At 71.9% G+C, this 112,183-nt stretch carries 101 protein-coding genes and 3 pseudogenes (2 of these 104 running past the window's edge); 46 read left to right on the forward strand and 58 right to left on the reverse strand.

The genetic code is table 11. The features are described from left to right. The 7 genes from KIS93_RS56840 to KIS93_RS56870 form a co-directional block, all read right to left on the reverse strand. Positions 1 to 421, reverse strand: the 5' end (the start) of a protein-coding gene (locus tag KIS93_RS56840; protein ID WP_281262019.1) for a class I fructose-bisphosphate aldolase. It extends 593 nt beyond the left edge of the window; only the first 421 of its 1,014 coding nucleotides appear in the window; its start codon is at positions 419 to 421; the stop codon falls past the left edge of the window. A 502-nt stretch (positions 422 to 923) separates the two neighbouring features. Further along, on the reverse strand, positions 924 to 1,994 hold the full coding sequence (locus KIS93_RS56845) for a Glu/Leu/Phe/Val family dehydrogenase (RefSeq protein ID WP_222108072.1): 1,071 nt from the start codon (positions 1,992 to 1,994) through the stop codon (positions 924 to 926). 101 nt (positions 1,995 to 2,095) lie between these two features. Beyond that, the gene (locus tag KIS93_RS56850; RefSeq protein WP_080039397.1) at positions 2,096 to 2,797 is read right to left on the reverse strand and encodes a hypothetical protein; all 702 of its coding nucleotides are present in this window, start codon (positions 2,795 to 2,797) and stop codon (positions 2,096 to 2,098) included. Between the two features lie 131 nt (positions 2,798 to 2,928). Further along, positions 2,929 to 6,351: a tetratricopeptide repeat protein gene (locus KIS93_RS56855; protein ID WP_080039398.1), complete on the reverse strand. Its 3,423-nt coding sequence runs from the start codon at positions 6,349 to 6,351 to the stop codon at positions 2,929 to 2,931. Beyond that, positions 6,338 to 6,658, reverse strand: a complete 321-nt coding sequence (locus tag KIS93_RS64075) for a trypco2 family protein (RefSeq protein WP_155127617.1) — start codon at positions 6,656 to 6,658, stop codon at positions 6,338 to 6,340. Before KIS93_RS64075 ends, KIS93_RS56855 begins: the two co-directional genes overlap by 14 nt. A 173-nt stretch (positions 6,659 to 6,831) precedes the next feature. Next, positions 6,832 to 8,058, reverse strand: a complete 1,227-nt coding sequence (locus KIS93_RS56865; RefSeq protein WP_230466242.1) for an Acg family FMN-binding oxidoreductase — start codon at positions 8,056 to 8,058, stop codon at positions 6,832 to 6,834. A 45-nt stretch (positions 8,059 to 8,103) separates the two neighbouring features. Next, the gene (locus KIS93_RS56870) at positions 8,104 to 8,625 is read right to left on the reverse strand and encodes a DoxX family membrane protein (protein WP_080039401.1); all 522 of its coding nucleotides are present in this window, start codon (positions 8,623 to 8,625) and stop codon (positions 8,104 to 8,106) included. Positions 8,626 to 8,855: 230 nt separating this feature from the next. Here KIS93_RS56870 and KIS93_RS56875 point away from each other — a divergent pair, with 230 nt between their 5' ends. Then, positions 8,856 to 9,809 (forward strand): Acg family FMN-binding oxidoreductase, encoded by a 954-nt coding sequence (locus KIS93_RS56875; protein ID WP_080039402.1) that lies wholly within the window; start codon positions 8,856 to 8,858, stop codon positions 9,807 to 9,809. A 79-nt stretch (positions 9,810 to 9,888) separates the two neighbouring features. Here KIS93_RS56875 and KIS93_RS56880 read toward each other — a convergent pair whose 3' ends face one another. Beyond that, positions 9,889 to 10,593: a universal stress protein gene (locus KIS93_RS56880; protein WP_080039403.1), complete on the reverse strand. Its 705-nt coding sequence runs from the start codon at positions 10,591 to 10,593 to the stop codon at positions 9,889 to 9,891. A 213-nt stretch (positions 10,594 to 10,806) separates the two neighbouring features. Here KIS93_RS56880 and KIS93_RS56885 point away from each other — a divergent pair, with 213 nt between their 5' ends. The 5 genes and pseudogenes from KIS93_RS56885 (at position 10,807) to KIS93_RS56905 (ending at position 14,698) form a co-directional block, all read left to right on the forward strand. Continuing rightward, a complete protein-coding gene (locus KIS93_RS56885; RefSeq protein ID WP_230466243.1) occupies positions 10,807 to 11,487 on the forward strand; it encodes a CBS domain-containing protein in 681 nt (226 codons plus the stop codon). 20 nt (positions 11,488 to 11,507) lie between these two features. Next, on the forward strand, positions 11,508 to 12,095 hold the full coding sequence (locus KIS93_RS56890; RefSeq protein WP_186405054.1) for a CBS domain-containing protein: 588 nt from the start codon (positions 11,508 to 11,510) through the stop codon (positions 12,093 to 12,095). Next, positions 12,092 to 12,775, forward strand: a complete 684-nt coding sequence (locus KIS93_RS56895; protein WP_080039405.1) for a CBS domain-containing protein — start codon at positions 12,092 to 12,094, stop codon at positions 12,773 to 12,775. The genes KIS93_RS56890 and KIS93_RS56895 overlap by 4 nt, the downstream gene beginning before the upstream one ends. 113 nt (positions 12,776 to 12,888) lie before the next feature. Further along, positions 12,889 to 13,554, forward strand: a pseudogene (locus KIS93_RS69420) (DUF4389 domain-containing protein); the annotation flags it as partial. A 778-nt stretch (positions 13,555 to 14,332) separates the two neighbouring features. Continuing rightward, positions 14,333 to 14,698 (forward strand): hypothetical protein, encoded by a 366-nt coding sequence (locus KIS93_RS56905; RefSeq protein ID WP_155127623.1) that lies wholly within the window; start codon positions 14,333 to 14,335, stop codon positions 14,696 to 14,698. A 14-nt stretch (positions 14,699 to 14,712) separates the two neighbouring features. On the opposite strand, the gene KIS93_RS56910 is transcribed toward KIS93_RS56905, so the two are convergent. Genes KIS93_RS56910 through KIS93_RS56920 form a run of 3 tightly spaced genes read right to left on the reverse strand, consistent with a single transcriptional unit; the run spans position 14,713 to position 17,497 of the window. Beyond that, on the reverse strand, positions 14,713 to 16,116 hold the full coding sequence (locus KIS93_RS56910) for an NAD(P)(+) transhydrogenase (Re/Si-specific) subunit beta (protein WP_080039408.1): 1,404 nt from the start codon (positions 16,114 to 16,116) through the stop codon (positions 14,713 to 14,715). Beyond that, positions 16,113 to 16,409, reverse strand: coding sequence for an NAD(P) transhydrogenase subunit alpha part 2 (locus KIS93_RS56915; protein WP_080039409.1), 297 nt, complete (start codon positions 16,407 to 16,409; stop codon positions 16,113 to 16,115). The genes KIS93_RS56910 and KIS93_RS56915 overlap by 4 nt, the downstream gene beginning before the upstream one ends. Next, the gene (locus KIS93_RS56920) at positions 16,406 to 17,497 is read right to left on the reverse strand and encodes an NAD(P) transhydrogenase subunit alpha (RefSeq protein ID WP_080039410.1); all 1,092 of its coding nucleotides are present in this window, start codon (positions 17,495 to 17,497) and stop codon (positions 16,406 to 16,408) included. Before KIS93_RS56920 ends, KIS93_RS56915 begins: the two co-directional genes overlap by 4 nt. 133 nt (positions 17,498 to 17,630) lie before the next feature. Between KIS93_RS56920 and KIS93_RS56925 the strand changes: the two genes are divergently transcribed. Genes KIS93_RS56925 through KIS93_RS56945 form a run of 5 tightly spaced genes read left to right on the forward strand, consistent with a single transcriptional unit; the run spans position 17,631 to position 22,567 of the window. Continuing rightward, positions 17,631 to 18,173, forward strand: coding sequence for a 2-oxoacid:acceptor oxidoreductase family protein (locus KIS93_RS56925; protein WP_080039411.1), 543 nt, complete (start codon positions 17,631 to 17,633; stop codon positions 18,171 to 18,173). Then, a complete protein-coding gene (porA, locus tag KIS93_RS56930) occupies positions 18,166 to 19,392 on the forward strand; it encodes a pyruvate ferredoxin oxidoreductase (protein ID WP_080039412.1) in 1,227 nt (408 codons plus the stop codon). The genes KIS93_RS56925 and porA overlap by 8 nt, the downstream gene beginning before the upstream one ends. Positions 19,393 to 19,394: 2 nt before the next feature. Further along, entirely contained in the window at positions 19,395 to 20,375 is a 981-nt protein-coding gene (locus KIS93_RS56935) for a thiamine pyrophosphate-dependent enzyme (protein WP_080039413.1), read from the forward strand. A gap of 2 nt (positions 20,376 to 20,377) precedes the next feature. After that, complete coding sequence (locus KIS93_RS56940) at positions 20,378 to 21,997, forward strand: NAD(P)-binding protein (protein ID WP_186405055.1); 1,620 nt, start codon at positions 20,378 to 20,380, stop codon at positions 21,995 to 21,997. 51 nt (positions 21,998 to 22,048) lie between these two features. Then, entirely contained in the window at positions 22,049 to 22,567 is a 519-nt protein-coding gene (locus KIS93_RS56945; protein ID WP_222108074.1) for a flavodoxin domain-containing protein, read from the forward strand. Positions 22,568 to 22,676: 109 nt separating this feature from the next. Here KIS93_RS56945 and KIS93_RS56950 read toward each other — a convergent pair whose 3' ends face one another. Together KIS93_RS56950 and KIS93_RS56955 are read right to left on the reverse strand one after the other, a co-directional pair. Next, a complete protein-coding gene (locus KIS93_RS56950; RefSeq protein ID WP_080039414.1) occupies positions 22,677 to 24,254 on the reverse strand; it encodes a bifunctional aminoglycoside phosphotransferase/ATP-binding protein in 1,578 nt (525 codons plus the stop codon). Positions 24,255 to 24,317: 63 nt separating this feature from the next. Next, complete coding sequence (locus tag KIS93_RS56955; RefSeq protein ID WP_080039415.1) at positions 24,318 to 24,956, reverse strand: hypothetical protein; 639 nt, start codon at positions 24,954 to 24,956, stop codon at positions 24,318 to 24,320. Positions 24,957 to 25,136: 180 nt separating this feature from the next. On the opposite strand from KIS93_RS56955, the gene KIS93_RS56960 reads away from it, so the two are divergent. Then, the gene (locus KIS93_RS56960; RefSeq protein ID WP_155127626.1) at positions 25,137 to 25,313 is read left to right on the forward strand and encodes a hypothetical protein; all 177 of its coding nucleotides are present in this window, start codon (positions 25,137 to 25,139) and stop codon (positions 25,311 to 25,313) included. 7 nt (positions 25,314 to 25,320) lie between these two features. Here the strand turns inward: KIS93_RS56960 and KIS93_RS56965 are convergent, their stop codons facing one another. The 5 genes and pseudogenes from KIS93_RS56965 to KIS93_RS56995 form a co-directional block, all read right to left on the reverse strand. Further along, positions 25,321 to 26,103 carry a 4'-phosphopantetheinyl transferase family protein gene (locus KIS93_RS56965; protein ID WP_080039416.1) on the reverse strand — a complete coding sequence of 261 codons (783 nt, stop codon included), beginning with the start codon at positions 26,101 to 26,103 and terminating at the stop codon, positions 25,321 to 25,323. Then, on the reverse strand, positions 26,100 to 31,562 hold the full coding sequence (locus tag KIS93_RS56970) for an ATP-binding protein (RefSeq protein ID WP_080039417.1): 5,463 nt from the start codon (positions 31,560 to 31,562) through the stop codon (positions 26,100 to 26,102). Before KIS93_RS56970 ends, KIS93_RS56965 begins: the two co-directional genes overlap by 4 nt. Before the next feature lies 1 nt (position 31,563). Then, a complete protein-coding gene (locus KIS93_RS64080; protein ID WP_420895896.1) occupies positions 31,564 to 39,147 on the reverse strand; it encodes an SDR family NAD(P)-dependent oxidoreductase in 7,584 nt (2,527 codons plus the stop codon). Between the two features lie 12 nt (positions 39,148 to 39,159). Next, a pseudogene (locus KIS93_RS69425) lies at positions 39,160 to 39,980 on the reverse strand (beta-ketoacyl synthase N-terminal-like domain-containing protein); the annotation flags it as partial. Beyond that, positions 39,977 to 41,620, reverse strand: coding sequence for an acyl-CoA dehydrogenase family protein (locus KIS93_RS56995; protein WP_080039420.1), 1,644 nt, complete (start codon positions 41,618 to 41,620; stop codon positions 39,977 to 39,979). The gene KIS93_RS56995 and the pseudogene KIS93_RS69425, both read right to left, overlap by 4 nt. Before the next feature lie 205 nt (positions 41,621 to 41,825). Here KIS93_RS56995 and KIS93_RS57000 point away from each other — a divergent pair, with 205 nt between their 5' ends. Genes KIS93_RS57000 through KIS93_RS57025 form a run of 6 tightly spaced genes read left to right on the forward strand, consistent with a single transcriptional unit; the run spans position 41,826 to position 46,881 of the window. After that, a complete protein-coding gene (locus tag KIS93_RS57000; protein ID WP_186405056.1) occupies positions 41,826 to 42,506 on the forward strand; it encodes a CBS domain-containing protein in 681 nt (226 codons plus the stop codon). A 25-nt stretch (positions 42,507 to 42,531) separates the two neighbouring features. Continuing rightward, on the forward strand, positions 42,532 to 43,602 hold the full coding sequence (locus tag KIS93_RS57005) for a 4Fe-4S dicluster domain-containing protein (protein ID WP_080039422.1): 1,071 nt from the start codon (positions 42,532 to 42,534) through the stop codon (positions 43,600 to 43,602). Beyond that, positions 43,599 to 44,402, forward strand: coding sequence for an FAD/NAD(P)-binding protein (locus KIS93_RS57010; protein ID WP_080039423.1), 804 nt, complete (start codon positions 43,599 to 43,601; stop codon positions 44,400 to 44,402). Before KIS93_RS57005 ends, KIS93_RS57010 begins: the two co-directional genes overlap by 4 nt. Then, entirely contained in the window at positions 44,399 to 45,148 is a 750-nt protein-coding gene (locus tag KIS93_RS57015) for an NADH-quinone oxidoreductase subunit B family protein (protein ID WP_080039424.1), read from the forward strand. The genes KIS93_RS57010 and KIS93_RS57015 overlap by 4 nt, the downstream gene beginning before the upstream one ends. Further along, positions 45,138 to 46,421, forward strand: a complete 1,284-nt coding sequence (locus KIS93_RS57020) for a Ni/Fe hydrogenase subunit alpha (RefSeq protein ID WP_080039425.1) — start codon at positions 45,138 to 45,140, stop codon at positions 46,419 to 46,421. Before KIS93_RS57015 ends, KIS93_RS57020 begins: the two co-directional genes overlap by 11 nt. Beyond that, the gene (locus KIS93_RS57025) at positions 46,414 to 46,881 is read left to right on the forward strand and encodes a hydrogenase maturation protease (protein ID WP_080039426.1); all 468 of its coding nucleotides are present in this window, start codon (positions 46,414 to 46,416) and stop codon (positions 46,879 to 46,881) included. Before KIS93_RS57020 ends, KIS93_RS57025 begins: the two co-directional genes overlap by 8 nt. Here the strand turns inward: KIS93_RS57025 and hypE are convergent. From hypE to KIS93_RS57070, 9 genes and pseudogenes are all read right to left on the reverse strand, one after another. After that, positions 46,838 to 47,887 carry a hydrogenase expression/formation protein HypE gene (gene hypE / locus KIS93_RS57030; RefSeq protein WP_080039427.1) on the reverse strand — a complete coding sequence of 350 codons (1,050 nt, stop codon included), beginning with the start codon at positions 47,885 to 47,887 and terminating at the stop codon, positions 46,838 to 46,840. The genes KIS93_RS57025 and hypE overlap by 44 nt on opposite strands. Beyond that, positions 47,884 to 48,972, reverse strand: a complete 1,089-nt coding sequence (gene hypD / locus KIS93_RS57035) for a hydrogenase formation protein HypD (protein WP_080039428.1) — start codon at positions 48,970 to 48,972, stop codon at positions 47,884 to 47,886. Before hypD ends, hypE begins: the two co-directional genes overlap by 4 nt. Continuing rightward, the gene (locus KIS93_RS57040) at positions 48,956 to 49,189 is read right to left on the reverse strand and encodes a HypC/HybG/HupF family hydrogenase formation chaperone (protein WP_080039429.1); all 234 of its coding nucleotides are present in this window, start codon (positions 49,187 to 49,189) and stop codon (positions 48,956 to 48,958) included. The genes hypD and KIS93_RS57040 overlap by 17 nt, the downstream gene beginning before the upstream one ends. A 101-nt stretch (positions 49,190 to 49,290) precedes the next feature. Then, positions 49,291 to 50,136, reverse strand: coding sequence for a universal stress protein (locus tag KIS93_RS57045; RefSeq protein ID WP_080039430.1), 846 nt, complete (start codon positions 50,134 to 50,136; stop codon positions 49,291 to 49,293). A gap of 379 nt (positions 50,137 to 50,515) precedes the next feature. After that, positions 50,516 to 51,039: pseudogene (locus KIS93_RS57050) on the reverse strand (hypothetical protein). A gap of 117 nt (positions 51,040 to 51,156) precedes the next feature. Further along, positions 51,157 to 51,993 carry a universal stress protein gene (locus KIS93_RS57055; protein WP_080039432.1) on the reverse strand — a complete coding sequence of 279 codons (837 nt, stop codon included), beginning with the start codon at positions 51,991 to 51,993 and terminating at the stop codon, positions 51,157 to 51,159. A 139-nt stretch (positions 51,994 to 52,132) separates the two neighbouring features. Further along, complete coding sequence (locus KIS93_RS57060) at positions 52,133 to 52,972, reverse strand: hypothetical protein (protein ID WP_155127629.1); 840 nt, start codon at positions 52,970 to 52,972, stop codon at positions 52,133 to 52,135. Between the two features lie 108 nt (positions 52,973 to 53,080). Next, positions 53,081 to 53,917 carry a universal stress protein gene (locus KIS93_RS57065; RefSeq protein WP_080039434.1) on the reverse strand — a complete coding sequence of 279 codons (837 nt, stop codon included), beginning with the start codon at positions 53,915 to 53,917 and terminating at the stop codon, positions 53,081 to 53,083. Positions 53,918 to 54,015: 98 nt separating this feature from the next. Next, positions 54,016 to 55,686: a sensor histidine kinase gene (locus KIS93_RS57070; protein WP_080039435.1), complete on the reverse strand. Its 1,671-nt coding sequence runs from the start codon at positions 55,684 to 55,686 to the stop codon at positions 54,016 to 54,018. Between the two features lie 193 nt (positions 55,687 to 55,879). On the opposite strand from KIS93_RS57070, the gene KIS93_RS57075 reads away from it, so the two are divergent. Continuing rightward, entirely contained in the window at positions 55,880 to 56,596 is a 717-nt protein-coding gene (locus tag KIS93_RS57075) for a CBS domain-containing protein (RefSeq protein ID WP_080039436.1), read from the forward strand. 18 nt (positions 56,597 to 56,614) lie between these two features. Here KIS93_RS57075 and KIS93_RS57080 read toward each other — a convergent pair whose 3' ends face one another. The 3 genes from KIS93_RS57080 to KIS93_RS57090 all read right to left on the reverse strand — a co-directional run bounded on the left by KIS93_RS57080 (position 56,615) and on the right by KIS93_RS57090 (position 58,573). Beyond that, complete coding sequence (locus KIS93_RS57080) at positions 56,615 to 57,100, reverse strand: hypothetical protein (protein ID WP_080039437.1); 486 nt, start codon at positions 57,098 to 57,100, stop codon at positions 56,615 to 56,617. Between the two features lie 86 nt (positions 57,101 to 57,186). Next, complete coding sequence (locus KIS93_RS57085) at positions 57,187 to 57,663, reverse strand: nitroreductase family deazaflavin-dependent oxidoreductase (protein WP_222108076.1); 477 nt, start codon at positions 57,661 to 57,663, stop codon at positions 57,187 to 57,189. 10 nt (positions 57,664 to 57,673) lie between these two features. Beyond that, positions 57,674 to 58,573, reverse strand: a complete 900-nt coding sequence (locus KIS93_RS57090; RefSeq protein WP_080039438.1) for a sigma-70 family RNA polymerase sigma factor — start codon at positions 58,571 to 58,573, stop codon at positions 57,674 to 57,676. Between the two features lie 146 nt (positions 58,574 to 58,719). Here KIS93_RS57090 and KIS93_RS57095 point away from each other — a divergent pair, with 146 nt between their 5' ends. Further along, on the forward strand, positions 58,720 to 59,361 hold the full coding sequence (locus tag KIS93_RS57095) for a response regulator transcription factor (protein ID WP_080039439.1): 642 nt from the start codon (positions 58,720 to 58,722) through the stop codon (positions 59,359 to 59,361). Between the two features lie 3 nt (positions 59,362 to 59,364). On the opposite strand, the gene hypF is transcribed toward KIS93_RS57095, so the two are convergent. From hypF to KIS93_RS57130, 7 genes are all read right to left on the reverse strand, one after another. Continuing rightward, on the reverse strand, positions 59,365 to 61,587 hold the full coding sequence (gene hypF / locus KIS93_RS57100) for a carbamoyltransferase HypF (RefSeq protein ID WP_080039440.1): 2,223 nt from the start codon (positions 61,585 to 61,587) through the stop codon (positions 59,365 to 59,367). Between the two features lie 10 nt (positions 61,588 to 61,597). Beyond that, on the reverse strand, positions 61,598 to 62,254 hold the full coding sequence (locus KIS93_RS57105; RefSeq protein WP_080046814.1) for a CBS domain-containing protein: 657 nt from the start codon (positions 62,252 to 62,254) through the stop codon (positions 61,598 to 61,600). A 95-nt stretch (positions 62,255 to 62,349) separates the two neighbouring features. Next, positions 62,350 to 63,192 carry a universal stress protein gene (locus tag KIS93_RS57110; RefSeq protein WP_080039441.1) on the reverse strand — a complete coding sequence of 281 codons (843 nt, stop codon included), beginning with the start codon at positions 63,190 to 63,192 and terminating at the stop codon, positions 62,350 to 62,352. A gap of 404 nt (positions 63,193 to 63,596) precedes the next feature. Next, on the reverse strand, positions 63,597 to 64,580 hold the full coding sequence (gene gap, locus KIS93_RS57115; protein ID WP_080039442.1) for a type I glyceraldehyde-3-phosphate dehydrogenase: 984 nt from the start codon (positions 64,578 to 64,580) through the stop codon (positions 63,597 to 63,599). A 156-nt stretch (positions 64,581 to 64,736) separates the two neighbouring features. Further along, positions 64,737 to 65,255, reverse strand: a complete 519-nt coding sequence (locus KIS93_RS57120) for a flavodoxin family protein (protein WP_080039443.1) — start codon at positions 65,253 to 65,255, stop codon at positions 64,737 to 64,739. Positions 65,256 to 65,715: 460 nt separating this feature from the next. Next, positions 65,716 to 65,904, reverse strand: coding sequence for a hypothetical protein (locus KIS93_RS57125; RefSeq protein ID WP_155127632.1), 189 nt, complete (start codon positions 65,902 to 65,904; stop codon positions 65,716 to 65,718). A gap of 297 nt (positions 65,905 to 66,201) precedes the next feature. Further along, positions 66,202 to 68,634, reverse strand: coding sequence for a phosphoketolase family protein (locus KIS93_RS57130; protein ID WP_080039445.1), 2,433 nt, complete (start codon positions 68,632 to 68,634; stop codon positions 66,202 to 66,204). A gap of 246 nt (positions 68,635 to 68,880) precedes the next feature. Between KIS93_RS57130 and KIS93_RS57135 the strand changes: the two genes are divergently transcribed. After that, positions 68,881 to 69,537, forward strand: coding sequence for a helix-turn-helix domain-containing protein (locus KIS93_RS57135; protein ID WP_080039446.1), 657 nt, complete (start codon positions 68,881 to 68,883; stop codon positions 69,535 to 69,537). A gap of 420 nt (positions 69,538 to 69,957) precedes the next feature. Next, positions 69,958 to 72,477 (forward strand): cation-translocating P-type ATPase, encoded by a 2,520-nt coding sequence (locus KIS93_RS57140; protein WP_230466245.1) that lies wholly within the window; start codon positions 69,958 to 69,960, stop codon positions 72,475 to 72,477. A gap of 61 nt (positions 72,478 to 72,538) precedes the next feature. Here the strand turns inward: KIS93_RS57140 and KIS93_RS57145 are convergent, their stop codons facing one another. Beyond that, positions 72,539 to 72,910 (reverse strand): hypothetical protein, encoded by a 372-nt coding sequence (locus KIS93_RS57145; RefSeq protein WP_080039448.1) that lies wholly within the window; start codon positions 72,908 to 72,910, stop codon positions 72,539 to 72,541. A 139-nt stretch (positions 72,911 to 73,049) separates the two neighbouring features. Between KIS93_RS57145 and KIS93_RS57150 the strand changes: the two genes are divergently transcribed. After that, a complete protein-coding gene (locus tag KIS93_RS57150) occupies positions 73,050 to 73,229 on the forward strand; it encodes a hypothetical protein (protein WP_155127635.1) in 180 nt (59 codons plus the stop codon). 4 nt (positions 73,230 to 73,233) lie between these two features. Here the strand turns inward: KIS93_RS57150 and KIS93_RS57155 are convergent, their stop codons facing one another. The 10 genes from KIS93_RS57155 to KIS93_RS57185 all read right to left on the reverse strand — a co-directional run bounded on the left by KIS93_RS57155 (position 73,234) and on the right by KIS93_RS57185 (position 79,986). Beyond that, complete coding sequence (locus KIS93_RS57155) at positions 73,234 to 74,550, reverse strand: wax ester/triacylglycerol synthase domain-containing protein (protein WP_080039449.1); 1,317 nt, start codon at positions 74,548 to 74,550, stop codon at positions 73,234 to 73,236. Continuing rightward, positions 74,547 to 74,738 carry a DUF1918 domain-containing protein gene (locus KIS93_RS57160; RefSeq protein ID WP_080039450.1) on the reverse strand — a complete coding sequence of 64 codons (192 nt, stop codon included), beginning with the start codon at positions 74,736 to 74,738 and terminating at the stop codon, positions 74,547 to 74,549. The genes KIS93_RS57155 and KIS93_RS57160 overlap by 4 nt, the downstream gene beginning before the upstream one ends. A gap of 116 nt (positions 74,739 to 74,854) precedes the next feature. Continuing rightward, positions 74,855 to 75,877 carry an AMP-binding protein gene (locus KIS93_RS68075; protein WP_268966969.1) on the reverse strand — a complete coding sequence of 341 codons (1,023 nt, stop codon included), beginning with the start codon at positions 75,875 to 75,877 and terminating at the stop codon, positions 74,855 to 74,857. Then, complete coding sequence (locus KIS93_RS68080; protein WP_268966970.1) at positions 75,832 to 76,257, reverse strand: AMP-binding protein; 426 nt, start codon at positions 76,255 to 76,257, stop codon at positions 75,832 to 75,834. Before KIS93_RS68080 ends, KIS93_RS68075 begins: the two co-directional genes overlap by 46 nt. Then, positions 76,173 to 77,009, reverse strand: coding sequence for a WS/DGAT domain-containing protein (locus tag KIS93_RS68085; RefSeq protein WP_222108077.1), 837 nt, complete (start codon positions 77,007 to 77,009; stop codon positions 76,173 to 76,175). Before KIS93_RS68085 ends, KIS93_RS68080 begins: the two co-directional genes overlap by 85 nt. A 32-nt stretch (positions 77,010 to 77,041) precedes the next feature. Continuing rightward, positions 77,042 to 77,746, reverse strand: a complete 705-nt coding sequence (locus tag KIS93_RS64090; protein ID WP_222108078.1) for a wax ester/triacylglycerol synthase domain-containing protein — start codon at positions 77,744 to 77,746, stop codon at positions 77,042 to 77,044. Positions 77,747 to 77,836: 90 nt separating this feature from the next. Then, positions 77,837 to 78,637 (reverse strand): alpha/beta fold hydrolase, encoded by an 801-nt coding sequence (locus KIS93_RS57175; protein WP_080039451.1) that lies wholly within the window; start codon positions 78,635 to 78,637, stop codon positions 77,837 to 77,839. 30 nt (positions 78,638 to 78,667) lie between these two features. Beyond that, positions 78,668 to 78,976, reverse strand: coding sequence for a universal stress protein (locus KIS93_RS66860; RefSeq protein WP_246005527.1), 309 nt, complete (start codon positions 78,974 to 78,976; stop codon positions 78,668 to 78,670). Positions 78,977 to 78,979: 3 nt separating this feature from the next. Further along, positions 78,980 to 79,504, reverse strand: coding sequence for a universal stress protein (locus tag KIS93_RS66865; RefSeq protein WP_246005528.1), 525 nt, complete (start codon positions 79,502 to 79,504; stop codon positions 78,980 to 78,982). Between the two features lie 68 nt (positions 79,505 to 79,572). After that, positions 79,573 to 79,986 carry an Hsp20/alpha crystallin family protein gene (locus KIS93_RS57185; RefSeq protein ID WP_080039453.1) on the reverse strand — a complete coding sequence of 138 codons (414 nt, stop codon included), beginning with the start codon at positions 79,984 to 79,986 and terminating at the stop codon, positions 79,573 to 79,575. Positions 79,987 to 80,403: 417 nt separating this feature from the next. On the opposite strand from KIS93_RS57185, the gene KIS93_RS57190 reads away from it, so the two are divergent. The 4 genes from KIS93_RS57190 (at position 80,404) to KIS93_RS57205 (ending at position 82,857) form a co-directional block, all read left to right on the forward strand. Further along, positions 80,404 to 81,345, forward strand: a complete 942-nt coding sequence (locus KIS93_RS57190; protein ID WP_080039454.1) for an Acg family FMN-binding oxidoreductase — start codon at positions 80,404 to 80,406, stop codon at positions 81,343 to 81,345. A gap of 87 nt (positions 81,346 to 81,432) precedes the next feature. After that, on the forward strand, positions 81,433 to 81,624 hold the full coding sequence (locus KIS93_RS57195; RefSeq protein ID WP_080039455.1) for a CBS domain-containing protein: 192 nt from the start codon (positions 81,433 to 81,435) through the stop codon (positions 81,622 to 81,624). A gap of 76 nt (positions 81,625 to 81,700) precedes the next feature. Next, positions 81,701 to 82,252 (forward strand): RNA polymerase sigma factor, encoded by a 552-nt coding sequence (locus KIS93_RS57200; RefSeq protein ID WP_186405057.1) that lies wholly within the window; start codon positions 81,701 to 81,703, stop codon positions 82,250 to 82,252. Then, positions 82,249 to 82,857: a hypothetical protein gene (locus KIS93_RS57205; protein WP_080039456.1), complete on the forward strand. Its 609-nt coding sequence runs from the start codon at positions 82,249 to 82,251 to the stop codon at positions 82,855 to 82,857. The genes KIS93_RS57200 and KIS93_RS57205 overlap by 4 nt, the downstream gene beginning before the upstream one ends. 223 nt (positions 82,858 to 83,080) lie before the next feature. On the opposite strand, the gene KIS93_RS57210 is transcribed toward KIS93_RS57205, so the two are convergent. Beyond that, positions 83,081 to 84,067, reverse strand: coding sequence for a hypothetical protein (locus tag KIS93_RS57210; protein WP_155127638.1), 987 nt, complete (start codon positions 84,065 to 84,067; stop codon positions 83,081 to 83,083). A gap of 522 nt (positions 84,068 to 84,589) precedes the next feature. Here KIS93_RS57210 and KIS93_RS57215 point away from each other — a divergent pair. After that, positions 84,590 to 85,099 (forward strand): hypothetical protein, encoded by a 510-nt coding sequence (locus KIS93_RS57215; RefSeq protein ID WP_080039458.1) that lies wholly within the window; start codon positions 84,590 to 84,592, stop codon positions 85,097 to 85,099. 23 nt (positions 85,100 to 85,122) lie between these two features. Here KIS93_RS57215 and KIS93_RS57220 read toward each other — a convergent pair whose 3' ends face one another. Then, complete coding sequence (locus KIS93_RS57220) at positions 85,123 to 86,376, reverse strand: beta family protein (protein WP_080039459.1); 1,254 nt, start codon at positions 86,374 to 86,376, stop codon at positions 85,123 to 85,125. Between the two features lie 201 nt (positions 86,377 to 86,577). Between KIS93_RS57220 and KIS93_RS57225 the strand changes: the two genes are divergently transcribed. From KIS93_RS57225 to KIS93_RS57240, 4 genes are all read left to right on the forward strand, one after another. Beyond that, entirely contained in the window at positions 86,578 to 87,483 is a 906-nt protein-coding gene (locus KIS93_RS57225; RefSeq protein WP_155127641.1) for a hypothetical protein, read from the forward strand. 713 nt (positions 87,484 to 88,196) lie between these two features. Continuing rightward, positions 88,197 to 89,342, forward strand: a complete 1,146-nt coding sequence (locus KIS93_RS57230) for an FAD-dependent oxidoreductase (protein WP_080039461.1) — start codon at positions 88,197 to 88,199, stop codon at positions 89,340 to 89,342. An 11-nt stretch (positions 89,343 to 89,353) separates the two neighbouring features. Continuing rightward, a complete protein-coding gene (locus KIS93_RS57235; RefSeq protein WP_080046817.1) occupies positions 89,354 to 90,364 on the forward strand; it encodes an NAD-dependent epimerase/dehydratase family protein in 1,011 nt (336 codons plus the stop codon). A 44-nt stretch (positions 90,365 to 90,408) separates the two neighbouring features. Beyond that, complete coding sequence (locus tag KIS93_RS57240; protein WP_080039462.1) at positions 90,409 to 91,017, forward strand: TetR/AcrR family transcriptional regulator; 609 nt, start codon at positions 90,409 to 90,411, stop codon at positions 91,015 to 91,017. A gap of 21 nt (positions 91,018 to 91,038) precedes the next feature. Here the strand turns inward: KIS93_RS57240 and KIS93_RS57245 are convergent, their stop codons facing one another. Together KIS93_RS57245 and KIS93_RS68090 are read right to left on the reverse strand one after the other, a co-directional pair. Further along, positions 91,039 to 92,658 carry a CocE/NonD family hydrolase gene (locus KIS93_RS57245; RefSeq protein WP_080039463.1) on the reverse strand — a complete coding sequence of 540 codons (1,620 nt, stop codon included), beginning with the start codon at positions 92,656 to 92,658 and terminating at the stop codon, positions 91,039 to 91,041. Positions 92,659 to 92,693: 35 nt separating this feature from the next. Further along, the gene (locus tag KIS93_RS68090; RefSeq protein ID WP_080046818.1) at positions 92,694 to 93,332 is read right to left on the reverse strand and encodes a TetR/AcrR family transcriptional regulator; all 639 of its coding nucleotides are present in this window, start codon (positions 93,330 to 93,332) and stop codon (positions 92,694 to 92,696) included. A 207-nt stretch (positions 93,333 to 93,539) separates the two neighbouring features. On the opposite strand from KIS93_RS68090, the gene nhaA reads away from it, so the two are divergent. The 4 genes from nhaA (at position 93,540) to KIS93_RS68095 (ending at position 97,770) form a co-directional block, all read left to right on the forward strand. Further along, positions 93,540 to 94,796, forward strand: coding sequence for a Na+/H+ antiporter NhaA (gene nhaA / locus KIS93_RS57255; RefSeq protein WP_230466246.1), 1,257 nt, complete (start codon positions 93,540 to 93,542; stop codon positions 94,794 to 94,796). A gap of 196 nt (positions 94,797 to 94,992) precedes the next feature. Next, the gene (locus tag KIS93_RS57260; RefSeq protein ID WP_080039465.1) at positions 94,993 to 95,886 is read left to right on the forward strand and encodes an ABC transporter ATP-binding protein; all 894 of its coding nucleotides are present in this window, start codon (positions 94,993 to 94,995) and stop codon (positions 95,884 to 95,886) included. Then, a complete protein-coding gene (locus tag KIS93_RS57265) occupies positions 95,883 to 97,472 on the forward strand; it encodes an ABC transporter permease (RefSeq protein WP_080039466.1) in 1,590 nt (529 codons plus the stop codon). The genes KIS93_RS57260 and KIS93_RS57265 overlap by 4 nt, the downstream gene beginning before the upstream one ends. A 169-nt stretch (positions 97,473 to 97,641) precedes the next feature. After that, the gene (locus KIS93_RS68095; protein ID WP_268966972.1) at positions 97,642 to 97,770 is read left to right on the forward strand and encodes a hypothetical protein; all 129 of its coding nucleotides are present in this window, start codon (positions 97,642 to 97,644) and stop codon (positions 97,768 to 97,770) included. Positions 97,771 to 97,800: 30 nt separating this feature from the next. Here KIS93_RS68095 and KIS93_RS57270 read toward each other — a convergent pair whose 3' ends face one another. Continuing rightward, on the reverse strand, positions 97,801 to 98,172 hold the full coding sequence (locus KIS93_RS57270; RefSeq protein ID WP_155127647.1) for a hypothetical protein: 372 nt from the start codon (positions 98,170 to 98,172) through the stop codon (positions 97,801 to 97,803). A gap of 612 nt (positions 98,173 to 98,784) precedes the next feature. Here KIS93_RS57270 and KIS93_RS57275 point away from each other — a divergent pair. Together KIS93_RS57275 and KIS93_RS57280 are read left to right on the forward strand one after the other, a co-directional pair. Next, positions 98,785 to 99,132: a hypothetical protein gene (locus KIS93_RS57275; protein WP_080039467.1), complete on the forward strand. Its 348-nt coding sequence runs from the start codon at positions 98,785 to 98,787 to the stop codon at positions 99,130 to 99,132. 492 nt (positions 99,133 to 99,624) lie between these two features. Continuing rightward, positions 99,625 to 100,698: a hypothetical protein gene (locus KIS93_RS57280; RefSeq protein ID WP_080039468.1), complete on the forward strand. Its 1,074-nt coding sequence runs from the start codon at positions 99,625 to 99,627 to the stop codon at positions 100,696 to 100,698. A gap of 321 nt (positions 100,699 to 101,019) precedes the next feature. Here KIS93_RS57280 and KIS93_RS69430 read toward each other — a convergent pair whose 3' ends face one another. Then, entirely contained in the window at positions 101,020 to 101,364 is a 345-nt protein-coding gene (locus KIS93_RS69430) for a transposase (protein WP_155127650.1), read from the reverse strand. Between the two features lie 352 nt (positions 101,365 to 101,716). Here KIS93_RS69430 and KIS93_RS57290 point away from each other — a divergent pair, with 352 nt between their 5' ends. Next, a complete protein-coding gene (locus KIS93_RS57290) occupies positions 101,717 to 102,184 on the forward strand; it encodes a hypothetical protein (protein WP_080039469.1) in 468 nt (155 codons plus the stop codon). Between the two features lie 211 nt (positions 102,185 to 102,395). On the opposite strand, the gene KIS93_RS57295 is transcribed toward KIS93_RS57290, so the two are convergent. Beyond that, complete coding sequence (locus KIS93_RS57295) at positions 102,396 to 103,094, reverse strand: hypothetical protein (protein WP_155127653.1); 699 nt, start codon at positions 103,092 to 103,094, stop codon at positions 102,396 to 102,398. A gap of 344 nt (positions 103,095 to 103,438) precedes the next feature. Between KIS93_RS57295 and KIS93_RS66880 the strand changes: the two genes are divergently transcribed. From KIS93_RS66880 to KIS93_RS57315, 4 genes are all read left to right on the forward strand, one after another. After that, positions 103,439 to 103,981: a hypothetical protein gene (locus KIS93_RS66880; RefSeq protein ID WP_230466247.1), complete on the forward strand. Its 543-nt coding sequence runs from the start codon at positions 103,439 to 103,441 to the stop codon at positions 103,979 to 103,981. A 387-nt stretch (positions 103,982 to 104,368) separates the two neighbouring features. Then, on the forward strand, positions 104,369 to 104,812 hold the full coding sequence (locus KIS93_RS57305; RefSeq protein ID WP_080039470.1) for a CBS domain-containing protein: 444 nt from the start codon (positions 104,369 to 104,371) through the stop codon (positions 104,810 to 104,812). Continuing rightward, on the forward strand, positions 104,809 to 106,098 hold the full coding sequence (locus KIS93_RS57310; RefSeq protein WP_080039471.1) for an ArsB/NhaD family transporter: 1,290 nt from the start codon (positions 104,809 to 104,811) through the stop codon (positions 106,096 to 106,098). The genes KIS93_RS57305 and KIS93_RS57310 overlap by 4 nt, the downstream gene beginning before the upstream one ends. Before the next feature lie 254 nt (positions 106,099 to 106,352). Next, positions 106,353 to 106,715 carry an STAS domain-containing protein gene (locus KIS93_RS57315; RefSeq protein ID WP_080039472.1) on the forward strand — a complete coding sequence of 121 codons (363 nt, stop codon included), beginning with the start codon at positions 106,353 to 106,355 and terminating at the stop codon, positions 106,713 to 106,715. A gap of 86 nt (positions 106,716 to 106,801) precedes the next feature. Here KIS93_RS57315 and KIS93_RS57320 read toward each other — a convergent pair whose 3' ends face one another. Beyond that, complete coding sequence (locus KIS93_RS57320) at positions 106,802 to 108,151, reverse strand: TrkH family potassium uptake protein (protein WP_080039473.1); 1,350 nt, start codon at positions 108,149 to 108,151, stop codon at positions 106,802 to 106,804. A gap of 187 nt (positions 108,152 to 108,338) precedes the next feature. Here KIS93_RS57320 and KIS93_RS57325 point away from each other — a divergent pair, with 187 nt between their 5' ends. Both KIS93_RS57325 and KIS93_RS57330 read left to right on the forward strand, forming a co-directional pair. Continuing rightward, entirely contained in the window at positions 108,339 to 109,787 is a 1,449-nt protein-coding gene (locus KIS93_RS57325) for an FAD-dependent oxidoreductase (protein ID WP_080039474.1), read from the forward strand. Then, positions 109,784 to 110,392, forward strand: coding sequence for a TetR/AcrR family transcriptional regulator (locus KIS93_RS57330; RefSeq protein WP_080039475.1), 609 nt, complete (start codon positions 109,784 to 109,786; stop codon positions 110,390 to 110,392). The genes KIS93_RS57325 and KIS93_RS57330 overlap by 4 nt, the downstream gene beginning before the upstream one ends. Before the next feature lie 156 nt (positions 110,393 to 110,548). Here KIS93_RS57330 and KIS93_RS57335 read toward each other — a convergent pair whose 3' ends face one another. Beyond that, a complete protein-coding gene (locus tag KIS93_RS57335) occupies positions 110,549 to 111,043 on the reverse strand; it encodes a hypothetical protein (protein WP_080039476.1) in 495 nt (164 codons plus the stop codon). Between the two features lie 159 nt (positions 111,044 to 111,202). After that, positions 111,203 to 111,985, reverse strand: coding sequence for an NAD(P)H-dependent oxidoreductase (locus KIS93_RS57340; RefSeq protein WP_329607738.1), 783 nt, complete (start codon positions 111,983 to 111,985; stop codon positions 111,203 to 111,205). Between the two features lie 54 nt (positions 111,986 to 112,039). On the opposite strand from KIS93_RS57340, the gene KIS93_RS57345 reads away from it, so the two are divergent. Next, a protein-coding gene (locus tag KIS93_RS57345; RefSeq protein WP_222108130.1) for a GlxA family transcriptional regulator crosses the window boundary here: on the forward strand, positions 112,040 to 112,183 show its beginning. Its footprint extends 837 nt past the window's final position; the window shows 144 of its 981 coding nt (coding positions 1-144); it begins with the start codon at positions 112,040 to 112,042; its stop codon lies beyond the right edge, outside the window.

Raw genomic sequence — 112,183 nt, forward strand, 5'->3', positions numbered from 1 at the left:
GGACGGAGGCGAACATGATCTGGTCGTAGCGGTTGGGGTAGGTGAGCAGTTCGTTGTGGTTGAGCTTGACGATGAACGGGATCCGGTGCGCGTACCGGCGCGACACCGATCCGAGCACGCCAAGGGTGGACGCGATGGCGTTGCAACCACCCGCCATCGCCAGCTCGCACAGCGCGGCCGGGTCCAGGTAGGCCGGGTTCGGTGCGAATGACGCGGCAGCCGAGTGCTCGACGCCCTGATCGACCGGCAGGATGGACAGGTAGCCCGTCCCGGCCAGCCGGCCGGTGTCGAAGACGTGCTGCAGGTTGCGCAGCACCCCCGGCGGGCGGTCGGTGCCCGCCACGACGCGATCGACGAAGTCCGGCCCGGCAGGTGCAGCGCCTCGCGGGCCACGCCCACGGCCTGATGTTCGAGCAGGTATCCGGTCTCGTCACCGAGAAGTCGCTTCAGATCCATCTCCGGCTCCCTTCGTGTCTCCGCCTTCGACGGTGGTGCGGTGGTGCCGCGATCACCAGGGCCGAACGTCCCCAGCTCTCCCGCCGTCACGCTCTTCCCCGGGATCTCGGCCGCGCGCGTCATGGACGAGCACGGCGTCCCCGTCAGCGGCTGGATGGAACGCCGCAGCGAAGCCGCGATCGCGCTACGGCTGATCGCCCGGGTCGAGGGCGTGGTGAAACGTCGTCCGTCGGCCCATCGCCCGGTGTCGGCCAGAGGCGAACGTCCCCTTGAGGCGCGGCGGAAGGTAGACAGGGCCGATCATGGTGGCGCCGTTTTCGCATGAAGTGCCCGTGCGGACGCTGGAAATCGCCGGTGCAGCCGATCTCTTGCCGGTCTTCGCGACACCTTCGCCGAAGCGCGGCAGGCCATTCGTGCCGCATCGGCTCAGAAGCGCCGCCGGTAGGCGGTGGCGGTGCGGATGCGGGTCATGGCCATCTCGGTCGCGGCCTGGCGGGCAGCGCGTCGGAGGCGGCCAGCCGGTCGATCAGCTCGGCGGTGTTGGCCCCGATCTTCTCCTCGATCGCGGCGAAGGCCTGGGCGCGTGTCCCTCCCTGATACTCCACGGCGGCGCAGATGACACCCCCGGCGTTGGCGACGATGTCCGGGACGGTCAGCACATGCCGCTCATGGAAGATCCGCTCGGCGGCGGCGGTGGCGGGGATGTTCGCCCCCTGCAGAATCGTCTTGGCACGCACCCGTCCGGCGTTCTCGCCGGTGAACACGTCAGGGCCGGCCGCGGGCACCAGCAGCTCGCACTCCAGCCAGAGGATCTCGTCCCGCTCCACGGCGGCGCCGCCGGGGAAGCCGGCGACCGGCCGGCCCGCCTTCTTGGCGGCCAGCAGGTCCTCGACATCGAGCCCTTCCTCGCGGTAGACCGCTCCTTGGACGTCGGACACGGCGATGATCCGGGCGCCCCGCCCGGCCAGCGCCCTGGCCGCGTGCGAGCCGACGGCGCCGAAGCCCTGCACGACCGCCCGGGCGCCGTCCAGGTCGATCACCTTGTCCGCTGCCAGCGCGTCGGCGCAGCAGGCCAGGCCGTACCCGGTCGCGCCGAGCTCGTCCAGCGGGATGCCGCCGAGCACCGACGGCAGTCCCACGGCCCGGCCGATCTCGTCGTGCACGACCGCCATGCAGCCTTCGTCGGTGCCCATGTCCGGGCCTGGGATGTAGTCGGTGAGCTGCTCGATCGCGCGGGCGAAGGCGCGCATCTCCTGGTCGCGGGAGACGCCGTCCATGGTCGCCGCCCGGCGGACGCCGGACTTGCCGCCCCCGTGCGGCAGGCCCGCCGCGGCGTTCTTCAGCGTCATGGCTCTTGCCAGCCTGGCCACCTCGGCCACCGAGGCGGTGGGTGTCATGCGCACCCCGCCGATCGCCGGGCCCAGTGCCACGTTGTCGACCACCACGGCCGCGGTCATGTGCGGCATGGGGCGCAGGAACACCACCTTGACCGGGCCCAGTTCGTCCGCTTTCCAGGTGGCTGTGATCTCTCGTACCACGGTCCTCACCTTCACTCACCGCTCGCCGGCGCCTGTCCGTGTCACCAGCAGGGGCTTTCGCCGCGTTGTGCGCGCTGGGGCCGCCGAGAGAGCCTGTCCGCTCACGGACGGTCCAGGGCTGGGGCCCGTTCGGCTCTGGCCTTGATGTTCTTGAGCATCTTGCGCTCCAGCAGGAACTGACCAGGGACGCCGAACAGCGACCAGGCGAGGGCGAGCACGTTGTGCGACTTCCGCTGCCGCCACCGGCTGATCAGGCGGGCGCCGTTGTCGCCGACCGGCTTCAGCAGGTAGCACCCTGTCAGCCCCATCTGCGTGTCGCCGACGACGAGCGACGTCTCCGGCTCGAGGTGGCACACCGATGGCTCCCGTCCGGGAAGGATCGGAACGATGTCGCCCACCCGCAGATGCTGCAGCTCGGGAATGATCCGGTCCGCGCTCGGCCTGCCGTCGTTGTCCAGCCAGTCATAGCTGTACCAGCCGGCGCGGCCCCAGCCGATCTGGACCAGCCACGGCCATACCCGGCCGGGCGGAGCGTCGATGGAGACGGCCCGCGTGGTGACGTCGGCGTCGGGAACCAGCTCATCGCCGGGCATGGCCGCTATCGCCTCCTCGTCCGTGGCGCCCCATCGGCACGCCCATGGCTGGAAGATGAGCCCGTACAGCAGCAGGACCGCCGCCGCGATGCCCAGCCCCGTCCCCAGCCCGGTCCAGGTGCCGAGCCAGATCATGAGCGTCGCCAGGATGCCGAGGCATCCGATCACGACGGCGACGACGATACCCGCAATGATCCTTTCGGTACGCATGTCTCCTCCGCATCCGTCGACTGCGCTGCGGCCATGTCTCCACACTGGGCCGCCGGTTCGCGCGGGAGGAGAGCCGTACGACCCTGATCCGGCAGGACCTTTTCCTCCTCCGGCGGCGCCCCGCACGCCGCTCAGAACCGGCCGGAGTCCCGCTCCGCGGTGCTCCGGGACCTCAAGCCGACTCGGCGAAGCTCGAGATCGACCCGATCGGGCTCCTCCGCATCGAGCACCTGGTAGAGATCACGGGCGAGTTGGTACTCGCCGGCCGCGGTGACGGCGTCCCCGAGCTCGGCCAGCGCGTCACCGTACACGCAGCGCAGGCGGGCCTCGTTGACCCGGCCCCGCCAGGCGCGATCCGGGACGTACTGGAGGATGGCCAGCGCGTCGCGTGCGTGGTCCCGGGCCTGCTCGGCCCTGCCCCTGCACAACTCCGCCTCCGCCAGTACGCGCATGGTTCTCGCTCTGCTCTCCCGCCTGGCGTACTTGTCCTCTTGCGCCATCAGGTCGTGCTGGGCAAGGGCCTCCTGCGCTCGGTGCAGAGCCGCGTCCAGCGAGCTGGACTCGTCCGGGCCGTGCTCGCGCGCCTTGCCGAGATGGGCCTCGGCCAAGTCGCGTAACGCGTCGGCGTGCCGCGTACGCTCCGCTTCCTGGTATTCGTGCTCCAGTTCCCGGTAGATCGACAGTGCCTGTGACAGCGTTTCGATGCTCTTGTCCCACTCCCGGTTGTCGGTGTAGCGGCGGCCGAGTACGACGAGTGCCTGGGCGAAGTCGCCGTCCCAGGTCCTGCCGTTCTGGGTCTCTCGCAACTGCCCGTAGAGCCGGCATGCGTGTGCGGCCGACGCGATCGCCTCCGCGATCTGCCCGCCCTGGGGCTGGCGGCGTGCCAGCGAGCGGCGGGCGAAGGCCTCGGCCTCGGCGATCTCGGCCGCAGGTACCGGCGGGCCGGTTGACTCGGTGGGCAGGTCGGCCGTCACGAGGTCGAGGGCGTCGGTGGCGTTCTGCAGGGCCTCTCGCCAGCGTCCGAGATGTGCCAGCGACTGGGACAGGTTGCACAGGGCGAAGCTGAGGTGGACATGGTGCCGCCGATCAGGATGGCTTCGCAGCAGTTCCTCATAGATCTGTACGGCTTCGCGGGCGGCGTCGAGCGACTCGCTGAAGTGTCCGATGTCGTAGGCGCGTACGGACAGGCTGCTCAACGCGTGGGCTTTGTCGAGCAGATGCTCGTAGGATCCGTCCGTTCGGACCAGCGCGCTGTGGTGTTTCACCGCCTGCCAGGCGTGGTGGTGCGCGCTGCGCCGGAAGCCCGCGTCGGCCAGCACGCGCGCCAGGCGCCGGTGCGCCGTGCCCAGCTTCGACCGGGCCTGCGCGGTATGCGGCTCTTGAGAGTAATAGTCCACCGCACGGGTGTGCAGGACCCTGGCCATTGACAACAGTGCGTCCGGGCAGGCTTCCTCGAGCTCGTCGGCGGCCTGGGCGGCGATACGGCCGTCCGGAAGCCACGCGAAGGCTCCCTCCAGTGCGGTCGCCAGGGAGCGGCCGGTGGAGTTGTCCCTGTCCTCCAGCACCTTCCCGACCAGTGCGACCAGCTTGGGCGCGTGCAGCCGCAGTGCCTCATGCAGCGCATCGTGGAGCACCTCGTCGCATGACCGGGCGACCCCGTTCCCGAACACCACGGCGTTGAGCAACTGCAAGGTGCTCAACGCCTGGCGGGCCGCGTCCTCAGGTGAGCCGTGCGCATCGCGGGGCAGATCCAGCAGTTCCGCGACGGTTTCGGGGAAGTCCCGGATCACCTGCTCGGCGAGGTGCTCCGCCAGCCGGATGGGGCGCAGCGGACGCAGCGCGCCCTGCCCATGGATCCGCTCCTGGAACAAGCGCACGTAACGGCGGCGAGTCAGCTCGGTGGCATCGGCCAGGTCGGGCACCATGCGCAGGCAACGGGCGGCCTCGCTCTCCATATGGCCGTCGGTGTCGCCTCCGGCGAAGGCCAGGCTGGCCACTGCCACCACTCGGTCGAGCAGGACCGGGTCCGCCGTCAGGCCCGCCAGTTCCGCGTGCTTGATCCAGTCTTCCCGTTCCAGATCGAGCGCTTGTTCGTACAGCGCCTGTCTCCGGGTTCCCGCCCCGCCCGGGCCGGAAGCGCCGGACCATGCCGGCTCCAGCGTCTGACGGATGTCGATCAGGGCCAGGATGAGGATGAACAGGCAACTGCTGAAGTCGGGATCGGCGAGGTCCGCGGGCGCCTCCGGAGAGGTGACGCGCCCGAAGTCGGCGGCTTCGGGCGCAGCGCCGGCCTCACGCTGCTTGTGGAGGAACGCGGCATGCGCGTGCGCGTAGACGGCTTCACGGGTGGCGGTATCCATGGGTGCCACGTCGAGCGGTCGCTCCTCGATGAGTTCGTCGTAGCGGCGGTGAAAGGTGGTCCACCACTGATCCGCGTGACGGGCGATCGCCAGCAGCCGGAGCCGCCCGTGCCCGCTGCGGCGGCGCAGGAGGACGTCGAGCTGTCCGACCTGGACGTCGGCGTCGTCGACCACGATCAGGCGGTCCTCGTCCACCTCGATCAGGCTCGACAGGTCCTCGGCCAGGGGGCAGAGCATGCCGCAGAGCCAGCCTCGAGCCGCCACCCGCTTGCACAGCTCCCGGGCCAGCCGGGTCTTGCCGACCGCTCCGTCGCCGGTCATGAGCATGACCGACACTTTGGAACGCCCCGGAGCCAGACACCATTCCATCAGCCGGTGCAGCTCGGCCTCACGACCGGCGAACTCCACCACCTGGTGCCGGGCGAGCAGCAGATCGGCCGCCGACCAGCTCTCGGGCAGCGGCGTGTAGGCGGGCTCCAGCACCTGCCATCCCGCCCACATCGGCTCGAACACCACCGGCGCCACCCCATACTCGGCCATGCGCTGCAGGAAGGTCTTCTGATCCCGCAGCAGCTCCACCGGAAGTGCCCTGAGACGCCCGGACACGATCGGGTGCCATTCGGTGAGCACACCGAGCAGGTGGCCCTCGCCGAGAAGCGCGGCGCCCGATGCGCCTCGCCACAGGGCGCCCGCCTCGACACCGACCGCAGGAGTGCCGCTCTCCACTTGGAAGGCCAGCCGCCAGCCGGGCTGCTCTGGACCGGCCACCGCTCCAGAACAGGGGATCACCTTGCCGACAGCGTGTTCGAGGTTGCCGCGCTGCTCGTCGGCCAGCTCAGGAAAGCCGAACGCCTCCGCGCGGAGCGAGTCCGTTCCGGCCAGGCGGCCCCAGCGGACGGGCTCCAGCGCCCTCAGGCCGAAGGGATCGTCCCGGTCCGTGCTCAGCAGGGCGAACCCGTCGGTCTCGTGCGCCCCGGCTCCTGTGCTGAGCGCGATCACCCGGAACTCCACACTCCTGCTCGCTCGCAGGCCGCCCTCCCGTCCGGGCCTCAGGGCACGCACCTGGACGACCTCGCCGGCCCCGCCCACACAGTGCGCTGCGGTGAGCACCAGCCTGGGTGCGATGAGGTATCCCGAAGACTGTTTGCCGCCCGTACGAAGGAACGCGATTCTCCTGATCTCAGGGGAGGTCATGGAGGTCTCCCTCCGAAAGTGGGCGCGCGATCGTGTAGTCGGAGCCGACGCTCAGCCGGAGCAGGACGCGCTGGGTGGAGGCTCGGGCGCGACCGGTCTCCAGGCCGGCGTCCACCACCCAGAACTTGACGGTGCCCGATCCTCTGATGTCCAAGGTCGTTTCGACCGTCGCTTCGACTTCGATCTCCCGCACTTGGAACCGGGGCCCGTGGCTGTCGGCACCGGCTCGCTGCGTGGCATCCAAGGAGTCGCGCAGCGCACCTATCATCGTCGCCAGTTCGATGCCCGGCGGTTCTTGTCCAGGCATGGCCTGTCCCCTCTCCGGAAGTGCAGCCTTTGTCACGTTCCAATGTCGGCTCCGGCAGGACGGCCGCCAACCGGTCGAACGTCATGCCGGAAGGGGCCGAAGGTCCCGGCGGCGCGGGGTGAGGTCGCTGCCCCACACCGGTCATGACGGCGCGCGTGGTGCGCCTCGGCGTCTCATTCCTCGAGGACCTCCGGCAAGGAACGGCGGATGGAGTCGGGGTCCGCGTCCAGCGTGACGCCCAGCCGCATGATCATCTGCGGGTACGCGGCGCCGCAGAGCTGCTGACGCAGGAACTCGCGCAGCTGGTCCATCTCCAGTGCCTGAGTGTGGAAGGCGGCACTGACGCCATGCGCGGCGGCGTGCAGCAGAATGTGCTGCAGCGCCTGGCCCGCAGCGATCCAGTCCTCCCGGCCGTCGCCGACCGTACTGAGCAACGCCACGGTCCCCACCGCAGTGCCTGGCCCGCTCTCGCGGACCCACTCGCGGCGCCAGGCGTACTCGCGCTGGGCGAAGTACGGCTCGGTACGTCCCCCTCCATGGGCGTCGGCCGCAACGCCGTCCATGCGCGTGCTTTCGGGCGCCCGCGACCAGCGCAGCAGTTCCAGGGTGAACCGCCGGTCCCGTGCCTGCACGCCCTGGGCGGCTTCCGTGAGCGCGGCGATCACCGCGATGGCCTGCGGGTTCAGCACCGGCGTCAGCTTGGCGCCCTCGTTCATGGCGGCCCGCTCAAGTGACTGGAGAAGCCGCTCCGGCACCGGCACGTCGGCGAAGCCCGCGCGATGGGTGCGCCGCCGCTCGATCTCCCCGCCGAGTACCCAGGTCACCTCGTCGGCCTGCGCCGGGGCGCCGGCCTTGACGGTGGCCAGCAGGTTGGGCCGGTCCGGGTCGGGCAGGACGCGGACGATCGGCTCGTATCCCTCGCACCGGATGACCGTCCGCATGGTGAACAGGGCGGCACCGCAGCTGATCAGCAGTTCCCGGCCGCTCGCGTCGCTCACGTGAAGCTGCCGTTCGACGTCGGCCTTCAGTCCGATCTCCGCACCGTCCAGGTGGAACGTCCAGGGCTGGGTGTTGTGCACCGAGGGCGCCCACCGGGCGGCCTCCACCGCCGCGTCGAGCGCATGTTTGACGGATCGTGCCGCCATGGCTCCACCTCCAGCAGACGACAGCAGGCGATGCGCCCAGCGCATCACGTCGAGGCCCTCGCGTGAAGCCCGCGTACGGAGCACGAGCCGGGTGGTGATTTCGGGTCGAGTACGGGTTGCTTGCCGGCGACGATGACGTTCCCGGATCGCCGCCGCCGTGCCGTCTCCCGCTTGCTGTTCCGGCTCGACATGCACCGCCGTCCCCAGGCCGCCGCCCTCGCCGCCCGCCTGCTCGCGGATCGACGCGAATGCCACGAAGCCCATCCCTTGTGAGGGGTGGGCTGGTGGCACGCGAGCCGGCTACTGGAGCCACGGGGTGCGGCGGACGATGGGCAGGTTGCCCAGGCCGAAGGTGGTGCCGGCGCCGGCGAGGGCCAGGCCGATGAGGACGATCGCGTAGATGAGGTGCTCGTCCATGAAGGGGTTGTTGGCCAGGGGCAGCTCGGCGGCCCACATGAGGACCAGCATGAGCGTGCCGGCGCCGGCGGCGACGCGGGTGCCGATGCCGAGGATCAGGGCCAGGCCGATGCCGAGCAGGCCGGCCATGAACAGCCAGTCCACCCACGCTTGTCCGGCCAGCCCGCCGAAGAAGCCGCCCAGCGCGTTCTCGCCGGTGCCCTTCAGGAAGCCGGTCGTCGGGCTGCCGCCCGCGACCCACGCCTTGGCCGCCGGGGTGGCGAACCCCCAGCCGAAGGTCTTGTCCAGGAATGCCCACAGGAAGATCCAGCCGATCGAGATCCGGGCGGCGGCCCAGACGTAGTCGGCGGGAAGGCGGGCGGCGAGCTCTGCGGTCCCCGCCGGTTTGTGGATGGTGGTGGCCATGACGAGCCTCCCTTGTCAGCTCCGTCGTGCAGTCCTTGTCACACCCCCATCACACCGGCCGCGACCTCCGACGCTCAGTGCCGTACGGCCCTGCGCCGCCGGACATTGGTCCCTGCTCCACGACCCGCGGCAGCGGGGGGCGGGCAGGGACCTTCGGCGCCGGTCAGGAGGCCGTCCGGCACTCACCGCGGGCCGTCCCGTGCGGAAGCGTCGGTCGCAGGAGGTGTGCGATGTCCGCTTCACTCGCTACCGAGCTCGGCGTCCGGCGGCTGCTCGTCGCGGCCGGGCAGGCGCCGTCCGTGCTCAACACCCAGCCCTGGCGCTTCCGCGTGGTGCGTCAGGAGTACGTCGAGGTGCTCGCCGATCCTGACCGGCGCCTGCGCGTCAGCGACCCGAACGGCCGCAACCAGTACGTGTCGTGCGGGGCGGCGCTGTTCAACCTGCGCCTGGCCGTGCGGACGGCGGGGCGGCGGCCGCTGGTGTGGCTGCTGCCGTCGCCGGAGGAGGAGCCCGGGCTGCTGGCGGCCGTGCGGGTGGGCGGGGCACTGGCCGTTCCCGGCGAGTATCGGGAGCTGTACGACCTGATCCCGGTGCGCCGCACGAGCCGGGTGCCGTTCCTGGAGCGGGGTGTGCCGCGCTCGGTGATGTCCGCGCTACGGCGGGCCGCCTCCCGCGAGGGCGCCGCCCTCGTGCCGCTCGACCGGCACGCCACCGCCGACCTGCTCGACCACGTGGCCATCGCCGAGGACCAACTGGCCCGCGACCACGACTACCGGGCCGAGCTGGCCGCCTGGACGATGCCGGGCACGCGCTACGACGGCATGCCCGGCTACGTGCACGGGCCGCACCCGCTGCGGGATCCGGCACCGGTGCGGGACTTCGGACGGCACCAAGGGCAGGCGCGTTTCGAGGAGCGGCCGCAGCTCGCGGTGCTGACCACGATGGGCAACCGGCCCGCCGACTGGCTGCGGGCCGGTCAGGCGCTGCAGCGGGTGCTGCTGGTCGCCGCGCGGCACGATGTGTCGGCGTCGTTCCTGAACCAGCCGCTCGACCTGCGGGACATGCGCCACCGCCGCGACCCGCACCACCGGCGCGGCCACCCGCAGATGATCATGCGGTTGGGTTACGGTCCGTACGTGGCCCGCAGCCCGCGCCGCCCGGCGGCCGAGCTGGTCAGCGGGTGACACGCAGGACGATGCCGGTCCGCACGATGACGCGCCGCACGATGACGCGCCGCAGGATGACGCGCCGCAGGATGCCGGCTCATCCCACCACGGCGACGGGGCAGGGAGCGTGCTGGAGCAGGAACGCGGCGATGCCGGCGCGGGTGGCCCGCCTGCGGCCGACGACCATGAGGGAGGCGGCCCCGTGGTCGGCGACCGGCTGCAGCCGCACACCGGGGTGGCGCGCCGCCCACCCGCTCGACGCGGACGCGGCCGACACCGACAGGGGCAGCCGGCGCAGCGCGGCCTCCTCGGAGGCGAACTCCAGCACGGCGGCGTCCGGCGCCGGCTCGGCCACCACGACCGGGCCGGGCCTGGACGCGGCGGGCAGCGGCCCCGGCCCGCGCACGACGATCACGGGGCAGCCGGCGTGGACGGCGACGTACTCGGCCACCGAGCCGACGACCGCCCTGGACAGGGCGCTGAGCCCGCGTGAGCCGACCACGACGAGCGCGGCGTCCTGGGACAGCTCGACCAGGCGTTCGGCGGCGGGCCCCTCGTGCAGGTCCGTCTCGACGGGCACGCCGGAGCTGGTCCGGCGGGCGCAGTCGGCGCCGTGCCAGAGCACGTGCTCGGCCGCCTTGCGCAGGTGGGCCTTGGCCTCCTCCTCCGCCTGCCCGTAGGGCCACTGCCAGGCGTGGGCGACGGTCAGGGGCAGCTTCCTGAGCTCGGCCTCGTCCAGCGCCCAGTCGAGCGCCTGGACGGAGAAGTCCGATCCGTCGTAACCGAGCACGATCTGCTTCATGCCGTCAGCGTCACTCCTGCTCCGGGCCGCCGGGCAGGGACTTTCGGCCCTCGTGCCGGGGTCGTCCGGCCCTGCCTGCCCGGCGGGCCCATCCGCCCGCGCCGCGCCCGCGCTGACCAACGACTGTCCCGTTCGGGACCTTCGCCTCTGAATCGCGCGCCGTTCGGGAGGTGTGATGAGGGCGACCGACACAAGGGCGACAAGGAGGACGCCATGCGCATGACCGTCGCGGACGTGATGACGGCCAAGGTCGTCACGGTCACCGCCACCACTCCGTTCAAGGAGATCGCCGAAGCGCTCATCTCCGGCGGCATCAGCGCCGTCCCGGTCACCGACGACCACGACCGGGTGCTCGGCATGGTGTCGGAGGCCGATCTGCTGCGCAAGGAGGAGTTCCGGGAGCAGTACTACCGCGAGGGCTACCGGCCGCCGCTGCGCGCCCGGCTGCGCCATCCGAAGGGGCGGCACAAGGCCGGCGGCGACACCGCCGCCGAGCTGATGACCAGCCCGGCCGTCACCGTCGCGGCCGGCGCGTCCGCGGTGGAGGCCGCCCGCCTCATGGACGTCCACGACGTCAAGCGGCTCGCGGTCGTCGACCACGACGGGCGGCTGGCCGGCATCGTCAGCCGCCGCGACCTGGTCAAGCTGTTCCTGCGCGCGGACGACGACATCGCCGCCGAGGTGCGCGACGACGTCCTCGACCGCACCCTGTGGGTCGAGACCGGCGGGGTGCGCGTCGAGGTGCACCAGGGCGTCGTGACGCTGTCCGGGTGGATGGAACGCCGTACCGAGGCCGCCATCGCCGTTCGCATGACGCGCCGTGTCAACGGCGTCGTCGATGTGGTCGACAAGCTGACCTGGAAGAGCGACGACTCCCGGTGGGAAGCCAGGTAGCCATGCTCGTCCGCGAGGTCATGAGCAGCCCCGTGATCACCGTCCGCCGCACCGACCCGGTGCGCCGGGCGATCCGGACGCTGCACGGCCACGACATCACCGCCGCCCCCGTCGTGGACGACTCCGGCCGGTTGGTCGGCGTCGTCAGCGAGCTGGACCTGCTGCGCGGAGAGTTCGAGCCCGACCCGCGCGCCTCCGTCCTGCCCCCGCACGCGGCGCAGGAGCCGCCGCCCCGGCGGGTCATGGAGGTCATGGCCCGCGAGGCCGTCACCGTCACCGAGACCACCGACGTCACCACCGTCATCGACCTCATGGTGGGCAAGCGGATCAAGAGCCTGCCCGTGGTCCGCGGCGAGGAGATCGTCGGCATGATCAGCCGCCGCGACCTGATGGCCATGCTGGCCCGTCCCGACGGCGAGCTGCGCGCCGCGGTCGAGGCCGCGCTGCGCGAGCACTACCCGTTCGGGCCGAGCTGGGACGTCGCCGTGCACGACGGCGTCGCCGAGCTGAGCGGGCCGCCGCACCAGCACGCCGACCACATCGCCGACCTGCTCGCCCGCACCGTGCCCGGCATCGTCCGGGTCAAGCACCTCAGGAGAGCGCCATGACAAGCACCGTCGAGAACGTGATGACCACCGAGGTCGCCGTCGTCAACCGCAGCGCCGGCTTCCACACCGTCGCCGAGCTGCTCATCAGCCGGGGCGTCAGCGGCATGCCCGTCCTGGACGACGACAACCGCGTGGTCGGCGTCGTCTCCGAGGCCGACCTGCTGGCCAAACAGGAGTTCAAGGAGCGCTACTACGGCGACGACTACCGGCCGCCGCTGCGCGCCCGCATCCGGCACGCGAGCGGCAGCGAGGGCAGCGGCTACCGCAAGTCGCTCGGCGAGACCGCCGGCGACCTGATGACCAGCCCCGCGCACGTCACCACCCCGGACGCGCCGATCGTGTCGGCCGCCCGCCTGATGGACCGGCACGGCGTCAAGCGGCTGCCCGTCGTCGACCCCGGCGGCCGGCTGGTCGGCATCGTCAGCCGCCGCGACCTGATCAAGGTCTTCCTGCGCCAGGACCAGGAGATCGAGCAGGAGGTCCGCGCGGCCCTGCACGGCCAGGCCGAGGTCACCGTGCACGACGCCGTCGTCACGCTGACCGGCACCTACGCCGAGCGCAGCCAGGCCGTCACCGCGCTCCGGCTGGCCGGCAACATCGACGGGGTCGTGGCCGTGCGGGACGAGCTGGCGTACAAGCACGACGACATCCCCGACCTGCCCATGTGGGGCGGCGCCTGAGCCAGGGGGCGGCTCGTCCCCCGGGTGGGGGCCGCCCCTCAAAGGCCGATGGACCCTCCATCTTGGGACTTTGGTCCGCAGGCAGCCCCGCCCGGCGGTGCTGCGCTGGGAGGATGAGTGCTTATCCCGTACGGGTCGAGGCCCGGCTCGAAGAGCCGCTGAACCGGGGCCTGTGGATCGTCAAATGGCTCCTCGCGATCCCCCACTACATCGTGCTGAGCCTGCTGTGGGTCGCCTTCGCGATCCTCACCGTCATCGCGTTCTTCGCGATCCTGTTCACCGGCCGCTACCCGCGCGCGCTGTTCGACTTCAACGTCGGCGTGCTGCGCTGGACGTGGCGGGTGGCCTACTACACCTACGGCGCCCTGGCCACCGACCGCTACCCGCCGTTCACGCTGGGGCCGGCGCCCGACTACCCCGCCACGCTGGAGATCGACTACCCCGAACGGCTCTCGCGCGGGCTGGTGCTGGTCAAGTGGTGGCTGCTGGCCATCCCGCACTATCTCGTCGTGGGCCTGTTCAGCAGCGGCAGCGCGATCTCCTGGCGCGGCGACTCGCCCGACGCGATCGGCGGGATGTTCTACACGCTCGACTGGGGCGGGCTGATCGGGCTGCTGGTCCTCGTCGCGGCCCTGGCCCTGCTGTTCACCGGCCGCTACCCGCACGGCCTGTACGACTTCGTGATGGGCATGAACCGGTGGTCGCTGCGGGTGGCCGCGTACGCGTCGCTGATGACCGACGCCTACCCGCCGTTCCGGCTGGAGCAGGGCGGCCACGAGCTGCCCCGCATGGACAAGCCCGCCCACGTCCCGGTACGGCACGGCGCCGCCTCCGTCGTGACCATCGTGCTGGGCTCCCTGCTCGCCTTCGCCGGCCTGGCGAGCGCGGCCACCGCCGCGGGCGTGACGCTGCTCGACCGCACCCGCGACTCCGGCGGCTTCGTCGGCACGAGCGCCGAGCACGTGGGCACCTCCACCTACGCGCTGACGACCGAGCAGGTCACGATCGCCGGGCAGAACGTGCGGTTCCTGCGCCAGAGCGTGGGCCGGGTGCGCATCGAGACCACCGGCCGCCCGCTGTTCATCGGCATCGCCCGCGAGAGCGACGTCGGCGCCTACCTGCGCGGCGTCGCCCACGAGCGCATCGCCCGCCTGGCCTACCCCAGCGGCGACGTCACCTACGACCGCTACCCGGGCGCCGCCCCCGCCTCGCCTCCCGGTGAGCAGACCTTCTGGGCGGCGACCGGCTCGGGCTCCCTGACCTGGGACATCCAGCCGGGCGACTGGGCCGCCGTCATCATGAACGCCGACGGCACGGCCGGCGTGACGACCGACGTCACGGTGGCCGCCACGCTGCCCTGGCTGGGCGGGCTGGCGACGGGGCTGGTGATCGCCACGATCGTCCTGCTCGCGGCCGGGGTCGGGCTGGTGCTGGTCGGCATCCGCCTGGCCGTCACCCCTGACCCGGAGCCCGCGCAGCCGACCCCCGCACGGTGAACACGCAGCCGATCGGGCGCCCGCCCTTCCGCGGGCGCCCGTCCTTTGAGGACAGGACGTGATGGCGATGGCACCCCGGCGGATTCACCGGATGGAGCGGGTGCACCAGATCGGGTCGGCGGTGGTCTGGGTCGGCATGTGGACGGGCGCCGCGCTTGTCCTGCGCGGGCATCCCGGCGCGTTCGGCTCGATGATCCCGCTGCTGGCGGCGGGCAGCGTCGTCGGGCTGGCGCTGCCGGGGCACGACGGCATGCGGTTCTACCTGATCGGGTCGCTGGTCGTCTGGGCGGCGCTGCTCGCCGGGACGGCGCTGCTGCTGGGCGGGACGCCGTGGCTCGGGCCGTTGCTGGGCCTGCTGGCGGCGGGCGCCGTCTACTTCCTCGTCGTCGCGCCCACGTACATGATCATGTGGCCGCCGCACGAGTGACCAGCGGGTGCCGTTCAGCCGACGAGCACCTTGACGGCGGCGGTGATCTCGCCCAGGGCGCGCTTGGCGTCGGCGAAGTACATGCCGGTCCTGGGATCGGTGTAGAGCTCGTTGTCGATGCCCGCGTAGCCGTGGCCCATCGACCGCTTGATGACGATCACGCTCTTGGCGCGGTCGGCGTCGATGATGGGCATGCCCGACACGGCCGTGCCGGGGCGGCGGGCGGCCGGGTTGACGACGTCGTTGGCGCCGACGACGAAGGCGACGTCCGTCTGCGGCATCGCCGCGTTGGCGTTCTCCATGTCGGCGAGCTGCGGGTACGGCACGCCCGCCTCGGCCAGCAGCACGTTCATGTGGCCCGGCATGCGGCCGGCCACCGGGTGCACCGCGTAGGAGACGCGGACGCCTCGCTGCTCCAGGAGCTGGGCCAGCTCGTGCAGCTGGTGCTGCGCCTGCGCGGCGGCCAGGCCGTAGCCGGGGATGACGACGACCCTGGTGGCGTAGGCGAGCTGGATGGCGGCGTCGTCGGCCGACAGCGACCGGACGCGTCCCTGGCCGGCGGGGCCTTCGATCGGCTTGTCGTCGCCGGTGCCGAATCCGCCGGCGATGATGGCGGTGAGAGACCTGTTCATGGCGTCGGCCATGAGCTTGGTCAGGATGGTGCCGGAGGCGCCGACGAGGGCGCCCGCCGTGATGAGGACGCCGTTGCCGAGCGCGAACCCGGCCATCGCCACCGCCGTGCCGGTGAACGCGTTGAGCAGCGAGATCACCACCGGCATGTCGGCGCCGCCGATCGGGGCGACCATGCTGACGCCGAACCCGAGCGCGGCCACGGCCAGCACCGCGAACGCGGCGAGGCCGCCGTTCCCGGTCAGCAGCAGGATCGAGGCCCCCGCCATGGCGAGGACGAGCACCGCCGTCAGGGCGCGGGCGCCGGGGAAGAGGATGGGGTGGCTCGGCACCACGCCCTGCAGCTTGCCGGCGGCGACCAGCGAGCCGGAGAACGTGACGGCGCCGATCAGCACGTCCAGCACGACAGGCAGTGAAGCACCGTGCGTGCCGGAGACGTGCAGGGTGAAGTCGTGCACGCCGATCAGGGCCGCCGCGCCGCCGCCGACCGCGTTGAACAGGCTGACGAGCTGCGGCATCGCCGTCATCCGCACGCGCCGGGCCAGCAGCAGGCCGGCGCCCGAGCCGAGCGCGGCGCCGGCGGCCAGCGCCGCCCACGCCCACGGCCGGACCGTCGCGGCGTGCACGAGCACGACCGCGGTGGCCGCGACGCCGGCCGCCATCGCGGCGGCGGACAGGAGGTTGCCGCGCCGGGCGGTGACCGGCGAGTTCATCAGGTGCAGGCCGAGTACGAAGCAGGTCGCGACGGCGAGGTAGACCAGCCGGATCACGAGGTCGAAGGCGCTCATCTCGGCTCTCCCCTGGGCGGGCGGAACATCTCCAGCATCCGGTCGGTGACGACGTAGCCGCCGACGACGTTCATGGCGGCGAACGCGGCGGTCACGAACACCAGCGCGTAGCCGAGGGCGTCGTCCGCGCTCAGCGTGATCAGCAGCGCGCCGGCCAGCACGATGCCGTGCACCGCGTTGGCCGCCGACATCAGCGGTGTGTGCAGGGTCGTCGGCACGCGGCCGATGACCTCGAAGCCGAGCAGCAGGCTGAGCACGAACACGCTCAGGTCGGCGAACAGCTGCACGCTCATGCCGCGCCCCCAGTGACGATCCTGGGGACGATCCCGGTGACGATCACGGCCCGCTGGATCTCGTCCCCGGGGTCGAGGGCGAGGGCGCCGTCGCGCAGCACGTGGGTCAGGAAGGCGCACACGTTGTGGGCGTAGGCGGTGGAGGCGGCGGCGGGCATCGTGGCGGGCAGGCCGGTCGCGTCGATGACGGTGACGCCGTTCTCCGTCACGTACGTCTCCCCCGGCCTGGTCGCCTCGACGTTGCCGCCGGCCAGGTCGACGATCACCGAGCCGGGCCGCATCTCCTTGACCGCGGCCTCGTCCACCAGCAGCGGCGGGCGGCGGCCGGGCACGAGGGCGGTGGTGATGAGGACGTCGTGGCGGGCCACGTGCCGGCCCAGTTCGTCCCGCTCGGCCCGCTGCTCGTCCTCGGTCAGCGCCCGCGCGTACCCGCCCTCGCCGTCGCCGCCGTGCGCGGTCAGGTCCAGGACGTTCGCGCCCAGGGAGGCGATCTCGGCCCTCGCCTGCGGCCGGATGTCGTAGCCGGTGACGACGGCGCCGAGGCGGCGGGCCGTGCCAATCGCCGACAGGCCGGCGACGCCGGCGCCGAGCACCAGCACCTGGGCGGGGCGGGCGGTGCCGGCGGCGGTGACGAGCAGCGGGAAGAAGCGCTCGTAGGTGCAGGCGGCCAGGATCGCGGCCCGGTAGCCGGCCACGTTCTCCTGAGAGGTGCGGGCGTCCATCGGCTGGGCGGCGCTGATCGTGCGCGGCACCCGGTCGAGGTCGGCGGCGATCACGCCCCTGGCGGTCAGGTCCGCGACGTAGGCGGGGTCGGCGTGCAGGAGGCCGACGACGAGCTGTCCGGCCCGGAGCCGGTCGGCGGGCGGGCGGCCCACGCAGGCCAGGACATCCGCCCTTGTTCGCACGTCATCGACGATCTCCGCGCCCGCCTGCGCGTACGCGCCGTCCGGGAAGCGGGCGGCGGCGCCCGCTCCGGCCTCGACCAGCACGGTCAGGCCCGCCGCGCGCAGCCGCGGCACCAGGTCGGGCGTGATCGCCACCCGGCGCTCGCCCGAGCCTGTCTCCTTGACGATCCCGATGCTGAGCATGAAGCCACCCCTCTCACGGTTTCCTCCCTTCGAGGGTCCGGCCGGGACAAGGGGCGGGATGAGGGCCGAAAGTCCCGGCGGGCGGGACGTTCGGCCCTCCAGCCGCCGCCGGCCGCCGGGCTACACCGGGAGCATGGAGTACCAGACGCGCATCCACGGCCGGGGCGGCCAGGGCGTCGTCACCGCGGCCGAGCTGCTGTCGGTGGCCGCCTTCCTGGAGGACCGCTACGCCCAGGCGTTCCCCACGTTCGGCTCGGAGCGGACGGGCGCCCCTGTGGTGTCGTTCTGCCGCATCTCCGACAGGCCGATCCGCGTGCGCGAGCCGATCACCGCGCCCGACGCGATCATCGTCCAGGACGTCACCCTGCTGCGGCAGATCGACGTGCTGGCCGGGCTACGCCCGGACGGCCACGTGCTGCTCAACTCGGCCCGGCCGGCCGCGGAGCTGGGCGTCGCCGGCCACAGCGTGCCGGCCTCGGAGATCGCGCTGCGCCACCTCGGCCGGCCGGTGCCGAACGCGGCGCTGCTCGGCGCGTACTGCGCGCTGACGGGCGTGCTGTCGCTGGAGTCGGTGCAGGCCGCGATCCGCACCATGTTCCCCCGCCAGGTGGCCGAGGCCAACGCGGCCGCGGCGGCCGAAGCCTGCTCCTACGTGAGGGAGGCCGCTCGTGCTTAGGCAGATGGAGGGCTCGCAGGCCGTCGCCGAGACGGTCGCGCTGTGCCGGCCCGAGGTGATCTGCGCCTATCCGATCTCGCCGCAGACGCACATCGTCGAGGCGCTCAGCCGGATCACCCGGGCGGGGCGGCTCGGGACGTGCGAGTACGTCAACGTGGAGTCGGAGTTCGCGGCCCTGTCGGCGTGCATCGGCGCGTCGGCGGCCGGGGCGCGCACGTACACGGCGACCGCCAGCCAGGGCCTGCTCTACATGGCCGAGGCGCTCTACAACGCCTCGGGGCTCGGCCTGCCGATCGTGATGACGGTGGCCAACCGGGCGATCGGCGCGCCGATCAACATCTGGAACGACCACAGCGACTCGATGTCACAGCGCGACTCCGGCTGGATCCAGCTGTACGCGGAGACCAACCAGGAGGCCGTGGACCTGCACGTGCAGGCGTACGCGCTGGCCGAGGAGCTGTCGCTGCCGGTGATGGTGTGCATGGACGGGTTCGTGCTGACGCACGCCTTCGAGCGGGTCGATCTGCCGTCGCAGGAGCAGGTGGACGCGTTCGTGCCCGCGTACGAGCCGCGCCAGGTGCTCGATCCGGACGATCCGGTCTCGATCGGCGCCATGGTGGGCCCGGAGGCGTTCACGGAGGTGCGTTACCTCGCGCACGCCCGCCACCTGGAGGCGCTGGAGCGCATCCCGGCCGTCGCGGCGAGCTTCGAGGCCGCGTTCGGCCGCCGCTCGGGCGGGCTGGTGCGCGGCTACCGGACCGAGGACGCGGACACGGTGGTGCTGGCCCTCGGGTCGGTGCTCGGCACGATCAAGGACGTGATCGACGAGCTCCGCGAGAGCGGCGAGCCGGTGGGCGCGGCGACGCTGACGGCCTTCCGCCCGTTCCCGTTCGCGGCGCTGCGCGCGCTGCTCGGCTGCAAGCGGCACGTCGTGGTCGTCGAGCGGGCCTTCTCGACCGGCGTGGGCGGTATCGTCTCCGCCGACGTGCGGGCCGCGCTGCCGGACGCCGAGGTGCGCACGGTCGTGGCGGGCCTGGGCGGGCGGCCGGTCACCAAGGCGGCGCTGCGCGGCCTGCTGACCGCGGGCGAGCCGGAGCCGCTGACCTTCCTGGACCTCGACCGCGACCTGGTCGCGAGGGAGCTGGCCAGGGTACGGGCGCGGCGCCGTTCGGGGCCGAGCGCCGAGAACATGCTGCGCGATCTCGCCGGAGGTGGCTGATCATGCCCGCGCCACGCACGAAGTTCTACCAGGTCGGCAGCTTCGCGGTGGGGAACCGGCTGCTGCCGCCGGAGCAGCGCGCCGTCCAGGCGGCGCCCGATCGCGGCAACGCGCTGACCTCGGGCCACCGGGCGTGCCGGGGCTGCGGCGAGGCGCTCGGCGCCCGCTACGCCATCGACGCCGCCATCCGGGCGACCGGCGGGCGGATGATCGCGGTGAACGCGACCGGCTGCCTGGAGGTGTTCTCCACGCCCTACCCTGAGACCGCCTGGCAGGTGTCGTGGATCCACTCCCTGTTCGGCAACGCCCCCGCCGTCGCCACCGGCGTGGCGGCGGCGCTGAAGGCCAAGGGCCGCACCGACGTGCGGGTGGTGGGCCAGGGCGGCGACGGCGGCACGGTCGACATCGGCTTCGCGTGCCTGTCGGGCATGTTCGAGCGCGGCGACGACGTGCTCTACATCTGCTACGACAACCAGGCGTACATGAACACCGGCGTGCAGCGCTCCGGCGCGACCCCGCCGGCCGCGCGCACGGCCACCACGCCCGTGCCGGGGGGCAACGCGTTCGGGCAGGGCAAGAACGCGCCGCTGATCGCGATGGCGCACGAGATCCCGTACGTGGCCACCGCGACCGTGGCCGACCTGCGCGACCTGGAGTACAAGGTGCGCCGGGCGATGGACTTCCGCGGCGCCCGCTACCTGCACATCCTGGTGCCCTGCCCGCTCGGCTGGGTCACCGACGCCTGCGACACGATCCGGGTGGCCCGGCTGGCCACCGAGTCCGGCCTGTTCCCCGTGTTCGAGGCCGAGGGCGGCGAGGTCACCGGCGTGACGAGGATCAGGCGGCGGATCCCCGTGGACGACTACCTGAGGCTGCAGAGCCGCTACGCCCACCTGTTCGCGGACCCGCCCCGTACCGACGTCATCGCCCGCATCCAGGCGTCGGCCGACCGCAACATCCGCCGCTTCGGATTGGTGGACTGATCATGGACAAGCCCTTCGCCATCACGCTGGGGGCCGGAAGCAGCCACGCCAACAAGACGGGCGCCTGGCGCACCGAACGGCCCGTCTACGTGGACCGGCTGCCGCCCTGCAACCACGCCTGCCCCGCCGGGGAGAACATCCAGCACTGGCTGAGCCTGGCCGAGGAGCCCTCCTACGAGGCCGCCTGGCGGCAGATCATGCTGGACAACCCGTTCCCCGCCGTCATGGGCCGCGTCTGCTACCGGCCCTGCGAGAGCGCCTGCAACCGGGGCCAGCTGGACGAGGCCGTCGGCATCAACTCGGTCGAGCGTTTCCTCGGCGACCAGGCCATCGAGCACGGCTGGACCGTCCCCGTGACGGCCCAGCCGTCCGGCAAGCGGGTGCTCGTGGTCGGCGCGGGGCCGGCCGGGCTGTCGGCCGCCTACCACCTGACGCTGCTCGGCCACGCCGTCACCGTGATCGACTCCGGCTCCGCGCCCGGCGGCATGATGCGCTTCGGCATCCCCCGCTACCGGCTGCCCCGCCACGTCCTGGACGCCGAGATCCAGCGCATCCTCGACATGGGCGTCACCCTGGAGCTCGGCCGGACCGTCACCGACCTGGCCGAGGCCATGCGCGGCTTCGACGCGGCCTTCCTGGCCGTCGGCGCGCACATCGGCAGGCGCGCCTACCTCCCGGCCGGCGACTCGGCCCGCATCCTCGACGCGGTCTCCGTGCTGCGCGACGTGGCGGACGGGCCCGCGCCGCTGCTGGGCCGCCGCGTCGTCGTCTACGACGGCGGCAACACCGCCATGGACGCCGCCAGGACCGCCAAGCGTCTCGGCGCGGCCGACGCCGTCGTCGTCTACCGCCGCACCCGCGACCGCATGCCCGCCCACGACAGCGAGGTGGCCGAGGCGAGCGAGGAAGGCGTGCGGATGAAGTGGCTGTCCACGATCGCGCACGCCGACGGCGAGCGCGTCGTCATCGAGCGGATGCGCCTGGACGAGACCGGCTTCCCGCAGCCGACCGGCGAGTTCGAGGAGCTGGCCGCCGACTCGGTGGTGCTGGCGCTGGGCCAGGAGGCCGACCTGTCGCTGCTGGCCGGGCTGCCCGGCATCAAGGTCGAGGGCGGCATCGTCAAGGTCGGGCCGGGCATGATGACCGGCTGCCCCGGCGTGTTCGCCGGCGGCGACATGGTGCCCGCCGAGCGTACGGTGACGGTCGCCGTCGGGCACGGCAAGAAGGCGGCCAGGCACATCGACGCCTGGCTGCGCGGCGGCGCCCACCGGCCGCCGCCGCGCCACCCGATGGCCGGCTTCGACCTGCTCAACACCTGGTACTACAGCGACGCGCCGGCCACCGTCCGCCCCAAGCTCGACCTGGCCCGCCGGATGAGCACGTTCGACGAGGTCGAGGGCGGGCTGGAGGAGTCGACCGCGCTGTTCGAGGCGCGGCGCTGCCTGTCGTGCGGCAACTGCTTCGAGTGCGACAACTGCTACGGCGTCTGCCCGGACAACGCGGTGCTCAAGCTGGGGCCCGGGCTGCGGTACGAGATCGACCTCGACTTCTGCAAGGGCTGCGGGCTGTGCGTGTCGGAGTGCCCGGCGGGCGCCATCGAGATGGTTCCCGAGGTCACCTGACCGCCGGCGCGTGTCCCCGCTCGCAAAGGTCCGTACGAAGGAGGGACTGTCATGAGCACGTCCATGGGCACGCCGAAGATCCTGCCGAAGATCCTGGTGGCGTACGGCAGCAGGAACGGCTCGACCGCGGGCATCGCCGAGATGATCGCGGCCGAGTTCGCCGAGCAGGGCTTCGAGGCCGAGGCCCGCCCCGCCGGGCAGGTGCGCGACCTCGGCGCCTACGGCGCGGTGGTGCTCGGCGGCGCGCTGTACAACGCGCGGTGGCACCCGGCGGCGCGCGCGTTCGCCCGCCGGCACGCGGCCGCGTTGCGCGGCCGGCCGCTCTGGCTGTTCAGCAGCGGGCCGCTGGACCGCTCCGCCACCGCCACGGAGCTCCCGCCGGTGCGGCACGTGGCGGAGGCGGCGCGCAGCCTGGGGGCGCGCGGGCACGTGACGTTCGGCGGCTGCCTGACCGACACGGCCAGGGGTTTCATCGCCCGCTCCATCGTGCGTAACGGGAGAGGCGGCGACTTCCGCGATCCGGGGCACATCAAGGAATGGGCAGCGAAGATCGCGAGCGAGCTCCGCTGACAGGACCGTATCCCGCCGGGCGGGTGCGAGCTCCGCTGACAGGACCGCTTCCGCCACAGCGGGTGCGGACGCTGTCAGGCGGCGGACCGCTGTCAGGCGGCGGACGCTGTCAGCCGGGAGGCATCTGGGGCCGGCGGAAGGTGCGGGGGACGTTCAGGTGGGGTGGGTAGATGGCGGCCAGCGCGCGGGTGAGCGCCTGCTCCCGCGGGCCGCTCGTGTCGATCTCGACCGCGTCCGGCCACGGCGCCATGGTCGCGGCCATCGCGCCGGCGATGCTCGCGTTCGCGTCGGAGAGCGTCCCGCTCTCCTCCGCGCCGGAAAGCCCGCCGCTCTCGTCGCCGCTCTTGTCGGTGCTCTCGTCCGTGCTCTCGTCCGCGTCGGAGCGGTTCCGCTCGCGGGCGGCCAGTCGCGTGGCGGCGAGCTGCGGGGTGATCGTGCAGCGGAGCCTGACCAGGCGGGCGGCGGTGCGGGTGGCCACGGTCTCGGCCTCGGTCAGGTGCCGCCCGTCGGCCCAGGACGCGTCCAGGACGACCGACTCGCCCTGGCCGAGCAGGCGCTCGGCGCGTGACAGCAGCTCGGCGTAGGTCCTGGCGGTGTGCTCGGGGTCGTAGATGCCCTGGAGGTAGGGTGCGTCGGCCGGCTCCAGCGGGTCGAGGCCGGCCAGCTCCTTCCTGATGCGGTCGCTGTGCAGCAGCGTGTAGCCGAGCCGGTCGGCCAGCGCGCCGCCGAGCGTCGACTTGCCGCTGCCGGGCGAGCCGCTGACCAGCACCAGGGTGACGGTTCCCGCGCGCAGGTGGCGCAGCGCCAGCTCGGCCAGGCGCCGGGCCTGCCAGCCGCCGTCGGTGTCGCCCTGCCAGTGGCGCAGGCACGCGACCTTGGCGCGGACGAAGGCCCGGTAGGCGACGTAGTGGTGCCACAGCGCCGCCGGCGCGGGATCGTTGCTGAACTCGACGTACCAGCTCAGGAACCGCCTGGCCGGGGTGGGGGCGCCGAGCCGTTCCAGGTCCATGGCGAGGAAGGCGGCGTCGTCCAGCCCGTCGAGGAAGCGCAGGCGGTCGTCGAACTCCAGGCAGTCGAGGACGCGCGGGCCGTCGTCGAGGCAGAAGATGTCCTCGGCCAGCAGGTCGCCGTGCCCGTCGACGATGCGGCCCGCGGCGATGCGGCTGTCGAACAGGGGCGCTCTGCCGTCCAGGAAGTCCCTGACGCGTTGCTCGATCTCCGTGAGCGTGCCGGGGTCGATGATGGTGCCGGGCAGGCCGCGTACCTGGGCGAAGCTGTCGCTCCAGCGGGCCCGCAGCGCCCGTACCCCGCCCTCCTGGTCGATCTCGGGCGAGTGCCGGCTTCTGGCGTGCAGGCCGGCGAGCTGCCTGGCGATGGCGCGCAGCGGCTCGCCGACCGGTTTGCCGTCGCGGACGAGCGTGGCCAGGCGCCGTTCGGGCGGCATGGCGCGCATGACGACGAGGTGCTCGCAGATCATGCCGTCGGGGCCGCGCACGTCCGCGACGCCCTCGTAGACGTCGGCGGCCAGGCGCCGGTTGAGCTCCACCTCGCGGTGGCAGGCCGCGCGCCGGGCGCGCAGGGTACCAAAGTCGAGGAAGCCGAGGTCCACGGGCTTCTTCAGCTTGTACGCGTGCTCGCCGAGCAGGAACACCACGGCCGCATGTGTCTCCTTGACCTGGGTGTACATGGCGCCACCTCCACTTCCAGTGCAGGCCGCCGGCCCGGTCGCCGCCAGGGCCGAAAGGCCCGACTACGCCCGCGCGGGGCGGCGGCCACCGGCGCGGGCGGCCCGCCAGATGGGGTAGCCGATCATGGTCAGGACGGTGAGCAGGGGCGCGGGGTGGCCGAACACGAGCGTGGCCGTCAGGTAGTCGGCGACGGGCACCGCGACCGCGGCGGCGAGCATCCATGCGGGCACCTCGGGGGCTGCGGCCCGTGCCCAGGGGGTGCGCTTCCAGGGCTTGGCGACCGCCAGCCAGGTCTGGACCGCCAGGGCGGAGGCCATCAGGCCGGTGCCGGCGACGAGGGCGGTGGCGGGCTCCCGGCTGCCGGCGGCGAGCGCGTCCAGCCGCGTGCCGAGCAGGAAGATGCCGGCGTAGAGCTGGCCCAGCGTCATGAGGAGCTTCGCCAGGATCCACCAGTACCGGGTGTAGCCCCAGCGGGTCATGCCGGAGAGCATGAGGCCGGTGAAGGCGGAGGCGTTGGCGAAGTGCAGGAGGATGTCGTCGTCGAGCAGGTCGGCCATGCGGTAGCCGGCGGGGTCTCCCGTCCGCGTCGCGTGGCTGAGCAGCACGACGAGGGCGAGCGCGAACGCCATCCAGCCCACGGAGGTCAGGACGTGCAGGGCGGCCAGGAGGTGCCGCCATGGGGTGGTTCCCGAACGGGCCATGCCCACTCCTATATGTAGATTGTCTACGTATCCAGCCTACATATGGGAGACATGCCGCCCGTAGGGCCGAAAGTCCCGCCCGTGTCCTTCGGCGGCCCGGCGCGGGACGTTCGCCGCTGTCCGGGGCCCGGCCCCGGCATGCACCATGGCTTATCGGCAGATGACGGAGGTGCGTCGATCATGAGCGGTGGACGGATGATCATGGGGTCGCCCGCGATCGAGGTGGAGCTGCTCGCCCTGCGCAAGCGGGTGGACGAGCTGGAGGAGCAGGTGCGTACGCTGGTCGCCGCGAACCTCTCCCTCGTCCGCAGCATGGAGAAGCTGCACAACAACGGCAGAGCGGTCGCAAGAGTCTAGATTCTCCTCAGGCGAGCGGCCCGGCCAGCCAGCTGTGCGACGGAACGGCGCCGGCCAGCGCGGGCGGCTCCTCCAGGGCGCGGGGCGGCGGCACCGGCCGGTCGGCCGCGACCGTGAGGAGGAAGCCGCCGAAGCGGCGCCACCACCCGTGGAATGTCCTGCCCTCCTCCGCCCGCACCGTCAGCCCGGTCCACCCCTCCGACGGCGGGCCGCAGCCGAGCGTCACCTCGACCGATCGGGTGTCCCTGCGCAGCCCGGTCCGCAGCACCTTCAGCGCGCTCTCCTTGGCCGACCACAGCAGGTTCGCCCGCAGCGGGTCCGCGCCGATCACCTCCCGCTCGGCGGCGGTGAAGTAGTCGGCGACGAAGGCGGGGCTGCGCGGCTCCACCAGCTCCAGGTCGCAGCCGACCGCGCCGGGCTCCAGGCCGAGCAGGCACACCGCCCACCCGGCCCGGTCCGTGAGCGACACGCCGACCGGCAGCGGCGCCCCCGCCCGGTACGCCTCCGGCGCCCCGCTCGGGTGGTGGCGCACCTCCAGCTCGTACGGCGGCGCCGGGTACAGGCGGCCCATGGCCTCCTTGGCCGTCCACCGGGCGACCAGGAACTCGGTGCGCCGCTTGGCGAAGCGCATCCCGGCCGCCCGGCGGGCCTCCTCCGGCGCCAGCCAGCCGTCCCCTGCGGGCAGGTTCTCCTCGCCACGCGCCAGCCAGCCCACCCCGCACCTGCCGAGCCCCGGAAAGCCCGCCTCCTGCCGGCCCGGTTCCCGCCGGGCCGGCTCGTGCGTGTTCATGTCGCCGCCATCCCTCTCCGCAGCGCGTCGATCACGTACGGGCGCAGCTCGGCCGCCGCGATGACGCGGTCCACCGAGCCGACCTCCAGTGCCCGCCGGATGCTGTGCACCCGGTCGAACTCGGCGGCGACCTCGTGCAGCTTGTCCGCCCGCACCTCCGCGGTGACCTCGACGAGCCGCGAGCGCGACCCCGACTGCCTGGCCGCCGTCACACGCGGGTCCCGCTCGGTACGCGCCCGCACCTCGCGCACGAACACCACGGCGGCGGCCGGCGCTCCCCCGATGACGGACGCGTAGGAGCCCTCGACGGCCGCGATCTCCAGGCCGGGGTTGAGCCGCTTGGAGAACACCACGAAGGCGCCCCCGTGGTAGCGGGAGATGACGACGAAGACGATGGGCCCGGCGAAGTTGGTGACCGCCCGCCCGATCTCGGCGCCGTACTCGAGCTGCCAGCGCCGCATCGACTCCGGCGAGCCGTCGAACCCGGACAGGTTGGCCAGCACCACGACGGGCCGGTTGCCGCTGGCGGCGTTGATGGCCCGCGCGACCTTGCGCGACGACTGCGGGAACAGCGTGCCGGCCGTCCAGGCGGGCGGCCCGTCGGCGGGCACGAAGCCGTGCCTGGCCTGCGGCGCGGACTCCAGCCCTATCACGCAGGCGGGGATGCCGCCGACGTGCCCGTCCCACACGACGGCCGTCTCGGCGTCGCGCCAGCGGGCCCAGCGCTCCAGCGGCTCGGCGTCCGTGTCGCACACCGCCCGCATCACCGAGCGGATGCCGAACGCCTTCTTGCGCTCGGCGTTGTGCGCGGCGGAGAAGATCTCCCCGACGGTGGCGAAGCCGGGGCCGGCGTGGGGCGACTCGCGCACGTCCCGGTCGGCCGGGTCGCAGGTGGGCCGCGGGCGCGGGTACCGCTCGCCGGGCACGACGTAGGCGTGCTCGTAGTGGCGCAGCAGGACGCGGCCCGCCTCGGCCAGGCTGGTCACGCCGTACTGGGCCTGCCCGTTGGGCCCCATGATGCGCTCGAAGCCGCCGATGCCGGTGTTGTCCTCGGCCGACACGCCGCCGGAGAAGTCGAGCGCCTGCTTGCCGGTCAGCACCATGGCGCTGCCGCTGACCATGACGAGGATGCCGCGGGTGTGCATGAGCATGGTGGACTCGGCGTTCCAGTACGGCTGCGCGCCCACGTTCACGCCGGTCACCACGATGTTGACCGCGCCGCCCGCCTGGGTGAACTCGATGAGGCGGCGCAGCACGGCGGCGATCCAGTCCATGTTCTCGGTGCCGCTGTCCATCGCGATGCGCGCGCCGGACGACAGCGCGAACCACTCCACCGGCACCCGCATCCGCTCGGCCAGGTCGAGCGCGGCGATCACCCGCCGGCACTCGGGCTCGGCCAGCGAGCCGAGGCTGCGCGTGGGGTCGCCGAGGATGGCGACCCTGGACATGCCTTCGGGCACCTTGGCGGTGCGGTTGGTGATGACGCCGACGACCAGGTTGGCGGTGTTGCCGCCCTCGGGCCTGCTGACGGGGACGAGCGTCCCGTCGCTCGCGAGGTCGTGCTCGGTGAACGTGCCGGGCGGGAAGTCGCCGGGCGTGCCCTCGGGCGGGGCCAGCATGCGGACGATCTCGTACGGGTAGGGCGCGCCGAACCGCCGGGCCCGCAGCACCTTGCGCCGGTACTCGGTGACGGGCTTGACCGGCGCCCGGCCGTAGGGCTCCCTGCGTACCGTCAGATGGTCCTCGTCGAGCCCTTCGACGTGCAGGACCGCGGGCTCGGCCGCCCCGCCGGGGCCGGGGATCCGTACCTGCAGCACCAGCTTGTCCAGCCCGGCCCCGGCGGCCAGCGGCACGAACGGCCTGGCCAGCCGCGGCCAGTCGGCGCTGGGCACGTCGAACGGCGGGCGCACGCACAGGATGATGCGGTTGGGCTGCGGCCGCCGCTCCGGCGGCGTGGCGGCCAGGTGCTCGCGCATGGCCGCCAGCGCCTGCAGGCCCATGCGTTCCAGCCGGGGCAGCGACACGACGCGGCCGTCGGCGTCGCGGACGGGGCTCAGGTCGCGCACCTCGCCGATGGCGAACAGCCGCACGTCGGCCGGGTTGTCCTTGGCGACGCCGCGGAAGAGGTAGACATCCTCGGCCGAGCGCAGCCGTTCGAGGTCGAAGGCGGACAGCCGCCACAGCTCGGCCCGCTCGGCGATCATCGGGTGCAGGTTGCGGTAGAGCGGCTCCTCCTCGAAGCCCTCGGGAGTGTGGCGGTAGGCGAAGTGCTGGGTGCGGTGGTGCTCGGGGCCGGGGCCGCGCTCGCTGGTGACGGTCACGGACAGCCGTTCCAGGGGACGGGCGAAGCTCACGCCCGCGAGCAGGCCCGCGACCTCGGCCTCGGTGGCGCCGGCGGCGGGCCGCTCCCCCGGCCGCCACGTCATCAGCTCGGCGATCACCCGCCGTCCCGGGTCCACCTCCTTCAGGTGGGCGGCGATGTCCTCGCACGCCGCCCGGCACTCCGCGAGCGGCCCGTAGGCCACGACCAGGTGGTACGGCACGCCCTCGTGCTCGAAGTCGGCCGTGCCGAGCCGGCCGCCGCAGCTCAGGTGCGTGAGCGAGCGGGTGCGGTAGAAGCGCCGGAGGTAGATCTCGACGACGACACCGCGCATCTCCGGGCCGGCCGCCTGCCAGCGGGCCAGCAGCGGGCCGCGCATCGGCTGCGGGCACCACACGAGCCGGTCGATCAGCTCGTCCCGGTCGGCCCGGCCCGGGTCGGCGGCCAGGTCGTCGAGGTGGGCCTCCATCTCGGCGTAGACGGCGGCCAGCGCCCGCTCGTGCTGGGGCTCGTCGAAGGAGCGGAAACGCACGTCCCTGGCCAGGTCGGCGACCACCGGCAGGCGGATCTGCGCGGCGATGGCCAGCCGGTCCAGCAGGTCCCGCAGGCCCGGGCCGGCCGGCAGCAGGTCGCGGTGCCGCAGCCGGCGCTCCAGCACGGCCGCGACGGCGGGGGCGAGATCCTGGGCGCGATGGAAGGAGCGATACAGCCAGACGACGGCCTCTTCGAGCTGCGGCGTGCGGTCGAGCCCGCGCACGCCGTACCTGGCCAGGACCCGCTCCAGGCGGGTGCGGAAGCCGGCGGGCAGCCCCGCCCTGCCGGGGTCGAGCCACTGCAGGTAGGACAGCAGGTACTCCTGGGCGCTCGGGCTCTCCGGCTCCTCCGGGTCGGGCACGGGCCGGTACAGGCCGCACACGTCGGCGAACAGGTCCAGGAACGCGTCCTCGCAAGCGAGCAGCTCCAGGTCGGCGGGCTCGTCCGGATCGTGACCGACGAGCTCGCGCGGGTCCAGGTCGAAGCCGAGCAGGCTGCCGCACAGGGCCGCGTACCTCGCCCGGCTGCCCGGCCGGGCGGTGTCCGCGTGGGTCAGGGCCGTGAAGGAGACCGGCGTCCCCCCTGGCCGCGACGCCTCCGCCGCCTCGCGGATGCGCAGCAGCGGCTGCCCCGCCCCCACCTGGGTGTTGGCGGCCACCTCGACCGAGGCGACCTCGCCCGCGTACGGGGCGGCCACCGTGGACTCCAGCTTCATGCTCTCCAGCACCGCCAGCGGGTCGCCCTCGGCCACCCGGGCGCCGGCCACGACGGGCACGGCCACCACGAACGCCGGGTGCGAGGCCCGCACGATCCCCCCGTCGTCGCGGTGCACCGCGTGCGCCGCCCACTCGCCGTCCCGCTCGACCTCCACGAGGTACGCGGGGCCGCGGGGGGAGATCTGCGTGTGGTACGCGGCGCCGCCGCACGACAGCCGCCGCTCGTACGCACCCAGCCGCCGCACGCCCACGCGCACCGGCCCGTCGGACGTCTCGATCCGGTACTCCTCGGGGCCGGTACGCAGGACGCGCAGGTCGTACGGACGGCCGCGGTAGCGCAGCCTGGCCCGGTGGCCCATCCGGTCCGGCAGGTCGGGGCGGCCCCGGCCGGCGGCCTCGTGGAAGGCGGCCCGCTCCGCCTCGTGGTCGGCGTCGTAGGCCTCGACGGCGGCCTGCAGCACGGCGACCGGGTCCGCCGCCGGCAGGTGCCCGCTCCCGGCGGTCAGCCGGTCCAGCCACCGGTTGTCCGCGGTGCCCTGGCGCACCTCGTCCCGCGACAGCAGCGACAGCAGGAACGCCCGGTTCGTGGCGCCGCCCTCGATGACCACGCGGGTCGCCGCCAGCGCGCGCCGCAGCCTGGCCATGGCCTCGTTGCGGTCGCCGCCCCTGGCCACCACCTTGGCGATCATCGAGTCGAACTCCGGCGCGATCACGTCGCCCTCGGCCACGCCCGCGTCCACCCGGATCCCGGGCCCGGACGGCGGCCGCCACACGGCGACGCGGCCCGGCGCGGGCGCGAACGCCTGCTCCGGGTCCTCCGCGCACAGCCGGGCCTCGATGGCCCAGCCTCGGGCGGGCGGCGGCTCGCCTTCGAGCCGGCCGCCCCTGGCCACGTGGAGCTGCAGCTTGACCAGGTCGGCGCCGGTCGTCTCCTCGGTCACCGGGTGCTCGACCTGGAGCCGGGTGTTGACCTCCATGAACTGGTGGGCGCCGGTGTCCGGGTCGAGCAGGAACTCGACCGTCCCCGCGTTCTGGTAGCCGGCCTCGCGGGCCAGCCGCACCGCCGCCGCCATGACGGTGCGCTCGGCTGCCGGGGTCAGTGCCGTGGAGCCGGACTCCTCGATGACCTTCTGGTTGCGGCGCTGGATGCTGCAGTCGCGCACGCCCACCGCCCACGTGGTCCCGTACGCGTCCGCGATGATCTGCACCTCGACGTGGCGGGCGCGCGGGACGAGCCGCTCCACGAACACGGCCGGGTCGCCGAACGCGGCCTGCGCCTCGGCGCGGGCGCCGGCCAGCGCCGGGGCCAGTTCCTGCGGCGTGCGGACCACCCGGATGCCGCGCCCGCCGCCGCCCGCCGCCGCCTTGACGACCACGGGGAAGCCGAGCCGCCCGGCGTGCTCCAGCGCGTCGGCGGCGCCGGTCACGGGGCCGCCGCTCCACGGCACTACCGGCACGCCGGCCTGCTCCGCCAGGAGCTTGGCCGCGATCTTGTCGCCGAGCAGGCGGATCGTCGCGCTGCGCGGTCCGACGAACGTGATGCCTGCCCGCTCGCAGCGCTCGGCGAACGAGGCGTGCTCGGCCAGGAAGCCCCAGCCGACCCAGACCGCGTCCGCGCGGGCCTGCTGGAGCGCCCGCACGACCCGTTCCTCGTCCAGGTAGGCCGGCTTGCGGTGGCCGTCCACCGGGTCGAGGTAGGTGGCCGGGCCGATGGAGACCGCCTCGTCGGCCCGGCGCACGTACCAGGCGTCGGCGTCCTGGTCGGTGTGCAGGACGATCGTGGCCATGCGGGGGGAGGCGCCGTCGCGGTTGAGCTCCGCGACGGCGTCCAGCACCCGCGTCGCCGGCTCGCCCCGGTTGACGATCGCGAGCCGCTCGATGCCGGTCATGTCAGGCCTCTCCTCGCCTGTCTCGCAACGGGGCCAGCGACCGGCCGACCTCTTCCGGCAGGTCGCCGGGCAGCGGGGTGCCCCGGTAGCCCTCGACGGCCACGAGCACCGCGCCGTCGCCGTTCACGACCACGCAGTCGTAGCGGCCTTCGCCCGCCTCGACGAGCGCCTGCACGTCCTTGGCCGGCCTGGCCGGGTGGAGCAGGACGCGGTCCACGTGCGCGGGCAGCGCCAGCACGCCGTCACGGGCGGCCTGGGCCAGGCCCGCCGTCTGGAAGCAGAGCTCCACCAGGCGCGGCGGGGTCACCGTCGGCCGCTCCGGCTCCAGCGCCGGTGGCAGGTCGTCCGGCATCCTCGCCGCCGCGCCCGTGCCGTGCGCCCAGGCGGAGGCCACCAGCTGGTAGGCGGGGCCGTGGAAGAACAGCGTGTACACCTGCGGCGCAGCCATCGTCGCCGCGCCCTCCTCGTGCGCCCGCTCGCGCCGCGCGCCCTTGCGGGCCGTGCCCGACAGCCGCACGTTCCCGGTGAAGTGCACGGTGCGCTGCGGCTCGTCCTGACCGGGCAGCAGCCGCTCGGCCGTCAGTTCGCAGCGGGCGAGCAGGTCGCCGCCGTCCGGGGTGACGACGGCCGTCACGGTGAGTGTGCGCGGCTCGTCCCGGTAGAACTTCACCGGTGCCAGGAAGTCGACGTCCTCCACCGCCGTGACCTGCCGGCCCGGCGCGGCCAGCCGCGCCGCCTCGGCGAACGCCTCGATGCCCATCACCCCCGGCAGGACCGCGACGCCGTCGATGCGGTGATGGTTCAGGAACGGCTGCCGTCGCGGATCCAGCGTCACGCGGACGACCAGGCCCGAGTGCACCCCGAACGCCTCCACCGCGTTCGCCATCGGCTCGTCCGCGGGGGCGGCGGCCAGCCCGCCGCTCTCGTCCGTCTCCGCGCCCAGCACTCCGAGCGCTCCCGCGACCAGCACCTCGCCGCGCTCGCCCGAGGACGTCAGCTCGCGTCTGATCCACGGCACCCCCACCTCCGGTGGGAGCATCTCGATGCCCGCCAGCTCCATGATCTTGGGGATGGAGCCGCGGGTCGCCATGCCGATGCCGCTCCAGGCCGTCCAGTCCAGCGCGATCGCCCGGGTGTGCGGCCGGGTGCGGCGCATGCCGCTGGTCAGCTTGCACAGCAGGTCGTTGGCCGCGCTGTAGTCGGCCTGACCGGCGTTGCCGAAGCGGCCCGCCACCGAGCTGAACACCACGGTGGCGCCGATCGGCAGGTCGCCCGCCGCGTGTAGCAGGTTGAACCAGCCGTCGCTCTTGACGTCGAAGACCAGGTCGAACTCCGCCTGTGGTTTGTCCCCCAGCGACCGGCTGATCTCCAGGCCGGCGGCGTGCAGCAGCACGTCCACGTGGTCGCTCACCGCGCGCACCTCGTCCATGACGCGGCGCACCGCGTCCGGGTCCGTGAGGTCCACCTGGTGGTAGTACGGCGTGCCGCCGGCCTTCCTGACGGCCTCGATCGCGTCCAGCGCCGCCTGCAGCCGCTCGAAGCGGGCCAGCTCGCGCTCGATCAGCACCGGGGTCGGGCGCTCGCCGCGCCGCTTGAGCCGGTCGGCCAGGTCCGCCTTGAGCGCGTCGCGGTCGCTGTTGTAGCGGCGCAGGTCGGCGTCGGACGGGTCGGGCTGGGGGGTCAGGTCCAGCAGGTGGAACACGCCGCCGGAGGCGGTGGCCAGGTCGGCGGTGATCGCCGACACGATGCCGCCGGCCGCGCCGGTGATGAGAAACACGCTCTCCGCACTCAGCTCCATCCCGCCGGTCTCAGCGAACGGGCGCTCGGTCAGGCCGATCGTCCAGCGGTCGCCGCCGGCGGTGCCGACCTCGACGCAGCCGGGGTCGGTCAGGGTCTCCGCGATCAGCGTGTCGGCGAGCGCGGACGCCTTGCCGCCCGTACCGAAGTCGACGGCCTTGACCAGGATGTCCGGCTGCTCGCGGCAGTACGACTTCGCGAAGCCGGTCACCGCGCCGCCCAGCGGGGAGGTTGCGCCCGCGTCGTCGTAGCCGTGCCGGCCGCCGAGCCTGGTCCCGGTGACCAGGAAGGGCGCCTGCTCGTAGAGGGCGTGGATCAGGGCGTACAGACTCTTGACGCGGCGGCGCAACGCCTCGCGCCAGGCCGGCAGATCCATCTCCGCCACCGGCCGCTCGGCGTCGAGCGCCGCCAGCCAGTAGACGCCGTCCACCCTCCCCTGCACTTGCGCCACCAGTTCCTCGGGTGAGGCGACGGGGTCGACGGTGACGACCTCGCAGCCCAGCTTGCCGAGCCGTCCGGCCAGCGCCTTGCCGACGCCGCCCGCGTCCGTGCCGATCACGATCCTGGTGCCCTCGCCGAGGTGGGCGCCGGTCGGCTTGCACCGGGTCCGGTCGGGGCGCAGCACGGGGACGGGGATCCGGCGCGGAAACCCACCGACCCTCTCGGCACCGGCCTCCTGCTGTTCAGGAGTGGCCGGGGGCTGCGGCTGCTGTTCCGTGGCCGCCGACGCGGGCTCCGGCGGGGCGGGCTCCTGTTTGGGGAGGCGGTCGCGGATCCAGCCGACCACGTGAGTCAGCGTCGGGAAGTCACGCAACCGCAGGTTCGGATCACGCTCCAACCCGTACCGCTCCCGCACCGCCGCGAAAATCTCGGCCTGCTTGACCGTGTCCACCCCCAGATCCGCCTCCAGATCCAGATCCGACTCCAGCAACTCCGGCGGATAACCGGTCATCCCGGCCACGATCTCCACCACGGCGGCCTGGACGTCGTCCGCCGGAGCCTCGGGCTGGGTCGATCCGTTCTCGGCCGCCGCTTGCGCGGGCCCCGCGGGGGTCGCTGCCGAAACGGGTGCGGCGGCGGGCTGTGCCGGGGCGGGCTCCTGCTCGGGGAGGCGGTCGCGGATCCAGCCGACCACATGGGTCAGCGTCGGGAAGTCACGCAACCGCAGATTCGGATCACGCTCCAACCCGTACCGCTCCCGCACCGCCGCGAAAATCTCGGCCTGCTTGACCGTGTCCACCCCCAGATCCGCCTCCAGATCCAGATCCGGCTCCAGCAACTCCGGCGGATAACCGGTCATCCCGGAGACGATGCCGACGACGGTGTCCGCGATCGGGTCGGCCGGCGGGGCCGCTTCGGCCGGCGGAGCAATGGCGGCCTCTGCCTCGGGCGCCGTCACGGGCGGAACGGCCGCGACCACCGGTTCGGCGGCCACAGCGGAGGGAGGGGCGAAGGCGGCGGTGGGCGTCGGGACGTCCGAGAAGCCCGGCATGAGGGTCTCACTGGGTGCCTGGGCTGGGGCGTCGGCGATGCGCAGGCGGCGCTGCACCACCTCGAGGGTGGCGCCGGGGCGGCCGGCGAGGGCCGACAGCCACGCCTGCCAGGCGGCCGGGTCCGTGATGCGGTAGGCGTGGCCGAGCTCGCTCGGCGAGCGGTGCCGGCCGTCCGGCATGGGGGTCCAGCGCAGGAGGGTCATGGCGATCTGCGAGCCGAACCCGGCGGCCAGGCGCAGCGCGTACCGCACGGGGTAGGCGCCGCCGGTGGACAGGTTGAGCGGGCCCAGTTCCGGATCGGGCTCCTTGTGGTTCGGGACGGGCGGCACGATGCCGGTCTCGATGGCTTTGATCGCGACGACGTCCTCGATGCCGGCGCCCATGGCGTGGCCGGTGAAGCCCTTGGTGTTGGCGATCACGATCGCGTCGGCGGAGGGGCCGAACGACTGCCGTAGTGCGTGGATCTCGGCCGCCGCGCTGCCGCCCCGGGCGGGCGTGTAGGTCTCGTGGGAGACGAACACCGTCTCGGGTGCGATCGTGTGCCGGTCGGCGCCGTGGCTCTCCGCCTGCCGGACGACCTGCTCCATGACCTGCGAGATGTGCTGGACGTCGAGGCGGGTGCCGTGGAAGGCGCTGTTGGCGGTGACGCCGGCCAGCATCTCGCAGATGGGGCGCAGGCCGCGCTCGCGGGCCGCCTCGGCGGACTCGATCACCATGGCGGCGGCGCCCATGCCGACGATCATGCCGTGCCTGCGCCGGTCGAACGGGGTTGCGGCGTCCTCGACGACGTCGTCCGTGGCGGCGGCGCCGGAGGCCAGGAAGCCGGAGCCGATCCAGGGCAGCAGTGTGTCGGAGGTGGCGTCGTCGGCCGAGATGACGATGACGCGGCGGCAGCGGCCGGTGCGGATCCAGTCCTCGGCCACGCACATGGCCTGGGTGGTGCTGGCGCAGGCGGCGTTCACCTGGGTGTTGGGGCCGCGCGCGCCGATGATCTCGGCGAACTGGGAGTGCCCCATGGACAGGCAGCGGAACAGGAAGCGGCGGTCGAACACGTACGGCTCGCTCCGCAGGAGGTGGCGCAGCTCGGCGATGCGGCGGTCCACCTCGGCGGCCGCGCTCTCGTCGCCGCGCATCCTGGCCCGCACGGCCTCCAGCGCGAGCAGCTGCTCCCGGCGTCCCCGGTCGGTGAAGTAGCGCTCCAGCTCGCCGGCGAACGCGTCGTAGGCGGGGAACGCCGAAGCGAACACCACCCCGGTTTCGTCGCGCAGCGCCTGGGGCAGCCCCCATCGGTCGGGCAGTTTCGTGCCGAGTGTCGTGCTCTTGTAGTGCATGACCAGCGGGATTCCCGCGTCGCGCAGCGCGTCGAAGCCCGCGCCGATGGCGAGCCTGGTGGCCACGTCGAGGGCGGCGTCCCGGTCGGCGTCCACGCCGAACTCGGTGACCACGTCGACCGGCGCGTGCCGGCCGGCCAGCTTGAGCACGTCGGCCTCGCTGCCGATGGTCTCGAACGTCGGATCGCCCGCCTCCCGCTTGACCAGCCGGGTGATGCGGCGGTCCACCATGGCGCGGCGGAAGCGGTGCGGGATCGTGTCGATGAACTGCTGGCCGGCGAGGATGCGGGCCAGGTTCTCGTCGTCGAAGACGCGCTCCACTCCGGGCAGCCCGAGCGCGGCCCCGGTCACCACGACCGGCTCCGTGATCGGGAGGCTCTGTGGCGCGGTGCCGCCGTGGATCGCCAGGCCCTGTTGGAGTGTCTGGGCGAAGAGGCGGCCGAGCTGGGTGTAGGTGGTCTCTGGGGTCATGGTGAGCCTCGTGGTCGGGGCGGCCGTCGCCGCGCTGGATGCGTGCTCCGGCCGGGCGTGCGACGGGATTGGCACCGCGTTGGGCGTCTGCGCGGGCGAGGGGATCCCCGCCGTCGGCCTCTCCGTGTGGAAGGAGATCGTCGCCGTGCGCGGGGTCGCGGGCGGTGCCGGGTAGGCCAGGCCGGTGGCGTACAGGCCGCACAATGCCTGGTTGAAAGCGGGGATGTCCCCGTTCTTGGGGTGGTTGGTGAACAGGGCGAGCACGTCGTCGTGGGTCGAGCCGAGCACGTCCTCGGCGAAGCCGTGCAGCGCCTTCTTCGGCCCCACCTCGACGAAGACGCGGGCGCCCGCGTCGTACAGGGTGCGCAGGCCCGTCACGAACCGCACCGGCGAGGAGACCTGGCGGCCGAGGATGTCGAGCATCGTCTCGACGTCGGCGTCCTGCGGGTAGAACCGGCCGGTCACGTTGGCCACGATCGGCTTGGCGGGCGGCCGGATGTCGAGGCGGCGCAGCACCTCCTTCAGCGGCCCGCCGGCCGGGGCGACGATCGAGGTGTGGAAGGCGTGGCTGACGGGGATGCGGGTCGCGGTCATGCCGGCTGCGCGGAAGCGCTCCACGGCCGCGTCCACGGCCTCGGTCGCGCCGCCGACCACGGCTTGGGCGGTGCTGTTGATGTTGGCGACCACGACGTAACCGTCGGACTCGGCGACGATGCGCTCGATCTCCGGCAGCGGGCCGAACACCGCGGCCATGGCGCCGCTGTCGGGCAGCTCCAGCGAGGCCATCTCCCGTCCGCGTGCGCTGACCGCCTCCAGCGCCGACGGGAACGTCAGCGCGCCGGCGGCGACGAGCGCGCCGTACTCGCCGAGGCTGTGGCCCATCACCATGTCGGGGCGCACGCCGTACGCGTCCAGCAGGCGGGTGAGCGCGGCGTCCACGGTCAGGACGGCGGGCTGGGTGATCTCGGTCTGCAGCAGCGCCTGCCGGGCCGGGCCCGGGTCGGCGTCGTCACAGAAGATGTACGACGTCAGGGGCCGGCCCAGCAGCGGCGTCATCACGCGGTCGGCCTCGTCGAACGTGGCCGCCACGATGGGCTCGTGCTCGCGCAGGTCGCGCAGCATGTTGACGTACTGGGAGCCCTGGCCGGTGTAGAGGAAGGCCACCTTGGGGGCGGGTCCGCGGCCGAGGAAGACGCCCTGGGCGCGCAACATGCGCCACATGGCCTGGTTGCCGGTACGCAGGGCGGTGATGGCCTTGGCCGCCTTGGCCGCCAGGTCTGCGGGTTCGGCGTAGTCGATCGCGACCCTGATGGCCGCGGTGGCCAGCGCGGGGTCGGGGGGTTGCGGCGTGTTCGCGGCGCGCACCTGTTCGAGCCGGGCGATGACCTCCGGCTCGTCGGTCCCGCCCACGACCCTGGCTCCCCGCAACGGCGGACGGGAACTGACGGTCGCCGGTCCCTTCCCGACGGGCGACGCCGCCGCGCTCCCTTGCGCCGCACTGCTCCCCTGCGCCGCACTGCTCCCCTGCGCCGCACTGCTCCCCTGCGCCGCACTGCTCCCCTGCGCCGCACTGCTCCCCTGCGCCGCACTGCTCCGCTGCGCCGCGCTGCTTGCCGGCGGGGCCGCGGTTGCCTGCGGCCCCGCACTTGCGGCGCCTGCCTGAGGCGCAACGGTCACCTGCGGCGCCGCGCCCGCTCGTTGCTCGGTGGCCGCCTGGGGCGCGGCGCCCGCCTGGAAGGGGGCGCTGTCCGGCGAGGTGGGTGCGGAGGCCGCCGTGGCACCCGCCCCGGCAGGCGTCGCGGTGCCCGTGCCGGGCCTCGCGGGCGCGGTGCTCGGGCCGGACATCGTAGGCGCGGTGGTGGAGGTGGCGTACACGGTCGCGGCGGCGGCGGCGGGGCGGTGGCGGCCGGGGATGTACTCCTCCAGCACCACGTGGAAGTTCGTTCCGCCGAACCCGAACGCGCTCACCCCCGCGCACCGCACCCCGCCCGCCGGCCGTTCCCACTCCCGCAGGGTGGTGTTGACCTGGAAGGGGATGGCGGACCAGTCGACGTTCGGGTTGGGGACGTCGAAGTGGAGGCTGGGGGGCAGCACCTGCTCGTGCAGGCTCATCACGGTCTTGAACAGGCCGGCCGTCCCGGCTGCCGCCTTGAGGTGGCCGATGTTGGACTTGACGGAGCCGAGTGCGATCGTGCCCCGCGCGGCGCCCGCCTTCTCGAAGACCTCGCTGAGGGCGCCGAGCTCGACGGCGTCACCCACGCGGGTGGAGGTGCCGTGGGCCTCGATGAGGGTGGCCTGTGCCGGGTCGAGGCCGGCGCCGGCCCAGGCGCGTTCGATGGCGAGCCGCTGCCCGATCGGGTTGGGCGCGGTGATGCCCTTGCCCTTGCCGTCGCTGGAGCCGGCCAGGCCGCGCAGGACGGCGTAGACGCGGTCGCCGTCGCGTTCGGCGTCGGACAGGCGTTTGAGGACGAACAGCGCCGCGCCCTCGCCCATGACGAAGCCGTCGGCGCCCGCGTCGAAGGGCCGGGTGCCGGTGGCCGACAGGGCGCCGATCTTGCAGAACTTGACGAACGCGGCCACGCCCATGTTCCGGTCCACGCCGCCGGTGATCACGGTGTCGAAGTCGTGGGCCTGGAGCCCGCGTACGGCCGAGGACAGGGCGGCCAGGCCGGAGGCGCAGGCGGCGTCGGTGGTGAAGTTGGGCCCGCGGAAGTTGAACAGGTTGGCGACCCGGCCGGCGATGATGTTGGCCAGCTCGCCGGGCATGGTGTCCTCGGTGATCGGCGGGAACCCGCTGAGGAAGGCGCCGGCGCTCTCGCGCAGCACGGCCTCGCGGACGTCGGCGGGCAGGGCGGCGAAGGCGGGCGAGCGTTCCAGGCCGCGCACGTATTCGGGCAGGACGACGCGGGTGTTGGAGCGGTAGTGCTTCTCGCCACCGATGGCGTTGCCGATGATCACGGCGACCCGTTCGGGGTCGGCGTTCCAGCCGGGCCAGCCGGCGTCCTGGAGGGCGGACCGGGCGGCGCTGACGGCCCACTTCTGGCCGCCGTCGAGCTGCGCGGCCACGGCCGGTGGCACGGCCAGCCGCCAGCCGATGGGGTCCCACGGGTAGTCGCGCACCCAGCCGCCGATCCGCGAGTACGTCTTGTCGGGCGCCTTGGGGTCGGGGTCGTAGTAGAGGGCGGGGTCCCAGCGTTCGGGGGCACGTCGGAGATGGAGTACCTGCCGTTCTTGATGTTCGCCCAGAAGGTGGGGGCGTCGGGAGCGTCGGGCATGATCGCGCCGAGGCCGACGACGGCGACGGGTTCGAGCGTGATGGCGTTCATGACGTTTCCTGGGGGTCGACGCGGTCGTAGAGGACGTCCGCGATCAGGTCCATGTCGGCGAGCAGGCCGCGCTGGGCCGCCCGTACGTCGTCGGCGCGCAGGCCCTCCAGCCCGGCGGCGTCGCCGGCGGGCAGGGCGCCGAGCACCCAGCGCGCGCCCTCTTCGGCGATCTTCATGGCGGCTTCCCTGGCGAAGACGCGGCTGACGGCGGCGAGCGCGGCGGAGGTGAAGCGGCGGTCGGCCTTGTCCGGGAGCCTGCCGTCAAGGGCGGCGGCGGCGCGCCTGGCGAGGCTGCCCGCGGCCTCGGCGTAGGCGATCAGCTCGCCGAGCCGCAGCAGGACGTGCTGGTTGCGGGTGAGCCGCCCGGTCCGGCAGGACTCCAGCACGGTGGCGAGGGCGTCGAGGGCGAGCGCGGCGGTGGCGGCGCCGGTCTGCGCGGGCAGCGCGGCCATCGCGGCGGCGGCGTCGCGGTAGCAAGCGCCGCGGGTCTTGAGGTGCTGCTGCCAGCGGTCCCTGGCGATGGTCATCTCCAGGATCTCGGAGGTGCCCTCGTAGATGGTGGTGATGCGCACGTCCCGCTTGATCTTCTCGACGAGGTACGGCTTGGTGTAGCCGTAGCCGCCGTGGGCCTGGATCGCGGCTTCGGCGGCGGCGTTGCCCGCCTCGCTGGCCAGGTACTTGGCGATGGCGCCCTCGGTGTTGAGCGAGCCCTCACCCGCGTCGATGCGGGCCGCGCTCTCCTCGATGAACGCCCGGGCGGCCTCCAGCCGGACGACATGCGGCACGATCAGCTTGTGCGTGTAGCCCTGCTTGGTGGACAGGGTGGCCCCGGCCTGGACGCGGTCGAGGGAGTAGCGGATCGCGCGCTCGGTGGCCTCCCAGCCGCCACCGAGCCCGAAGGCCGCCACCATGAGCCGGGTGTAGCCGAAGACGTTCTGTGCCTGTGTCAGGCCTTGGCCCTCGGCCAGGCCGACGAGGTGCTCCGCCGGGACGAACACGTCGTCGAGGTAGAGCGCGGCCGTGTTGGACAGGCGGATGCCGTGCTTGTCCTCGGGGGGAGCGGTGGAGAAGCCGTCGGCGCCGCGTTCCACGACGAACCAGGACGGGCCCGAGGGGGTGAGCGCCAGCACGCTCCAGGCGTCGGCGATGGAGCCGTTGCTGATCCACTGCTTGCGGCCGTTGATCCGGTAGCCGCCCTCGACCGGTGTGGCGGTGGTGCGCAGCGCGCCGAGGTCGCTGCCCGCCTCGGGCTCGGTGGCGCCGTAGGCGAACAGGATGCCTTCCTTGGCGATCCGGCCGAGCCAGCGCTCCTTCTGCTCCGTCGTGCCGCCGAACAGGATGGGGTCGCTGCCGAGGAACGTCGCGAACACGGACGTGGCCACGCCCAGGTCGAGGCGGGCCAGGCGCTCGCAGATGCGGTAGGAGTCGAACGCGCCGCCTCCCATGCCGCCGTAGTCCTCCGGCACGAACGCGAGCTGGACGCCGAGCTCGTCGCCGCACATCCGCCTGATGGTCTCCTCGGGGCAGACGTCGTCGCGGTCCAGCTCCAGCAGGCGTTCCTCGGGCAGTGCCGCGGCGACGAACTCGCCGAGCGCGTCGAGCATCAGGTCGAGTGTTCCGAGGTCGAGTCCATCCGTCATGGCTCGCCTCCCTCTTCATGGCTACGGGTTTCCCAGGACCGTAGAGCCGCGGGTGCGGGCGGGGGCAGGCACGGAGGGCCCCTCGGGAAGGGACTTTCGTCCTGAATCGGGAGCGCTGACGAAGGACCGCCGTGCTCGGGACTTCCGTCCCTATCTGCGGCGCCGTCGGGCGGATGTGATGGAGGCGGCTGCAGAGGAGGCAGGCATGCGTATGACCGTCGCGGACGTGATGACGGAGAAGGTCGTCACCGTCACCGCCGCCACCCCGTTCAAGGAGATCGCGGAGACGCTCATCTCCGGCGGCATCAGCGCCGTCCCGGTCACCGACGACGACCGGCACGTGCTCGGCATGGTGTCGGAGGCGGACCTGCTGCGCAAGGAGGAGTTCCGGGAGCAGTTCTACCGGGAGGGCTACCAGCCGCCGCTGCGGGCCCGGATGCGGCATCCGAAGGGGCGGCAGAAGGCCGCGGGTGACACCGCCGCCGAGCTGATGACCAGCCCGGCCGTCTGCGTCTCCCCCGAGGCGTCCGCCGTCGAGGCGGCTCGCCTCATGGACACCCACGACGTCAAGCGGCTCGCGGTCGTCGACTACAACGGCCGGCTCGTCGGCATCGTCAGCCGCCGCGACCTGGTCAAGCTGTTCCTGCGCGCGGACGACGACATCGCCACGGAGGTGCGCGAGGACATCCTCGTCCGCAACCTGTGGGTGGACACGAGCGGCGTCGAGGTGGAGGTGCGCCAGGGCGTCGTGACGCTGTCCGGCTGGATGGAGCGCCGCAGCGAGGCCGGCATCGCCGCCCGCATGACGCACCGGGTCAACGGCGTGGTCGACGTGGTCGACAAGTTGGCGTGGAAGCAGGACGACTCCCAAGCGGAGACGCGCTGACACCGGTCCGGGAGGGGAGCAGGACATGGAAGCGGCCGTCCTTGACACGCTGGATCCCCTGATCGGGGCGTTGCGCGAGCGCGGGTACGCCGTCGTGGGCCCGATGGTCCGCGACGGCGTCATCCGCTTCGCCGAGCTGGACTCGGCCGCCGATCTGCCGGTGGGCCGCGCCGACGAGCAGGCTCCTGGCGTCTACCGGTTGCACGAGCGCGGCGAGCTGGTCTTCGGCTTCGCCGCGAGCCCCGACTCCGTCAAGCGCTGGACGCATCCGCCCCGCTCCACGCTGTTCCGGATGCGGGACGGCGTGCCGGAGCCGGCCGCGGTGCGGGCGCCGAAGGTGGCGCTGCTGGGCGTGCGGGCCTGCGATCTGGCGGCGCTGGCCGTGCAGGACCGGGTGTTCCTGGGTGGCCGGCATCCGGACGAGGCGTACCGGGAGCGCCGCGCGGCGCTGTTCCTCATCGCCGTCACCTGCGCGGTGCCGGGCGGGACGTGCTTCTGCGCCTCCACGGGCACCGGCCCGCGCGCCGACTCCGGCTTCGACCTGGCGCTGACCGAGCTGACCGGCCCGCACCGGTTCCTGGTGGAGCCGGGCGGCGAGCGCGGCGCCGAGCTGCTGGCCGCGCTGCCGTCCCGTCCGGCCGGTGACGCCGATCTGGAGACCGCCCGCGGGGTCGGCGCGGCCGCCGAGGCCCGGATGGGCCGCCACCTCGACCTCGGCGGCGTCCGGGAGCGGCTGGCCGAGGGGCGTGAGTCGCCCGTCTGGAACGAGATCGCCTCCCGCTGCCTGACCTGCGCCAACTGCACGATGGTCTGCCCCACGTGCTTCTGCGTCACCGTCGAGGACGGCACCTCCCTGGACGACGGCACGGCCGAGCGCACCGAACGCTGGGACTCCTGCTTCACGCTGGAGTTCACCGAGCTGGGCGGCGCGCCGGTGCGGTCCTCCGGGGCCGCCCGCTACCGGCAGTGGCTCACGCACAAGTTCTCCACCTGGTTCGACCAGTTCGGCACCTGCGGCTGCGTCGGCTGCGGCCGGTGCGTCACCTGGTGCCCGGCCGGCATCGACATCATCGAGGAACTGGAGCGGCTGCGATGATCCCCACCCCCTACCACGTGCGTTCACGCCGGCCGGACCGGGCCGACACGGTCACGCTCACGCTGGAGCCGGTCGAGGGCGCGTGCCCGTCGTTCCTGCCGGGCCAGTTCACCATGCTGTACGCGCCCGGTGTCGGTGAGATCCCCATCTCCATCAGCGGCCGGGCCCGCTCGGGCGGCTACGTGCAGACCGTCCGCGCGGTCGGCGCGGTCAGCCGCGCGCTGTGCCGCGCGCGGCGCGGCGACGTCGTCGGCGTGCGCGGCCCGTTCGGCACGCACTGGGAGCTGGCGGCGGCGCACGGTCTGGACGTGGTGGTCGCGGCGGGCGGGCTCGGGCTGGCGCCGCTGCGGCCGGTGATCCGGGAGCTGGCGGCGCACGGCGCCCGCTTCGGCCGGATCAGCGTGATCGTCGGCGCCCGGACGCCTTCGACCCTGATGTACCCGCGTGAGCTGGCCCGCTGGGGGCGCGACTTCGACGTCCAGGTGACCGTGGACCACCCGGACCGGGCGTGGAAGGGGCCGACCGGGCTGATCACCAAGTTGGTCGGCCGGATCGTGTTCGAGCCGGCCCGCACGTACGCGTTCGTGTGCGGGCCCGAGGTCATGATGCGGGCCACCGCCGGCGAGCTGGTGCGGCGTGGCGTGCCCGCCGGGCGGATCGCGCTGTCGCTGGAGCGCAACATGAAGTGCGGCATCGGCCGGTGCGGCCACTGTCAGCTCGGCCCCTTGTTCACCTGTCTCGACGGGCCCGTGCTCACCTACGACAAGGTGGCCGATCTGCTGGAGGTGAAACAGTTGTGAGCAAGCTCGCCGTGTGGAAGCTCGCCTCGTGCGACGGCTGCCAGCTGACCCTGCTCGACTGCGAGGACGAGCTGCTGTCGGTGGCCGCACGTGTCGAGATCGCCTACTTCCTCGAAGCCTCCAGCGCCCGAGGGAAGGGGCCCTACGACCTGTCCCTGGTGGAAGGGTCGATCACCACACCGGATGACCTGGAGCGGATCGGGCACATCCGGCGCGTCTCCCGGCATCTCGTGACGATCGGCGCGTGCGCGACTGCGGGCGGCGTGCAGGCGCTGCGGAACCTGGCCGACGTCCGCGAGTTCGCCTCCGTCGTCTACGCCCGCCCCGACTACATCAAGACGCTCGACCGCTCCACGCCGGTGTCGGCGCACGTGCCCGTCGACTTCGAGTTGCGCGGCTGCCCGATCGACAAGCGGCAGCTGCTGGAGGTCATCGGCGCCTTCCTGGCCGGGCGGCGGCCGGTCGTGCCCGCGCACAGCGTCTGCGTGGAGTGCAAGGCGCGCGGCAACCCCTGCGTGCTCGTCGCCCACGGCACCCCGTGCCTGGGCCCGGTCACCCAGGCCGGCTGCGGCGCACTCTGCCCGGCGTTCAACCGCGGCTGCTTCGGCTGCTTCGGCCCCATGGAGAGCCCCAACGCCGCCGCGCTCAACGCCCTCCTGCGCGCCGCCGGCATGGACGACGACGCGCTGCAGCGCGTCTACCGCACCTTCAACGTCACCTCCTTCGGAGGCAGCAGTGACGCATAAGACGATCCGCGTGGGCGGCCTGACCCGGGTGGAGGGCGAGGGCGCGCTGCTGGTGCGCGCCCGCGACGGCCGCGTCACCGACCTGCAGCTCAAGATCTACGAGCCGCCCCGCTTCTTCGAGGCGCTGCTGAGAGGCCGCGCCTTCACCGAGCCGCCCGACATCACCGCCCGCATCTGCGGCATCTGCCCGGTCGCCTACCAGATGAGCGCCTGCCAGGCCCTGGAGTCGGCCTGCGGCGTCACCGTCGAGGGCGCGCTGCGCGATCTGCGCCTGCTGCTGTACTACGGCGAGTGGATCGAGTCGCACGCCCTGCACATCTACCTGCTGCACGCCCCGGACTTCCTCGGCTATCCCAGCGGCGTGGCCATGGCGGCCGACCACCGTCCGGCGGTCGAGCGCGGGCTGGCGCTGAAGAAGGCGGGCAACGAGCTGGTGGCCGCCGTCGGCGGGCGCGCCATCCATCCGGTCAACGTGCGGCTGGGCGGCTTCTACCGGGCACCCGCCGATCTCACGCCGCTCGCCGGACGTCTCCGGCAGGCTTTGCGCGCGGCGCTCGACACCGTCGAGTGGGTCAGCGGCTTCGACTTCCCGGACGTGGAGCACGACTACCGGTTCCTGGCGCTGCGCCATCCCGCCGAGTACGCGATCCTGTCCGGCGACGTCGCCGTCAGCGACGGCACCGCCTTCCCTGTCTGCGACTGGCCGCGTCACGTGGTGGAGGAGCAGGTGCGGCACTCCACCGCGTTGCACGCCCGCCTCGACGGCCGGCCCGGCTATCTCACCGGCCCGCTGGCCCGCTACGCGCTCAACGCGCCGCTGCTGTCGCCACTGGCGCTGAGGGCCGCCGCCGAGGCCGGGCTGGGGCGGGTGTGCCGCAATCCGTTCCGCAGCATCGTGGTGCGGGCGGTGGAGGTCGTGCACGCGTGCGAGGAGGCGCTGCGCCTCATCGACCGGTACGTCCCTCCGGACGAGCCTGCGGTGCCCGTCGCCCCGCGGCCGGGTGTCGGGCACGGCGCTTCGGAGGCGCCGCGCGGCACCCTGTACCATCGCTATCGCATCGACGAGCGGGGTCTGATCGCCGAGACCGACATCGTCCCCCCGACGGCGCAGAACCAGGCCCGTATCGAGGACGACCTGCGCGCCGTCATCGAGCCCCGGCTCGGCCTGCCCGTCGCCCGGCTGACCGAGCTGTGCGAGCGGGCCATCCGCAACCACGACCCGTGCATCTCCTGTTCGGCGCACTTCCTCGACCTGGCGCTCCGCCATGACTAGAACGGTCGTCATCGGGCTCGGCAACGACTATCGCGGCGACGACGGTGCCGGGCTCGCCGCCGCCCGCCTGCTGCGCGGGTGGGGGGTGCTGGTGGTCGAGAACGGCGGCGATCCGGCGGAGCTCATCGAGGCGTGGACGGGCGCGGACGTGGCCGTCGTGATCGACGCGGCGTGCTCGGGCGAGCCGCCGGGTGTGGTGCGCCGGTTCCGCGGCGTCCCGTCCCTGCCGCACGGTGGGGCGAGCAGCCACGTGCTGTCCCTGGCCGATGCCGTGGAGCTGGCGCGCGCCCTCGGCCGGATGCCCGGGGAGCTGGTCGTCTACACCGTCGAAGGCGCCACGTTCGCCCTCGGTGCGGGGCTGTCGGAGCCGGTGTCGGCGGCGGTGGCGGCCCTGGCCCGCACCCTCGCGCGCGGCCTCAGCAGATCCGGGGGAGCTGCTCCCCCACCAGCATGTCGATGACCCGGCGCGAGCCCACCAGCGTGCGCATGGTGACCCGGCCGGAAGGGCCGGCGACCACGGTGCCGATGCGGGTCGCGCACGCACCCTCAGGCCGTGCGCGCATGGCGGCGAGCACCGCCTCGGCCCTGGCCGGGTCGACGAACGCCACCAGGCAGCCCTCGTTGGCCACGTGCAGGGGGTCCAGGCCCAGCAGGTCGCAGGCGGCGGCGACCTGGGCGGGGACGGGGACGGCCGGCTCGTCCAGCTCCACCGCCACGCCGGAGGCGGCGGCCAGCTCGTTCAGCGCGCTGGCCAGCCCGCCTCTGGTCGGGTCGCGCAGCGTGTGCACCCCGCAGGCGCCCGCCGTGATCATCGCGGTGGTCAGGCGGTGCAGCGGCCTGCTGTCGGAGGCCAGCGAGCTCTCGAATCCGAGCCCTTCCCGGGTGCTCAGGATGGTGATCCCGTGCAGGCCGATCGGGCCGGACAGCAGCACGGCGTCGCCGGGGCGGCCGTTCGCGGCGGCGACGTGCGCGCCGGGCAGCCGCACGCCGATCCCGGTGGTGGTGACGAACAGCCCGTCGGCCGCGCCCTTGCCGACGACCTTGGTGTCGCCGGTCACGATGCGGACGTCGCAGGCCCGGGCGGCCTCGGCGACGGAGGTGGTGACGCGGCGCAGCTCGTCCAGCGGCAGCCCTTCCTCCACGATGTAGGCCAGGCTCAGCGCGACCGGGACGGCGCCCATCATGGCCAGGTCGTTGACCGTGCCGTGCACGGCCAGCGACCCGATGTCGCCGCCAGGGAAGAAGCGGGGGGTGACCACGAACCCGTCGGTGGACAGCACGATCTCCGGCGTGCCGGTGGTGACGATCGCGGCGTCCTCCAGCGTGCCGGCGCCGAGGCGGGGGGTGAGGTCGGCGAGCAGTTCGGCCATGAGCTGCCCGCCGGAGCCGTGGCCGAGCAGCACCCGCTCCGTCTCGGCCTGCGGGGCGGGGCACGTGGCGGCGATGGGGTCGAAGCGCGTGGTCATGGTGTCTCCTGTCGGATGCGGCCGGCGTTGTGGAAGGCGGCGCAGGTGCCCTCGGCGGACACCATCGGCGCGCCCAGCGGTCTGCGCGGCGTGCAGAGCGTGCCGTAGGCGGCGCAGTCGAGGGGGGTGCGGGTGCCGCGCAGGATCTCCCCCGCGATGCACTCGGGGTGCTCGCTCGTGCTGACGTCGCCGACGCCGAACCGGAGCGTCGCGTCATGGCGGGCGTACTGCGGCGCCAGCACCAGCCCGCTGGCCGGGATCTCCCCGATCCCCCGCCACGTCTGGTCACTGACCCGGAAGACCCGCCGCACGGCGTCCTGGGCGAAGGTGTTGCCGGTGCGGCGCACGGCCCGCGCGTACTGGTTCTCCACCGTGAACCGCCCCTCCTCCAGCTGGCGGACCGCCATGAGGATGCCTTCCAGCAGGTCGAGCGGTTCGAACCCGGTGACCACGATCGGCACCCGGTAGCGGGCGGCCAGCGGTTCGTACTCGGTCCAGCCCATCACCGCGCACACGTGCCCGGCCGCCAGGAAGGCGTCCACCGAGGCGGACTCCATGATCGCGGCCATCGCGGGAGGCACCAGGACGTGGCTGACGAGCACGCTGAAGTTGTCGAGGTGTTCGGCGTCCGCGCGCAGCACGGCCATGGCGTTGGCCGGCGCGGTGGTCTCGAAGCCGACCGCGAAGAACACCACCTGCCGGTCCGGGTTCGCCGCCGCCATCCGTACGGCGTCGAGGGGCGAGTACACCACGCGCACGTCCGCGCCGCGTGCCTTGGCCGACAGCAGGTCCGCGCCGGAGCCCGGCACGCGCAGCATGTCGCCGAAGGAGGTGAAGATGACCTCGGGGCGGGCGGCGATGGCCAGTGCCCGGTCGATGGTGGCCAGCGGCGTCACGCACACGGGGCAGCCGGGCCCGTGCACCATGCGCACCGGGATCAGCTCGTCGATGCCCTGCCGGACGATGGTGTGCGTCTGCCCGCCGCACACTTCCATGATCGACCACGGCCGGGTGGCGGTGGCCCGGATCTCCCGCACGAGGCGGCGGGCGAGCTCGGGGTTCCGGTACTCATCGAGATATCTCATCCAGCCCTCCCGGGATCGCCCGGAGCACCGCGAGCGTGCGCAGTGCCTCGTCCTCGTCCAGCACGGAGATGGCGAACCCGACGTGCACGATCACGTAGTCGCCCGGCCCCGCCTCGGGGGTGTAGGACAGGCAGGCCTCCCGGCGCAACCCGTCGAAGTCCACGGTGCCCATCTCGCCGTCGCGGGCCACGATCCTTCCCGGTACGCCCAGGCACATCCCGACCAGCCTCCTCCACCTCGTCCTCTCAGCGTGCGCCGCACCCACGAGCGCGGGCAGCGGCGAACGTCCCGCGTGCCGGGGGCCGAAGGTCCCTGGCCTCAGCCCGTCCGGACCACGGCGACCGTGCAGCGCGCGTGGTGCAGCACGCCCCTGCTGACCGAGCCCAGCAGCGCCGAACTCAGGGCTGCGCGCCCGCGGGAGCCGACGACCAGCAGGTCTGTTTCCTCCGACGCCCGGGTGAGTGCCTCGACGGCGTCGGCGTACCGGATGTCCTCGATCACGGTGACGTCCAGGTACCGCCGCTGGAACGGCTCCAGGCACGCCCTCACCATGTCCTCGCGGGCGACACGATCCGCGCCCGCCTCGTGCGGCAGCTCGGTCCCGAACGCCTGGACGGGCCGCCGCCACGCGTGGACGGCCCGCAGCGTGCTGCCCCGCAGGGAGGCCTGCTGGAAGGCGTAGGCCAGCGCCGGCGTGCAGCCGGGTGAATCGTCCACGCCCACCACGATCTGCCCGTAGGCCGGCCGCTGCCCGCCATGGACCACCACGACGGGCGCCTCGGCCTGACCGGCGACGTGGTCGCTGACCGATCCCAGCAGTGCGCCAGTGACCGCGCCGAGCCCCCTGCTGCCGATCACCACCTCGACGGCCGCCTTGCCCTGTTCGCGCAGGATCCGCGCGGGCGGCCCCTCCTCCAGCACGGCCGTCACCTCGACGCTGGGCTGGCGCTCGTGCACCAGCGCCACCGCCTCGTTCAGCGCCCTCTGACCGGCACGGCGCAGCCGGTCGGGCCGATCGGCGTCCGGGAACTTCGCGATCTGGTACGGCTGCCGGTCCACCGCGCAGACGAGCCGCAGCGGCTGGTGCATGCGGAAGGCGTCATTGGCGGCCCACGCCACGGCGGCACGCGCCGGCACGGAGCCGTCGACCCCCACAACAATCATGGCTTCCTCCTTCGTCACCACCATCCGACCGCAGTCGCGAGGCGACGTGCAGGGCCGGAGGTCCCAGCAGCCTCAGGTCCAAGGACCGCAAACCGACGCCGGGGGCTCCAGGACCTTGAGATCGGGGCCTTCGGGCATGCGGCGGGGGTCCTCTTGCCCTGCTCGCCCCGTTCGGACGCGGCACGGTGGCGGGCAAGGACAGGACGGCCTCGCCGAGGAGTTGAGCCGAGATGCGCACGTCGGTTCCGCGCGGCGGCTCCATGCCTCCGGCTTTCCTCTCGTCGGCTGATCGTGGCCGCCGACGGCTCCGGCGGTCTGATGTCCGCACATGCCGACGCCCACCTCCGGTCTGCCGGAGGTGGGCGCGGGCTCGTTCGCACTACTTCAGCCAGGCGTGCCGCTGGAGGATGGGCAGGTTGCCCAGCCCGAGCGTGGTGCCGGCGCCGGCGAGGCGAGGCCGATCAGGACGATGGAGTAGATGATGTGGTCGTCCATGAAGGGATTGTTGGCCAGGGGCAGTTCGGCGGCCCACATGAGGACCAGCATCGCGGTGCCGGCGCCGGCGGCGACGCGGGTGCCGATGCCGAGGATCAGGGCCAGGCCGATGCCGAGCAGGCCGGCCATGAACAGCCAGTCCACCCACGCCTGACCCGCCAGGGCCGAGAAGAAGCCGCCGAGCGCGTTCTCCCCGGTGCCCTTGAGGAAGCCGGTCGTTGGGCTGCCTCCGTTGATCCAGGCCTTGGCCGCCGGGGTGGCGAAGCCGAAGCCGAAGGTCTTGTCCAGGAACGCCCACAGGAAGATCCAGCCGATCGAGATCCGGGCCGTGGCCCAGACGTAGTCGACGGGACGGCGGGCTTGCGCGGCACCGGTCTGCATGACGGGCCTGCTGATGGTGGCGGCCATGATGGCCCCTTTCGAGGGGTGATTCGCCGTTTCTGTGTCATCTCCAGCACATCGCTTGCGCGGCTCGGGCAGCAGTGCCGGAGGGCCTTGGGCGCAGGGACCTTCGCCCCCTGCCGCTCAGGAGTGGTCGTTGCGGGGCCGGACCACCGCGACCGGGCAGGTCACGTGATGCAGGACGCCGTGGCCGACCGAGCCCAGGACCGCCGAGGCGAAGCCGCCTCGCCCGCGCGAGCCGACGACCACGAGGTCAGCCGTGGCGCCCGCCCTGGCCAGGACGCCCACCGGGTGCCCGGACAGCGTCTCGTGGGTGATGTCGACGTCGGGATTCTTCTCGCACCAGCGTGTCAGATGCTCCGCCACGGTCCGGGACTCCTCCTGGTAGACCTCCGCCATGAGGCTGTTCCAGGCGGTCAGGTACGGCGAGAAGACCGGTGTCTGCCAGGCGTGGAGCACGTGCAGGCGGGCCCCGTGAGCCCGGGCGTGCTCGACGGCGTACTGCATGGCGGCCTCGGCGTGCTCGGAGTTGTCGTAGCCGACGACCACGCGGCCGTGCCGGGCACTGTCGGAGGCCCGTACGATCACGACCGGGCTTGTGGCGTGCCCCGCCACGGCCAGGCTCACGGAGCCGGCCAGCATCCCGGCGAGCTCGCCGAGCCCCCGGCTGCCCAGGACCACGCTGTCGGCGGTCGCGGACTCGGCGAGCAGCCGATCGACCACCGTGCCTGCCAGCAACTCCGTAGTGACCTGGATGCCGCCCGCCGTTTCGCGGGCCAGGTCGGCGGCGGTGGTCAGCGTGGTGGCGCAGCATCCTCTCGCGTGTTCTCCCGGCCGTTGCTCGCGGACATGCACGATGCGCAGGCTCAGGTGCCTGCGCTCGGCGTCGGCCGCCGCCCATTGCACGGCGGCTTGCGCCGCTGGGGATCTGTCCGCTCCTACGATGATGTGTCCGGCCATCTCGCGTCCCTTTCGCTCTGCTGGCTCACCTCCAACGTCGCCTTGGAGGGTGATCGGCGCCCGGGGAGGAAGTCCCGATCGACAGCGCCATTGGTCCTTCACCAAGGGGAGGTGACGGCCATGCGCCTGCCCTTCGGTGTCAGCCTTCGCGACGGTGGCCGACGAGGGCGAGCACGCCGGTCAGCAGCAGGGCGGGGATCAGCAGGTCGAGCGGTTCGGCGTACGCGACTCCTGGGACACCCGCCTGCGCGACGAAGTAACGCGCCATCAGGTAGTTGAGCTGGTACGCCCCGACGTAGACGCACGTCGCGACGCCCAGCGCGTACCCCCAGGCGGTGCGCCGCCACAGCAGCACGCCCGCCAGCACCAGGGTGGGCACGACCATGGTCAGGTCGAGGGCCATGCCCAGGTGGACCTGCGCCTGCGGCAGCGGCAGCACGTCCATCGGAGGTGCCCCCGTGACGGCCAGGCGGACGAGCGACACGCCGTACATGCCGGTCAGTGTGACGGCCAGCAGGAGCAGCAGGCCGCCGACCCAGCGCATCGCCGTGCGCGCCCGGGTGGTGAGGTCCAGGTCGGTGAGCGCCAGCCCGAGCGACGCGGCCGACAGGACGACGATGGCGACATGCACCAGGAACAGGTCGGTGAAGGCGGGGTCGTAGACGTAGTAGGCGTAGTTGTAGATCGAGTACCCGAGCATGCCCGCCCAGACCAGGTCACCGCGGGCGGAGCCCCTTACCGAGGCGGTGAGCGCCACGCTCAGGAGGGGCACGCCCGCGACGAGCGTCGCCATGTCGTTGCCGCGGAATCTGGCGATGAGCGCTGTGGGGCCGGAATAGAGCCCTTCGTCGAGCAGACCGGCCGAAGCGGCCACGACGGTGAGGACCGCGACGAGGCCGCTCAGCCACCAGGCTGCGCGCAGTCGCGGGCCGGGACGGGTGCGCGGCGGCCGGGTGAGGGAAACAGGCGTTGTGTCCATCGGGACACCTCCCTGATGGCTTCACTGCGACACTTCCACTCGAGCTGAAGCCTGCACAGAGGCGTAAGCCCCGGGTGGAACGGCCGAAAGCCGGGGCCGCCGGCCTGGTCAGTGCACGACGGCGACGGGACAGGGCGCGTGGTGCACCATGGCCTGGCTGACGGAGCCGAGGAGCAACCCGCGGACCTCCCCCAGGCCCCGCGCGCCGACCACCAGCAGGCAGGCCTTGCGCGCCGCCTCGAGCAGCGCCCGGCGCGCGGGCTCGTCGACGAGCTCGACACTCGCCTGGAGGCCCGGTTGGGCGCGCTGCCGGCCGATCAGCTCCTCCCAGGCGAGTCCCTGGGCCTGGATGCGCAGTTCCAGCGTGTCCGCTTCCCTTTCCCGCTCGCGGTGCGCGATCACGGCGTGGACGGGGCTGCCGAGCCGGTGCGCCTGCGTGGCGGCGAAGCGCAGCGCCGCCTTGGACGCCGGGGAGCCGTCGAATCCCACCAGGACCTCGCGGGCGCCGCGTTCCTGCGGGTCGCCGCGCATGACGATCACCGGGCAGCGGGCGTGGGAGGCGACATGGCTGCTCACCGATCCGGCCGCCATGGCGTGGAGCGCGCCGTGCCCGCGACTGCCTACCACGATCAGCTCGGCGTCGGCGGACAGGTCGGTCAGGAGGGCGGACGGGGAGCCGCGGCCGGTCAGCGTGTTGACCGGGAGGCCGGGATGGTGCCGTCCGGCCCAGGCGGCCGCGGCCTTGACCAGCCGCCGGGCGGGACGGAGCACGAGCTCGAGCGGCACCAGCTCGCCGGGCCACTCGTGGTGTGGCCAGTCCCAGGCGTGGCACACCGTCAGCGGCACGCTTCTGCCGGCGGCCTCCGCGGCGCCCCAGCGCAGGGCCTGCCCTGCCTGCGGGGATCCGTCGTAGCCCACGACCACGCCGAGCTCGTCCCTGTCCATCGCCGCCTCCGCCGGGTTCGGTGTGCTCTCACACTCCCGCGGGCGGGAGCCCGCCGCTCAGAGGCGTCTCTCCTGTGTGCGGGGGACTTTGGTCCTCGTCACAGGGGGATCTCCCAGCACAGCCGCGTGCCGCCCTCGTCGCGGGACTCCAGCCGGGCGGTGCCGCCCAGCCGGCCGGCCCGTTCCTCGATGTTGCGCAGGCCGCTGCGGCGTCCCTGCTCGCCCACGCCGACCCCGTTGTCCGTGACCACCAGGGTGAGGGCGGCGTTGCCGACCTCGATGGACACCTCGGCGCGGGTGGCGTGGGAGTGGCGGACCACGTTGGACAGCGCCTCGCGCAGCACCGCCAGCACGTGCTCGGCGGCCGGCTCGGGCACGAGGGTGTCGAGCTGCCCCTCCATGCGCAGTCCAGGCATGAACCCCAGGTGGCTGCCCGCGCCCTCCACCAGGTCCACGATCTGCCCGCGCAGGCTCTGGGTGGCGTCGTCGTGGGAGCCTTGCAGGGCGAAGATGGACGAGCGGATCTGCCGGATCGTCTCGTCGAGCTCGTCGATGGCGTGCTGGAGCCGTTTGGCCGCCTCGGGCCGCTCCACCAGCCGGACGGTGCTCATGAGCGTCATGGCGGTGGCGAACAGCCGCTGGATGACGACGTCGTGCAGGTCTCTGGCGATGCGGTCGCGGTCTTCGAGCAGGCCGAGCCGTTCGGCGTCGCGGCGGGCCTCGGCGAGCTCCAACGCGATCGCGGCCTGGCCGGCGAAGGCGCGCAGCATCTGCTGGGCCGCCCCGCTGAACGGCAGCCGCCCGCTCCGCTTGGCCATGACGAGCACGCCGCGGATGGCGGGTGCGGCGCCGAGCGGCACCACCAGGACCGGCCCGTAGCCGAGCCGGCTGAGAGGGGAGCCGGGGTAGGGGGCGCTCTGCAGGTCGGGGCTGGACAGCGGCTCGCCCTGGGTGAAGGCGTCGCCGACGAGCGTGCCGGTGATCTCGACGGTGTCGCCGAGCACCTCGTCCGCGCCCTCGCCCTCGGCGACCCGGACCACGAGCGACTGCTTCGTCTCGTCCGGCAGCAGCACCTCGACCAGGTCCGCGTCGCTCATGTGGCGGGCGTGGCCGGCCACCACGGCCAGCACCTCGCGCGGGTCCGCGCCGGACAGCAGGCTCGTGGTCACCTCCGCCGACGCCTGCAGCCAGGTCTCCCTGCTGCGTGACTCCTCGTACAGGCGGGCGTTCTCGACGGCGACGCCGGCGGCGGTGGCCAGGGCGATGACGACGGCCTCGTCCTCCTCGTCGAACTCGCCGCCGCCGCGCTTCTCCGTCAGGTACAGGTTGCCGAACACCTCGTCGCGCACCCGGATCGGCACCCCGAGGAACGTGCCCATCGGCGGGTGGCCGGGCGGGAACCCGTAGGACTCGGGGTGGTCGGAGATGCGGCTCAGCCGCAGCGGCCGGGCGTCCTTGATGAGCAGGCCGAGCAGGCCGAGCCCGTGCGGCCAGTGCTCGATGCGGGCGATCTCCTCCTCGGTGAGGCCGACGGGGATGAACTGCAGGAGCGTGTTCTCCTGCCCGACCACGCCGAGCGCGCCGTAGCTGGCGTCCACCAGCGTGGTCGCCGTCTCCACGATGCGCCGCAGCACCGTCTCCAGGTCGAGGTCGCTGCCGACCGAGACCACGGCCTCCAGCAACGCGTGCACCCGGTCCCGGGTGGCCAGCACGGCGTTCAGCCGCACCTGCAGCTCCGCCAGCAGCTCATCGAGGCGCATCTGCGGCATCAGCGGACTGTGTTCATCCTCCACGCCGAACAGTGTCGCATCCGGACAATGAGCCGCCTACAGACGATCACACGGACGGGCCACGGGCATCAGGGACCTTCGGCCATTCCGAAGGGCACCCGGTGAAGGGCTTCCGTCCCTACGACGGCGCCACCCGGGGCGGTGCGATGGGAACGGATCGGAAGGAGGGTCCATGATGCGCACCACGGTGAAGGACGTCATGACCACCCGCGTGGCCTCGGTCGAGGCGGGCACCCTGTTCAAGGAGGTGGCTGAACTCCTGGTGGAGCGCGGCATCAGCGCCGCGCCCGTGGTGGACGGCGAGCAGCGGGTCCTCGGTGTGGTGTCCGAGGGGGACCTCATGCGCAAGGAGGAGTTCCGGGAACAGTACTGCGGCGAGAGCTACCGGCCGCCGCTGCGCGCCCGGTTGCGCCGCCGCATGGCGGGCCAGACCGCGAACAGCAGCGGGAAGGCCAGCGGCCGGACCGCGGCGGACCTGATGACCGCGCCCGCCGTCACCGTCCCCGAGTCCGCGTCGATCTCCCGGGCCGCCCGCGTCATGGACGAGTGCGGCGTCAAGCGGCTGGTCGTGGTGGACTCCGAGGGCAGGCTGCGCGGCATCGTCAGCCAGCGTGACCTGCTGCGGATGTACCTGCGCGACGACGACGAGACCAGGCGGCGCGTCGTGGAGGGCATCTCGCCCCAGGCTCGGTGGAACGACCGGGAGGGCATCCTCGTGGAGGTGCACAACGGCATCGTCACGCTGTCCGGGCACACGCGCAAGCGCAGCGACGCGGACGCCGCCCTGCGGTCGGCCCGCCACCTGGAGGGCGTCGTGGACGTGCGGGAGACGCTCAGTTGGCGCGAGAACGACCTCCTGGAGGTTCCCGTCGCCTGGGACCGCCCGTGAACGCCCCCGAAGCGGGAATCAGGCGGCCCTTCGCCGGGCGTTCACGACGGCGAGGGCCGCGAGCCCTGCGAGCGTCCAGGCCGTCACCACGGCGAGGTCCGTCCACGGCCACGGCCGTCCAGCCGGATCCAGCACGGCGAGGACCGTGTGGGAGACGTGCTTGAGCGGGAAGACGTCACCGATCGTGCGCAGCGCTGCGGGAAGCTCTCCCCCGATGACGAAGACGTCGGAGACGAAGGTCAGGGGCAGGAAGGTGCCGAGGATGATGGCGTTGACCGTCTGCTGCCTGACCCTGAAGGCCACCACGAGGGCGGTGGCGATGGTGACCAGCAGCGCGGTGGTGAGGTGGCCCGCGTGGTAGGCCCAGCGCGGCAGCGGCGTGCCGGCCGCTGACCGGCCAGCAGCGGCAGGGGAGACGGACGGCCCTGGGGGCGTGGCCGCCGCTTGCGGGAGGCGGGTGCCGCCGCCGTGCGCGCGGGTGCGCGTTCCCAGCGGAATCGCCACACGGCCAGGGCCGCGCCGCGATCCCCCAGGCCGCCAGCACCGCCAGGTGGTCGGCGAACAGGCCCGGTCCGGGCCGAAAGGTCCTTCTACGGGGCCGTGAGGCGGAACACGGGGATCTGAGCGGCGATCTTGTGGAAGTCCTCGAGCGGCGCGTGCCGGTCCACCGGGATGTGCGGTCGCGCGCCCGGTGCGAGGGCCAGGTAGCGGCGCAGGATCGGGGCACGCTCGGCGGGCTCGACCTCGACGAGCCGGACGCTCGTGCGCCGGCCGTGCCGCAGCACCGCCCGGTCACCGTTCGCGCGCAGGTTGAGCACCCAGTTGGTGTGCTGTCCCAGCATCGCCACCAGGTACCGCTCTCCTCGGTGGTCGGCCATCACCAGGGGGAAGGAGATGATCCGTCCCGTCCGGCGTCCGGGCACCTCCAGGGTCACCAGGCGGGGCACCAGGCCGCTGGAGTGCACCACCGTCCAGGACCGGTTCATGGCGCGGGCCAGGCGGTTGGGGCGGCCACCGCGGTACATCCACCGGAGCCAGCGTCCGGAACGGCGCGTGTCGGATTTCATGATTTTCTCCTCAGCTCGCCCAGGCCCGCAGGCCGTGGGATCTTCCGTGGCCGCGCAGCCTGCTGAGCGACTCCTTTTCGATCTGGCGGACCCACTGCGGGGTCAGCCCGAACTTCTCGGCGATCTGCCGGGGCGTGTGCGGGTCGTGTCCACCCAGCCCGAACCTCAGCCGGACGATCAGGGCGTGCCGTGGTGCGAGCCCGTCCACGAGGCGATCGAGCACCACCTTCAGCGCGCGCTGCTCGACCAGGTGGTCGATGGCCGGGGTGCGGTCGTCCTCCACCAGGTCGCCGAGGGTGTAGGGGTGGCGTTCCTCTCCCGCCTCGACGTCGAGGCTGGCGCAGGGGCCGGGCAGCTGCCGCAGGTAGGCGAGTCTCGTGGGTTTCTGCCCCAGCTCCTCGGCCAGTTCCCGCTCGGTCGGGACGCGTCCGAGCCGGTGCAGTGCCCGTACTTCCGCTTGGGAGATCTTGGCGAGCTCGTCCTGTACGGCGATGGGCAGCCGCACCGTGGGCGCCTGTTCCAGGCCGCGCTGGATCGCCTTGCGGATCCACCAGGTGGCGACCGTGCTGAAGCGGTTGCCCCGTTTGTGGTCGAAACGCTCGACGGCCTCGATCAGGCCGAGGTTGCCGTCCTGGATCACGTCCGCCAGCGACATGCCGCGGTGCGCGTACCGCTTGGCGATCGACACCACCAGCCGCAGGTTCGCCTCGATGAGCTGCCGCCTGGCCGCCAGGCCGTCGGCGACGGTGTCCCGCAGCCCCTGCTCGGCGGCGCCCTGCCGGATGCGATGGGCGGCGCGGGCGGCCTTCTCCATCCGCCGGCCGAGCGCGACCTCCTCGGCGGCGGTCAGCAACGGTGTGCGGCCGATGCGTGTCAGGTAGTCGCCGACCGGGTCAGCTCCGGGGTTCATGCTTCCTCCTCCGTATCCCTTCCAGGACACTCTGGAGATCGCCGCCCGCCCAGCGCCGTTGGGCCTCGCGCCGGTGGACCTTCGCCGGTCCAGTTCCGGGACCTTCGTCCTTTCGGCGCCGCCGCGGCTTAGGTAGCGTCGAACTCATGATTCGTGTGTTCCTGCTCGACGATCACGAAGTCGTCCGCCGGGGTGTCGCCGCCCTGCTGGACTCCGAGGACGACATCGAGGTGATCGGCGAGGCGGGCACCGCCGAGTCCGCTCTCGCCCGCATCCCGGCGCTCAAGCCGGACGTGGCGGTCCTGGACGTGCGGCTGCCCGACGGGAACGGCGTGGACGTGTGCCGCGAGGTGCGCTCCAAGCTGCCAGGGCTCGCGTGCCTGATGCTGACCTCGTTCGCCGACGACGACGCGCTGTTCGACGCGGTCATGGCCGGAGCCGCCGGTTACGTGCTCAAGCAGATCCACGGCTCCGACCTGGTCGGCGCCGTCCGCACGGTCGCCTCCGGGCAGTCGCTGCTCGACCCGCAGACCACCGCCGCCATGCTGCAGCGGCTGCGCGACCAGGCCGCCAGGAAGGACCCCCTCGCCGCGCTCACCGACCAGGAACGCCACATCCTCGACCTCATCGGCGAAGGACTCACCAACCGGCAGATCGGCGAGCGCATGTTCCTGGCCGAGAAGACGGTCAAGAACTACGTCTCCAACCTGCTGTCCAAGCTCGACATGCAACGCCGCACCCAGGCCGCCGCCCTGGCCGCCCGCCTGCGCGCCGACCGCAAGCAATGACGGTCAAGCAGGTGACAACCGCGCCGCCGCCACCGCCGCCTGCCCGTAGCTGATGCCCGCGTCGTTGACCGGCACCCGCTGGCCGAGGTACGGCTCGAAGCCCGCCGCCGACAGCCGGGCCAGCACGTCGACGGCCAGCAGCCGGTTCTGAAACACCCCGCCCGCCAGGCACACCTGGGTGACGTCGTGCTCGGCGGCGGCCCGCTCGCACAGCAGCACCGTGACGGCCGCGACGGTGGCGTGGAAAGCGGCGGCGATCCGGCCCACCGGCTCACCGTCGGCCTTGGCCTCCACCAGGTCGCGCAGCGTGGCCACCCCGTCATACACCCACAGCCCGTCGCGGCGCTCCAGCCGCCAGGCCAGCGGCTCCACCCCGGGGAAGCCGCCGGCCGCCTGCTCCAGCCGAATGGCGGCCTCGCCCTCGAAACCGTTCACCTCGCACACACCCAGCAGCGCCGCGGCCGCGTCGAACAGCCGGCCGGCGCTGGAGGCGACCGGACAGTTCACCCCGCGCGCGATCATGCGGGCGATGACCTCCTGCCCGGGCAGGTGGCCGGGAGCGGACCCGGTGCTGAGCTCGCCGCCGAGCAAGTAGCCGAGAGCCATCCGGGCGGGCGTGCGCACGGCCGCCTCGCCGCCCGGCATAGGGGCGCGGGAGAAGCGGCCCAGCCGCCGGTAGCCGCGGTAGGAGGCCAGCAGCAGCTCCCCGCCCCAGAACGTGCCGTCATCGCCCAGGCCGAGCCCGTCGTAGGCCACGCCGAGAAACGGCGCCCGCAACCCGTGCTCCGCGGCGACGGCCGCGACGTGCGCGTGGTGGTGCTGGACGGCGATCCGGCTCGGCCAGCGCCGCGCCAGGCGGGTCGACAGGTAGCCGGGATGCAGGTCGTGCGCGGCGTGCAGCGGCTCGATGCCGTGCAGCCGGCTGAGGTGGTCGAGCGCCTCGTCGTAAGCTTCGAGCGTCTCGGCGTCGGACAGGTCGCCGATGTGCGGCCCGAGCACCGCCTGCTCGCCGTCGGCGAGGGTGAAGGTGCTCTTCATCTGGGCTCCCACGGCCAGCAGGGGCGGCGAGGCGGCGGGCAGGCGCAGCAGCGCGGGGGCGAGCCCGCGGCCGCGCCGGAGCGTGATCGAGCTCCGGCCCAACGAGCGGATCACCGAGTCGTCGTAGCGGGCCACGATGGGCCGATCGTGGGTCAGGACGCCGTCCACGGCGAGCCCGGAGACCTCGCCGGTCGGCATGGGGCTGCCGGCGTGGTTGGCGCTGGTCACCACGAGCGGGCGGCGCAGCGCATCCAGGAGCAGATGGTGCAGGGGCGTGTACGGCAGGAACACCCCGAGGTCCGGCATGCCGTGGCAGACGCCGGCCGACAGGACGCCGTGCCGTCGCGGAGCCAGCACGATGGGCGCGGACGGCGCGGTGAGCAGGGCGCGGTCGGCGTCCGACAGGTCGGCCAGCGCTCCGGCCGTGATCGTGTCGCGCACCATGACCGCCAGCGGTTTGCCGTCACGCGCCTTGATCTCGCGTACCCGGGACACGGCCTCGTCGTTGATGGCGTCGCAGACCAGGTGGAAGCCGCCCAAGCCCTTGACGGCGACGACACCGCCGGCCGCGATGACGTCGCAGGCGGCCCGCAGCGCGGCGTCACCCGTCACGGCCTGCCAGCGCAGCCGGGGGCCGCAGGACGCGCACGCGATCGGCTCGGCGTGGAAGCGCCGGTCGGCCGGGTCGTGGTACTCGGCCGCGCAGGCCGGGCACAGCTCGAAGCCGCGCATCGACGTGCGTGCCCGGTCATACGGCAGGCTCTCGATGATGGTCGCCCGGGGGCCGCACGCCGTGCAGTTGATGAACGGGTAGCGGTGGCGCCGGTTGGCCGGATCGAACAGCTCGCGCAGGCAGCCGGCGCAGGTGGCCAGGTCGGGCGGGATCTCGGCGCGGGTGCCGGGTGTGAGGTCGCTCTCCATGATCTGGAAGCCGGGCCCGTGCTGCTCCGGCGCCCCAGGGGTGACTCGTACGTCCCGGACGCGCGCGGCGCCGGGCGGCCGGGTGCGCAGGCCGGCGACGAACTCCTCCAGCGAGGCCGGGGTGCCGGTGGCGGAGATGACCACGTGCCCGCCGGCGTTCCTGACCTGTCCCCGGATCCCGATGGCGGTCGCCAGCCGGTGCACGAACGGCCGGAAGCCGACGCCCTGCACGATGCCGTGCACCTCGATGTGCCATGCCGCGTCCACGACGGCGTTCCTACATCAGCGGCGGGACGACGATGAGGTCGTCGTCCTCGGCGGCCAGCTCGCCCACGACGTCCACCACGCCCTCGACGTTGCGGACGGCTTCGACGAGGGCGATGGCCTGCGATCGCCGGCGCACCTGCCCGCCGAGCTTCACCATGCCGGCGTCGATCTCGACCGTGAACGGGCCGGGCTGCGGCAGCAGGGCGCGGATGTCGGCCTCGAGCTCGCCGGCGGGGCGGGTGAAGACGCGCAGCACGTCCCGCTGGTGCAGGGTGCCGATGACTTTCCCCGTGACCGGGTCGATCACGGGCAGCTGCTTGATGCGCTGGGTGTGCATCAGGCGGGCCGCGTCGCGCACGCTGGTGCCCGGGGTGACGGTGATCGCCGGGGAGGTCATCAGCTGGGACGCCGTGACCGCGGCGGCCTTCTCGTGCTCGCGCCGCTGCTTGCGGGACTCGAACAGCGACACGCTGTGGCGTACCGTGTCGATCTCCTTGAGCAGCAGGTCGTCCTCGGAGACCACGCCTATCGGGCGGCGGTCGGTGTCGACGACCGTGACCGCGCCGACCGCGAACCGCTTCATCGCGGCCACGACGTCCGCGAACGACGCGTTCGCCAGCACCGCGATGGCCACGCGTCCCATGACGTCCTTGACTTCGATCGACATGATGTCCACCTCTCCTTCGCCTTCAGGCTCCCGTACGGCGGCTGACGCGGTCAGCGGCGAACGTCCCCGATGACCAGGACGAAGGTCCCGCGCCGTCAGGCGCGGACCACGGCGACCGGGCAGCGGGCGTGGTGCAGGACGCCGCGGCTGACCGAGCCGAGCAGCGCCGCTCCCAGGGTTCCGCGCCCGTGTGAGCCGACGACGAGCAGGTCGGCCTGTTCGGACGCCGCGGTGAGGGCGTCCGCCGGGCGCGCGCAGGGCGCTTCCTCGACGACCGTCACCCGCGGGTGGTCCTGGCCTGCGGCCGTGACCCGGTCGCGGACGGCCTGGTGCTGTGCGACGCGGACCTCGTCCAGGTCGTAGGGGGCCTCGGGGGCGTAGGCGTGCACCGGGAGCTGCCAGGCGTGCACGACCCTGAGCGACGCGCCGCGCAGCTCCGCCTGCTCGAAGGCGTAGGCCAGGGCGGGCTCGCACTCCGGCGAGTCGTCCAGCCCCACGACGACCTCGCCGTGCACGGGCCGGTGCTCGGCGCGCACCACCACGACGGGGCAGCTCACATGCCCGGCCACGTGGGCGCTCACCGAGCCCAGCAGCGCGCTGGACAGCCCGCCCAGTCCGCGGCTGCCGACCACCAGCTCCGTCGTGTCGCCGGCCTGCTCGCGCAGCACCTCGGCGGGCGTGCCCGTCAGCTCGCGCGTGCTGACCTCGGCGGCCGGCTGCCGCTCCCGGACGAGAGCCTCCGCCTCGCGCAGCACCCGCCGCCCCTCCTTGTGAACCGAGTCCGGCAGGACCGCGTCGGAACGCTTGCCGACCAGGTACCACGACGTGTCTGTCACGTGCACGACGCGCAGCGGCACGTGCCTGCGAGCCGCGTCGCCGGCCGCCCATTCCACGGCGGCGCGTGCGGTCACGGATCCGTCAGCTCCTACGATGATCATGATTTTCTCCTTCGTCACCTCTCATCGGATGTCATGCGTGTCCGCGTGGCGCAGGGCCGGAGGTCACCTGCGCGAGGAACGAAGGGCCTCTGGCTGGGGCGGTCCGGGCGACGGGCCGGGCAGGGCGGAAGGGAGACGCCGGCGAGGATCCGCGCGGGAATACCGGGCCCTGGGTCGCTGATCTCGCAGCGAAGAACGCCGTCCCCGCGTCACAGGCTCAGCCTGCCTCTGCCGCCGTGCGCCACGGCGTTGACCACGCCTTCGTTGACCGTGAGGAGGAAGTCGTCGAGGCGGCCCCATCCAGTCCCCGTTCGCGCGCCGCGTGCAGGAGCACGCGGCGCGTGTGCTTCAGGCAGGTCTCGTCGAAGCGCAGGGTGATCGCCGGAAGGGTTCTCATGGGAGCGTCAGGCCATCCGCTGGGCCATCTCGACGAGCCGGTTGGCGTAGCCCCATTCGTTGTCGTACCAGCCGAAGACCTTGACCAGGTCGCCGCTCGCCTGGGTGAGGGCGGAGTCGAACACGCAGGAGGCGGCGTCGCCGATGATGTCGCGGGAGACGAGCGGGTCGGTGCTGTAGCGCAGGATGCCGTGCAGTTCGTCCCGGGCGGCCGCGGCGAAGGCGTCGTTGATCTCCTGGGCGGTGACCGGGCGGGTGAGCTGGGCGGACAGGTCGGTGATGGAGCCGTCCTCGACGGGGACGCGGATGGCGATGCCGTCCAGGCGACCCTCCAGCTCGGGCAGGACCTGGCCGACCATGTGGGCGGCGCCGGTGGTGGTGGGCACGATGTTGACGGCGGCCGAGCGGGCGCGCCGCGGGTCCTTGTGCGGGGCGTCGAGCAGCATCTGGTCGCCGGTGTAGGCGTGGATGGTGGTCATGAAGCCGCGAACCAGGCCGAAGCGTTCGTGCAGCACCTTGACCATGGGGGCGACGCAGTTGGTGGTGCAGGAAGCCAGCGAGACGATCTCGTGGCGGGCCGCGTCGTAGGCGGCGTCGTTGACGCCGGGGACGATGGTGGCGTCCAGGCCCTTGCCGGGGGCCGACAGCAGGACCCTGCGGGCGCCTGCCTTCAGGTGGGCCGCCAGGGCGTCCTTGGTGCGGAAGCGGCCGGTGGCGTCGATGACGAGCCCGACGTCGTGGGCCCGCCAGTCGATCTGGGCGGGGTCGGCGCAGCCGCTGACGGCGATCTTCCTGCCGTCGACCTCGAGCAGGCCGGTGGCGGCGGTGACGGGCAGGCCGAGCGGCCCGTACGTGGAGTCGTGCTTGAGCAGGTGGGCCAGCGCGGCCGCGTCGGTGATGTCATTGATCACGACGATCTCCAGGTCGGTGCGGAGCGCGCGGCGCAGGACGGCCCTGCCGATCCTGCCGAATCCGTTGATCCCGATTCTCATGTCTTCATCGTGCGGCGCTCACGGCTGGCGGGTCAGAGGCCACGGTCCCGGGTGCGAGGGACCTTCGGCCCCTTGCCGGGTCCGGCCTGCGAGGGCGCCCGCCGGACGGGAACGCGGCAGGGCCGCGGTCCCCGTCCACCGGACCCGCCCACCAGGTCAGCCTGTCGTGACGGGGAACGAGGCCGCCAGGCTCTCGCCCCACCGCCTGGCCCGCTCCAGCTCTCCCGCTACCAGCGGCCCCTCGGTCCCGGTGACATAGAAGCTCTGCGCCGGCGCCATGACCTTGACGCCGAGGCGGCGCAGACGCCTGGAGATGCCGCGGGCGGCAGAGCCCGGCAGACGGGGCTTGGCGACGCGCGTGTCGAACGCGGCAGAGGCGAGCGCGGCCGAGGCCGTGGCCAGCGCCGCCAGCCACTCGCGCACGCCGTCTCCCCGGGAGACGAGCGGCTGCGTGCTCTGCTGGGCGGCGGAGCGGCGGGTGGAGGCCCGGCTCATGGAGAAGGCGTGTGTCGGCCCGCCCACCACGAGCAACCCGACCTCCGGCCCGACTTTCGCGGGCGCCGAGCCGACCTCGACCACCTCCGTACGCAGGCGGGTGGCCAGCCCTTCGGCGATCGCCTCGGCGATCTGCTTGGTGTTGCCGAACATGGATTCGTACACGACCAGCGCGTCCATCACGCGCCTCCCATCGGGTTGTCATGAGGCAGGACAGGTTCGAGGTGGAACATCCCGGTGACCACCTCGCCGGGCTCCGTGGCGGGCCTGCCCCGGGGCACCGGTTCGTGGCCGAGCAACGCCCGGACGGGGCGGCTGGACTGCTCCTGCGGCCCGCCCGACCAGGACGCGGCTCATCACCTGCCCTGCGGTCAGCGTCTCCACGGTCATGATCTCTCCTCACTGACTGGCCGGACCACCGCATCCAGACAGGCCAGTCATCCGGGCTCTGTCCGCAGCGGCCCATTCCGCTGCCGTGCTCGCCGACGTGGACCCGTCCACACCGGCCACGAGGTGACCGGCCATGATGCCGCTCCTTCGTACGTCGGTCTGTGATCTCCACCGTCCCGGCAACGGGGTCCCGGCGCCCGGGGACGAAGTCCCGAAATCGGCGCCGTTGGTCCTCGGCAGGTCGTGGTCATCAAGAGGTGTGCAGGTCGAGCATGAACGCGGCGGCAAGGGCGGGAGGGCAGGGCCAGGTGCCGGCACAGGCGACGCAGGCGTGCTCGCCATCTGTCCGGTGCAGGCCCAACGCGTCGGCGGCTCGCACGAAGTACGTTTCGCTCAGCGGATCGTTCGTGACGCGTGTCGAACTCAGGAGAACGGCCATGTCAGTCACCTTCAACTCGTACATCGTCTTCTGGTGACCTCACCTTCTCTCCGGCCGGCGCGGGCTGCCTGAGGCGAACGACCCGGAGCCCGTGTGGCTTAGGTCACATTCGCGCGTTGATGGAGAGGTTGCCATGGGTCCGCGGCCTGCTCCTTCGGCCCGCCGGATAACGGCGTGGCTGACCATGCCGTACGGCCCGGGGCCGACGGACCTTGGTCCTGCCCGCAAGCGCATCCGCATCGACGCCGCCGGCTTCCAGCTGATGGTCGCCGGCGGGGTCGGCACTGCTCGGTCCGGTCAGCCCTGCTTCGCCCAGTCGCCCAGCACCCAGTCGCGCACCTCGGGCAGGTCTTCGAGGTGTTCGACCACGTACGCCTGGTGCTCGGCGAGCTTGCGCTCGCACCACGCCATCAGGTCCGTGGCGCCGCGCGGCAGCCGCTTGGCGTTGTTGATCGCGTCCATGACGAGGTGGTAGCGGGAGGCGCGGTTGCGCACCGTCATGTCGAACGGCGTGGTGGTGGTGCCCTCCTCGACGAAGCCGCGCACCCGGAACCGGTCGGCGTCCGGGCGGCCGTGCACGAGCTGGTGGATCGCGCCCGGGTAGCCGTGGAAGGCGAACACGACATCGACGGCGTCGGTGAACAGCTCGGTGAACAGGGTGCCGCTCATGCCGTGCGGGTGGTCCTTCGGCCGCGGCAACGTCATCAGATCGACGACGTTGACCACCCGTACCCGGAAGCCGGGCAGCCGCTCCTTGAGGATCTGCGCCGCCGCGACCGTTTCCATGGTCACCACGTCGCCCGCGCAGGCCAGCACGATGTCCGGGTCGCCGGCGCCGTCGTCGGTGCCGGCCCAGTCCCAGATCCCGGCCCCGCGGGCGCAGTGCTCCACCGCCTCCTCGATGCCCAGCCACTGCAACTGCGGCTGCTTGTCGATGACGATCAGGTTGATGTACGAGCGCGAGCGCAGGCAGTGGTCGGCCACCGACAGCAGGCAGTTGGCGTCCGGCGGCAGGTAGACGCGGGCCACGTCGCCGCGCTGGGTCAGCACCACCTGGATCAGGCCGGGCCCCTGGTGGGAGAAGCCGTTGTGGTCGTTGCGCCAGGCCGTCGAGGTCAGCAGCACGTTCAGGCTGGGCACCCTGGCCCGCCACGGCAGCCGGCTCGCCTCCTGCAGCCACTTGCCGTGCTGCACCGTCTGCGACGCGCTGACCATCGCGAACGCCTCATACGTGGCGAACAGGCCGTGCCGGCCGGTCAGCGCGTAGCCCTCCAGCCAGCCGTGGCAGTTGTGCTCCGACAGCACCTCCATCACCCGCCCGTCCCGCCCGATCGCCACGTCGTCGGCGGTGACGCGCTCGGCGAAGGCCCGGCCGGAGACCTCGAACACGGCGCCGAGCCGGTTGCTGGTGGTCTCGTCCGGGCAGAACAGCCGGAAGGTGTCGGGGTTGTCGCGGTAGACGTCGCGCAGCAGCTCCCCGAGCCGCCGGGTCGACTCGGCCCGCGTGCGCGCCGGTTTCGGCACTTCGAGGGCGTAGTCACGGAAGTCGGGCAGGGCCAGGTCGCGCGTCAGCAGGCCGCCGTTGGCGTGCGGGCTGGCACTCATCCGCAGCTCACCCTCGGGCGCCAGCGCGCGCACCGGCTCGGTGGGCGCGCCGGTGGCGTCGAACAGCTCCTGCGGCCGGTACGAGCGCAGCCAGCGCTCCAGCATCGCCAGGTGCTCCGGGTTGTCGCGCACCCCCGACAGCGGCACCTGGTGCGAGCGCCACGTGCCCGCCATCCGCACGCCGTCCACCTGCTCCGGGCCGGTCCAGCCCTTGGGCGAGCGCAACACGATCAGCGGCCAGCGCGGGCGGGTACCGTCCCACTCGCCGGTGCGGGCCAGGTGCTGGATGGTGCGGATCTTCGCCCACGCCTCGGCCAGCGTCGCCGCGAAGCGGTGGTGCATGCCCGGCAGGTCCGCCCCCTCCACTTCCAGCACCTCGTAGCCGTGCCCCGCAAGCAGGCTCCGCACCTCGGCCGGGTCCTTGCGGGACAGTACCGTCGGGCCGGCGATCTTCGCGCCGTTGAGGTGCAGGATCGGCAGCACGGCGCCGTCGCGCTCCGGGTTGAGGAACGACACGCCCTTCCACGACCCCTCCAGCGGCCCCGTCTCGGCCTCGCCATCGCCGACGACCGCCACGGCCAGCAGGTCGGGGTTGTCCATCACCGCGCCGAAGGCGTGCACCAGCACGTACCCCAGCTCGCCGCCCTCGTGGATCGAGCCCGGCGTGGTCACCGAGACGTGGCTGGGGATGCCGCCCGGACTGGAGAACTGCCGGAACAACCGCAGCATCCCGGCCTCGTCCTGGCCGACGTGCGGGTAGATCTCGCTGTAGGTGCCCTCCAGATAACCGGCGGCCACCAGCGCCGGCCCGCCGTGCCCCGGCCCGGCCAGATAGATCGCCTGCTGGCCGGTGTGCCGGATCAGCCGGGACACGTGCGCGTAGATCAGCGACAGGCCCGGGCTGGTGCCCCAGTGGCCCAGCAGCCGCGGCTTGATGTGCCGCGGCTCCAGCGGCTCGCGCAGCAGCGGATTGCCCTGGAGGTAGATCTGGCCGACGGTGAGGTAGTTGTTCGCCCGCCACCAGGCGTCCAGCTGCTCGACCTCCCTGCCCTCCGGGGCGGCCAGCCTGCGCAGCAGCTCCTCGTCGACGGCCTTGCGCACCTGCTCCTGCGAAACCGCGGTCATGAGCACGTTCCCTTCCGTTGGTGATGGGGCGGGCAGCCCGCACCATGAGATCCCGGGCGCCGCACCCGCCAACAGGGCCGGAAGTCCTGACGATCGCGGGGCCAAGGGCCACCCGCTGGAGCGGGCACGCGCCGTCGATGGTGAAGGGACAAAAGGCCCTGTCCGATGGGGCGAGCGGCTGGGTAGCTTCGCACGAGGCGGCTCGCGTCAGCTGTCACCAATGGCATCACCGTGGAGGAGACACTCATGACTAACCCGGGCGATTTCGGACGTCGTATCACCCATCACCGCACGAAGCTGAACCTGACGCTGGAGGAGGTGGCCGACCGCGCGGACATGTCGGCCGGATACGTCCAGCACTTGGAAGACCACCTGGGCACCCCCGACAGGGGCACGGTGACCCGGCTGGCCAAGGCACTGGAGACCACGGTGGAAGATCTGCTGGGCGGAGGGTACGAGCGTCCACCCGGCCCGGGGGCCGCCTCGGAGGGCCCTGTGCTGGAGGTGCTGGAGCCGGCGGAGTGCCTGCGGTTGATCGCGCCGGGCGGCATCGGCCGGGTGGCGTTCAACGGCTCGCACGGCCCTACGGTGCTGCCCGTCAACTACAAGGTGCACGACGGCGCGATCGTCTTCCGCACCACTTACGGCGGCCCTATGGACCAGGACCTGCGAACAGGCGTAGAAGGCGTGGAGATCAAGATCGGCTTCCAGGTGGACCGGATCGACGAGGCACGGCGCGAGGGCTGGAGCGTGCTCGTCCAGGGTCCGGCCCACCACGTGCCCGATGACGAAGTGGCCATGGTGAGCGGCGCCGACGTCACCCCGTGGGCGGGCGGCCGGCGGCACCTGTACATCCGCATCGCGCCCCACCAGATCACCGGCCGCCGCATCCACGGCCTCTGACCGCGCGCCCGGGGTGCCGGGCGTGGAGATGGATACCCTCGCCGGGCGATCGAACGGTTCCGTCCGGGCGGAGTCGCCGCGATCCGCGGCCAGAGCATCGTGACTGCCACTTGTCCGGTGCCGGCGGGCCGCAGGAAGGGGATCTCTCGTCTCGGCGGGCGTCTTCCTCCCCCTCGTGACGTGCTCCGCACGGGCGCAGGGTCGTTGAATCCTCACCTCGCGGACGGATGACCCGCGAAAGGCGGGCACCTCGGGGGCAGCGCGGTGGTGGTCCGAGGCCTGATGTGTGCTTCCGACCCGGCGGGAAAGGACTAACGTCCCTGTTCGCTGCGGTCCGAGTTCGCGAACAGTAGGACGCGGACACATCGAAGCGATCATTCGCCGGCCTGACGACCGCGGCGAGCACGGAGGGACATGACGGTGACGCCTTTGACTGGGCTGACGTCGGCCGAGGCGGCCTCGCGGCTGGCACGGGACGGCGCCAACCTGCTCCCGCAGAAGCCACCCGTGCCCTTGTGGCGCCGGATCGCCATGCAGCTGCGCGATCCGCTCATCGTCGTCCTGCTCGTCGCCGCGGTGCTGACCGTCACGACGGGCGACTGGGCCGACGCGGCCGTGATCATGCTGGTGATCGTGGTCAACACCACCGTCGGGGTGGTGCAGGAGATCCGGGCCGACCGCGCGATCACCGCCCTGGCGCAGCTCGCCGGCCCGGAGGCGCGGGTGGTGCGCGACGGCCACCAGCAGCAGATCCCCTCCAGCGACGTCGTGGTGGGAGACCTGCTCATTCTGGCCGAGGGCGACATCGTCCCCGCCGACGCCGAGGTGGGCGAGTCGGCGGCGCTGCTCGTCGACGAGTCGGCGCTGACGGGTGAGTCGGTGCCGGTGGACAAGCCCGTGGGCAAGCCGGTGGCCTCCGGCACCGTCGTCGTGCGCGGGCGTGGCCGGGCGGTGGTCACCGCCACCGGGGCGGCCAGCGCGAGTGGCCGCATCGCCACCCTGATGGTCAAGGGAGCCGGGCTCACCCCGCTGCAACGCCGCCTGGCCGGGGTGGGCCGGCTGCTGGCCGGCGTGGCCGTGCTGCTGTCGGCCGTGGTCCTGGCGCTGGGGCTGGTGCGCGGCCAGCCGGTGGAGCTGATGGTGATCACCGCTATCAGCCTGGTGGTCGCCGCGGTGCCCGAGTCCCTGCCCGCTGTCGTGACGCTGAGCCTGGCGCTGGGCGCGCGCCGGATGGCGGCGCGCAGCGCCCTCGTCCGCAAGCTGCCCGCGGTGGAGACCCTGGGCTCGGTGACCGCCCTGGCCACCGACAAGACCGGCACCCTGACCGAGGGCCGCATGGTGGCCCGCCATGTGTGGACGCCGACGGCGCAGGCCGCGATCAGCGGCACCGGCTACGCCCCCGACGGCGAGATCACCGGCGACGCCGGCGCCTTCGAGAAGCTGCTGACGGCGGCGGTGCTCTGCAACGACGCCCGCCTGTCACCCCCGCAGGACGATGGCGGCGACTGGACGGCGCTGGGCGACCCCACCGAGGCGGCCCTGCTCGCCGCCGCCGCCAAGGCCGGCCTCGACCGCAAGCAGGTGCAGCACCGCCTGCCCCGCCTGGCCGAAATGCCCTTCGACAGCGACCGCAAGCGCATGAGCACCCTGCACCAGCTGCCCGGCGGCGGCGCCCGGCTGATCTGCAAGGGCGCGCCCGAAGCCCTGCTCCACCACCCCGTCCTGGTCGACGGGCCGGGCCTGCTCGCCCGCGCCGCCGCGCAGGCCGAGCGCTTCGCCAAGGACGGGTACCGGGTCCTGGCGGTGGCGAGCGCCGATCTCGGCGCCGCCCCGGCGACGATCGAGGAGAGCGGGCTGTCGTTGCTCGGCCTGATCGCGATCCTGGACCCGCCCCGCCCTGCGGCCGCCACCGCCGTCGCCGACTGCAAGCGGGCCGGCATCAGGCCCATCCTCATCACCGGCGACCACCCCGGCACCGCCCGCGCCATCGCCACCGAGCTGGGCATCATCGCCGCCGGCGACCGGGTCGTCGACTGCCGTGAACCTGCGGCCCTCGATCATGTCCAGGCCGGCGTCTACGCCCGCGCCACGCCCGAGCAGAAGCTCGACATCATCCAGAGCCTCCAGGCCCAGGGCGGCGTGCTGGCCATGACGGGCGACGGCGTCAACGACGGCCCCGCGCTGCGGCGCGCCGACATCGGGGTGGCCATGGGCCGGCGCGGCACCGAAGTGGCACGGCAGGCCGCCGACCTGGTCCTCGCCGACGACAATCTCGACACCGTCGTCGCGGCCGTCGAGGAGGGCCGCCGGGTCTACGCCAACATCCGCCGCTTCCTGGTCTACGGCCTGTCCGGCGGGGCCGCCGAGATCGCCGTGATGCTGCTGGGCCCGTTCGCCGGGCTTGCGCTCCCCCTGCTTCCCGCCCAGATCCTGTGGATCAACCTGCTCACCCACGGGCTGCCCGGGGTGGCGCTCGGCGGCGAGCCCACGGTGCCGGGAGCCATGGCCGACCCGCCCCGGCCGCCGAGCCAGAGCATCCTGGGCGCGGGCCTGTGGCAGCGCGTCATCAGGATCGCCGTCGTGCTCACCGCCGTCACCCTCGGCGTCGCCGTCTGGGCCGCGGCGACCGGGCGGCCGTGGCAGAGCATGGCCTTCTTCGCCCTCGGCGCCACGCAGCTGGGCGTCGCCCTCGGCTCCCGCACCCGGCCAGGAACCCTGGCCAACCCCATGCTGCTGCTCGCCGTCGCCGGCGCGTTCGTCCTGCAACTGGCGGCCCTGTACGTGCCGCCGCTGCGCCAGCTCCTCAGCACCCAGCCGCTGACCGCCGGCGACCTGCTGATCGTCACGGCGCTGTCCGTGCTCGGCTACGCCGCCGCCCGCCTCGACCGGATCCTGCACCCCTCCCATCGCCCTCAAGGGCCGTCGGAGACGCTTCGGTGATCGCGTGCGAGAGGTGTCAGGAGGCCGAAGCCCCCGAGGGATCGGGGGCTTCGGCCGTTCCTCACTTGAGTGCCTCCGTTTTCGCCGGGGTGATCGCGTGCCGCGCGGTGGCCATCAGCCACAGCGTGATGGTGGCGTAGAACAGCACCGCCAGGGCGAGCTCCGCCGCCGTGATGAGCCCGATCACGCCCGCCAGGAGCGCGATGCCGCCCAGCGTGCTGGCGACGACCGTGTACGGGCCTTTGCGCTCGTACGCCTCGGGGGCCGCGCTGAGCATGCAGCCGCCCACCAGGCCCAGGAGCAGGATCGTCCCGGTGGCGCCGCGCACGTCGCCGACGATCGGCAGGTCCGCGCCCTGGGTGAAGGCGACGTAGACGGCGACGTTGACGCCGGCGGCCACTGTCGCGAGAGCGTCCTTCCAGGTCAGCCTCATCGTGCCACCTCCTTTCATGACGAGCGTCCGCGCGGGCGGCGCGCGCGGCCAGTGCCATTGGTCCCTCGGGACGGGGGCGTTCGCCGGTGTCGGGAGCCCTGCCGAGAAGTCACCATGGGCTCATGGAGGTGAACCGATCATGATCGGTGGACGCGTGATCATGGAAGCGCCGCTCGTCGACGCGGAGCTGCTGACGCTGAAGAGGCGGGTGGACGATCTCGAGGAGCAGGTGCGCACGCTGACGGCCGCGAACCTGGCCCTGGTGCGCAGTATCGAGAACCTGCAGCGGACCTGCCCGGTGCCGGCGGCGGCCGGTTGAGGGTCTATGCGAGGCCGGCGAGCTCGTCACGCAGGTAGGCGACGAGTTCGTCGAGGTCGGGGACGCTGTCGGGGTCGGCGATGACGGTGATGGCGACCGTGCCGGCGTAGGAGAGGATCTCGAAGCTCACCGTCACGTTGCCGTTCTCGGCGACCGCCACCGGGATGATCTCGCGGATGGGGGCGCCGGCGAAGGCCAGCGGGCGGTCGGGGCCGCGGACGTTGCTGACGAGGGTGTGGATGCGGCGCTGGCGGCGCAGGTAGCGGCGGTAGAGCCCGAGCGCGGCCAGCAGCCGGAACACCGGGCCGAACAGATCGGCCGCGGAGGCGGTCGCGGCCTGCTTCTTGCGCTCGGCGAGCAGGGTGGCGATGCGCGCCATGCGGGGCCCGGGATCGCCGGCGGCGGGCAGGGCGGTGATCAGCACGCCGAAGCGGTTGCCGAGCTCGGTGGAGGTGGTGCTGCGCCGGGCCGACACCGGCACCGAGACCGACAGGGCGCAGACGTGCTCGCCCCGCCGTTGCAGGAGCCTGCTCAGCGCTCCCGTGACGGCCGTCAGGAGGGCGTCGTTGACGGTGCAGCCGTGGCGGTGGGCCGCCGCCCGCAGGGGCGCGAGGCCGGTCCGTACAACGGCGAAGGTGCGGCGGGGGCCGGTCGGCCGCAGCAGCGAGCACCGCGCGATGGGCTCCGGGCTCAGCCCGCCGGTGGCCGCGAGGGCGGTCTTCGCGTCCCGCCAGAAGGTTGGTACGCGGCCGATGGATCGCAGGCGTTCGGTGAAGGCGTCGGCCGCCAGGCGCGGCAGGGACGGCCGAGGTTGCGGGAAGCCGGCGGGCGGCGGCCGTTGCTCGGGGTCGGCCAGCGCCGCGAGCAGGGCGAGCCCGCCGATCCCGTCGGCCAGCACGTGGTCGAGCACGACGATCAGCGCCACCGCACCGTCGCTCAGCCCGGTGACGAAGACCGCCGTCCACCGCGATGGCGGCAGCGGGCCGGTCAGCATGGCGGCGGCCACGTCCAGCAGCGCCCGCTCGTCCCCCGGCGCGGGGCACTCGGCCACGCGCACGTGCAGCCGGAGGTCGAAGCGCGGATCGTCCACCCACACCGGGCGGCCGGCGCCGAACGGCACCCGTACCAGCCGCCGCCGGAGCCTCGGCACGGAGCGGATCCACTCGGCCAGCAGCGCCGAGGCCCGCGTCACCTCGAATCCCGGCCCCGGCTCCAGCATCAGGACGGCGCCGGCCCGCTGTGACAGCGCGCCGCCCGCCCCCATGGCCAGCATGGCGACATCGGCGGGGCTGGCACGATCGACGGGCCCCCTCACGTTCATCGGTGACCGGGGACGACGCGCGCGTCCGGCCCGGGGTAGACGAGGGACTCGCGCCCGTTGTCCAGCCAGCGCACCTGGTAGGGAGGCGAGCCGTCGGCGTGCTCCACGCCCACGACGAAGCCCTCCCGGCGGAGGTTGCCGCCGTACGTGCCCTCCACGATCAGCCGGTCACCCACGGTCGCTTTCATGGCGAGCTCCTCTTGTCGCTGTGAGCAGGATGGCTGTCATCCCGGCTCCAGCCTCCGGCCTCCGGCTCGCGCGTGGCAGGGCCGGAGGTCGGGGAACAGGCGGGACGTTCGTCCCCTCACGTCCGGACGAGCTCCAGCTTGGCGATCTTGCCGTTGGCCGTCTTGGGCAGCGCGTCGCGGATCTCGACGTAACGCGGGTACTTGTAGGCGGCCAGGCGATCCCTGCAGTAGGCGATCAGCTCCGCCCGCGTGGCGGGCTCGCCGGGCTTGAGCGACACGTACGCGGCGACCTCCTCCCCCAGCCGCGCGTCCGGGACGCCCACGACGGCGGCCTCGGCGACGGCCGGGTGATGGTAGAGGATCTCCTCCACCTCGCGCGGGTGGACGTTGTAGCCGCCGCGGATGATCAGCTCCTTCTTGCGGTCGATGATGAAGAAGAAGCCGTCCTCGTCGACGTAGCCGAGGTCGCCGGTGTGCAACCAGCCGCCCGCCATGGCCTCGGCGGTCGCCTCCGGCTGGCCGTGGTAGCCCTTCATGACGTGGAAGCCGCGGGTGACGAGCTCGCCGACGTGCTCGCGGCCGGGCGGCAGCCGGTTGCCCTGCTCGTCCCAGATCTGCGTCTCGGTGCCCCAGATGGGCTTGCCGACGCTGTAGGCGCGCCGCTCGGCGGCGCTGATGTTGAACGTGGTCGTCGCGGCGGTCTCGGTCAGGCCGTAGCCCTCCAGGACGATGACGCCGAAGCGCTCCTCGAAGGCGTCCAGGACGTGGGCCGGGATGGCGGCGCCGCCGGAGATCGCCACGCGCAGCGAGGAGGTGTCGTACCGGTCGAGCTTGGGGTGCTCCAGCACGGCCACGAACATGGTGGGCACGCCCTCGAAGATGGTGACGCGGTCGCGCTGGATCGCCTCCAGGGCGGCCCCGGCGTCGAAGCGCGGCACGAGGGAGAGCGTGCAGCCGAAGCGCGCCGCCACGTTCAGGATGCTCGACAGGCCGAACACGTGGAACATCGGCAGGATCGTCAGGACGACGTCGTCGGCGCGCACGTCGAACAGCCGGCCCGGGATGTCGGCGTTCATGTAGAGCTGCAGGTGTGTCAGCTCCGCGCCCTTCGGCACGCCGGTGGTGCCCGAGGTGAACACGATGGCCGCGGTGTCGGAGCCCTCGGTGGGGACGAGCGGCCGACGGTCGGCCGCCGTTGCGTCCAGGTGATGAGCGCGCGCGCCCGGGAGCCGCCCAGGCAGTAGGCGACCTCCCGGGCCTTGAGCAGCGGGTTCAGCGGAACGACGACGGCCCCGTTCTTGAGGATGCCGAAGTAGGCCACCACGAATTCGGGGATGTTGGGCAGTTGCAGCCCGACGGCGTCGCCGGGGCGAACGCCCAGGACGGCCAGGCCCTCGGCGACCGCGTCGGACAGCACGTCCAGCTCGGCGTAGGTCATGGCGCCGCCGTCATGGCGGATGGCCGCCTTGCCGGGCGCGGCCTTCGCCGATTCGCGCAGGATGACGGCGAGGTTGAACATGGCTTTCTCCTTCGATCAGGCCGGGTGCGGCTCCGCGACCCTGGTCCGCGCGGCCCTCGGGCACGCCGCCTGGCGGCACGCGGCCGGGGAGCCGCCGGCGAGGGGCGGAAGGCGAGGCGCAGCCGCCCGGTCTCCCGCTCGATGCCGCGGGCGAGCCCTTCGACCTCGGGCGCGCTGTCGTAGTCGCCGGTTACGCCGAAGGTGACCTGGTCGCAGTAGGTGAAGATGGACACGCCGGTGCGCAGCCGGGTGGCGATGGGGACGTACGGGAGGATTTCCAGGGTTCGCCGGCCGAGCAGGTAGAGGGGCCGGCGCGGCCCGGGGACGTTCGTGGTGACGGTGACGATCTGGCGCTGCGGCAGGTGGGCGGCCAGGCGCATGACGGCGGAGACGGGCGGGAACGGCTCGTGTCCCGCCAGCCGGGTGATGGCTTCGCCGGCCTGCGCCTCACCGCTCGCCTTCAGCTCGGCCAGGTATTCGTGGACGGCGCGGAGCCGGGCCACCGGGTCGTCCAGGTGTACGGGCAGGTAGGGCAGCAGGAGCGAGATGCGGTTCTCGCACACGCCTTCCTCGCCGGGCGCGCGGACCGAGACGGGGACGAGCGAGCGTACCGCGTGCGGGAGAGGTTCCTCGCCGCGTTCGCGCAGCAGGGATCGGTACGCCCCGCTGATCGCCGACAGGACCACGTCGTTGAAGGTCACTCCGGCCCGGTGCGCGACGTCCTTGACGTCGTTCAGCGGCGCGCGGGCCACGGCGTAGCGGCGGTGCTCGCCGATCGGGCCGGTCAGGGTGGAGGCCGTCGCCGGCCGCAGGGCGCCTGCCAGCGGCAGGAGCCCGCGGCCGCTTCGGCGACGCGGCCGGCGAGAGCGCGCGGCGAGGCCAGTGCCCGGCCGATCAGGCGCGCCTGCTCGACGGGGTTGAGCAGGAGGTCGCGCAGCGCGTCGGTGGTGAGCCGCAGGGCCGTGGGCTCGTCGTCGGGGTTCCACTCGTCCGCCGGCAGGCCCGGGGTGCCCTCGGGCGACTCGTCGAAGATCACGTAGTAGAGGTGGGTGCCGGACACCCCATCCACCATGCAGTGGTGCACCTTCGACACCAGCGCCCAGCGGCCCTGGGCCAGCCCTTCGATCACCCAGTACTCCCACAGGGGGTGGGCCCGGTCGAGCCGCTGGGACATGATGTCGCCGATCAGCTCGTTCAGCTGCGCGTCGTCGCCGGGCGGGGGGAGGGCGACGCGACGGATGTGGTAGGCGAGGTCGAAGGCGGGGTCGTCCACCCAGACGGGCGGCCCCAGGTCGAGCGGCACCTGCCGCGCCTTCTGCCGGTAGCGCCGCACCAGCGGCAGCCGGGCGCGGATGGCGTCGAGGAACTCCTGCCGGCCCGGCGGCGGGCCCTCCAGGACGGCGACCGATGAGATCGCCATCGACACCTCGGGCTGCTCGTCCTCCAGGGTCAGGAACGCCGCGTCGAGCGGGCTCATGTGGTCGGCCATGTTCATCGCCACCTTGTGTGTGCCGGTTGGCCTCAGCGTCGTGCGAGGTCAGGAAGGCCCATAGGGCACAAGGTCCCGGCCCGGGCGCTGTTATGCCTGTCGTGCGAACCGATGCCGGGCCGCCTGGACGGCCTGGCTCTCGCCGTCGAGCCGGCGCAGCACGGCGTCCGCCGTCTCCTGCGGCGCCTCCAGCTGGGGAGTGTGGCCCACCCCGTCCAGGACGATGAGCCGCCAGGACGGATGGGCCCTGGCCAGCGTGCGGGAGGCGGCGACCGGGACCAGCCGGTCGCGTTCGCCGTGCACGAGCAGCGCGGGCACACGCACCGACCGGGACGCCGCCCGGTACGACAGCCCGGTACGACAGCCCGGCCGCCGTCCGCACGACCGATCGGGCCGCCCGCAGGAAGTCCTGGCCGGCATCGCCCGGTGGCGGGCCATGGCGAGCGTTCCCAGCCAGGGCATGCCGTACAGTGCGAAGACGGCGGCCACCATCGGGTCCGGCAGGGCCCGGCCGAACGGTCCCGCCACGTCGAGCAGCACCAGGCCCGCCACCGCGTCGGGGTTCGCGGCCGCTTCCAGCAGCGAGATCATGCCGCCCATCGAGTTGCCCATGAGGATCACCGGCACGCCGGCGACCCGCTCGACGAAGCGGTGCAGCAGCAGCCGGTCGGCCGCGGCACCGGACCGCCGCTCGCGTGCGCGGGTCAGGCCGTGCCCGGCCAGGTCGGGCGCCAGCAGGCGGCACCGGCCGGTGAGCAGCGGCGCGATGGCGAGCCAGTTCAGCGCCGAGCCGCTGAGCCCGTGGACCGCGACCACGACCGGCCCGTCGTGCGGGCCGCCGAAGTCCAGGTAGTGAACGCGATCTCCGGGATCGGCCCAGAGGACGGCCATGGGTTCATGGGGGCCTCACCCAGCCGGGGGTCAGGATCGGGGACCGGACAGCACGGCGACCGGGCAGCGAGCCCGATGCAGGATCGCGTGGCTGACCGAGCCGAGCACCGCGGAGGTGAATCCGGTCAGGCCGCGCGAGCCCACGACCAGCAGCCCGGCGGTACGCGAGGCCTCGGCCAGGGCGGGCACCGGGTGCCGGTGCACCCGCGACTCGACAATCTCGACCTGCGGGTACTTCTCCCGCCAGAGCGCCAGGCGACTGCCTGCGCCATCGGCGTTCGGGGCGGCAGGGGCCGTATCCCGCCGGGTGCGGGGCGAGGGCGGGGAACGGCACGGCATGGATCACGCAGAGCCTCGTCCTCCGGGCCGACGCCTGCTCCAGCGCGTACTCCAGCGCCGCCTGCGCGTGCGGGAGCCGTCGTCGCCGACCACGACGTCATCGCCGGAATCGGCGTGGAGCGACCTGACCACCACCAGAGGGCAACCCGTGTGCCCCGCGAGGCCGAGCCCGGCCGAGCCCAGCACCATGCCGGTGAACCCGCCCAGACCTCTGCTGCCCACCACCAGGGTGTCGGCCGTTTCCGCCTCGCCGCGCAGCCTCGGCAGCACAGCGCCCGTGACCAGGGCGGTCGTGACGGTCACCGCGGGTGCGACCGCTCGCGCCCGCGCGGCGGCGTTGCCCAGCAGGACATGGCACCGCTCGGTCAGGGTCTCCACACCGTTCGACGGGTGTTCGGGAGCCCACGGCTCACGTACGTGGACGATCCGCAGCGGCCGCTTCCTGAGGCCGGCGTCCTCGGCCGCCCACGCCAGGGCCGCCGTCGCCGTCGGCGATCCGTCGAAGCCCACCACGACAGCTCTGTCCATCACCGTCCTCCTCCTTTGAGGTGAGGCGGCGGGCGCGGGCGGGCGCCACCGCCCGCGCCCGCCAGGCGTCAGTGCTCGACGGTGATCCGCCGGCCCTCGGCCTTCTTCTCCTCGGCCAGCCCCACGCTGACCTCCAGGACGCCGCCCTTGTAGACGGCCTTGACGTCATCGGTCCTGGCCGTGGCGGGCAGCGTCACCGTCCGCGAGAGCGACCCGTAGGCGAACTCGGAGCGGTGCGGCTCGGCGGACTTGCGGGTCTTCTCCGCCCGGATGTGCAGCATGCCGCCGTCCACCGTGACCTCGACGTCCTTGTCGGGGTCGATGCCGGGCAGCTCGGCACGCAGCACGTACCGGCCGTCGGCGATGTAGTCCTCGACCCGGACGATCTGGCCGAACGGCCGGAACCCGAACATCGGGCTCTCCATCCACTCCAGCAGCTCCGGGAACGGGAACCTGATGTCTCTCCGCTCAGGGAGGTTCATCGCAGCCTCCTTCCGTGGGACCCGATCCCACATTCCCAGGCCACACCTGGAGGGATCGCCTCTCCAGAGGAGAAGGCCCCGCGCCGCCGGGACCATCGTCACCTCCGCAGGATCCAGACGCGGGACTTTCGTCCCTGGCGCCGGCGGTGCTGATGACCTGGGCTTGAAGTGTCTGACCCGTTGGAAGGGAGGCCACCATGGATTGGCCCCTCGCGATCGTCCTCGTCTCGGTGATCATCGCCGTCATGGTGATCATCACGTCGCTCATCGCCAGGCCGAAGAGGTAACGCGTGGCCGGGACGGGCGCACGGGGGCTCCGGCTCCCGTGCGTCCTTCGTTTCCAGGACCTTCGGCGGGACGTCCGGCCCTGACGCTTCGCCGCTCGCAAGGCCAGCGTTGATGGCAGGGAGGTGTGCCATGACGATTCCCGCCCCCGCCGTCAGCCTCGCGATCAGACGGCTCCTCTTGGCGGCCGGCCAGGCCCCGTCGATTCTCAACACCCAGCCGTGGCGCTTTCAGGTGCGCGACGGCCAGATCATCGACCTGCTGGCGGACTGGGACCGGTGGTTGCCGGTGAGCGACCCGCGCGGACGTTCCCTGCACGTGAGCTGCGGGGCCGCGCTGTACAACCTGCGCATCGCGGCTCGCGCGGCCGGTCGGCAACCGACCGTCCGCCTGCTGCCCGATCTCGATCACGCGCCGGAGGTACTGGCCCGCCTCGACCTCTCCGAACGCGAGCGGGCCACCGCCGAGGCCAGGCGGCTGTACGAGCTGATCCCGCAGCGGCGCACCAGCAGAGTGCCGTTCGACGAACGCCCTCTTCCGCCCCGGGCGATGACCGACCTGCGTACGGCCGCCTCGGCCGAGCGCGCCCGGCTGCTCTTCCTGGACCAGCGCAGCGCCACCGACCTCCTCGACTACGCCGCCATCGCGCAGGACCGGCTGGCCGGCGACGCCGCCTACCTCGCGGAGCTCGCGGCCTGGAGCACCGGCGAGGGCGTGCCCGCGTACGTGCGGGGACCGCAGGCGAGCGGCGACGTGGATCCCGTCCGCGACTTCGGCCACCGCACGGGCAGGGCCCGCTTCGAGCCGCACCCGCGCCTGGCCGTGCTCACCACGGCCGGGGACGAGCCGATCGACTGGCTGCGGGCGGGGCAGGCGTTGCAGCACGTGCTCCTGGTGGCCGCCGGGCACTCGCTCTCGGCGTCCTTCCTCAACCAGCCGCTCGACCTGCGCGACATGCGGCACCGCACCGACCCCCGGCACCGGCGCGGCCACCCCCAGATGATCATGCGGCTCGGTCACGGCCCGGCGGTCCCCCGCGCCCCGCGCCGCCCCGTCACCGAGCTCCTGGCCTGACCAACGACGCCCGCTCCGCGGACCTCCGCCCTACCACCGCCGCCGAGCCCGCACTGCGATGAAGGCACGACCCCAAGGAGGAGCACGATGCACGTCACCGTCAACGAGGTCATGACCCGCGGGGTCATCTCGGTCCACGAGGCCACCCCGTTCAAGGACATCGCCGAAACGCTCATGGAGCAAGCAGCCGCTCTCCCCGCCGCCAGTTCGGCGGCCTGGGCGGCGTTGCCCGGGCTGAAGACAAGGTCGGGGTGCGGCCGGCTGTGCGCCTCGTCTTGACCACGACTCCCTCGTGTAACCCTTCTCCTGGTTTCTGACCAAAGAGGGGTGTTAGTCGACGAAGGGAGCATGGCCGGTGCGTCTCAAACAGGCAGAGATCGCCACGGATCACGTCGCGTTCGAAGCCTTCTACCGGCGGCATGTCGATGCGGTCACCCGCTTCCTCGCCCGGCGCGTCGATGACCCGCACACGGTCGCCGACCTGGTGGCCGAGGTCTTCATGGCAGTGCTCGATTCGGCGCACACCTACCGGCCGGAGCTGGGCAGCGAGCTGGCCTGGCTGTACGGCGTGGCGCGCAAGACGCTCTCGACCGAGCGGCGCCGGGCGTTCAAGGAGTCCCGGCTGCAGAACCGGGTGAACGGGCGGCGGGTGCTGGACACCGACGACGTGGCCCGGCTCGAAGAGCGCATCGACGCGGAGCGGGCCGCCAGGCGGCTTCTCAAGGCCATGTCCGACCTGCCGGAAAGCGGCCGCGCCGTACTGGAACTGGTCGTCATCGACCAGCTCACGGTCGCCGAAGCGGCGATGGCCCTGGGCATCAGGACGGGAACCGCCAAGGTACGGCTGCACCGCGCCCGCCGCATGTTGAAAGAGCTCCCCTTCGTCATGGAAGGAACACCAGGATGAGTTTCGAGGAGCAGATTCTGATGGAACTGAAAGCCGAGATCACCGATCGCGCCGAACGCCGCCGCCGCACCGTCCGACGCCTGTACACGGGGGCAGGGGTGGCCGGGCTGGCCGCGGCGGCGGCGCTCGCGGTACCGGTGCTGACCGGATCGGAACAGCCGGCGTACGCGGTGACCCAGAACACCGACGGCACGATCAGCGTCACCCTCAACGAGTTCAGGGACGCCGACAAGCTGGAACAGGATCTGAAGAAGATGGGGGTGACCACCGACATCACCTACCTCGGGCCCGGCAAGGTCTGCCAGGGAAACAGAGGCGAGGTGATCGGCGGCGGTTCCCCGGAGGAATGGAAGAACTCGGCCTCCGACAAGGCGGCCAGCCTGCAGCTGTCGGGCCTGAAGATCGATCCCCGCCAGGTCGGCAAGGGCCAGACCCTGGTGATGGCCTTCAGTGAGAACCGGGGCCCGGCCCAGTCGGACAAGCCCGAGGTGAAATGGCAATTCTCCGCCTACGTGGTGAAGGGACAGGTCAAGCCCTGCGTCATGGTGGACAACCCACTCTCCGACGACGTCGACGGCCCCGGCCAGCCACCCGCGGGGAACTGACCGGTCAGGCATACCGCGGCCGTACTGCCGGCAGGCCTTTGTCGTCTACGGCCGGGCCCGTGGGATGAGCGCGACATCCCACGGGCCGCCTGGACCGTCACTTCGGACCCCGAGACACCCGGGGTCCGAAGTGCGTTGCGGCCCGAACATGCACCCGACCTCGCTGAGCCGCCACAGCGGATCCATACCTTTTGTGGTCCTGCCACAGTTGCCGAGGATTCGCTCAACGGGCGGTCAGTTCGGTGATGTCGACTGCGTTCACCAGTGCCTGCAGCTCCGGCTCGAACCGGAGATCAAGCGGGTACGGCTCCTTGGCGGCACCCTTCTGGTTGATCATGAGGTTACCTGCCGTGTCGTTGACCACGGTGGCAGCATCGACGGCGTCCCACCGCACGCCGTCGAAGGAACGTCGTTCGAAGCGGCCGGCGAGCATGCAGCTGACCTGGACCCGGCCATACGCGTCAACGCGATCGGTACGCAACACGACCGCCCGTGCGGCACTGAGGCCAGGAGCCACAGCGAACGCCTCGCGCAGCGTGACCAACAGGTATCCGCACAACGTCAGGGTGTAGTAGCTGGCACGCTCGGTTTTCGTGAGCTTCTTCAGCGAGATGTTGCCCGCTGCGGTACGCGAGGGGAAACGTTCGGGCACGAAGTCCGGCCCCGGCGCCAGGACCACAAGAGATACCTCCGCGCCGTTCAACGCCACGGGCACCGCAGGCGCCTCGTTGTCCTCGAACGCCTCCGCCAGAACCGGCAGGACCACCTCTGGATCGTTCCCGCACAGCCGCTGCCATTGACGGGTGAGCTCCCACTGGTACCGCTCGCGCTCGGCGTTGGCCCGCGTCCACCACTGCTGCATGTCAGCCTCGGCGGCCTGCCGCGCGCGCTGCTTGGCCGCCGCACGGGCCTTGCGCTGGAACACGCCGATTCCCGCGAGCGCTTGCTGCTGTCGGGGGGCCAGAAAAGCCGACAGCTCTGGTGCCGGGACAGGTGCGGCAACGGGCGCTTGCGCGAGCGGGAACTCGGCCCGGTGCAGCTCGAGAATTTGCATGAAGGCGCCCGCCAGCCGCCCGGCTTCGGCGGCCCTCTCCGCCTGCGCGGCGGCACGCTGAGCCTGAGCCACCTGCCGCTGCAGACTACCGGCTGTCGGACGGCCTCCCGTCGAAGTACGCCGGCGTCCGCCGCCGAGGCTGGTGTAGAAGCTCACCGGCCCTACCGACGACGAGAGCCCGGTACGGCCGGCTCCCACATGCATGCGTGCGAAACCGGGTCCGATCCCAGCCCTCAGTCCGCGGCTGCTGACCCTTAGCCGCACTCCTGGCATGACTTTGAACGAGAAACCCACGCTGACATTCCTCCACATCATGCCCGTTCACCGGCGCCCCACCATTCTCACGACCTTCTTCGGAGCCTTAGCCGGTCTTGTTACCGATCCCAGCTCTGCGGCATCGCCATACAAGATCAGCCGACGCTTCCGCGCCAGGCTTCGGCGCCGAGACCAGGAGCATGGCCGTCGCTGATCCGCCTTCTGTAGTCGCGCACATCACGATGCAGTTCTCCTCGGCGGGATACCGGCCGGGCCGTGTCAAGTGACCCACGGGCCACACAATCCGCGCGGACGTTTTCGACGCGTTCCGCTACCTCGATCAGCTAGTCCCGGCGAACATGGGACGACCCTTACGCACCATCCGCACCACCTCGAGACGACTCACGAAGCCAGGAGGACATCGTGATACCCGAGCGCGAGCAGATAGGCTCTGTCGAGCTCACCACATGGCGGGTCGTTCCCGGCGAGTCCAACCCTGACAAGAACGAGGATGGCGTCTGGGGAATCGCCGGTGGTGACAGCGACGAGTACGCCCTCTACCTGGAGGTGCTCGATGCCGAGTGCCCCAAGAAGGTCGCCGAGTTCATCGTCGAAGCCGTCACTTCCCACGTCCGGCGTCTGCGTTTGGAGGGCGCCTTGGCCGACGTCCACCATTTGCGGGAACAACAGCAGGCCGTGGACGACGTGCTGGACCCGTCGAACCCCCATCTGGTGGAGGAGCCGAAGCTGGCCCGTCTGATCGAGCAGGTCGGCCAGGTCGGCGGCGAATTCGTACGGGACCGTTTCAGTACTGGCCCCGATGACTTACAGACGCGGCTGTATCCGCAGTTGACGGCTGTAGCGGCGACCGCCGTGGCGTGGATGGAAGGCATTCATGGTGCCTACGGGCACGGGACACAGCCTTCCGAGTAGTCATCCCGCAACCTGGCTTTTGATCATGGTTGGCCGAGCCGTGCCAGCCGATCGACCACCGTGGCGATGTGATGGGACATGCCACACGCTCGCCAGGAGTCCGGTTGGTTCGGCAACGCAGTTTGGTGGCTGGCGAAGGCTTCGATCTGCTGATCGCCCCAGGAGAATGCCGCGCTGTGCGGCGGCCAGTGATCAGCGATCGCGGCCTGGCATAGCTTGCGAAAGCCGCTGAACGCCCCGTCCCCCTCTTGACGGGAGCATCGGTAGACATCCCAGTGATCGTCGATGGTGTACCGCAGGTTCGGGTGCGGACGGCGACCTTGCGTCCCTCCTGGACTGGCCACTCCATAGTCCCCGTAGCCCAACTCGGCGTTGCCTGCGTGAAATGGCGCTGCTGCCGTCCACAGGGTGGCGTCTCTGCGGGGCAGCGGTGTGGCGGTCTCGAAGGGAATATCGGTGAGTTGCTTCGGGAAGGCGCCGGCAGCGAGAACGACCGACCGGACGGGGAGGTGTGCCGCCCACTTCAGGGCCTGGCGGGCACGCTCCACGCGCTCGGTCAGGGCCACATCGGATTCGATCGCCCACATGTCGAGCACGAGGTCGACCTGCTTGAAGGTCAGCCCCATGAGGTGTCGTACTGTGCGAGACAGCTGAGCAGTTTGAGCCGGGGTCGGTGTGCCCCTCCCGGCGACACGGATGCAAGCGCCTCTGCCATGCTGCGTAGCAGCCCGCCCCGCCGCTTGAAATTCGCGCTCGTCATCGGTCGGCCGAACCACTGGGATCATGCACCGACCGGCTCTCTTCACCGCGGCCGAGACGGCGGTCATGACCCCACAGACCTCCGCATGCTCATAGCGGTCGAACAAACGTTTGCAATCAACGGCGAAAACGTCGTCGTCCGACATATACCGCTTCAGGCGTTCTTCGAACACGGAGATCGCCTTCAGCAGTTCCTGACGTTTATCGTCGACACGCGTATCCATGGGCATGATCTCGACCAAAGGCCTAATCGACCGACGTGTCCGTGTAAGCGTTTGCCCGATTACCTGGAACTCGCTCGCTCGTCCTCTGAGTATGGGCATGTACACCGTCATGACCTGGTTCTCCGTGCGGTTGGCGAACCTCATGACCGGTGGAGTGGCCATCCCTCGCCTTGCCGGTGACCTCCGTCCGGTGCCCTGAGGGTCCAGCACAAAGCTTCGCCCGTCAATATCCGGCGAGTTATAGATCGAGAGATGGTCTTGAATGCGGAATGATGCAGACAAGAGTCTGACCATCGCGACTTACCGAGGCTTGCACCTACTGAAGAGGCAAGGCTGCGATTCTCATCGCCTCATCCGTTTCTGCAACCCGCCGACTTCACGACTTTCCCAAACTACACAGCGACGTCTGTCAACCAATCATCGCCCCTGATCGTCACTCCAGGTATGTCCTTCTCTCCCGCAAGATTCGAGCAGACGAGTGGATTCGAACGTTACGTGCTCGACGAACTCGCGCCGGCGCTGAATGTCACACCAGGGTTGCAGATCGTCGATTACCGCGACGGGGACCGGCGCAGGCCGCGAATCCATGCCATCGCAAGCGCCATGCCCGCTACAGCCGTCGCGTACGTCAATGGCGGGAGCGTGACTCAACTGGACGTCACCCCTATGATCTTCGGGATCGCATGGAAAATCCTTGACCTCGTTGCGGACGAGATTCTCGGGCACAAGGCCAGCGGCGATCCCCATACCATCGAGTCCAAGTGCAAGAGCGCCAGAACCGGCAACGGGCTTGCCCGGCCGAGGCCCTTCCTGAACGAGCCGCATCTCTGGAAACGCTACATGCACCTGTACGCCAACACCGTGGATCTTCGCCACTCTTTGGTCCACCGCGAACTGGTCCACCATCCCCACGGGCGCATCGAAGCCACCTCCACCATCAACGCCCCGCGCCCGCCCACGGTGATGACGCGAGACGAATTGCAGTATTTCTTCCGGGCTGTGCAAGGACTTGCACAAGCACTGATCCGGCAATGGATCAGCACTCGCGAGCGCGACAACCTCCTCTTCCTGCTCGACCAGCTTGGACGCCACCATGGCCTCGGGTCGCTTCCCGGGCGGGAGATCACGCGATCCATCCTGGTCTTGGCCCGCCCTGAGATCCTTCCATCAGGGAAACTGCAGTACCACGCGCAAGCAACACTGACATACGTGCGCAGCATGTGGCCCACCGGAGCCGTCGATCTGCTCCTTCAACTACCGGACGGCACGATTCTGGGAGGGGACCTGGAGGACGCACCGGCCAACGATCCGGCATCCATCCGCGGCGACCTCCCACCCCGGTGGCTGGCCACGCGGCCCGCGAAGGAATGGGCCGTGTGGGACGCATTCGGCTCACGTTAACCCGCGTCGCGCCGGCCGAGGTATCGGATGAGAAGTCCTTCGAGTGGCGGGCACTGGACCACCGCCCGACCTTCCGTGCGATGGCCGGGCGCGCGCACCTGACCGGGCATTCACTGGCAGGTGAGCGCCATCAGGACTGCGATATATGAGGGCAGGTGACAGCCGCCTTGGCGCAAGCACCGAGGCCACCAGGCAAGCGCGAGCCGTATCCGGCCAGGGTGGTGGCGGGTGGAAACCCGGTTCGGCAGGCTGTACACCGCAACGGCCCGAGAGCCGATGCGGGTGGTGCCTGATGAGGCATCGTGACGGGTGCGCCTCCGTGCCCATCGGCTTTGAACGGCGCGGACGATGGAGCCCTGGCCTCATAATCCGGTGGCCCTGGCATGGCTGGCCTACAACGTGGCATGCGCGACATCTGTCGGCCGGGCGCTGTGGCGTTGGTCCACTCGCAGGGAGGGTGCGCTGGACGGCGATCACTCTCCAGACGGCCATGCCAGCCGTCAGCGGGAGCTACAGCTGGATCTGGCGTAGCTTCCACCGGCCGTCATGGTCGCGCTGCTTCCGGCCGGCAGCCCGGGAGTTTGACCGCTGACCGCAGAGGACGCCGGACGAGCCGACCTCCGGCGCGAGCTGCAGAGCATCGGCATCCTCGTTGAAAACGAATTAACGATATGTTTTTATAGACACAAGCACTCGGAAGGGAGGGCTCGGACATGCGGGCCATCATCATTGGGGCGGGGATCGCCGGGCTGGCCGCGGCGTTGCGGCTGCACCAGGCGGGCTGGGAGACGCTGCTGGTCGAGCGGGCCCCGGCGCGGCGCGGCGGCGGCTACGGGGTGACGTTCGGCGGCATCGGCTACGACGGGGCCGAGCGGATGGGCGTGCTGGCGGAGTTGAAGCGGCGCGCGTTCGTGACGCGCGAGCTGGTCTACCGCAAGCCCAGCGGGGAGCGCCGCTTCGCGCTCAGCGGCGAGACGATCGCGGCCACCATGGGCAAGAAGGCGTTCAACATCCTGCGCGGCGACATCGAAGCGGTGCTGTACGAGGCCGTCGCCGAGCACACGACGATCCGGTTCGGCACCACGATCACCGCCGTCGAGCAGGACGCGGACGCGGTGCGGGTCACGCTCAGCGACGGCGGCACCGAGCAGGCCGACCTGCTGATCGGCGCCGATGGGCTGCACTCGGCGACGCGGGCGCTGGTGTTCGGCCCGGAGGAGGACTACCGGCTCGACCTGGGGCACCGGGTGGCGGTGTACATGCTGAAGGAGCGGCCGGAGGGCCTGCCCGAGGGGACGACCGGCTCGATCAGCTCGGGCGGGCGCACGTTCGCGATGATGAGCGTCGGCGACGGCCGCACGGCCGCCTTCTTCGGCTACCGCACCGACGGCGCCCGGGCGCGGGCGTCGCTGGAGGAGCTGGGCGAGCTGTACGGCGACATGGGCTGGCTGGTGCCCCAGGCTCTGGAGGGGTTGAAGACGGCCGAGTCGGTCTACTTCGACAGCATCAGTCAGATGGTGGTCGACCGGTGGAGCAAGGGCAGGGTCGTGCTGCTCGGGGATGCGGCGTGGTGCGTGACGCTGTTCGCCGGCTACGGCTCCTCGCTGGCCGTCGGGGGCGCCGACCGGCTCGGCGCGGCGCTGGAGCGGCACGGCGGCGACGTCCTGGCCGCGCTGGCGGAGTGGGAGGCCGAGCTGCGGCCGGAGGCGGAGAAGAAGCAGCAGCTCGGCCGCCGGGTCAAAGGCGTCTACGCCCCGCGCAACCCGCTGCTGCTGGAGCTGACCCAGCTTCCGCTGCGGCTGTCGTCGTGGGGGCCGGTGCGCCGGCTGGTCGAGCGCAAGTTCCAGCTCGCGGGCTGAGGGAGATGGCCATGCGCGTGCTGGTCCTGGGCGGCACCCACCACGTCGGCCGCGCGGTGGTGGAGGTGGCGCTGCGGCGCGGCGATGCCGTCACCACGCTCAATCGCGGCCTGTCGCGCCCGCCCGCACCCGGGGTGGAAGCGCTGGTCGCCGACCGCACCGACCCCGACGCGGTACGGCGGGCGCTGGGCGGGCGTTCGTGGGACGCGGTGATCGACACGTGGGCGTGGGCGCCGCGCGTGGTCGCCGACAGCGCCCGGCTGCTGGCCGGCCGGGCCGGGCACTACGGTTACGTCTCCAGCCGCGCCGTGTACGCCTGGCCCTGGCCGGCCGGAGCCGATGAGAGCGCGCCGCTGGTGACGGGCGATCCCGGCGGCCAGGACGGCGGCGACTACGCCGCGGCCAAGCGGGGCGGCGAGCTGGCCGTGGCCGAGGCGTTCGGCGAGCGGGCCCTGCTGGCCAGGGCCGGCATGATCCTCGGCCCGTACGAGAACGTCGGGCGCATGCCCTGGTGGCTGCGACGGCTGGAGCGGGGCGGGGCCGTGCTCGCCCCGGGACCGGCCGGCGCGGCCCTGCAGTACATCGACGCGATCGACCTGGCGGCCTGGATGCTGGCGGCGGCCGAAGCCGGCACCGGCGGGGCGTTCAACGTCGCCGGGCCGGCCGGGCACACCACGATCGGCGACCTGCTCACCATCGCCTGCCAGGTGATCGGATCCGACGCGGAGCTGGTGTGGCCGCCTGCGGAGCTGCTGGAGCGGGAGAACTTCCCGCTCGGCATGGAGTTCGGGCTGCGCTACCCCAGCGATCCCCATCCGACGGGCATTCACGACGCCGACGTCTCCGCCGCTCTGGCGGCCGGGCTCACGCTGCGGCCCCTGCGTGAGACGCTGGCCGACACGTGGGCCTGGCTGCGGCGCGAGGGCGATCCCGCCCCTCGCCCCGACACTCCGTTCCCGGCCCAGTGGTTCGACCCGGTCCAGGAGCGGCACGTTCTGGAGCTGGTCCGGCCCCTCATGTGAAAACATTTGATCGGTACGTTTCGACCATCGGAAGGTGCACCTCCATGCCTCCCGCCTTCTCGGCCGCGGAAAAGGCGCGCATCACGCGGCTGCTCCTGGACAACGGCCTGCGGTTGTTCACCACCCAGGGCCTGCGCAAGACCTCGCTGGAGGACCTGGTCGCCGGGACCGGGATCGCCAAGAGCACCTTCTACGTCTTCTTCGACTCCAAGGAGGCGCTGTATCTGGAGCTGATGCTCGCCCAGATGGCCGAGGTCAAAAGCCGCGTGATCGACGGGGCGCTGCGCAAGGAGCCCGACACCCGCGCCGGGCTGCGCGCCTTCCTGCACGCCACGCTGGCCGAGCTGGACGGCAATCCCCTCTACGGCAGGCTGATGACCCATCCTGAGGAGATGGAGGCGGTGGTCAGGAAGCTGGATCCCGAGCGGGTCACCTCCGCACCTGACAACCCGGTCAGCGCCCTGGCGGCCTACCTGGCCGAGCATCGCGACGACCTCGCCGGCGACGACCCGGAGGTGATCGTCGGCGTGCTGCAGGCCGTCCTGATGATGCCGCTGCACCGCGACCGGCTGGCCAGCCCCGACCTGTATGAGAAGATCCTCGACCGGCTCATCGACATCGTGGCCACCGGCCTCACCCGGCCGCAGCGGTAGGAGCAGCGCGGTGCTGTGCGGTCAGGTGACCGGCAGCACGATGGCCGACGGGCGGCTGGGATCGTGGTGGATCTGCTGGTCGGCCGCGCGCATCGCGCTCACGGTAGCGGGCGGCTCGCCGGTGCCGGGGTTGCGGTCCCAGCGCGGGTACGCCCCGCTGGCGACCTGCACCCGGATGCGGTGGCCGCGCTTGAACCGGTGGGCGACGGGCGCCAGCTCGATCTCGGCCATCCCGTCGACCGGCCGGTCGGCGGCGAAGCGGCGCAGCGCGTCGCAGACATGCGTGATCGTGCCCGAGGGCGCCACGTCGCTGACGCGTACGTAGAAGTCGGTGTGGGCCAGGCTGGAGGTCACGTGCAGCTCGGCGGCGGGGACGCCGATGACCTCCAGGTCGGCCGGCAACGGCTCGCTGGTATAGGTCAGGACGTCGTCACGCCCGGCCAGCACGCTCTCGCCGGTCTTGCGCGAGATGCCGATCATGCGGGACATGCCGGCCACGGCCGGGGTCGGGTCGGCGGGGTCGTAACGGTAGCGGTCAGGCGCGGAGCCGGCGGGCAGGTCGCCGCCCAGACAGCCGTTCCCGTGCAGGTAGAAGCGCTGCGGCCGCACCGCGGCGGGCGGGTAGGCCGGCAGGTCGCGCCACTCCTCGGCGCCTCTGACGTAGATGCGCACCGGTGCCGTGCGCAGCCCGTTGCGGTCGTGGAGCAGGTGGGCGCGCAGCCAGGTGAGGCTTTCGCGCAGGGCCGTCATCGACAGCTCGGCGTCCCAGTGCCGCCACGGCCCGATGGTGAGATACGGCTCGCGCCCCGCTTCGCGCAGTGCCTGGTAGTCACGGACCAGGCCGGGCAACGCGATGTCGTCCCAGCCGCTGACCAGGTGGTTGGGAGCGGTCACCTTCGCCACCGCCTGGCTGTGGTCGCCGGGCGACCACCACGGGTCGTCGGCGTCGGGGTGGGTGAGCCAGTCCCGCCAGTGCGGGGCCACCGCGCCGACGGCGATGGTGTCGGCCTCGGTGAGCGGCAGGGCGCGAGCGGCCCGCGCCCGCCTCCTACCGCCCAGCGCCACGGCGGACAGGTAGACGGGCAACGGCTTCTCCTGGTGGGCGACCATGCTGATCCAGCCGAGGAAGAGCTCCAGGGCCAGTGCGCCGCCCGGGTAGATCAGGTCGTAGGCGTTGGAGCCGATCAGCGAGGTGCTCATGGCGCGCAGCTCGGGCCCGGCACCGGCGGCGATCGCCCACTGGGTGTAGCCGTTGTAACTCTGCCCCACCATGCCCAGCTCGCCGGTGAACCATGGCTGCCGGCGCAGCCACTCCAGGACGGCCAGGCCGTCGTCGCGCTCGGAGACGAACGGGGTGAGCGTCCCGCCGGATCCGCAGGTCCCCCGGCCACTGACCACCACGACGTGGAAGCCGCGTTCGGCGACCAAGCGGCTGACCATGGCACCCTTGGTCCTGTCGGTGTAGACCGAGCGGATCAGCACGGTCGGCCGGTCGCCGAGCCCTTGGGGGGCGTAGTGGTCGGCCAGCAGCACCACGCCGTCCGGCATCGGGACCGGCAGGTCCTTGTCCACGGTCACGTTCGCGGTCTCGGCCGGGGTCAGCTTCGCCCTGTTGGCCAGCAGCCTGGCGGCGATGCTCATGACACACGCTTCCTTTCCTGACGGTTGCGCGGGGCTCATCGCGAGCCGCGCTGGGACCCGCGGTCGTCGCGCACGGCGTCCCACGCCTCCAGGGCGCGCTCGTCGGCGAACACGCCGCGGGTGAAGATCTCGATGCCGGCGCGGGAGAAACGCAGCAACGTTCGCAGGTCGTGCACGTCCGGCACGCCCTGCGAACGCGCCAGATGTTCGCCGAACGCCAGCGGCGCCAGCAGATAGGTCACATACATCGCGGCCCGCGCGGGTGGATCGTCGCTGGGTTGCACCCAGCCCTCGCGCACGCCCTGCTCCAGCCATCGGCCGGTGGCGGCGACGAGCTCGTCGAACAGCGCCGCCGCCTGCGGGCTGCCGTCCAGGAACGCCCGTCCCAGGTAGCGGCGTACCGCCGTGCCCGCCTCCAGCATGGCGGCCAGCCCGGCCGTGTCGCCCAGATCGGCGTCCGGAGCATCGCGCACCAGCGAGATCACGTAGTCATCGCACGCCTGGCGCAGGCCCTCCTTGGTGCCGAAGTGATGCAGCACCAGAGCGTGCGAGACGCCGGCCCGCTGGGCCACCGCGCGAAGACTCACCCGGCCCACCCCTTCGGCGCCGAACAGCTCCAGCGCCGCGTTCCTGATCCGGGCCCGTGCGGTCAAATCATCCTCGGCTGATCGCATGGTCGGCATACTAACCATATGGTCAGCAGAAGGGGAAGCCTGTGCGGCCGGCCGTGATCATGCGGTTCGCATCACGTCACGGTGGCGCGCGGCAGGAAGCTCTATAGGCCGACGAAGAGTACAGAAGTACAAATGCGGTACGTTGGGTTGTGGTGTGCCGGGAAGCCTGGTCGGCTGTTCTGTCGCCGATCCTTCCTGGAGCCCTCCTTGACCCAAGCACCGTCACGTGGCTTTCGCCTGTTCAGCCCCGGCTCCTGGGGTGAGGCCCGGCGGCTCGTCGACATCCTGCGCGCCGAAACCGTCGGGGGCGCGTTGCTGCTCGCGGGCGCGTTGCTCGGCATGGTCTGGGCGAACTCGCCTTGGTCCGAAACCTACGAAGGGCTGCGCGCGGTGGAGATCGGTCCCGCCGTCCTGCACCTGGATCTGAGCCTGGCCACCTGGGCCGCGGACGGGCTGCTGGCCATCTTCTTCTTCGTGGCCGGCCTGGAGCTCAAACGCGAGTTCGTCGCCGGAGACCTGCGCGACCCCCGGCGTGCCGCCATCCCGATCGCGGCCGCGGTCGCCGGGGTGCTCGTGCCCGCCGCCATCTACCTGCTCATCACCAGCGGCGCCGACGCGGAGGCGGCCAGGGGGTGGGCGGTGCCCACCGCCACCGACATCGCGTTCGCGCTGGCGGTGCTCGCGGTCATCGGCCGCCACCTGCCCGCCGCGTTGCGCACGTTCCTGCTCACTCTGGCCGTCGTCGACGACGTACTCGCCATCGCGATCATCGCCGTCTTCTACACCGGGCATCTCGCACCGCTCCCCCTGCTGGCCGCGTCGGCTCCACTGGTCGTCTTCGCCCTGCTGGTCCGGCGCGGGGTTCGTGCCTGGTGGCTCCTGCTGCCGCTGGCCGCGACCACATGGGGCCTGGTTCACGCTTCCGGCGTGCACGCCACCGTCGCCGGAGTCCTGCTCGCCTTCACCGTTCCCGTCATCGGTGGCAGGCGAGCGGGGCCTGGCCTGGCCGAGCACTTCGAGCACCGGTTCCGGCCCTTGTCGGCGGGCGTGGCGGTACCGGTGTTCGCGTTCCTGTCGGCGGGCGTGCCTCTCGGCGGGCTGGACGGCGTGGCCAAGGCGCTGACCGATCCCGTGGCCCTGGCCATCGTGGCCGGGCTCGTCATCGGCAAGCCCGTGGGCGTCATGGCGGCCACCTGGCTGATGGCCCGCTTCACCCGAGCCGACCTCGACGAGAACCTGGCCTGGGTGGACGTGCTCGGGCTGTCGATCCTGGCCGGCATCGGCTTCACCGTCTCCCTGCTCATCGGTGAGCTGGCCTTCGGCATCGGCAGCGAACGCGACGGCCTGACCAAGATCGCGGTGTTGACCGGTTCCCTCGCCGCGGCCCTCCTCGCCGCCGCCATCCTCCGCCTGCGCAACAACGCCTACCGCCGCATCGAACAAGCCTCCCTCACAGAAGGATGACCGGGATGGCAAGCGGAGGACGTCGCCGGTGCCGACGACCGTCCTCGTTCACTGGCATCGCATGGGAGTCGCTGATCGACCTCGCTCGACGCCGTCGCCTCTGGTGGAGAGCCGGCGGCGCTGTTACTGTCACTCGTGGAGCGCCGGGAAGTCTGGTCGGCAACGTCATATCGGACCAGCCTCGTGGAGGCGCCCCATGGCGAACACTCCTGCCGTGCTCATCAGCGGCTTGACCAAGCACTACGGTACGGTTCGCGCCTTGGACGGGCTCGACCTGACCGTGCGGACCGGCGAGGTCCACGGCTTCCTCGGCCCGAACGGCTCGGGCAAGACCACCACTCTGCGCATCCTGCTCGGCCTGCTGCGCGCCGGCTCCGGTCACGCCGAGCTGCTCGGCGGCGATCCGTGGCGGGACGCGGTCGAGCTGCACCGGCGGCTGGCGTACGTGCCGGGCGACGTCGTGCTGTGGCCGAGCCTGTCCGGCGGGGAGGCCATCGATCTGCTGGGCCGGTTGCGGGGCGGGCTCGACCCGCGGCGCAAGGCGGCGCTGCTGGAGCGCTTCGACCTCGACCCCGGCAGGAAGGGCCGCGCCTACTCCAAGGGCAACCGCCAGAAGGTGGCCCTGATCGCCGCGCTCGCCTCGGACGTCGAGCTGCTGCTGCTCGACGAGCCCACCTCGGGCCTGGACCCGTTGATGGAGGCCGTGTTCCGCGAGGTCATCGGCGAGGAACGCGCCCGTGGCCGCACCGTGCTGCTGTCCAGCCATGTCCTGTCCGAGGTCGAGGCGCTCTGCGACCAGGTCACCATCATCCGCGACGGTCGGGCGGTGCAGACCGGCACCCTGGCCGAGCTGCGTCACCTGACCCGGATCACGATCAGCGCCGAGCTGGAGCGCGCCCCTGATGGCCTGGCCGGCCTGGCGGGCGTGCACGATCTGATCGCCGAGGGTCCGCGCGTCCGTTGCCAGGTCGACGGCGAGCACCTGCAGGCGGTGCTGCGCGTGCTCACCGACGCGGGCGTGCGCACGCTGACGTGCCAGCCGGCCACCCTGGAGGAGCTGTTCCTGCGGCACTACCAGGTGGCGGCATGACCGGCACGCTGACGTTGCTGCGGCTGGCGCTCCGCCGCGACCGGGTGCTGCTGCCCGCCTGGATCGTGGTGATCGTGGGCGTCGTCGTCGCCAGCGCCTCGGCCATCGCCGAGCTGTACCCGCAGGCGGGCCAGCGCATCGCGCTGGGGGTCACGATCGGCGCGGCGCCCGCGCTGCAGGCGCTCACCGGGCCGGTCTTCGACGCGAGCTCGGTGGGCGGGCTGACCGCGTGGCGGGGCGTCGCGATGACGTCGGTGCTGGCCGCCCTGATGAGCTTGCTGACGGTGATCCGGCACACCAGGGCCGAGGAGGAGACCGGCCGGGCCGAGCTGGTCGGCGCGTGCGCGGTCGGCCGCCACGCGCTCGCGGCATCGGCGGTGCTGCTGGCCGCGGCCGCGAACCTGCTCATCGCCTTGCTGATCACCGTGGGCCTGGCCGGTCAGGGGCTCCCGCCGGCGGGTGCGCTCGCGTTCGGCCTGGCGGTGGGCGGCACGGGATGGGTGTTCACCGGGGTCGCGCTCCTCGCCGCCCAGCTCACCGAGCATGCCAGGACCGCTCGCGCCATCGCCGCCGCTGCTCTTGGCCTGGCCTTCCTGCTGCGCGCGCTCGGTGACGCCGCGAAGGTGGAAATGCTCGCGTGGCTGTCTCCGCTGGGCTGGGCGCAGCGGATGCGGGCGTTCGCCGGGGAGCGCTGGTGGGTGGTGGCACTTTTCGCCGTCGCCGGGGCGGTGCTGGTGGCCGCGGCGGCGCTGGTGGCCAGGCGGCGGGACCTCGGCTCGGGGCTCGTGCCCGCGCGGCCCGGCGTGACGGAGGCGGCACCGTCCCTGAGGAGCCCGATGGCTCTGGCGTGGCGGTTGCAGCGCGGTGTCCTGCTCGGCTGGAGCGTCGGGTTCGCGGTCGTGGGTCTGCTGTTCGGCGCGCTGGCCCGCAGCGTGGGCGACATCGTCGGTGACAACCCGCAGCTGGCCGCGATCTTGGCGGCGATGGGCGGCGCGGGGGCGCTGACCGACACGTTCCTGGCCGCCGAGCTGGGCCTGCTCGGCCTGGTCGCGGGAGCGTATGCCGTTCAGGCCACGCTGCGCTTGCAGGGCGAGGAAGCGGCCCTCAGAGCCGAGCCCGTCCTGGCCACGGCCGTGGCTCGCCGGCGCTGGATCCTGAGCCATCTGGTCATGGCGCTCGGCGGCAGCGCCATGGTCCTGGCCGCGGGCGGGCTGGCCGCTGGGATCGCGCATGGCCTGCGGATCGGTGACCCGTTCGGGCAGGGGGGCCGCATGCTCGGCGCGGCCCTGGTCCAGGTGCCCGCCACGTGGACGCTGGCGGGGATCGCGATGCTGCTGTTCGGGCTGCTGCCCCGGCTGACCGTGCTCGCGTGGGTGGCGCTGCTGGCCTTCGCCCTGCTCGGCCAGCTGGGCGAGCTGCTCCAGCTGGCCGACTGGGTGCGAGACCTGTCCCCCTTCGCGCATGTGCCCCGGGCCCTGGGCCAGCCGCTGGACCTCGGACCGCTGCTCTGGCTCGGGGCCGTCACGGCCGCGCTGCTCCTTGCGGGGATGACGGCCTTTCAGCGACGCGACGTGCAGGGCGGCTGAGGTCCTGATGGTGTCGCTGACGGGCGAGGCGAACCTACGGCGAGGCGACACTGTCACGCATCGCATGCGCGACATATCTTTCTGTTATGGAATCGGGGACCAACGCAGCAACGTCGGCCCGCGTCAGGAGGGCCACCGTCGGTGAGTGCGATCCGCCGGAAGGATCCTGATGCCGTATCTGTGGGCCTCGATCGTGGCGGGCTGGGCCGTGCTGGCCTGCGCCGGTGATCGACTGGCTCCCGTCTGGGGGTGGCTGGCACAGCGGCCCGGCCGACGGAGCTCGTACCCGCTGTTCTGACCATCGCGGCGAGCGTGCGGCGCAGCCCCATCAACGGCCGGCCCGGCCCGGCCGGGAGCAGCAGCATGCGGGCGAACAGGAGCGCGTTGCGCCGGTGTCGCCGCACCTCGGGACGCATCCGGGCTTCGTGCCGGGCGAGCGCTTGCTCGTGGCCCGGCTCGGTGGTCGGCGCCTCGGCAGCGCGTCCATGAAGCTCGATTCCGCGGCGGGCACGTCGGCCAGCAGAGACGGCGTGAGCCAGCCCGCCCCGTCGAAGCGCTCCCGCAGCGGGCCTGTCCGCTGGTCACGCGGGACGCTCCCGCCGTGCGGCGAGCGGAACAGTAGCAGGGCGACCAGCGTGCCAGGCTCGCCGCCGGGATAGACGACGACGTGGCGACCGGGCTCGGTGTAGCGGGCGCGCACGCGGCCCCAACCGTGGCGGTCGGCACCGGGCACGAGGCCAGGCAGGTGCCGAACGGGCGGACGAATCGCGCCTCCGCGCCGAACACGGGCTCCCACGTCCGCGAGCGGATGCTGCCGGCCCCACAAGCAGATCGAACCGCTCGGCGGTGCCACCGGCGTAGCCGATCACGACCACGTCGCCGTTGTCGCGGACCTCGGCGCCGCTGCCCACGAAGCGGATCTCCACCCCTCCAGCAGACGGGCGATGACCGGCCAGAGGCGCCGACGAACTCGATCGAGTCGACAGGCTCCATTCGGTGTTTCCCCGGCTGCACGCCACGGCCACGCCGAATGTGGCCATCGTCGGCCGGACGCTCGTCGAGCCCCGCGGGGCTCCGCCGTTCACCTCTCTTCCGCGAACTCCTCCGCCAGCACGGCGGCGAGGGAGACCAGGTCGGCCTCGGCTTCGGCCAACGCGAGGCCACGCGACCAGTCAGGATGCCGCATGTTTCGAAAGCCTTGCCCTGATCCGGTTCTTACCAATGGATACTGTCAGTAATATCTAAGTAACGTTAAGTTATATTTCGAGAAGGGCAAGACCATACAGGAGCACTTCCAGTGGAAAGGAAAATCATGTCTCCCAGCCTCCGCACGATCAGCATCGCCCTCGCCATCGTCGTCACCAGCATCGTCGGCTCTACCTTTCTCGCCGCCGGATCTGCCCACGCCGACGTATGGGGAGACTGCCGCCCGACCAAGTCCGGCTACACCTGCCACAAGCTTCTGGAAGCCAGCATCCTTACCTGCATGGACGGCGGCGGCGACGTACCAGCCGATTTCGTCGCCGACCCCACTCAGCTCGCAAGCTGTGCCGGCGGCCGGTGGGACGGCGTCAAGCTGGACCCGGACGAGGCCCGTCGCTTCGCAGAGAACGCGAAATCACTGCGGCAGCTCCTCGGCAATCTTGACGTCGACGTGTAGGAACGAGCAGGGCGAAGTCGAGGACGAGCGGCCGACCGGCGTGTGCCGGCGGCTCTTGACGCGTCAGGTACCTGAGCAGCTCGAACGCGACATATGAGCCGAGCAGTCCGAGCGCCGGGCCGAAACCGCGCTTGTCTTGTGGCCGGCTCAGATAGACGCATGGAAGAGCTGGCATGAAGGGCCGCCGCGTCGGGCCGCATGCTCCGAAACCGACTTTCCGAGTGCCCGTGCCTCGGCGCGGCGGTCGAATCACCATGATGATCGATAGGCCGATGTCGCGAGCGATCGCGGCGGCCTCGGCACCGATGAACCCGTCATCGGTGACCACCATGCGCGATTCCGGTCGCCTCTGCCGTCGCAGTGCCGCCCACCTTCGGCCCACGCGGACTCCCACCGGCGTGCTGGCCTGCGTCGGCGCATGGGCATCACGCGATGAGAAACAGATGACGGCTTCCCGGCGAGAGGCGCGTGTGAGCTGGGGATAGTAATGGTGTGTCTCACACCAGCGTCGATCGTTTAGGGTCGTCCGCGCACAGTCCAGATGATCAGGATCTGCTGCTCGACCGGCTGGGGCGCAGGGTGATCCGGTTGTTCACCGGGCCATGGCGGCTGTCAGCTTCTCTGTCGCTGATCGCGTTGGCCACGGCGTTGCTGGGTTTCGGTGAATACCAGAATGCGATCACCACCTTCCCCACTGTGACTGAACCGGGACACGTGATTCTCGACCTGGGTACCGTCCCCAAAAGAGTCATCTTCGCGGTCTCTATCAAGGAAGAGGATCCGTCCTTTTTCAGACTGGAGATCACAGCGGATGTCCCCGAGGGGTCGCGGAATTACCGCCCATGCACCCCGACAACTCTCCGCCTGGTCGACCTGCCGATGCGGGAAATGTATGCCTTCAACTGGAAGGCGGAGACAACCGTGAACGAATACGAGGTCGACGTCTTCACCACCTTGACCACGCTGACGAGGGAGACGTGTGGCCCCACAAGATCGATCGAGATCACCGGATTCTTGCGGAACCCTATATTCGCGAGAAGCGGAGCCGCCCTCAGTGCGCAACTGCCCGGCTTCACCGTCGTCGGACAGCGTGACAACGTGGCAGCGATCTCCGCTGTTTGGAGCATCTCCCTGGAACACGACGAGGCGACGCAGATCAAGCCAGAGCTCGTCTCGACCGGCTATAAGGGTCCCGGTCTCCTGTGGAGGACGTCGGCAAAGGCCGTCAATGTGGCGCCTATCTCGGCCTACGACAACCTCGGCGAGAGCACGGTCTCGTATCAGTACGGCACCTTCACGTCCATGCCAGCCCAGAAGGCGGCCGAGCGTTCCCTCTACTGGGCCGGCCTCCTTACCGGAGCCGCCCTTTCGTTTCTCACCTGGGCTGGAGAAGCAGCCTGGGAGGTCCTGGCCGAACGCCGCAACCAGAAAAGGTCCAGCTCTCCCGAGGCGGTCGAGGTGCCTGGCTCCACGCAGGAGAAGCGCGACAGAGCGGCGAGACAGACAGACAGGGAAAAACGGCGGAAGCGAGCGCGACTACGGAGGATGCTGAAACGTATTCGCTAAGGATGTCAGGCCACGGTCCGATAAACGGGACACGTGTACTTCCACGACCTGGCATGGTCCTGTTGTACCGCTTGTCCCCCCGTCTCTTTCCCAGGTTCTGCAAGGATCCCAGCTCCGCGGCTCGACGCCAGTTCCCGGCCACGTCGGCCGCGCCTCAGCACCGTTCGTGCTCGCCTTGTTGTCTGCGCCTGCCACTCGCAGGGACGCGGGGGCCGAACGGCCGGTGCCTATCCGTTGCACCCAGAGGTCGTACGGCAGCGCGATCACGGCGGCGCAGCGCAGCCCCGGTGGCCCGCGTACGGATTTGGCACGCCGGCTGGATCATTTCGCCACATGCAGAACTCTGGGACTCGCCGACATGCTCCCACAGGTGGATCTTCGTCGCGGCCCCTGGCCTGTGGCGATGTCGCGAAAGCAGCCACGGTGGGCCAGGGCGAGTTTCTCGATGGCCTCGCTGAGGTTGTTGAGCAGGTGCCAGCGGTCGGCGCACTGCACCGCCTGCGGCGCGCCGTTGCGGGCGCCGGCCGCGTACGCGGTCGAGCGGTCCCGGCAGATGAGATGGACCCCGGGATGCTGTTGCAAGCCAGTGCGCGAAGGTGACGCCGAGCCGATCGGGCAGCACCTCCACGCAACGATGCGGCACGGCATCGATGATGGTGGTGGCATAGCGCCGCTGGTCTCGTTTGATCGCGAAGTCGTCGACGCCGATCGCCGCCGGGACCATCGGCGGCGGCTCCGGCAGCGCCATTAGGGCGCTCAGCACGCTGGCGCGGCTGAGCGGCACCCCGATCGTGGCCAGCAGAGCGGCTCCGGCTCGCCCGGCCAGCGCGCACGCGATCGCCAGTGCCGTCGCGCCCGACACACGAGGGCAGCGCGCAGACGACGCTGCACGCCGCGAGTCTCCTCCAGCACAGCATCGACGAGCTCGAACGGCACGAGCGCGGTCAGCTCACCCAAATGTCACGGGAGCGAACACATCAACACAAATTTCGCTCTTCAGGCACCCTTTGACAGCGCCTTGGACATCAATGCCGCCATGGGCGGTCTCCTCGATCACCTGGAACGGGTACGGGAGTCCTTCGAGGAGTTGCATCTGCTACTCGTCGATGGGGACAACCGAATCGTGGCCGCGGGTTGGGGCGTTCCAGTGCGGTGGAATGGGAACGTCGAAGACCTGCCCCCGACGCTGAAGGCGCGCTATCCGTTGACGCCGATGAGCCGGTTCATGACCCGGACACGACCGGACGGCGCTCCCTTAGACCCGTGGTTGCGGACCCACCACCGGATGGGTGCCTGGATGTCGTGCCCGGCGGAGCGCTCCATGGTCATGACGGGTTCCGCCGCGGATTGGGAGAAGTGGGCCGATATGTCGTTTCCCGAGTCCGGCTCCTACGTCGTGCCTGGCGCCCTCGTTCCGGTGATGATTGATCGACAGCATGACCGCGGAGAGTTGGTGGAATCGAACGTTTGGGTGCAGCGCCGCTGAATTCTTTCGAGTAGTGGTCCCGACTCTCTTCTAGGAAGCCGCACTGCCCCTGCTCGCCCAGGCCCGTACTGCCCTGGCTGCAGCCGTCGCCGCCGACCGAGCGGCCGGCGCCACCTGGAACGAGATCGCCGCCGTACTGGATGTCAGCCCTGACACAGCCGCACGCCGCTGTCGCACCTGACCACGGCGCTCAACCTCACCTCTGTTGGCGTCACGAATCATAAGGCCGGTCATCTCCATGGCGAGAACGACGGCGGTATCTATACGCCAGGGACTCGATCGTGAACGCAAGAAGAACGAGCATGACACCCGGGACGAGCCAGTGCTCAACCCACTGAGCGACGACACCCCATCCCCATGCCTTGACGGCCAGGCTTTGCGGGTTGCCCGCGACGATGCCGACGATGTGCGTGAACACGATCCAGGCGGCGGCGACTGCCGTCAGCCAGCCGATCCAGGCGGGGGATCGATCCGCCCCGATAGCGTTGCCCCTGCGTACGTGTGCGCGCGTCGCGCTAAGTAAATTTCGATCTGCCATGAGATCAATATGGCACCTCACCTTTCCGACAAAAAGGGCGGTCGGTGGCGGGTTCGCAGATAAGCTCCAAGCTTGTTCTTTAACCTCCGGATTGTTGTAGGGCTGCGAGGGTGCGGCCGCGTTTGACGGTCTTGCCGACGTCGTAGCGTGGCGCGGGCCGTCGGTTGGGGATGCCGGGCGGGCGTCCCGGGCCACGTCTGGAGGGTTTGGGCGCGCTGGCGGGTTGAGCGAGGTCGGTGGGCTCAGGCGCACATTCCGTGAGCCGTCGGTCAGGTAGATCACGGTTCGAGTGTTCTGGCCGGTAGCTGGCTTCTTGATCAGCAGCATCGCCGTGTGTCGATCAAGGAGCTGCTGACTGTCTTCTTGTCTCATCTGGCTCATGTGTGCGTTGGCCAGGTGTTTCATACTGGTGCGTCGGTGCGGATCAAGGCCAGGACCATGGCGATCGGGGCGGACTGTCCCAGCTGTGGGACACCGTCACGGCGCGAGCACAGCCACTATGAGCGATGCCTGATGCGGCAGGCGCACCTTCGCCGAGCAAGTGCCGGGCCTGACCGTTGGCTATGGCCGTCGCAGCGTCGTGGCCGGCCAGGCGCTGCGGGGAATTGCGTTGGCGCTGGGCGGCCGTGCCGGTGCGCGCCTGGCCGCACGTCTGGCCGTGGCGGTCAGCCGGATGACGCTGATCCGGCTGATCCGCGCTGCTTCTGGTGATCGGCGTGACCAACCTGTTCAACCGGCTCAATGCCGCCATCGAGGAGCCCGCCGGCACCAGCTGGGGCTGGTCCGGCCTGGGCGAGCTGAACATGACGGCGATGTACGGCAGGCACGAGGCGCTGCGCCGCGAAGTGACCGCGTTGGCGCGCCTGACCGTCCAGGCCAGCCGCGATGCCCGCCACGTGCTGCGCTGGCGGCGGTTCAAGCACTTCGCTCCGATGCCACTTCGCGGCCGAGGACGAGGCGCTGTGGCCGCCGCTGCGCCGGGCTCTGGCCCGCCGGCCGGGGATCCTGACGCTGCTGAAGGGGTTGAAGGCCGAGCACGGCCGTCCTCGACGAGCTCATCGACGCCATCGACGAGGCACCGGCCCGCCGATGCCGGGCCTGGTCGGCTCGGCGGCCTCACTGATGCGCTGATCACGAGCCTGACGGGGCACCTCAGGCATGAGGAGAGAGCGCTTCTCCCGCTGGTCCACCAGGCACTCACCCCATCCCCATGGGCGTACTTCACCCACCTCGACACCCACAGGAGCACTCCGCCATGAGCACCATCGCGCTGACACCGGCACCAGGGGCATCGGCCTGGCAGCCGCCCAGCTGCTGGCCAGGTGAGGCGTGACGGCGATCGTCGGCGCGCGTGACGAGGCCGCCGGGACGGCTCGTCCTACCGTACGTGCACCTCGACATCACCGACCCGGCCAGCGTCCGGGAGGTGGCCGAGCGGATCGGGCAGGACGACGGAAAACTCGACATCCTGGTCGACAACGCCGGCTCACCGCTGGAGGAGATCCGCGGCAGCCCGTCCGACAGCCGCGCCCCACCAGGGGTCAGGGCGGACCGCCTGGTTCGGACGGTTCTTGATAGGTTGTCAGAGGTGTGCCGGGAAGTCTGGTCGGCGAGTTCCTGTCGTCGTTCCCGAGCGAGGCTTCCCGATGCGTGCGCGCGACCTGATCACCGACCTGCCGGCCGTCACCCCGGACACGTCCATCGCGGCGGCGGCCCGCCTGCTGGCCCAGCAACGGCTGCCCGGTCTGATCGTGGTCGACGAGCGCGGAAGACCCGTGAGCGTGCTGCCCGGCACGCAGGTGCTGCGCCTGGCGGTGCCGGACTACTGCCAGGAGGATCCGGCGCTGGCGCGGGTGGTGGACGAGGAGCACGCCGACAGGTTCCTGCGCTCGGTTGCCGACCGGACGGTCCGTGACGCGCTGCCGCCACGGCCGCGCGAGCTTCCCCTCACCGATCCCGATGCCACGCTGCTGGAGATGGCGGCGTTGATGGCCCGCACGCGCAGCCCGCTGGTGGCGGTGGTGGACGACGGAGTGCTCATCGGCGCCGTGACGCTGCAGGCGCTGCTGGAGCGGGCGGTGCCGGCGTGACGGTGCTCGCCTGGGTGACGGTGGCGGTCTTCCTGCTCGCGTACGCGCTGATCGCCAGCGAGAAGGTGCACCGGGTCGCGGCGGCGCTCGGCGGGGCCGGGATCATGCTGCTGATCCACGCCACCGACGCCGGCGCCGCGTTCTTCTCCGAACAGACCGGCATCGACTGGAACGTCATCTTCCTGCTGCTCGGCATGATGGTCATCGTCGGCGTGCTGAAACAGACCGGCGTGTTCGAGTACCTGGCCATCTGGGCGGCCAAACGGGCGCGCGGCCGGCCGTACCGGCTGATGGTGCTGCTGGTCGTGATCACCGCGCTGGCGTCGGCGCTGCTGGACAACGTGACCACCGTGCTGCTGATCGCGCCGGTGACGTTCCTGGTGTGCGAACGGCTGGCGCTGCCGGCGGCGCCGTACCTGATCGCCGAGGCGATGGCCTCCAACATCGGCGGCGCTTCCACCCTGGTCGGCGACCCGCCGAACATCATCATCGCCAGCCGGGGCGGGCTGAGCTTCAACGACTTCCTCGTGCACATGGCGCCGATGGTGCTCGTGCTGATGATCGTGTTCATCGGCCTGTGCCGGCTGCTGTTTCGCAGGTTCTTCGTCTACGACCCGGAGCGGGCGGCGGAGGTCATGGCGCTGAACGAGCGCGAGGCCATCGCCGACCGGCGGCTGCTGTGGCAGTCGCTGGCCGTGCTGGCGCTGGTCATGGCCGCGTTCGTGCTGCACCCGGTGCTGCACTACGAGCCGTCGGTGGTGGCCGTGCTGGGCGCCGGGGTGCTGGTGGCCGCGACCCGGGTCACCGCCGAGGAGGCCATCCACGAGGTCGAGTGGCCGACGCTGGTGTTCTTCGCCGGGCTGTTCGTCATGGTCGGGTCACTGGTGGAGACCGGAGTGATCCCGCAGCTGTCGAAGGCGGCGGCCGAGGCCACCCAGGGACAGCTCGGTTTGGCCACGATGCTGCTGCTGGGGGCGTCGGGCGGGCTGTCGGCGATCGTGGACAACATCCCGTACGTGGCCACCATGAGCCCCATCGTGGCCGACCTCGTCCAGGCCAACGGCGGCAACGGGCCGGCGCAGGTGCTGTGGTGGGCGCTGGCCTTCGGCGCCGACCTCGGCGGCAACGCCACCGCCGTCGGCGCGGCGGCCAACGTGGTCGTGCTCGGCATCGCCGCCCGCAACGGCACCCCGATCAGCTTCTGGCAGTTCACCAAGTACGGCCTGGTCGTGACCGTGGTCACGATCGCCTTGTGCGTGCCGTACCTGTGGCTGCGCTACCTGTGACCCCGGCGCCGATACGGCTGTGCGGCTCGCCACTGAAGGAGCGTGAGATCGTTGACCGGCATCGAGCAGCACGGCGAGATCTTGCGCCGCATCGGCGTCCGGCATGTCGTCTTCCCTGGATGGGCGGCATCGTCACTCGCCGCACCTTGCGCCGTCCCGCCCTTAACCCGTACACGTGAAACCGGTAAAGTCACCAGCGGTGTGCCGGGAAGTCTGGTCGGCGAGGTACTGTCGCCGACCCGGAAGCCCTCTCGATGCTCCACTCCCAGCCCCCGGATCCTGACCCCGACGACTTCTCTGTCAGGATCCGCATTCGCGGCGATGTCCTGCTGATCGAGTTGAGAGGCCCTCTTACCGGCCCATCCGTCGACATGCTCCAGATGTACGTGCTCAGTACGCTGGCCACGCACATCCCGCCCAAGGCGATCATGGACATCGGCGGCGTGACCCTGGTGGACGAGGCCGGTCTCGGCGTTCTGCGGGCGGCCAGCGGACAGGCGCGCGACGCAGGCGGGCGGATGGTCATCGCGAACGGCCGCCGCGTGCTCGGCATGGCAGCCGATGGATTCGATCACGCACCGACGATCAGTGACGCCATCTCCCGCCTGGACGCCTGAGACGGAGCCGCAAGCCCCTGGCACACTGGAGGCGCGGGCGCGCGGCATGCTCAGCGCGTCTGCCCGGGGTAGGGCTGTGCTTCGTCTCAGCCGACGATGACCCGTTCCTCGGGCAGCTGGTAGCGGCGGGTGCGGTCCTTCAGCGCCAGGGCCGAGCCCAGGGTGAGCGGGCCGATCCTGCCGATGAACATGAGCAGCACCAGCAGCACCTGCCCGGCCGGCGTGGTGTCGGCGGTGATGCCGGTCGACAGGCCGACCGTGCCGAATGCCGAGACGACCTCGAACAGCGCCTGGTCCAGGCGGTGCGGGGTCAGGGCCATCAGCAGGTAGGTGGACAGCGCGACCAGGGCCACGCTGATCAAGGTGATCGAAACGGCCTGGCGCTGTGCCGTCTCCGGCAGGCGGCGATGGCCGATGTTGACCTCGTGCTCACCGCGCATCTCCGACCAGATGACGAAGACCAGCATGCCCAGCGTGGTGACCTTGATGCCGCCCGCCGTGCCGGCGCTGCCGCCGCCGATGAACATCAGCAGGTCGGTGGCCAGCCAGCTGGTGGGGTACATGCCGGCGATGTCGATGCTGTTGAAGCCCGCCGTGCGCGGCATGACGGCGGTGAAGAACGCGGCCAGCAGCTTGCCCGGGTCGTCGAGCGGGCCGAGCGTCCTCGGGTTGTGCCATTCGGTGATCAGGAAGGCCAGGGTGCCGACGACAAGCAGGACCGCGGTGACCGTGACGGTGATCCTGGTCAGCACCGACCAGCGGCGGGGCCGCCGCCAGGTGCGCAGCAGCTCGAACACCACCGGGAAGCCGAGCCCGCCGGCGATCACCGCGGCGGCGACGGTCAGGCAGATCCACGGATCGGTGACGAAGCGCATCAGGCTGTCGGACCAGAGGGCGAAGCCCGCGTTGTTGAAGGCGGAGATCGCGTGGAAGGTGCCCAGGTAGAGCGCGCGGCCGAACGGCTCGTCATAGCCGAACAGGAACCGGCCGGTCAGGGCCAGCGCCGCGATGGCCTCACTGGCCAGGCTGAAGACGACCACGCGCCGGACCACGTGCCGCACGTCGGTCATGCTCGAGGCCCTGGTCTCGGCCTGGGCGAACAGCTTGGCACGCAGGCCCAGCCGGCCCGCCACCAGGAGCGTGAACAGCGTGGCCAGGGTCATGATGCCCAGCCCGCCGATCTGGATCAGCCCAGCGATCACCAGCTCGCCGAACAGCGACCAGTGCGACTCGGTGTCCACCACCGCCAGCCCGGTCACGCACACCGCGGACGTCGCGGTGAACAAGGCCGTGAGCCAGCCCGCCGACTGCCCCGACTGGGTGGAGATCGGCAGCGCGAGCAGGGCCGCGCCGAGCAGGACAGCCGCTCCGAATCCGGTGACGATCACCTGAGCCGGGTGCTGGAAGGGAGCGAGAACCGCCCGGGACCGTCTCATGTCAACACCGTCAAGAGCATGTGCCCCGCAACCTCCGGTCGGCATGGCGGACGAACCTGCCGACCAGACTTCCCGGCGCACCGCGCCCTACGGTAACAGGAACGAGATGGGCTGGGCCCTGGACCCTCCGGCGATCCGCGCGCTAAATTATTTACGATACAGTTCCGTAAATAATCTGAAGGATGCCATGGAAGCCGACGTTCTCATCGCCGGAGCCGGGCCGGTGGGCCTCGCCCTGGCATGCGCTCTCCTGCAGCACGGCGTCTCGGTACGGGTGATCGACAAGGCGCCCGGCCCGGCCACCACGTCCCGGGCGAACTTCGTGCACGCGCGCGGCTCCGAGGTCCTCGACCGGCTGGACGCGCTCACCGGCCTGCCCGAGGAGTCGGTCCGGGCGATGACCATCACCACCTACGCCGGCGACCGCCCGATGATGCGCATCCGCTTCGGCGACCCCGGCCTGCACACCGCCGCTCCCCCGATGGTCATCTCCCAGGCCCGCGTCGAGGCGCGGCTGCGCGAGCGGCTGGCCGAGCTGGGCGGCCGGCCGGAATGGGGCCGCGCCCTGGTGGCCGCCGACCAGGACGCCGACGGCGTCACCGCCGTGCTGAGCGACGGCCGTACCGTGCGCTCGCACTGGCTCGTCGGCTGCGACGGGACCGGCAGCACCGTCCGCAAGCTGGCCGGCATCGGCTTTCCCGGCGTCAAGGTCAGCGAACGTTTCCTGCTGGTCGACGCCGCCCTCGACACCACCCTCGACCGCTCCGGCACCAGCGGCTGGGTGCACCCCGACGGCATGCTGGGCGCCATGCCGATGCCCGGCGGGCAGTGGCGGCTGCTCGCCTACGACCCCGCCTTCACCGACGACAAGCCGGGCGAGGAGCAGATCGTCGAGCGGATGCGCCGCATCCTGCCCGAACGCTCCGGCGGCCTCGGCGGCCGGCTGCTGGAGACGTCCTGGGCGTCGCTGTTCAGCGTGCACCGCCGCCTGGCCGACACCTATCGGCAGGGCCGGATCCTGGTGGCCGGCGACGCCGCGCACGCGCACGCCCCGTTCGGCGGGCAGGGCATGCTCACCGGCCTCGGCGACGCCGAGAACCTCGCCTGGAAACTCGCCCTCCTCGCGCACGGCCGGGCGGGCGAGCAACTGCTGGACACCTACGAGGCCGAGCGGCGCCCGCTGGCCACCCAGGTCCTGCGCGGCAGCACCGCCGCCACCAAAGTCAACATCGCCGCCGGGCCCGCCGGCCGGTTCCTGCGCGACCGCGTCATGGTGCCGGTGTTCAACCTGCCCGTGCTGCAGCGCTGGGCCACGTACACGACCTCCCAGTTGTGGGTCAGCTACCGGCGCGGCCCGCTCGGCGGACGCGGCCGCCGCCCGCGCCCCGGCGACCGCATCCCCGACCTGGCCTGCGAGCGCCCCGACGGCACCCGCACCCGCCTGCACGCCGAACTGCGCGGCCGATGGGCGGTCCTCGGCGACCGCGACCTGTTCGAGACCGCCCGCCGCCGGCTCGGCGAGCACGTTGTGCACCTGCGCCCGGCCGATGCGCTGCCCGCTATGCTCGTACGCCCGGACGCCCACCTGGCCTGCACGGGCGACCCCACCCGCTGGCTGGACGGAGCCCTCGCTTGACCGACCGCCGAGGACGCGGACGCCCCCGCGACCCCGAGACCGACGCCGCCATCCTGCGCGCCGCGCTGGAGCTGTTCATCGAAGGCGGCGTCGAGGGCACCAGCATGGAGCAGATCGCCAAACGGGCCGGCGTCGGCAAGCTCACCGTCTACCGCCGCTGGAGCACCAAGGAGGACCTGATCGCCCAGGCGGTCGAGCAGACGGTCAGCGCGGACCTGGTCCCCTCCCCCGCCGACATCGCCGAACTCGACCCCCAGCAGATCATCGAAGGTGTCATCGAGGCGGCGGCGCAGATGACCGCGAGCCCGGCGTTCCGCGCGCTGGTCGCCCGGATGATGGGCGCGGCCGTCAGCCATCCGCAGCTCATGGAGGTCTACTGGCGGCACCATGTCCTGCCGCGCCGCGAGCTGGCCGCCGCGCTGCTGCGACGCGCCCAGCAGGAGGGCACCGTGGCCGCCGACGCCGACCTCGACGTGCTGATCGACATGATGGCCGGCGCGGTGACCTGGCGCGTCCTGCAGCCGAACCCGCCGGACGCCGCCGGCATGCTCGACTACCTCAAGAGCGTCTACCGGCAGGTCGGGCTGTATCGGCCGCCACGGTGACGGCGCCCGGTCCGTCCTCCGGGCCGGCCTGCCGTGCACGAGCGCACGCATGCGCGGGCCGGCAGGTGTCCGCTGATGGACGGCAGGTGGACGACGCCGAGAAGTGACAGCAGCGCGGCTGCCGCGACGATGGTCAAGGCGGTCCGGGCCACGGGGTTACCGAGGTTGAGTGTCCATCGGCTCCCGACGCGCTGGTGTACGAGGATCGCCGGGTCGTGGCGGTTGGCGTAGATGGTGCCGGCCAGATGCCAATGCCGGTCGTCGTCGCGCTCCACGTAGCCGGAGTCGAATTTCCCCGGCCAGGAGGAGGGTGGCGATGCCGCTCAGATAGACGCGGTAGCACCGGGCGGAGACCGCTGGCGAGCAGGCCGCCCGATCTTCCCGCTGGGCGAGGGTGGTGGCGAGCTGGTCGACGAGGTCTCCGGCGCGGTTCTCGAGCAGGTCGGACAAGGTCTGGGCGTGGTCGTCGTAGATCCGGGCCATCGCATCGCCGGCGGCGCCCCCGAAATCGGCGATGCCGGCGGCCAGGTCGCGGCGGGAGCGCAGCGTGCCGACGAATTCCTCAATCCACCGCCGGAGCCGGATCGTCTCGTGGTTGTAGCCGGTCTCCCGCGCGATGTCGGCCGGAGGCGTCGGCGGGGTGGGCCGCATCGGACACGCCGCGGGCCCACCACTCGCCCTCAGACGGTTGATGCTCCTTGAGGGCTTGAACGGCGGGCCTGAGCGGTGGAGCGGGCGAGGCCCATCACGCCGAGGTCGCCGGGTAGGGGCGCCCAGAGTTGTCCATGCATCGGCGTCCTGTACCGGGCGTCAGGCCACGTGCGCTCGCAGTCCGGTCAGGCCCGGTGCCGCGTCCGGTCGCAGCACGAGGTTCTGGTCGTAGTCTCCGCCGTTCTGCGTTCGGTACGCGATCGGCTCGGTCGTCGGGATCGCGAGCAGACGCTCGCGCAGTTCCTTGGCCGCTGCCTCGCCTTCCTCGGGCGTGAACCTGTCGGCACCCGAAATCAGCACCGGGGGCAGCACCTGTGCGCCCGCGTAGAACAGGGTGCCGTGCTGCAACGGGAACAGCAGTTCGTCGACGGCTCCGTGGATGCCCCGCTCGCTGTAGAGCCACGCCGGCCCACCCATGGTCACAACCGCCATCGCACGCTTACCCGCGAGGAACCCGTCTCCGTAACCTATCCACTCGCCGTCCGGGCCGCGCAACCCGTACGCGAAGCCCTGGTGCCAGACCCGGTCGAACCAGCCCTTGAGGATGGCGGGCATTCCGAACCACCACATCGGGAACTGGACGACGATGGTGTCCGCCCGGCGGATCTTTTCCTGCTCGGCTCGGATGTCGGCGCTCAGCGCGCCGCTCTCATATGCCTGCTTCGCGGCAGCAGCGACCTGGAACCGCTCCGCCGGATGGTGGGCGTATCCGGCGGCGTCAACGACGGGGTTCCAGCCCATCGCGTACAGGTCCGACACCTCAACGTGGTGATCTCCGACGCGGAGCGCGCGCTGCCCCTCTGCGGCGAGGTAGCCGTTGAGCGAGCGAGGTTCGGGGTGGGCAAGGATCCAAAGGACATTCATGACGTCGATCATGGCCATGCGGCCAGCACCACGACGACTGGCCTGATGGACAACATGTGCGAAGATCGGGCCATGGCTGCTTTTGCCGGTGACGCGCGTCACCGGGTGGCGATCCTGGCCCGTGACAAGGTTCTGTCATTCGAGCTCAGCATCGTTCACCGGATCTTCGGCCAGGCGCGCTCGGCCGCCGGCGCCGCGCTCTATGAGGTCGTGACC

Origin of the sequence: [Actinomadura] parvosata subsp. kistnae (assembly GCF_900323885.1) — a bacterium.
Taxonomy (GTDB): domain Bacteria; phylum Actinomycetota; class Actinomycetes; order Streptosporangiales; family Streptosporangiaceae; genus Nonomuraea; species Nonomuraea composti.

Bases quoted from the DNA above. Each gene is read 5' to 3' on its own strand.
- KIS93_RS64075 (WP_155127617.1), bottom strand. From the start codon at position 6,658: ATGCCTGGACAAGAACCGCCGGGCATCGAACTGGCGACGATGATAGGT.
- KIS93_RS56945 (WP_222108074.1), top strand. From the start codon at position 22,049: ATGAGCACGTCCATGGGCACGCCGAAGATCCTGCCGAAGATCCTGGTG.
- KIS93_RS57205 (WP_080039456.1), top strand. From the start codon at position 82,249: ATGAGTTTCGAGGAGCAGATTCTGATGGAACTGAAAGCCGAGATCACC.
- gap (WP_080039442.1), bottom strand. From the start codon at position 64,580: ATGAGAATCGGGATCAACGGATTCGGCAGGATCGGCAGGGCCGTCCTG.
- hypD (WP_080039428.1), bottom strand. From the start codon at position 48,972: ATGAGATATCTCGATGAGTACCGGAACCCCGAGCTCGCCCGCCGCCTC.
- KIS93_RS57025 (WP_080039426.1), top strand. From the start codon at position 46,414: ATGACTAGAACGGTCGTCATCGGGCTCGGCAACGACTATCGCGGCGAC.
- KIS93_RS56910 (WP_080039408.1), bottom strand. From the start codon at position 16,116: ATGAGCGCCTTCGACCTCGTGATCCGGCTGGTCTACCTCGCCGTCGCG.
- KIS93_RS68090 (WP_080046818.1), bottom strand. From the start codon at position 93,332: ATGCGATCAGCCGAGGATGATTTGACCGCACGGGCCCGGATCAGGAAC.
- KIS93_RS56855 (WP_080039398.1), bottom strand. From the start codon at position 6,351: ATGACCTCCCCTGAGATCAGGAGAATCGCGTTCCTTCGTACGGGCGGC.
- KIS93_RS57055 (WP_080039432.1), bottom strand. From the start codon at position 51,993: ATGGCCGGACACATCATCGTAGGAGCGGACAGATCCCCAGCGGCGCAA.
- KIS93_RS57065 (WP_080039434.1), bottom strand. From the start codon at position 53,917: ATGGACAGGGACGAGCTCGGCGTGGTCGTGGGCTACGACGGATCCCCG.
- KIS93_RS56955 (WP_080039415.1), bottom strand. From the start codon at position 24,956: ATGGCCCGTTCGGGAACCACCCCATGGCGGCACCTCCTGGCCGCCCTG.
- KIS93_RS56915 (WP_080039409.1), bottom strand. From the start codon at position 16,409: ATGAGCGTGCAGCTGTTCGCCGACCTGAGCGTGTTCGTGCTCAGCCTG.
- KIS93_RS57305 (WP_080039470.1), top strand. From the start codon at position 104,369: ATGCGTGCGCGCGACCTGATCACCGACCTGCCGGCCGTCACCCCGGAC.
- KIS93_RS56995 (WP_080039420.1), bottom strand. From the start codon at position 41,620: ATGACGGATGGACTCGACCTCGGAACACTCGACCTGATGCTCGACGCG.
- KIS93_RS57070 (WP_080039435.1), bottom strand. From the start codon at position 55,686: ATGCCGCAGATGCGCCTCGATGAGCTGCTGGCGGAGCTGCAGGTGCGG.
- KIS93_RS57060 (WP_155127629.1), bottom strand. From the start codon at position 52,972: ATGGACACAACGCCTGTTTCCCTCACCCGGCCGCCGCGCACCCGTCCC.
- KIS93_RS57185 (WP_080039453.1), bottom strand. From the start codon at position 79,986: ATGAACCTCCCTGAGCGGAGAGACATCAGGTTCCCGTTCCCGGAGCTG.
- KIS93_RS57075 (WP_080039436.1), top strand. From the start codon at position 55,880: ATGATGCGCACCACGGTGAAGGACGTCATGACCACCCGCGTGGCCTCG.
- KIS93_RS56935 (WP_080039413.1), top strand. From the start codon at position 19,395: ATGCCCGCGCCACGCACGAAGTTCTACCAGGTCGGCAGCTTCGCGGTG.
- KIS93_RS56850 (WP_080039397.1), bottom strand. From the start codon at position 2,797: ATGCGTACCGAAAGGATCATTGCGGGTATCGTCGTCGCCGTCGTGATC.
- KIS93_RS57145 (WP_080039448.1), bottom strand. From the start codon at position 72,910: ATGAGGCTGACCTGGAAGGACGCTCTCGCGACAGTGGCCGCCGGCGTC.
- KIS93_RS57120 (WP_080039443.1), bottom strand. From the start codon at position 65,255: ATGGACGCGCTGGTCGTGTACGAATCCATGTTCGGCAACACCAAGCAG.
- KIS93_RS57040 (WP_080039429.1), bottom strand. From the start codon at position 49,189: ATGTGCCTGGGCGTACCGGGAAGGATCGTGGCCCGCGACGGCGAGATG.
- KIS93_RS57110 (WP_080039441.1), bottom strand. From the start codon at position 63,192: ATGATCATCGTAGGAGCTGACGGATCCGTGACCGCACGCGCCGCCGTG.
- KIS93_RS57090 (WP_080039438.1), bottom strand. From the start codon at position 58,573: ATGAACCCCGGAGCTGACCCGGTCGGCGACTACCTGACACGCATCGGC.
- KIS93_RS57275 (WP_080039467.1), top strand. From the start codon at position 98,785: ATGTCTCCCAGCCTCCGCACGATCAGCATCGCCCTCGCCATCGTCGTC.
- KIS93_RS57335 (WP_080039476.1), bottom strand. From the start codon at position 111,043: ATGCGGCCCACCCCGCCGACGCCTCCGGCCGACATCGCGCGGGAGACC.
- KIS93_RS57265 (WP_080039466.1), top strand. From the start codon at position 95,883: ATGACCGGCACGCTGACGTTGCTGCGGCTGGCGCTCCGCCGCGACCGG.
- KIS93_RS57010 (WP_080039423.1), top strand. From the start codon at position 43,599: ATGATCCCCACCCCCTACCACGTGCGTTCACGCCGGCCGGACCGGGCC.
- KIS93_RS68095 (WP_268966972.1), top strand. From the start codon at position 97,642: ATGCCGTATCTGTGGGCCTCGATCGTGGCGGGCTGGGCCGTGCTGGCC.
- KIS93_RS57245 (WP_080039463.1), bottom strand. From the start codon at position 92,658: ATGAGCATCGCCGCCAGGCTGCTGGCCAACAGGGCGAAGCTGACCCCG.
- KIS93_RS56875 (WP_080039402.1), top strand. From the start codon at position 8,856: ATGTCCGCTTCACTCGCTACCGAGCTCGGCGTCCGGCGGCTGCTCGTC.
- KIS93_RS57085 (WP_222108076.1), bottom strand. From the start codon at position 57,663: ATGAAATCCGACACGCGCCGTTCCGGACGCTGGCTCCGGTGGATGTAC.
- KIS93_RS57005 (WP_080039422.1), top strand. From the start codon at position 42,532: ATGGAAGCGGCCGTCCTTGACACGCTGGATCCCCTGATCGGGGCGTTG.
- KIS93_RS57150 (WP_155127635.1), top strand. From the start codon at position 73,050: ATGATCGGTGGACGCGTGATCATGGAAGCGCCGCTCGTCGACGCGGAG.
- KIS93_RS57235 (WP_080046817.1), top strand. From the start codon at position 89,354: ATGCGCGTGCTGGTCCTGGGCGGCACCCACCACGTCGGCCGCGCGGTG.
- KIS93_RS56950 (WP_080039414.1), bottom strand. From the start codon at position 24,254: ATGTACACCCAGGTCAAGGAGACACATGCGGCCGTGGTGTTCCTGCTC.
- KIS93_RS57155 (WP_080039449.1), bottom strand. From the start codon at position 74,550: ATGAACGTGAGGGGGCCCGTCGATCGTGCCAGCCCCGCCGATGTCGCC.
- KIS93_RS56895 (WP_080039405.1), top strand. From the start codon at position 12,092: ATGACAAGCACCGTCGAGAACGTGATGACCACCGAGGTCGCCGTCGTC.
- KIS93_RS57000 (WP_186405056.1), top strand. From the start codon at position 41,826: ATGCGTATGACCGTCGCGGACGTGATGACGGAGAAGGTCGTCACCGTC.
- KIS93_RS66865 (WP_246005528.1), bottom strand. From the start codon at position 79,504: ATGGACAGAGCTGTCGTGGTGGGCTTCGACGGATCGCCGACGGCGACG.
- KIS93_RS57240 (WP_080039462.1), top strand. From the start codon at position 90,409: ATGCCTCCCGCCTTCTCGGCCGCGGAAAAGGCGCGCATCACGCGGCTG.
- KIS93_RS57315 (WP_080039472.1), top strand. From the start codon at position 106,353: ATGCTCCACTCCCAGCCCCCGGATCCTGACCCCGACGACTTCTCTGTC.
- KIS93_RS57125 (WP_155127632.1), bottom strand. From the start codon at position 65,904: ATGGCCGTTCTCCTGAGTTCGACACGCGTCACGAACGATCCGCTGAGC.
- KIS93_RS57195 (WP_080039455.1), top strand. From the start codon at position 81,433: ATGCACGTCACCGTCAACGAGGTCATGACCCGCGGGGTCATCTCGGTC.
- KIS93_RS57175 (WP_080039451.1), bottom strand. From the start codon at position 78,637: ATGGCCGTCCTCTGGGCCGATCCCGGAGATCGCGTTCACTACCTGGAC.
- KIS93_RS57190 (WP_080039454.1), top strand. From the start codon at position 80,404: ATGACGATTCCCGCCCCCGCCGTCAGCCTCGCGATCAGACGGCTCCTC.
- KIS93_RS56960 (WP_155127626.1), top strand. From the start codon at position 25,137: ATGAGCGGTGGACGGATGATCATGGGGTCGCCCGCGATCGAGGTGGAG.
- KIS93_RS57220 (WP_080039459.1), bottom strand. From the start codon at position 86,376: ATGGTCAGACTCTTGTCTGCATCATTCCGCATTCAAGACCATCTCTCG.
- KIS93_RS68080 (WP_268966970.1), bottom strand. From the start codon at position 76,257: ATGTTCAACCTCGCCGTCATCCTGCGCGAATCGGCGAAGGCCGCGCCC.
- KIS93_RS66860 (WP_246005527.1), bottom strand. From the start codon at position 78,976: ATGCCGTGCCGTTCCCCGCCCTCGCCCCGCACCCGGCGGGATACGGCC.
- KIS93_RS56970 (WP_080039417.1), bottom strand. From the start codon at position 31,562: ATGACCGGCATCGAGCGGCTCGCGATCGTCAACCGGGGCGAGCCGGCG.
- KIS93_RS56880 (WP_080039403.1), bottom strand. From the start codon at position 10,593: ATGAAGCAGATCGTGCTCGGTTACGACGGATCGGACTTCTCCGTCCAG.
- KIS93_RS57295 (WP_155127653.1), bottom strand. From the start codon at position 103,094: ATGAGACAAGAAGACAGTCAGCAGCTCCTTGATCGACACACGGCGATG.
- KIS93_RS57260 (WP_080039465.1), top strand. From the start codon at position 94,993: ATGGCGAACACTCCTGCCGTGCTCATCAGCGGCTTGACCAAGCACTAC.
- KIS93_RS57045 (WP_080039430.1), bottom strand. From the start codon at position 50,136: ATGATTGTTGTGGGGGTCGACGGCTCCGTGCCGGCGCGTGCCGCCGTG.
- KIS93_RS56920 (WP_080039410.1), bottom strand. From the start codon at position 17,497: ATGCTCAGCATCGGGATCGTCAAGGAGACAGGCTCGGGCGAGCGCCGG.
- KIS93_RS57340 (WP_329607738.1), bottom strand. From the start codon at position 111,985: ATGGCCATGATCGACGTCATGAATGTCCTTTGGATCCTTGCCCACCCC.
- KIS93_RS56905 (WP_155127623.1), top strand. From the start codon at position 14,333: ATGGCGATGGCACCCCGGCGGATTCACCGGATGGAGCGGGTGCACCAG.
- KIS93_RS56925 (WP_080039411.1), top strand. From the start codon at position 17,631: ATGGAGTACCAGACGCGCATCCACGGCCGGGGCGGCCAGGGCGTCGTC.
- KIS93_RS57135 (WP_080039446.1), top strand. From the start codon at position 68,881: ATGACTAACCCGGGCGATTTCGGACGTCGTATCACCCATCACCGCACG.
- hypE (WP_080039427.1), bottom strand. From the start codon at position 47,887: ATGACCACGCGCTTCGACCCCATCGCCGCCACGTGCCCCGCCCCGCAG.
- KIS93_RS56870 (WP_080039401.1), bottom strand. From the start codon at position 8,625: ATGGCCACCACCATCCACAAACCGGCGGGGACCGCAGAGCTCGCCGCC.
- KIS93_RS56885 (WP_230466243.1), top strand. From the start codon at position 10,807: ATGCGCATGACCGTCGCGGACGTGATGACGGCCAAGGTCGTCACGGTC.
- KIS93_RS57105 (WP_080046814.1), bottom strand. From the start codon at position 62,254: ATGTCGATCGAAGTCAAGGACGTCATGGGACGCGTGGCCATCGCGGTG.
- KIS93_RS64090 (WP_222108078.1), bottom strand. From the start codon at position 77,746: ATGGCCGACCACATGAGCCCGCTCGACGCGGCGTTCCTGACCCTGGAG.
- KIS93_RS57130 (WP_080039445.1), bottom strand. From the start codon at position 68,634: ATGACCGCGGTTTCGCAGGAGCAGGTGCGCAAGGCCGTCGACGAGGAG.
- KIS93_RS56890 (WP_186405054.1), top strand. From the start codon at position 11,508: ATGAGCAGCCCCGTGATCACCGTCCGCCGCACCGACCCGGTGCGCCGG.
- KIS93_RS57325 (WP_080039474.1), top strand. From the start codon at position 108,339: ATGGAAGCCGACGTTCTCATCGCCGGAGCCGGGCCGGTGGGCCTCGCC.
- KIS93_RS57160 (WP_080039450.1), bottom strand. From the start codon at position 74,738: ATGAAAGCGACCGTGGGTGACCGGCTGATCGTGGAGGGCACGTACGGC.
- KIS93_RS64080 (WP_420895896.1), bottom strand. From the start codon at position 39,147: ATGGGCGAGGGCGCGGCGCTGTTCGTCCTCAAACGCCTGTCCGACGCC.
- KIS93_RS69430 (WP_155127650.1), bottom strand. From the start codon at position 101,364: ATGCCACCACCATCATCGATGCCGTGCCGCATCGTTGCGTGGAGGTGC.
- KIS93_RS56965 (WP_080039416.1), bottom strand. From the start codon at position 26,103: ATGAACACGCACGAGCCGGCCCGGCGGGAACCGGGCCGGCAGGAGGCG.
- KIS93_RS57095 (WP_080039439.1), top strand. From the start codon at position 58,720: ATGATTCGTGTGTTCCTGCTCGACGATCACGAAGTCGTCCGCCGGGGT.
- KIS93_RS57230 (WP_080039461.1), top strand. From the start codon at position 88,197: ATGCGGGCCATCATCATTGGGGCGGGGATCGCCGGGCTGGCCGCGGCG.
- KIS93_RS57320 (WP_080039473.1), bottom strand. From the start codon at position 108,151: ATGAGACGGTCCCGGGCGGTTCTCGCTCCCTTCCAGCACCCGGCTCAG.
- KIS93_RS56940 (WP_186405055.1), top strand. From the start codon at position 20,378: ATGGACAAGCCCTTCGCCATCACGCTGGGGGCCGGAAGCAGCCACGCC.